Origin of the sequence: Bacillus sp. 5mfcol3.1, assembly GCF_900114335.1 — a bacterium.
Taxonomy (GTDB): domain Bacteria; phylum Bacillota; class Bacilli; order Bacillales; family Bacillaceae_G; genus Bacillus_A; species Bacillus_A thuringiensis_S.
Window position 1 is genome coordinate 115344 of record NZ_FOST01000006.1, and the last position, 94067, is coordinate 209410.

Genomic DNA, 94067 nt, shown 5'->3' on the forward strand with positions numbered 1-94067 from the left:
TTCTTGGCCAATGCGCCATAAAGCTTCTTCTACTACACGAGGTAAATCACGAACACCCGTAACTTGCTCCCTAATTTTCAGTCCCAAATTTTCACCGTACTGCTTTAGAGCTGGCAATAATCCTTTTTCTAATCCTGCTGGACGAAGCTGCCAAATTAATGTCCTCATTTCTTTCAAAGCTCCTTGTGCAAGTTCACGCATCTCATGCAAAGATTGATCTACCTTTTCATTTTTACCTTTTAAAACTGCCTCGGCGCCTTTTGTCATGAAGGTTAATGAAAATAATTTTTGCGAAACAGAATCATGTAAATCTCTTGCTAATCGGTTTCTTTCTTCCATTCGTACAAGTTCACGGCGCTGCTCGTTTAACCTCAAATTCTCTATTATTAACGAAACATGGTTTGATAGCGCTTGAATTACATCTATTGTATTAGCATCAAACTCTCCATTATTCAAGCTAACACATAAAACACCAAATATATGGTTTTGAATATGTATTGGCGTAGCAATAACAGTTTGATTTAGATGCACATTATGCCCTATTTGATGTTTTATTAGAACTGGTTCATCTTGCTCTAACGCCTTGTTGGCCGCCTCTTTCACTTCCTCTTGTAACTCTTCCTGAACGTAAGACGCTCGCAGAGATAATTCTTTTTCCTCCCTAATAAAAAGCGCTACTTGATTCCATTGAAATACTTCACCTACGTGATTTACCACCTTTTCAGGTAATACATTAAACTTATGAATCGTTTTTAAATCTTGAATGAAACGCTCTAATTTCACATAATAATGTGCTCTTCTTTTTTCATTTTCATATAATTTTGTTCGCTTTAAAGCCGTACCAATTTGGAAAGCAACCGATTGGAGTAATACTAATTCTTCTTCCGAAAAATGTGTTTTACCCGGACTTGCAACATTTAACAACCCAAATTTTTCTCCTCCAGCTTTTAAAGGAACCGTAGCATGATGAAGAATGCCCTCCGTATCTCCCCAATTATATTCAATTGCATTATTAATTCTTTTACATTCAATAATATTAACGGCTCTCTCTAATTTCCCATCTACAAAACCCCGTAAACACCAACACTCACCTTCGCACATCGGGCGTTTATTTTCATATGTAAGTGCCTCTGGTAATTGGTAATCAATCAACTTCGTATACTTCCCATTTTCATCTGCAAGAAAAATCCATCCTGTCGTTAAGCCTGTCACACTTAGTAATTTCTCTAGGACAGCTTGCAATACATGATACGTATCATTTGATGTATTTAATGTTTCTGCAATTTCCTTTAATATAACTAATTCATTTGTACGATTATCTCGAAACATACTCAGTCTCCTGCATACAAGATTTTAAATAGCTCTTAAAATAAATCATCTACTTTTCACTTTGTACTTATTCGTAACATTGATATAATGGTGAAAACATAGTTTTCATTATATCACTTGAGGGGGCTTTCATAATGACATTAAATAAAGCACTTACTATCGCTGGTTCTGACACAAGTGGCGGTGCTGGTATACAAGCAGATTTAAAAACATTCCAAGAACTTGGCGTATACGGAATGACATCTCTTACAACAATCGTAACGATGGATCCACATAACGGTTGGGCACATAACGTATTTCCAATCCCAGCTTCTACATTAAAACCACAATTAGAAACAACAATTGAAGGTGTTGGCGTAGATGCTTTAAAAACAGGTATGCTTGGATCAGTAGAAATTATTGAAATGGTTGCAGAAACAATCGAAAAGCACAATTTCAAAAATGTAGTAGTTGACCCTGTTATGGTATGTAAAGGTGCAGATGAAGCATTACATCCTGAAACGAACGATTGCTTACGTGACGTTCTTGTGCCAAAGGCATTAGTTGTAACGCCAAACTTATTTGAAGCTTACCAATTAAGCGGTGTGAAAATTAATTCTCTTGAGGACATGAAAGAAGCAGCGAAGAAAATCCACGCTTTAGGTGCCAAATACGTACTAATTAAAGGCGGAAGCAAACTTGGTACGGAAACTGCAATCGACGTCCTATATGATGGAGAAACATTCGAACTTCTAGAATCAGAAAAAATCGATACAACCAATACACACGGTGCAGGTTGTACATATTCTGCTGCAATTACAGCAGAACTTGCAAAAGGAAAACCTGTGAAAGAAGCAGTAAAAACTGCTAAAGAATTCATCACAGCCGCTATTCGTTACTCATTCAAAATTAACGAATACGTAGGTCCAACTCACCATGGTGCATATCGTAAATTCGTTGTATCAAAAGAACTTGTCTAATATATAAATAAAAACACTCACAAGGTTCATACATTGACTCTGTGAGTGTTTTTTATAAGCTTTATGTCTTCTGGTCATCTTATCTTTAAGATGCAGAACTAACCTTATTTCTACCATTTCGTTTCGAGTAGTATAACGCATCATCCGCCGCTTGAATAAATTGCTCTGATGACCCTTCATACTCTGAAACCCCTACCGAAACCGTAATTTTTATTTTTGTTCCATCTAACAATTGAAATGGGTGACTTTCAACAGCTGTACGAATTTGCTCGCCCATACAAATTCCGTAAGCTAATCCCTTATTCGGTATCAAAAGCGCAAACTCCTCTCCACCCTTTCGAAAAGCCAAATCTGGAAATTGTGAAGTTTCTCGTAAAATACATCCTACTTGTTTTAACACTTCGTCCCCTGCAGGATGCCCGTACGTATCATTTACATACTTAAAGTGATCAATATCTATAAGGAGTAAACAAAGCGAATCATTTTTCATGTTCTTATTACTAATATGACAATTCATCTCTAAATCAAACTGTCTTACGTTTCCTAAACCTGTCAATGCATCTATCGTTGCGTATTGTTTCATCTTTTGAAATAACTCATTGGATTGTAAAACATAGTTTGTACTTACGAATGTTATGTAACCTGTAGTAATACTTGAAATTAAATATAGTACAACTACAGATATATCATTAAATAATATATACATCGGTACTATCAAAATAGAAAGGCAGTATACGTGTAACCATACTAACTTTAACGTAATCGAAGTTTGTATTCTTGCAATAAAGATAACACCAATTCCACTTAGTAGAATTGTATAGCAAGCCAATTCGGAAGCTAAAGAGTACTCAGTAAAAATTAGCCGAGTAATTAAAATTATAGTAACTGTTATACTACTAGCTACCGGACCTCCAACTATAATTGCCAAAATAACGGCTAAATAACGTAAATCCAACATAATATCTTCAATGTGTACACCAAAATGCATTAACAGTACACCTAATATTCCAGTAAAAATACCGATTACACACTTCTGCAAAAAAGAGAATCCTTCTTTTAACGGCTTATCTCTTAAAAGCTGACCTCCAACAAAAATAAAGGAAATAATAATTGTTGTATTTACAAATAAGTCCCTTAACATAAAATAATCTCCCTACTTTTCCATCTATCCCCTTCCTCACTTTATTGTATACGAAATCCCTATAATTCCCAAAGTTTTTTGTTTATTTTTTTGCTGTTCCACGTGAAACAGCAAAAAAAATAAAAAGGGCGAAAACTCGCCCTTTTTCATTAACAACAGCGTGATATTTTTCCACCCTTTGCGTTAAATCTTGCTTCTTGTGCCTCAGCAAAAAACTGCTTTTGACATACAATCTCTTCTTCTGGATGATGCTTTTTCATATGCTCTACGTATATTTCATAACTTGGTACCCCAACGAGCAAACTAATAAAGCGCTTCCTTTCCCCCCATACTTGCCACAGCTTTTTAAGCATAGTTCCTCGACTCACTTTCATCTCTAGGAATATATGGTGCCTCTTTTAACGGCATTGGCTTATTTCTTAATACTTGTATCCAAATTCGAAGTGCTGAAATTAACACAGCGATTACAACTATCATAAAAATCCCACAAAGCGCTGCATCGATATAATCATTAAAAATAATTTGCTTCATTTGAGTAACATTTTTAGCTGGTGCTAACACTTTCCCTTCATCTAACGCTCCCTGAAACACCTTCGCGTGAGATAGAAATCCGATTTTAGGATTTTCATGAAATAGCTTTTGATAACCAGCTGTCATTGTTACAATAAGCAATCCCACAGTTGGAATAAGTGTTACCCAAACGTACGCCTTTTTCCCCATTTTGAACAAAATTGTCGTTCCAAGTAATAATGCAATACCTGCTAGCATTTGATTTGCAATACCGAAAAGTGGCCATAATGTATTAATTCCACCGAGCGGATCTATTACCCCTTGGTATAAGAAATATCCCCACCCTAATACACATAACGTTGTAGCTATTACATTAGCTAATGTAGAATCTGTTTTCGCAAACGGCTTATATACATGCCCTAAAATATCTTGAATCATAAATCGTCCTACACGAGTTCCTGCGTCAATCGTTGTTAAAATAAATAGGGCTTCAAAAAGAATGGCAAAATGATACCAGAATGCCATCATCGCCGTTCCACCTATTACTTGTGAGAAAATATATGCCATACCTATTGCTAACGTTGGTGCTCCACCTGTACGTGATAAAATTGTTTGCTCTCCAACATTTACAGCAAGTTCTTTTAATTCATTTGGTGTAATAGCAAATCCCCATGAAGAAATAACTTGAGCTGCCTGCGATACATCCGTACCAATAAGTGCCGCCGGACTATTAATCGCAAAATAAGTTCCTGGCGTTAATACACAAGCTGCAATCATTGCCATCGCTGCTACAAATGACTCCATTAACATTGCTCCGTAACCAATTGGCTGTGCATGTCCCTCTTGCTCAATCATTTTTGGAGTTGTACCAGATGAAACGAGAGCATGGAATCCAGAGACCGCACCACAGGCAATCGTAATAAATAAGAACGGGAATAAATTGCCGGAGAAAACAGGACCAGTTCCATCAATAAATTGCGAAACTGCTGGCATTTGTAAATTGGGTGCTACAATTAAAATACCTATCGCCAATCCAACGATTGTTCCAACTTTTAAAAATGTACTTAAATAATCACGTGGTGCTAATAGCATCCAAACTGGTAATGCAGATGCAATAAATCCATATACAATAAGCATAATAGCAATTGTTTCACCACTAAATGTGAACATACTTGCAAGTGTTGGGTTTTCTGCTACATACTGTCCTCCAATAAGAGATAAAATAAGTAGGATAATACCAATTACTGACCCTTCTCCAACACGACCAGGCCTAATATAGCGCATATAAACTCCCATTAAAATAGCGATAGGAATCGTTGCTGCTATCGTAAACATTCCCCAAGGACTTCCGATCAGTGCCTTTACTACGACTAACGCTAATACTGCTAATAAAATAATCATAATTCCTAAAATACCTATCATTGCAATTAGTCCTGTAACAGGTCCAATCTCATCCTTAATCATTTCTCCTAACGATTTACCATTACGTCTCATCGAAGCAAATAAAATGACAAAATCTTGAACAGCCCCCGCAACAACTACCCCAACAATAATCCAAATGGTCCCTGGTAAATATCCCATTTGTGCTGCTAAAATCGGTCCTACTAAAGGTCCCGCCCCAGCAATCGCTGCAAAGTGATGTCCAAATAATACCCACTTATTTGTCGGAACATAGTCTTTCCCATCGTTTAATGTATGGGCTGGTGTTTGCCGATTATCATCTAAATTAAAAACCTTTCTCGCTATAAATCTACTATAAAAACGATAAGCAACTGCATATACACATACGGCAGCTACTAAGAGCCATACAGCATTAATGGTTTCACCTTGTGATAAAGCTATTACCCCAAAAGCACCTGCTCCTACTGCTGTAATAACGCCCCAAAGTAAGATCGATTTCAATGTCTTCACATACAATTCCCCCAATACTATTTCTTAGTGGAGATTGTACTAAATTTTCTGAATATTTAACTTGAATCCTCCTTATCATGAAGGATTTTCAGTTTATCATGTTAAAATACTCTCATTACCTACTATAATTCAATGTTATTTCGAAGGCGTTTTACATAATTACGACTGACTGGAATCGGTTGCTCATCATACCTATCTAAATACAAATTATACGTGCCATTATAATAAGGTTTCAGTTCTTTTACATATGACATATTAATTAAATAGCTTTTATGCACACGTAAAAAATCATATGCATTTAGCTTATTTTCTAATTCCTGAAGTGTATATGTTGAAATATACTGATTATTCGTTGTGTAAATTGAAACAGTTTTATTTTCTTTATTTTTACTTACATATACGATATCTTCTGGAAGCATATATCGTATACCTTCTTGACTTTCTATCGGTAGTTTCCGCAAATAACTCTTTGCTTTCTCACCTTGTTCTTTACCTATTTTATATAAAAGAAATTGTAAATCTTCTTCACGAAATGGTCGTAATAAATAATAAAATGCTTGGAAACGAAAAGCTGTAATAGATTCCTCTATGTTTTCACCTACAAAAATAAATTTTGTATAGCAATTTATTTCTCGTAATAAACTTGCATATTCAAAACCAGTACCATCTAGTAATTTGGAACTTAAAAAAACAAAGTCTGGTATATGTTTTTTCATCATAAATAAAGATTCTGTTCCTGTCTTTGCTTCAAAACATTCTACATTTCTCATATTTTCAGTGAAATTTTCAGCTAACTCTCTTCTCTCTTCTGCCTCTTCCATGATCAGTAAAATTTTCATTTCTTCAACCACCTAATTCTTTGTCCATATGTCCTGCTGTATACATTCGCTTTTATAAGAAATAATCCCTTTTTCTTACTATACCATTATTTATCTAAAAAAACAGAAAAAAGGAAACCCCTTCGGTTTCCTCTCCCCCTTTATCCTACATTAACTGCCTAGAAAGAGCCGAGTAGTGTAGGGTAATAAACGATCAGGCATACATTTAAAATTTCACTTTATACTAATTCTCTTTGCTTCGTTTCTTGTCCAAGTATTACTACAGCAAATACACCAATTAAAATTGATCCGCAGAAAATCGTAAATATTAATGATAGTGAAGCTTCTGAGGCAACTAAATACCCCACTAATAGTGGCCCAAGAATACCACCAATACGCCCAAACGCTGCTGCCATTCCTGCACCTGTACCACGAATAACGGTTGGATACTGCTCAGGTGTATAGGCGTATAATGCTCCCCAAGCACCTAAGTTAAAGAAGGATAGTAACATACCTGCCACGATTAATACTGTTAATGAATCCGCAACCCCAAACAAATAGGCACTGCAAGCTGTCCCGATTAAATACGTAACCAAAACAAATTTACGACCGAGACGTTCAATAAACCAAGCAGCGGTGAAATACCCTGGAAGTTGAGCTAACGTCATAATAAGTACGTATTGGAAACTTTTTATTAAACTAAACCCTTTTAGCACCATTACACTCGGTAACCAAAGGAACATTCCATAATAGGAAAAGACAACACAAAACCATAGAATCCATAGCATAATTGTTGCTTTACGATATTCCCCAGACCAAACTGATTTTATATTTTCAATAACAGATGGTCTTTTTTCAACTTTTTGGAACCTTGGGGAATCCGGTAAATTCCATCTTAAATATAAAGCATATAGTGCTGGAACTGCACTCAATACCATCGCAACTTCCCAACCATATTTCGGAATAATAAAATACGAGATAAGAGCTGCAATTAACCATCCACCTGCCCAAAAACTTTCTAATAACACAACAATTTTCCCACGCTCATGTGCTTCAACACTCTCTGATACTAGTGTAGAGGCAACCGGAAGCTCTCCGCCAAGCCCCATACCAATTACAAAGCGTAAAACGAGAAACATCGCGAGTGTCGTCGTTAACGCAGTTAAACCACTACCGATAGAAAATAATAATAATGTAATAATAAAGACTGATTTTCGCCCTATTTTATCTGATAGTATCCCAAAAATAAGCGCTCCTACTGCCATACCGATTGAGTTAATACTACCTATCCAGCCCATTTCCTGGCTCGTTAATCCCCAATCCTTTTGCAAGGCTACCATTACAAATGAAAGCATTCCAACATCCATTGCATCAAATAGCCATCCAAGCCCAGCTATACCAAGTAGTTTGCGCTTCGAAATTTCTTTTACCTTGCCCACTAGAAGTCCTCCTCACACAGGTGTCTTTACACATCATTTTACATGTGTGTATTGTATAAGTAAAATACTTTTGTGTAAAAAATTTCTCCTTCATCATTCCCAAAAAGTAAAACGTCTATCCCGATTGGTGAGGGCTAATAATCAGTAGGAATGCCTCACTGATTAAAGTTTCAATTTATTAAAAATGAACAAATAAAAAAAGCAGCGATATTTCGCTACTTTTTCGAACGCATTACTTCTTTTAAAAATTCCGCTAATACTAACTGACGACGCCAGCGTGTTGGATTACTGCATAATCTATAAAACCACTCTAAATGAATCGCTTGAATCCATTTTGGTGCACGTTTTACTTCTCCAGCCCATACGTCTAAACTTCCACCCACTCCAACAGCCATTTTCGTTTCTAAACGATGCTTATTGTTTTGGATAAAGTTCTCTTGTCTCGGGAAACCGAGTGCAACAAGTAATAAATCTGGTTTTGCTTCTTGAATGCGAGAAATAATATTCTCTTCGTCTTCTTGTTTAAAATAACCATCTTGTGTACCGGCGATGGATACAGCTGAATATGTCTTTGTTAAATGATCTGCTGCAGCTTGTACAACATGTGGCTTTGCACCTAATAAGAAAACAGATACTGGTTTACTATCTTCTGATAACTTCGCAAGTAAATTACACATTAAATCAAAACCTGCTACACGCTCTTTTAAAGGTGTACCAAGCATACCACTTGCCTTTACAACCCCAATACCATCAGGTGTAATTAAATCTGTATTCAATAATGTTTGATAGAACTTTTCATCCTTTTTTGCGCACATAACAATTTCAGGATTTGCTGTTACTACCTGAAACGTATGAGTTCGTTCCGCTTCTAGTTGTTCTTTTAAATATTGGACCGTTTCATCCATTGTCATTGTAGAAAAAGGAACGCCTAGAATATCAACTGTTTGTACTGCCATAGTTAACTATCCTCTCTATCATTACAAGTTTTTCGCTATTAATTGCTTATATGTTTCTTTTGTATCTTCATATAGTTTTTGAAGTGAGAAGTTCATAGTAGCATGCTCATAAATATGTTTACCCATTGCTGCTAATTCTCCCGTTTTCCACTTATCATACGCTTCTTCTAAAGCTAATGCTAATGTCTTTCCATCACCTGTTGGCACAATCCATCCGTAAGTTTCATCTACGATTAATGGCTCAATTTCTCCAGCCCTAGTCACAATTGATGGTACACGTTGGTTTGCCGCTTCTAATAAAACTAGTGGGAACCCTTCACTATGGGAAGTTAATAAATTTACATGTGACGACGCAAATAATTGTTTTACATCTTGACGATGTCCTAAAAACTCTACTTTATCGTTAATCCCTTTTTCAGTAGCTAATGACTTTAGATTTTCTTCTAATGGGCCATCGCCAACTAATAATACTTTAATTTTCTCTAATTTTGTTTGTTGTAACGCATCGAATAAAACTTCATGTCCTTTGACGGGATGTAATCGTGCTACTTGGATTGCCGTAAATACATCTTCATCAATATTGAACATTTCTTTTTTATTATAGCCTTCTGCTTTTTCCTGATCGTATTCAATTCCATTATAAATAACATGCATCTTGTCATTTGAAATGCCTAATGCTGCCAAGCTTTTTTTCAATCTATTTGTTACAACGAAAAATAAGTCTATATTTTTTAAGGCTTTCAAATTTAATTTCGTAAAAATCCAACCTTTTAAGCCCTGTTTAGTAAAGTCTTGAAATGGATCACTATGAATAGTCGTTACCCATTTTGCCTTTATTCTCTTTTTCATTAAAGAAACATAGAAATTAGCCCTAGGACCATGTGTATGAACTACATCAAATTTTTCTTTATTAATAAATTCACTTATATTCTTTAAAACGGATAAATCATAGCGCGATTTTTGTGAAAACACATGGACTTTTATCCCTAACTCCCTTGCTTCCTTCGCAACAATTCCATCTTCAAATACTGCTAATTCTACTTCACCAGTTGGAAACTGATCGAGAAGTGAAATAATATGTGTTTTCCCCCCCCCATCTTCTGCTCCTGCATTCATATGCAATATTCTCATATTTTTTCCTCCTTTAAATCCTCGCTACGTTTCCATCTATTTTTATTTTACTGTACTAAAAAATAAAAGCTAACAAAAGTTAGCTTTTATTTTTATCATTCAATTTCTAGGTCTACTATTAGATAAGCTAACACCACTACAAAGTAAATTCCAACTCCTGGTGCTGTTAAAATATGTCCTGCAATATAAGCAATACCTAACGCTAACAATAAGCTTGCTGAAATCATTCCATATTTTATATTAAATATGTCCTTAAATCTCGTAGCAAATGCTAGTAGAATTCTTAGCCCGTAATAAATAAATGGAATCATTAGTAATACAAAGCCAATAATCCCGAAATCGTAAAACCAATCATGGAAGTCCATTTCAATTAGTTTTGGATCTGGCTGCTTTTGTTCATTGTATTTAAAGTTACCTGCATAACCCATTCCTAATAACTTTTGTGACATTGGCGCTTCTTTAAAGAACTGCTTATGTCTTTCTTCATATACTTGACGTCCACTGAAAATAAGGTTTTCTTGATTTTCTTTCTTTTGCTCTTTCTCAAGTTCTTTCTTAACTTCCTCTTCTATCTTCGCCTTTTCTTCTGGCTTTTCAACTTTATGATGATTTTCTTCTTTTGCTTTAAGTTCTTGTTCTTTTTTCAACTTATCTTTAATTTCTTGTTCTTTTTGGCCTTGCTGAGCCACATTTTGCTCTGATAAATAATTATTATGAATGCCCATATTTTGTGCTAATGGTGTTTGTTTAAACGTCCCAACTACACCAGCTAATAGGACAATAGCAATTACTGCGTTAAGTGCAAGAGATTTTTTGTTCGGATTTTTTCTATTAAATAATAATTGTAGTACAATGATCCCGATTGCTGCTGCCAACGTAGCACCAATTGAGCCCATTCCTACTTTTGTACCAACTTGAATTAATGAGTAAATCATTAAAAGTGATGGAATCCAATATAAAATATGTTTCCAGCTCTTTGTTTTTTGAATAGAATATAGTACCACAATAGGGAAAATAATAGCTAAGATTGAACCTAGTTCATTCCCTGCATAGAACCAACCTCGAGAACCAACCTTCATCCATTCATAACTACCAAAGTCAGTAGATGTTGAAATAGAAATAACCATAATTGCGTTAATGATTAATGTAGAATATACAATACTATTTCGAACCTTATCACTAATATTAACTTTCGTTTTCAATGATTTTAAAGCTAAAATGTATGATCCCAGCATAATATATATATATAATGCTTTCGCAACGAATTTAACTTCTTCACTAAGTACAATAGGATCCTTAACTAGTTTGTTATTAATAAATCCTATCCCTAAAACGCCGGCTAATAATATAAGATAAATTAAAAACTTTCTATTTTCCTTCTCTTTTGCCTGAATTAAAATGTAAATACCACCAACAGCCATAATAAGGAATCTTACTAAAATTCCAACGGTAGCATTTGACTTTAATAAAGTGATGCTAAGAGACGTTAATAAATCTAAAACAGGCTGTAAAATAATAAAAAAGAGCAAAAAATGCTCAAATCTAACCCTAGCTTGATTTGCTAACATTCCAAGACCTCCATACAAAATCTTAACATTATCTTTTAATCATAATTTATTATCGTTAAAACACACCTAGCAATTATAACATAACTCATATTTAAATTGAGAACTTATTTTTATGCCGAAACTAACCAAATTCAGCTTAAGTAGTGCTAGAAAACATTATCCTTTAGCTATTCTTCCCTATCTCTATAAAAACTATCTAACACTCTTCCACTTATTATCAGCATTATAGTAACATTTTTTAATTTATTTATAAGTATATAAAATTTAATAATTACATACAAACACCCACTCGGCTATCCTACAACTAAAGATTAACCTTGCTTCGTTTTCTCCTAAGCATTTTCAAACGCTTTCTTTATGTATTTTATCCGTTTTTATACATGTAACGAAAAGTAATTGTTATTTCCAATACTTTAGTGTATATTTTTTCTCTGGAACATCTTTAAGAGAAAGGGATTAAGGCCATGTTATTAATCGATATATTTACGTTTCTTGGCATTATCGCCGCTGCCATTTCTGGTACATTAGTTGGTTTAAAAAAAGATTTAGATTTATTTGGTGTCCTTTGTTTAGCTGTAGCTACTGCGCTCGGCGGCGGTATTATTCGTGATATCATGATTGGTAACCTGCCCCCTGTCGCATTTGTAAAACCCATTTACTTTTTCGTAAGTGTATTATCAGCATTATTTACTTGTATGTTTTTTGAGCGTATCAATAAACTTCAAGTCGTTATTATGCTTTCTGATGCTGTTGGATTAGGCGTTTTTACAGCTATTGGTGCAAATGCGGCAATGTCACATCATGTTGACGCCTCATTTCTAGTTGTTTCAATGGGAGTCATTACAGGTATTGGAGGCGGTATTTTGCGTGACATTTGTGCTCAAGATATCCCTTACGTATTCCGAAAAGAGATTTACGCAATCGCTTCTATCTTAGGAGCAATTAGCTTCCTAATCACATACGCTATGGGGGCGCACGTATTAGCTTTCTATGTTTGTTTATTAGTAACATTCGTTATTCGTGTCGTCACTGTAATATATAATGTGCATTTCCCTGTTTTCTTTAAAACACATGCTAAAATTAATAAAGGCCATTAAGAGAATTCTATCTAGAATTCTCTTAATTTATATACTATTCAACGAACTAATATAGAGTAATTATATATAAGCATATATAATTACTCTATATTAGTTTTAAAATTGAAAACGTTTTATATACAGGGGGAAGAATGATGCTTGGGGTTTTCAGAAAAAATATTAATAAAACAAATGCCAGTATAATCGAATTAAGTAAGGACCAACAAATAACTTTTAATGTACCTACTAATTCTGAATTGAAAATTCAAATGGATATGCTACATATTTCAAAAGAAGATTTACAAGTTGTAAAAGTACTACAGCCTTTTATTTATGCAGAAATTGATTGGATTACTGAAAAATTCTATGCCAACATTACAAAACAACCTAATTTAATTACTATTATTGAACGTTACAGCTCTATTCCAAAACTAAAACAAACTTTAAAAACACATATTAAAGAATTATTCAGCGGCAATATGCATGAAGATTTCATTGAACAGCGTGTTAGAATTGCAAAAAGACATGTGCAAATTGGTTTACATCGAAAATGGTATACTGCTGCTTATCAAGAATTATTCCGCTCTATCATGAAGATTTTGCAAACAAAAATAACAACAATCGATGATTTTTCCTATTCTATAAATGTCATAAATAAATTATTCACTCTTGAACAAGAACTTGTTCTTGCAGCTTATGAATCTGAATATGAAAGAATGCAAAAAGAACATGAGAAAGAAAAAGAACTAACTGCTATGACAATTACGCATATCGCAACAGAACTAGCTGCTGTATCTGAAAAGACAAGCTCTTCTATTCAAAAACTAACCGCTAAGTCTGAAACTATTGTAGAGATTGCTAAAACAGGTACATCATTAGCTACAACATCTGAAGAAAAAGCGAATAAAGGGAAAGAACAATTAAACCAGCAAAACAAACGAATGGGATCTATTCAAATGAATATGGAAACGATTATTACAGATACTCATGAACTTCTTGATATTTCTAACAAAATTAACGAAATCATAGATATCGTTAAATCAATCGCGGAGCAAACAAATTTACTCGCACTAAATGCTGCTATCGAGTCTGCACGTGCTGGAGAATTTGGGAAGGGGTTTTCTGTTGTTGCTGGTGAAATCCGAAAATTATCAGAGCAAACGAAAGAATCTATCTTTAACGTTACAAAGCTCGTCGAAAAAACAAATGAACAAATTATCCGTGTCTCGTCTTCCGTGAAACAAATTAGCTCTCTCGTATCAGAAGGAACCGATAGTATGTCGGCAACAGATCGATACTTCCAAGAAATTGTAAAAGATATGTCTAACTCAAAAGAACAGAATAAGAAAATTGAACATGAGCTACAAGCTATTTCACAAGTAATGAAAGGAATTCAAGATGATTCCTCACAAATGGCTCTAACAGCCGATAATTTACAACTAGAACTAAATCGATAAGATAAAGTGAAACTTTAATCAGCCCTCAACAATCGGGCTTTTACAGGCAGTCCGCCCCCACCTAACTTCTTTGCTTTCGCTGATTTTGAGGTGGTGTCTGACTGTCCGGAAAATAGCGGAATAAAATTCAGGTCCGGCATACTTTCCATTTTGCACTGACTACTAAATTTCATCTTCCATCAAAAAAAAAGAATCCAGAATGGATTCTTTTTATTTTCTGAAAAATATTTTTTGACAATACACATAACTCATATAAACACCAAAGCTCTGCAAAATAAACAATGCCGGCATAATTACATTGTAATATGCCATATCTACTTGGAAAAGCCTTAACAATACGTAGCCACTAATTAAAAATAAGAACAACATATACCCTTCATTTTGTTGTTTCTTAATAAGGAAGTGCAATAGAGCTATAGTCATAAACAATGTTACGGCTATATATATCAGTTTTTCACATTTGAAAAGAATAGAATTTATCCCCTCATCTGAAAACTGATTTATCATCGGTTCTAAAAGTTTAAATCTTTCTCCCTCAATCTCTTTTAACTTTTGATCAATATGCTCTGTTACACTTTGATTTTTCGATATTTTTTCCTCATGTTTCGTTTTTCCAATTAAGACAGATTGAACATACGTCTCATTCGAAATCGTATATTGTGACAATCCCATTGCCTTAATTCCATAATTCACACCAAAATGAGTACTATAAAATAGAATAAGTATCCCTACCATCTTTAGTAACACTTTTTGTTTCGTTGCTGATTGAGACACTTCAATTAATAATACATATACAGTGATAAAAATAGGAAGAAATAATCCTATCGGGAAAATCATATTACTAAATGCAAATAAAACCGCTGAAAACACCCACATATAAGGATGATCTAACCCTTTATATAAAAGTATGTAACAAGCAAAATAAAATAAAAATATTGCAAGTGACTCAGGAGTTAATACGGAACTCAGCAATATATTTGGAATATACAGGGCATAAAATATAGAAGCAATACGACCGCATTCTTCTCCAAAAACCATTGCCGCAATACGATAAATAAAAAATGCGGTTCCTGCGCAAAATAACACATTAAATAGTTGTAAAGCGAATAATGTATCACCGAATATACGAATGATTACTGACTCATATATAATAAAAGGCAAATGAGTTACAGTCCCTATATTATTACCAATTGCAATCTGCTTTGCAGACTCATACATCACTTTCATATCACCAATTATTGGAGCATCTACAAATAACAGCATACTAAGCCTCACAACTATAGATATACTTATAAGAAAAATAAGAAATTGTTTATCTGTAAAACGATATTGTAGAATTGATGCCACTAACAAAATAAGTATGACGAAAATTGCCAATATGATTGTTACACTTGTTGTACTTCCTCCAAAGAATTGCTTACTTGTCTCAAATGCTACCCAACAACTATAAGCGAAAAATGCGAGCATCGCACCGATCGTAATTTTATTGAAGAAAGATGAAAAATTTGTTTGTATATGATTCATATGTCCATTGCACCTCTATTTCCATTCATAACAAAATGATTCTATCATGAATGGGTACACGGCTGATAGGGAATTTCTATGACGAATACATAGTCATTACTTTTTACTTGCAATGTAAGCGAATCCTCTTTTACACTACATTTTAGATAAAATAAATTTTCTTTCAGTTACATGAATACAAATACAGAAGTTTAAATAATCCTCTTTTGGAATACACTTTACTTCATTAAATATCTAATATGAGTACTCCACTTACACATATTATTCTGATTGAAAACAGACTATAGGGGCTGAATATATGGAAAAGAAATTCATGCGAGAATCTAAAGCAATTAAGACAACACGTGTTTTTCCTAACGATTTAAATAATCACCAAACACTTTTTGGAGGGAAATTATTAGCAGAAATTGATAGTATTGCTTCAATTGCGGCTGCAAGACATAGTCGTAAACATTGCGTAACAGCATCTATTGATTCAGTTGATTTTTTAACTCCAATTCACCAAGCTGATTCTGTTTGTTATGAAGCATTTGTGTGTTATACAGGGAAATCTTCAATGGAAGTTTTCGTAAAAGTAATCGCAGAAAATTTATTAGCAGGCGAGCGTAGAATTGCTGCTACTTGCTTCATTACATTTGTGGCTATAAAAGATGGAAAACCTTCGTCCGTACCACAAGTACTACCTGAAACTCAGGAAGAACATTGGTTACACACAACCGGTTTAGAACGCGCGGAAAACCGAAAAAAGGGACGTTTAAAAAGTAAAGAGATGGCTGAAGTTTTAACTTTAAGTAAGCCTTGGAATATTTAACATAATCTTCTCATCATACATGCACAGGTCCTTCCTTGCATGTATTTTTTATTATAAAAAATACTATCGCTTGCTTCATCATAATGCGGAATGGATAGCGCTTCATTAAAAGATATATAAATAATAGTATTGGATATAAAGCAACTTGTAGGCGTAAGTACAATGCTAAAAAGTAGAAAATGTTTCGTTTTATGAGTATCAGCTAATTTTAAGCTCCAATATAATAATCCCAATGAAAAGAATAGAAACTGTCCTTCTGTTAAAGTTAAATTTTCCACAACAATCTCTGGAGGATACACCGCTAATAAGAAAGCACCTATTAATCCTGCAGCGGGATTCAATAAATAAGTACCAATCTTATAAGTTAGTAAAATAATAAGTACTCCTAATAGGATAATAATTAATTTAGCTACAAAAAGGCCTTTATTACCATTTCCAAAAAAGTAAAATACAGTAACTAAAAACACTGGAAAACCTGGCATAATATGAATAGGTGGTTTATCAAGCTCATGATATATTAACATTCCTGTTTCCAATAAAATAGTTTCCATTTTTTGATAACCTATATCATCGCTAGCTAGAGTCAAATCTGCACCATGTGTTTGTAAAGTTGCAAAACGAAGCGCAAATCGCCTTAACATTTCATATTTCCCCTTAAAATACATAATTTTCAAATTTTATTTATATATTTTCACAAGAAAATATATTCTATTATTGTACTTTGTATACAAAGTACAATAATAGAAAGTTGATTTACAAAGTTTATATGCGTTAAACTGATACAGATGTTCTTGTAATCCTCTTCCTTTCAAAAGGCTTGTATATATGGTGCAAGACATAAAAAATTTGAGGAGATAAAAATTCTATGATGGAACAAAAACAACTTGTTTCTGTTGTCATACCTCTGTATAACACAGAAAAATATATTGAAGACACAATGCAGTCAATACTGGATCAAACATATAAAAACATTGAAATTGTAATTGTAGATGATGGAAGTAAAGATCAATCACCTTCTATCGTAAAAAATCTTGCAGAAAAATATCCGGGGCAAGTAAAATACGTTCACCAAAAAAACCAAGGCGTTTCAGTAGCTCGTAATACAGGGATTGAAAATGCTAGCGGGGAATACGTCGCTTTCCTTGATAGTGATGACTTATGGCATCCAACTAAAATTGAGAAACAAATCGAGAGTATGCATAAAAACAACATGGATGCGTGCTATTGTGGTTATATGAATTTTTACGAAGAAACAGGCGAAAAGATTGAGCATACAACAAACTTTATTAAAGGTGATATGGCAAAAGCATTCTTAACACACCAAGTTGTTGCTCAAACAAGTACTTGGATTTTCAAACGCTCTATCGCAATGAATCATAATATCCGTTTTACACCAGGATGTAGCTGGGGAGAAGACTTGGAGTTTTTATTTAAACTAATGAGTGTGACAAATGTATGCTATGTGGATGAATATTTAACATATTATAGAATCTTATCCGAAGGAAATCTTTCTTCTAAATATAAAGATTACGAATTAAAAACAACTAAAGAACTGGAAGTATTCAATCGTATGAAAGACTGGGTACATAATAAATCTCAAGACTTCATTACGAAAGACCCTCAGTCACTTATTGAGATTCTTGAGACTTATTTATTCCCTTATACGGTTATCAATAATGCTTGTATATACATTAAAGAAAACTCTCAATTAAATAATGCCCAAGTTCAATTAATCAAAAAAGATATAAAGAAATATTGCCGTAAAATCTATTCAAAAAATGGAAAGCGTAGTAAAAAACTATATGCAATGCTTTGGTTTGTACGAATTAAATTTCTGTTTTCTTAAACTGAAAATATAGTACTCATCTCTCTTTCCGTAAACAAATCAAATTTACAAATAGGACAAACGAAAAAGGTCCTAAAGAATAGAAAGGTTTTTTCTCATGAAAACAAATAAGATTCTTAAAAATGCCTCCTACCTATTTGTAGGAAATATTACTGTTCGATTTGTACTTGCTATCGCGACGATTCTCTTCGCAAGATACGTTTCTCCTGGTGAGTATGGGATGTTTACAACTGCATTAGCAGTTTCCGCTGTTATTTGTTATTTCACAGATGCAGGTTTGACACATACGTTTATGCGTGAAGGAACGAGAAAGGATGCAAATATTAGCGTACTAATCAGTAGTTATTTACGCATTCGTTTCGTATTAGCTGTCGTAATTTCTGTACTCTTCGCTATTTTTGCTCAGTTCTTCTATACAGATGCCTACTTACGCGCCATGGTATATTGGGTTGTACTACCAACAATGTTTGGAGCAACTTTACAAGGTGTCGGGATGGCTTACTTCCAAGTAACAGAACGTATGCAATTTACAGCCATTATTTCTGTAATACAAGGTGTAACAGCCGCAGCTGCTCTTCTACTAGGAATGTCATTTAAATGGTCACTTATGATGGTCGCTGCCATGTACGGAATATCCAGTCTTGTAACAGGTGTCATCGCCTTTATAATGGTAATTCGCCATACGACAGTTCATAAGGGCTGGGACAAAGGGATTTTAGATCAACTGCTGATTTTCACAATCAATGGCATTATCATTATGCTCTTGCCACAGTTAGGGCCTATTATATTAGAAAAAGTCTCAACGTACGAGCAAGTTGGATTCTTTGGAGCTGCTTCTAAAATACCCGCTGTACTTTATCAAATACCCGGTGTAATTGCAGCAGCCTTTTATCCAAAGTTATTTGCTTTTGGAAATGAAAAAAATATTGATGAACATAGAAAACTATCTCTGTTTGAATTAAAGCTTATGTCTTTCTTAGGAATGGGGATTTCTATCCCATTCATCGCTAATCCAAGATTTTGGATTGTTACTTTATTAGGTGAAGAGTATGCCCCAGCTGGTGACGCTCTTGCAATTTTAGCCTTTATGGTCATTTTACAATCTATCAACTACCCACTTGCTGATAATTTAACGACAATTGGTCAACAGTGGAAGCGTGCGACAACGATGGGGATTGGATTAGCTGTTGCTGTCATAAGTTACATCGTATTAGGTAGCCAATTTGGAATGATGGGAGCAGCTGTAGCTGCTATCCTTACCGAGATTACATTATTAATCGGCTTTACTTTATTCGCTCGTAAAGGCTTTACATTACTATTCAAAGGAACAATATTCAATGCACTAGCATTTATAATCAGTTACGCTCTATATCGTACTGTGTTAATTAACTTACCACCACTAGTAGCTTTAACACTTACTGGTATATTGTACGGCATTATCGGTCTTGCAATTGACCCACAAATACGCAGGTTACTTTTAGGGTTTGCGAATAAAAAGCTAGGCAGATAAACAACAACGAAGCAAGTTTCTCTTCCAAATTATGAGGAGAAACTTGCTTTGTTTACTTATATACATTTTTTGAAATGATAGCATTATATCGAAGAATTTAGTATCATGATTCAAGACACTATTTAGAATTGAACGGAGGACATTATGAGCTTATTAACTGTTGAAAAATTAGGCCATACATTTGGTGATCGTACATTATTTAAAGATGTATCCATGCGCTTACTCGCAGGAGAACATGTTGGATTAGTTGGAGCAAACGGTGTTGGTAAATCAACATTTATGAATATAATTACTGGTGAACTTATCCATGATGAAGGCCGTGTCGAATGGACACCTGGCACAAATTATGGTTACTTAGACCAACATACAATTTTAACACCTGGCCGTACAATTCGTGACGTATTAGCAGATGCATTTTTACCTTTATTTAAAAAAGAAAAAGCTTTAAATGAAGTTACAGAAAAAATGGGAACTGCTACACCTGAAGAATTAGAAGAACTCCTTGAGCAAATGGCGGAAATACAAGATGCTCTTGAAGCAGGCGGTTTCTATTTATTAGATATGAAAATTGAGGAAGCAGCGCGCGGTCTTGGAATTGACGCAATTGGTTTAGATCGTGATGTTGCTGCATTAAGTGGTGGACAACGTACAAAAGTATTACTTGCAAAGTTACTACTTGAGCAACCAGAAGTATTACTATTAGATGAGCCTACCAACTATTTAGACGTTGAACATATTCATTGGTTAACAAATTATTTAAAAGAATATCCACACGCATTCCTATTAATTTCCCATGATACGGAATTTATGAATAAATGTGTCGATGTTATTTTCCATCTAGAATTCACAAAGATGACGCGTTATACAGCGACATATGAAAAATTCCTAGAGCTAGCGGAAATTAATAAAAACCAACATATTAATGCTTATGAAAAACAAAAAGAATTTATAAAAAAACAAGAAGATTTTATTGCGAAGAATAAAGCGCGCTACTCAACGACAGGTCGTGCAAAAAGTCGTCAAAAACAACTCGATCGTATGGAACGTATCGATCGTCCTGAGACGGCGATTAAACCTGAATTCTCGTTTAAAGAAAGTCGCGCAAGTAGCCGATTCGTCTTTGAAGGAGAAAATGTAGAAATTGGATATACACACCCGTTATTACCAAAACTAACAATGACAATTGAACGCGGTGAAAAAATTGCAATCGTCGGATGTAATGGCGTAGGTAAGTCTACACTATTAAAAACGATTTTAGGTAAAATCAAACCATTAAGCGGAAAAACAAGCCTTGGTGATTTCTTAAACCCATCATACTTCGAACAAGAAGTGAAAGCTGATAATATAACACCGATTGATGATGTTTGGAACACGTTCCCTAGCCTAGACCAACATCAAATACGTGCAATGTTGGCAAAGTGCGGTTTAAAAAATGAACATATTTCTCGTCCTCTAAGCCAATTAAGTGGTGGCGAACAAGCGAAAGTCCGTTTATGTAAGCTAATGGGGGAAGAGAGCAACTGGTTACTATTTGACGAGCCAACAAATCACCTTGATGTTACAGCAAAAGAAGAATTGAAGAAAGCGATGAGAGCTTACAAAGGAACAATTCTTTTAGTGTGTCATGAACCAGACTTTTATGAAGATTGGATAACAAAAGTTTGGAATGTTGAAGAATGGTCGCAACACAATTCATAACTTTCCACTACATTTTTCTTACATATTAATTTCTATGTAAGAAAAATGTATTTTTATATTCCGTCCTAATAAAAATATAAAATACATCTCCTATATAGCCCCGGGCGTATTTTGATAAGTAAACTAATCATGGTATTCTTTTAGGTGATACTCTACATACCAAGAATAGAATATTCTCAACTACTAAAATATAATTGATTTGAAGGAGTGTATAAATTTAATGCCGATTACAGCATTTAATAGAATCAATTCTTTTTTGACTAAATCTTTATTAATACTATGTCTCATTATCTTGTCATGGATTACGTGGGAATCATATCTCACAATTAGCGATAAACTAGACGTTCCAAATTCAGTAAGTCTTCCTATTATGATTGGAATTGGGCTCGTTTTTCTTATAGTAGCGTGCTTAATAAATAAATATATGTCATCGCTAACATTCGTGATTTCACTTACTTTATTAGCTTTTATCGTTCGCTTAATTTGGATTCTACAAATACCAAGCGTACCTTTATCAGATTTTGCAATAATGTATAATAGCGCTATTCAAGCTGCCCACGGTGATTTTAGTTTTACAAATACTATATATTTCACTTCGTGGGTGTATCAACTTGGATTTACGATGTATGAAGCGCTCATTATAAAGATTTTTGGAGAAGGAATATTCGCTTTACAATTTTTAAATGTCCTATTTTGTACGGGAACTACAATATTTGTTTATAAAATCACTGCGAAAACATTTAATGAATGGTCCGGACGTATCGCTGGATTGATGTATGCATTATATATTCCAAGTATTATGCTAAGTTCTGTGTTAACAAATCAACATCTAGCTACTTTCTTCTTTTACTTTGGATTTTATTTATTAGTAACTAAAGGATTGCAAAGTGAATATATGTGGATTTTTATTGGTATCTTATTATCTTTAGGGGACATTATGCGACCACTTGGTATGTTAATTTTAATTGCTGTTGCTATTTACATCTTCCTACATGGAATGCTGGGGAAACCTAAAAAAATCATTTTCAATTCTTTTAAGAAATTATGTGGGATTTTTATTGTTTTCTACTTAGTTCACTACATGATAAGCTTTGCATTTATCTCTTCTGGAATTACACAATATCCATTATCGAATCGCGATCCTCTTTGGAAATTTGTAGTCGGTCTTAACCATGAAACAAAGGGTGGGTATTCCCATGAAGACGCAGGCCATATTATGTCTCTAGAGATTGGCGAAGAACGCACTTTAGAAGAAAAGAAAATTATTAAAGAACGATTAGCTGACAAGGACAAGGTTATATCATTATTTGAAGAGAAGTTTGCACTTATGTGGGGTGATACCGATTCTTCACCATCATGGAGCTTATATACACCTAACTTTGAAATTCTGGATGGGATGCAAGATTTAAAAGAGAATGCTATTCTATATGAGCGCTATATGTATACAGCTGCGATGTTCTTCGGAATAATAGCGATTCTTTACCTTATAGTAACAAAACAAGACAATCTTCATTACACATTATTCTTACTACTAATTGTTGGATATGTATTAATTCATCTATTAATTGAATACCAAACTAGATACAGGTATTTCATAATACCAAGTTTCAGCATAATACAAAGTTATGGGATATACGTATGTTTTCAATACGTTCGAAAATTCAAAAGAAATTAAGTGCAAAGTACCTCCTTTTCAACCTTGGAGATACTTTCTTATAAATAAATAATATGAAGTTCAAAAATATGTTATACTATCTACTGGTATCTTTTTTCCTATACCACCTAAATTTATATATTTTATAAAAATGAGGATAATATTATGGAGAAACTCTTAAAGTTTGGTTTAGTAGGAATCTTTAATACGCTCATTACAATTATTAGCTTTTGGATATTATTAAAATTTGGGATGAACTACCTTATTGCGAATACCATTGCCTATTTAATTGGTGTTGCCAATAGCTACTATTGGAATAAAAATTGGGTGTTTAAACCTAATAATAAAAGCACGTCAATGTTCTTTAAATTTCTAACTGTAAATTTAATTGTATTGGCTTTTAATACATTATGTTTATTTATATTAGTAGATAAACTTGCCTTTAATGCGCTAATTGCACAGATTTTCGCAATTGGTGTCGGAATGGTTATCAATTTTGTCCTTAATAAAATTTGGACATTCAACCAAACTGAAAAGGCTACTAATTAAACTTAAACAACTTATTAAAACTACGGAGGATACAACATGCAAAAATTAATTTCGGTTGTAGTTCCTATGTACTTCGAGGAAGAAGTAGCGCAGGAATGTTATAACCGTTTAAAGTCCGTTATGCTTCAAAATGATATTAATTACGAGTTTGTCTTTGTAAACGACGGTAGCACAGACCGTACAATGGAAATCTTATCTGAGATTGCATCAAATGATTACCGTACAAAAATCGTTAATTTCGCGCGTAACTTTGGACATCAAGTAGCCGTTACAGCTGGTATTGCTGCTGCAAAAGGTGATGCTATTGTAATTATAGATGCAGACTTACAAGATCCACCTGAAGTTATTCCTGAACTTATTGCAAAATGGGAAGAAGGATATGAAGTTGTTTATGCAAAACGTAAACAACGTAAAGGTGAAACTTGGTTTAAACTTTTAACAGCTAAGTATTTCTATAAATTCTTAAATTACATGTCCGATATCGATATCCCAAAAGATACTGGTGATTTCCGAATCATCGATCGTAAAGTAGCTGATGTTTTCAATCAAATGACTGAGCGCAATCGTTTCATTCGTGGGATGATGTCTTGGGTTGGCTTCCGCCAAACGTATGTTGAATATGAACGTGACGAGCGCTTTGCTGGTGAAACAAAATACCCATTGAAGAAAATGATTAAATTTGCATCTGATGGCATTATTGCGTTTTCAACAAAACCGTTACGTATAGTTATGACTTTAGGCTTATTATCAGTTCTCATTTCAATAATTGTCTTAGTATATACAATTACTGTGAAAATTATTGGCTCTGGTACGCAAACAGGTTGGGCATCTATTATGGTCGCTATTACATTCTTTAGCGGTATTCAGTTACTTGGCCTTGGAATCGTCGGTCAATATATTGCTCGTATTTATGACGAAAGTAAAAACCGTCCAATTTATATCGTGAAAGAAACAATTAACCTTGAAAAAGAAGAGACTGTACAGAAAAAAGAAATAGTGAATATATAATAAAAAGGTAACAATGAAAGCCATCATTGTTACCTTTTTATATTGTAATACTCCATAATCCGCAAGCGAAATTCCTTTAAATTTGGATATACCTCTAAGTTAGATAACATCCCTTGAATGACTGGAATTCTAGGGTTTGACCTCATTTCTGACTCTAAAACATCTAATGTAACAAGCAATTCATCATCTTCTAATTGATCAGCTAATGTTCGCTTAAACACAATGATTTCTTTTAAAAAACGTTCTTTAACTTGCTCCTTAATAAGGTCTGATTTACAAACAAACTCCCCAAGCCCTTCTTCGTGTAGAACAGGTTCTTCCAAAGATTCTATGAGCCCATCTACTAAATGATCTATCCTTTTTAAAATAAATATCGATACATAGGACAAATCAATTTCTAGTGCTTGTAAAATAATTAATTCTAAATACCCACGGCATATACCTTCTACCATAATTACTAAATCCAATAAATATGGCATAACCTTTTCACCATAAATGGACAATAAACTATTCCGATAAAATGCATGAGACTCTAACTTCATCCGCATCATAAATTCTTCCACTTCTTTATTAAACGGAATGGCATTTTCTCTTGCATGCATAATAATAAACTCTTTATGTTTTTGCACATCAGTAAACTGAAAGTATAATTGCTTTTCAAATTTTTCACGTGGTAGTAAAGACTCTTTTTCAATATCCAGCATTTTCTTTTGGATTTTTTCATAATAATATCGAAGCGTCGCTAATAAAAGCTCATCTTTCGATTTAAAGTACAAATAAAAAGCTCCCTTTGAAATACCACAAGTGGTGACGATTTCTTGTACCGACGTTGCATTTACACCCTTAGTCGCAAATAACTTCATAGCCGCTTCTATAATTAAACGCTCTTTTTCTTTCATATCTTCTCTCCTAAATTTAATCTCGCATCTTATTATAAATGTATTATACCATCTCTTTTTATTGACGATTGACCAACTGGTCAGTTATATTATGTATTAGACTGACCAGTTGGTCAATACAATAAAAAGGGAGCGCAAACATGAACAAAATCATCAATTTCTCGTTAAAAAATAAGTTCGCAGTTTGGCTACTAACCATTATTGTTACTATTGCAGGGATCTACTCTGGACTCAATATGAAGCTGGAAACAATTCCTGATATTACAACACCGATTGTAACAGTAACTACGGTCTATCCTGGTGCTACACCAGAAGAAGTAGCTGATAAAGTTTCAAAGCCGATGGAAGAACAACTACAAAATTTAAGCGGTGTTAACGTTGTAAGCTCATCATCTTTTCAAAACGCATCTTCTATTCAAGTAGAATACGATTTTGATAAAAATATGGAAAAAGCAGAAACAGAAATTAAAGAAGCTCTCACAAATGTAAAACTCCCAGAAGGTGTTAAAGATCCTAAAGTTTCACGAGTAAACTTCAATGCTTTCCCAGTTATTTCGTTAAGCGTAGCAAGCAAGAATGAATCTTTAGCTACCTTAACTGAAAATGTAGAAAAAAATGTTGTACCAGGATTAAAAGGACTTGATGGTGTTGCATCTGTCCAAATTGCTGGCCAACAAGTAGATGAAGTACAGCTTGTCTTCAAGAAAGATAAAATGAAAGAACTAGGACTAAGTGAAGATACTGTAAAAAATGTGATTAAGGGATCGGATGTATCTTTACCACTTGGCTTATACACATTTAAAGACACGGAAAAATCAGTTGTTGTAGATGGAAATATTACAACGATTAAAGCATTAAAAGAACTTAAAATCCCAGCTATACCTTCCTCACCTAACGGTCAAGGTAGTCAAAATGCTGGCGCTGGTGCACAAACGCCGCAAATGAATCCAACTGCTATGAACGGGATTCCAACAGTTACATTAGACGAAATTGCTGACATTAAAGAAGTTGGGAAAGCAGAATCCATTTCTCGAACAAATGGAAAAGAAGCAATTGGAATTCAAATTGTGAAGGCCTCTGATGCAAATACAGTTGATGTTGTAAATGCAGTAAAAGATAAAGTAAAAGATCTTGAGAAAAAATATAAAGATTTAGAGATCATTTCAACATTCGACCAAGGTGCACCTATTGAAAAATCAGTTGAAACAATGCTAAGCAAAGCAATTTTCGGTGCTATCTTTGCGATTGTTATTATTATGCTGTTCCTACGAAATATTCGAACAACGTTAATCTCTGTCGTTTCAATACCACTTTCTTTATTAATTGCTGTTTTAGTCATAAAGCAAATGGATATTACGCTTAACATTATGACACTTGGAGCAATGACCGTTGCTATAGGCCGCGTTGTCGATGACTCAATTGTTGTTATTGAAAATATTTACCGACGTATGTCGTTATCAGAAGAGAAATTGCGCGGAAAAGATTTAATTCGTGAAGCTACGAAAGAAATGTTTATCCCAATTATGTCTTCTACCATTGTAACAATTGCTGTATTTTTACCACTTGGACTAGTAAAAGGTATGATTGGTGAAATGTTCTTACCATTTGCCTTAACTATCGTCTTCGCTTTATTAGCATCATTACTAGTAGCTGTTACAATCGTACCGATGCTAGCTCACTCTTTATTTAAGAAAGAGAGTATGAGGGAAAAAGAAGTACATCATGAAGAAAAGCCAAGTAAATTAGCAAATGGTTATAAACGCATACTTGCATGGGCTTTAAATCACAAAATTATTACATCAAGTATCGCTGTCCTTCTATTGGTTGGTAGTCTTGCACTTGTACCAGTTATCGGTGTAAGTTTCTTACCTTCTGAAGAAGAAAAAATGATTATTGCAACATATAATCCTGAACCAGGTCAAACGTTAGAAGACGTTGAAAAAATTGCAACAAAAGCTGAGAAGCACTTCCAAGATAATAAAGACGTCAAAACAATTCAGTTCTCATTAGGTGGAGAGAATCCAATGAGTCCTGGTCAATCAAACCAAGCAATGTTCTTCGTGCAATATGATAACGACACGAAAAACTTCGAAAAAGAGAAAGAACAAGTCGTTAAAGATTTACAGAAGATGTCTGGCAAAGGCGAATGGAAAAACCAAGACTTCGGAGCAAGTGGCGGTAGTAATGAAATTAAACTATACGTTTACGGAGATAGCTCAGAAGACATTAAGCCTGTCGTAAAAGATATTCAAAATATCATGAAGAAAAATAAAGACTTAAAAGATATAGATTCTAGTATTGCAAAAACATATGCAGAGTACACTTTAGTCGCAGATCAAGAAAAGCTAAGTAAAATGGGCTTAACGGCTGCTCAAATTGGAATGGGACTTTCTAATCAACATGATCGCCCTGTTCTGACAACAATTAAAAAAGACGGTAAAGATATCAATGTATATGTAGAAGCTGAAAAACAAAATTATGAAACAATCGATGACTTAACAAATCGCAAAATTACAACACCACTTGGTAATGAAGTAGCTGTGAAAGATGTTATGACTGTAAAAGAAGGTGAAACATCGAATACAGTAACACACCGAGATGGACGCGTTTATGCAGAGGTTAGTGCAAAACTAACATCTGATGACGTTTCAAAAGCATCTGCTGCAGTCCAAAAAGAAGTAGATAAAATGGATCTTCCTTCCGGTGTAGATGTTTCTATGGGCGGTGTTACTAAAGATATTGAAGAATCATTCAAACAACTGGGCTTAGCGATGTTAGCTGCGATTGCCATTGTATACTTCGTTCTTGTCGTTACATTTGGCGGTGCTCTTGCACCATTCGCAATTTTATTCTCGCTACCATTCACAATTATTGGGGCTCTTGTTGCCTTATTAATCTCTGGTGAAACATTAAGTGTATCTGCAATGATTGGTGCGCTTATGTTAATCGGTATCGTTGTAACAAACGCAATCGTGCTTATCGACCGCGTTATTCATAAAGAAAATGAAGGTCTATCAACACGTGAAGCTTTATTAGAAGCTGGTGCAACACGCCTTCGTCCAATTTTAATGACTGCAATTGCAACAATCGGTGCTCTTATCCCGCTTGCATTAGGATTTGAAGGTAGTGGCTTAATTTCTAAAGGACTTGGTGTAACAGTAATTGGTGGATTAACAAGTTCAACGTTATTAACACTTCTTATTGTTCCAATCGTTTATGAAGTATTAAGCAAGTTCAAAAAGAAAAAAGCAAAATAACAAAAAAATAACCTCGCTAACTGTGAGGTTATTTTTTATTTCCAAACAAGATTAGGAAATCGCCATAGCCTTCTTTCTCTAATTCCTCTTTTGGAATAAATCGAAGAGCTGCGGAATTAATACAGTAACGAAGGCCATTTGGTCCTGGACCGTCTGGAAATACGTGCCCAAGATGTGAGTCTCCTTCTTTACTTCTCACTTCTGTACGTGTCATATTATGACTCACATCCATCTTTTCTTTCACACTTGCTGACATAACTGGTTTTGTAAAACTAGGCCATCCACATCCACTATCAAATTTGTCTAGAGAAGTAAACAGCGGCTCACCTGAAACGATGTCTACATAAAGACCTTCCTCTTTATGGTTCCAATACTCATTTCGAAATGGTGGTTCTGTACCATTTTCCTGTGTTACATAAAACTGCATCTCATTGAGTTTTTCTTTTAAATGAGCATTATCCTTTGGCCAATGTTGCTTAATAAAAGCATCTCGTCCTGAGCCTTTACGATATAACTCATAGCGGAATGTGTTTTTCTTATGATATCCTTGGTGATATTCTTCAGCTGGATAAAATGTAGCTGCTGGTAGTATTTTTGTCGCAATTGGTTTTGAAAAGCGTCCACTCTGCTCAAGCTCTTCTTTTGAGGCCTCAGCTTTTTTATGTTGTTCTTCATTATGATAAAAAATCACCGTTTCATAAGACTGCCCGCGGTCGTGGAATTGTCCCCCAATATCAGTCGGATCAATTTGTCTCCAATATATATTTAACAATTCCTCATACGGCATTTTATTTGCATCAAATGTAATTTGTACTGCTTCATAATGTCCTGTTGTTTCTGAGCACACTTCTTTATACGTTGGGTCCTCTTTATGACCGCCTGTATAACCTGAAACAACCTGTATAATTCCCTCCATCTCTTCAAATGGAGAAACCATACACCAGAAACACCCTCCAGCAAATGTAGCCAATTCTACCTTTTCATTTACAGCCATTACTTCACCCCTATTCTATATTCTCCTTACAGTATGGCATAAGAAACATAATGTTATAAAAGAAAAAGCATCGAACATCGATGCTTTTTCTCTACTTCACTTTATTTTGTTCCAACATCCTTCTCAATTTCATCACTTGTCACGTCTAAAACATCTAGTAAGAAAATGAAGATTGGAATACCGATAATCAGTCCCCATACACCTAAGAAGTGCTCTGAGAAAATTAATACCATAAAAGTATAGAAAATCGGTAAATTTGTTTTTTGCGACATAAACTTCGGATTTAATACGTAACTTTCAAGCGCATGAATCACTGTTACGATAACTAAAATATAAACAACGTACATAATACCGCCAATATTGTAAGCAATCATACAAAGTGGGAATAACGAAATGATAACCCCCGCTACTGGAATTAATCCAAGCAAGAAAATCATTAATGCTAAACCTAATAATTGCGGGAATCCTAATATCCATAGTGCAATCACGGATAAAACACAGTTAACAACTGCAATTAAAAATTGTGCTTCGATTACTTTTCCGAATGAACGTGCAAATTTCTTACCGAAGTACTCAATTTCAGTATAGAAAATTGCAAGCCTGCTTTCTTTAAACTTTGCAGTAAAACCAACAATACGAGATTTTTCTAGTAAGAAAAACAAACTCAAAATTAAAGAAAGTAAAACTTGAAGACCAAATTTACCAACATTCGTAATTGATTTATACAAAATGTCTACGCCTTGTCCTACATATTTAGAAAGCTCCATATGATTGACAGCATTAACTGCATACTTAATTAGTTCACTATCTGGTGGGTTTCTTAAAAATACATTGAATTGGTAAATCAATTGTGAAATTTGTATCGTTAATACTGGTAAATATTTAAATAGCGTAATAGCAATTCCACCAATTAACATTACATATAGAAATGCTATAATAATTTTTCGATTAATAGGCATGAAATGATCTAATTTGCGGGAAATAAACTTTTGGAATCGATCCATTAAATACGTGAGAATAAACGTAATTAATATTAAATTCAACATACTTTGCAGCCCGTATAACACGAGAGCAAGTATTACTAATACGAGTAACCTCTGAAATCCTTTGCTTTGAAACAGGTTTTTTATTTGCATAATCGACGAATACTCTCTCCTGTCCTATAAACTAAAACGTTAATAAGTAGATTTCTCTCTCTTTTCTACTTTTAATTATTCATTCATATTAAGATTTTTATAAACTCATTATATGCCTACCTTAACAGGTATATAGTAGCTTACTTCTTATTTTACAATACAATGACCTAATTCAAAACGTATTCTACATAGTATTAATGAAGATTTAAGGAAACTTACATTTTTTTAAATAGGTCTTACCACTACTGTAACATAAAAAGCAAGCTATCAGTAGAAATCTGTCCTACAAATAGCTTGCTTTTCTTATTTTTTAAGTAAGTTTTACTATCCAATGAATGGCATGAACATCGGGATGACAACTACTGTTACAACCCCAACTACCGTTACAGCGATACTTGCCATCGCTGCCTCTACCTCACCCATTTCAATTCCTACTGCAACTCCTAATGCATGGCCCGCTGTTCCAAGTGCTAAACCTTTTGCAATCGGATGCTTCACTCTAAATGTTTTTAAGAATAATGCTCCTAATGCGTATACGATAACTGCGTTGAAAATAACCGCAAACGATGTAATTGCAGGAATACCACCAATACTTTCTGAAATTGGTAACGCAATTGCTGTTGTTGCTGCTTGTGGTAGCATTGAATTCATTACTGCTGTATCTAAACCGATTGCTTTTGCAACAATGAACACAACAATTACTGAACAAATAGATCCAACCACGATAGCTGATAAAATTTGCCACCAATATTTTTTCAACTTATCAACTTGTTTATATAGTGGGATAGCGAATGCAATTGTTGCTGGCTCTAAGAAGAAACTAATCATTTTTCCACCAGTATTATATTCTTCAAAAGTAAAGTTACCTACCTTTAGAAAGACAATCCCTAATACCATCGCTACGAATAATGGTGTAAATAGGAAGAACCCTTTTGAATGCTTGAATAATAATGTTCCGATTCCGTATGCGATTAATGAAACGACGATTCCGAAATATGGAGTCATTGTGCTTGCCATGTTCATTACCTCCTAACAATATATAAATTCAATGGTTACGCAACCTTTCCGTGCTTGCGTCCTTTATTTACTATTTTCAATTCTTTTGTATCTTCTGTTTCTTTTTCATCTTTTCCTAAAATGAATTGTGCAAATAATCCTGTTACAGCGAGTAAAATAACTGTTGCTACAACAATTACAGTTAAAATTTGTACAAAGTATTGCCCCATTACACCAAGAGAATTAATAACTGAAATACCTGATGGGACGAAAAGGAATCCGATAATGCCGGTTAAAGCTGTTCCAAGTGATTCAACTTGCTCCAATTTAATTACTTTTAAACATAATAGACTAAATAAAATAACTAACCCGATTACCGATGAAGGCATTGGAATTGGTAAATGCGTTGCAATAATATTTGAAATTAACATAATAGCTGAGAATATAAATGCTTGTGATAAGAAACTATATACTTTTTTCGTACTCATTTTGGCCACCTCTTTCGATTTGGTACCTTTATTGTATAGGATATAAACACTAAAGTAAGCGTTTACATAACGGAACGTCAAATATACAGAATCAGTTACAAATATAAAAGGATGAAATACAAAAGCTGCTTCTTAAATACGAAGCAGCTTCTTGAGTTCTTTTGCATATGTACGGCTAACAGGTACTTTCGATCCTTCTTTCATGATTAAATTATAAGTAGAATTGAACCATGGCTGAATTTCAGTAATATGATTAATATTCGCAATAAAGCTACGATGGATGCGCATGAAGCTTGCTTGTGGTAACTTCTTCTCTAAAATTACAAGTGTATCATGTGTTACATACGTTTCCCTCATTGTTTTTACTGTTACTTTCCCATCTACAAGCCCTACATATATAATGTCTTCAATATTCACAAGTACGATTGATTCTTCAATTGGTAATGCTAATTTATGCATCTCTGCTGCTACATCTGTCCCCTTTATTTCGTGCTTCGTTTCTATTTGCGCTTGTTTTTGTTTTTTATACTTCTTTAATGTTTGCACAATACGTTCTTCATCAAATGGTTTTAAAATGTAGTCTAACGCATCTACTTCAAATGCTTGCAGCGCATATTGATCATAGGCAGTAGCAAATACAATTGCAGGTGGATTTTTCATCTTCTTTAATATATTCGCGATTTCAAATCCGTTATCATCGGATAATTGAATATCTAAAAACACAATATCTGGTCTACTTTGCATTAGTTCTTCTAATGCGTCTTCCACACAATCAGCCTCACCAACTATCTCAACTTCTTTCGTTCTCTCTAATAAATACTTTAGTTCATCACGTGCTAACATTTCATCGTCAACTACTAATACTTTTAACACCCGGCTCTTCCTCCCCTACTTTTTTTGGAATAATAAAGGTAATCTCCGTCCCTTTATTTAATTCACTTTCGATATGAAGCATCGTTTCTTTCCCAAATAACCCAATAAGACGTTCATTAATATTATATAAAGCTGTTCCAGTCCCTTTCTTTGATGAAACTACCATCTTTCCTAATTGTTCTAAACGTTCTTCCTCAATTCCCTGTCCATTATCTTTTACTTCAAAGTGAACCATACCCTCTTTTTCAAAAACATGCACTTCCACTTCGCATATTGGTTGCTTCTTCGGAAAAGCATGTCGCAGTGCATTTTCAACCAATAGTTGAAGAACAAATGGTGGTACTAAAGTTGTCTTTAGCTCATCCTCAATATACATCTTTACCTCATACTTATTTGGGAACCTTGCTTGTTCTAATGATAAGTATGCCTGTACGTGGTTTAATTCTTGCTCTAGTGGAATCAATAACTGACGTGCCCCTTGCAAATTACAACGAAAATACACGCTCAGCTGTAATAATAACTTCCTTGCTTTTTCTACATCTGTTCGGCATAAAGCTGATACTGTATTAATCGCATTAAATAAAAAGTGCGGGTTAATTTGTGCTTGTAATGCTTTTATCTCCGCATCTTGAAGTAATTTACTTTGCAACTCAGCTTCTCCTAACTCTAACTGCGTGGAGAATATCTTTGCTAACCCCTCTGCTAATTCTTCTTCAACGCGACTTAACTGGTTAGAATTTTTGAAATACAGTTTTAATGTACCTATCGTATTTCCATGTGAAGTTAGTGGAATAACAATAGCGGCTTGTAAGGGACAGCTTTCATGTTGGCAATTAATAACCTCACGTGATTTCGCCTTCATTATTTGTCCTGTATGTAAAACCTCTTTTGATAAACCAGTTATTAAACTATGTGAAGGAATATGGTGATCTGATGCTAATCCAACGTGCGCTAATATTTTCTCTGTATCTGTTAAAGATACCGCATCCGTTCCTGTAAAGCGGTGAATAATTTGTGCCACATGCTTACACGATTCTTCTGTTAAACCTTGACGAAAATACGGTAACGTTTTATCAGCAATACGCAATACTTTATGAGTCTGAAGTGCTTTTGCATTCTCCTCCTGACGCAAAATAGCTTGTATCATAGAAAGTAAAATAAAACTTCCAAAACTATTTACAAGAATCATCGGTATCGCTATTGTTTTCACAACGCTAATTCCATCCTCTATAATTAATAAAATCATAACCATTTCTAAAGATACGATAAAAACACTTAAAACTGCTGAAAACTTAGGAGTAATTGTACGATTATATTTTTTGAAAATATATCCGATATAACCAGTTATAATCCCCGCTAAAATAGAAGAGATTGCGCAGCTTAGCGCCGTCGTACCACCAAGCATATAACGATGAATACCAGCAATAAACCCTACTCCAACCCCTACGATAGGGCCACCAAGTAAGCCACTAATACCAACACCCATAATACGCGTATTCGCAATTGTACTTGACGAAGAAACACCTTGTAACCAATTTTCATTCATAATCGTATTTCCTGCTATTTCAATCCCAGTGTAATTGCTTACAATTGTAAATACCGAAAAAATACAAATAAGCTTAAGCTTATCTACATAGCCATCCTGTTTATGAAGGAGACGTCTGAAAGTTTTAATATGAGAGAGTAAAAATCCTAAAATAACTATAAGTCCGACTCGTTCAATCATCATGAGTACTAAATTTAGCATCTTTGATTCATTCCTTTTTATTTAGTTAGTTTTATTATGGGAAAATAATGAAGTCGGCGTCAAGAAGAACGAAGTATTTTTTGAAATATTTTACACATAATAACTTCCTCTTTATTTGACAATACAATAGAAGAGTGCTAAAAATAAAGTAATATAATACAGTCCTTTAACCCAACCCCGTGAGGTTGAGAAGGAAGTCGGAATACAATATACGTATGTTCTTTTTTGGGGATACGTATGCTTTTTTGGCCTTCTCATCATATCAGGTGAGAAGGCCTTTTGTTATTCTTCCATAGCGACTGTAGAAAATAAGGAGGAGTAATAATGAACGTCACTACTGATGTACAACAAATAACAGAGGAGACGAAAGCGAAAAGATATAAAACATTATTTGGTTCTGCGCTAGGATATGCAGCAGAAGGTTTAGATATGTTGCTATTATCTTTCGTACTTGTCTATATTTTAAAAGAGTTTCACTTAAGTCCTGTTGAAGGTGGAAACTTAACATTAGCTACCACAATAGGGATGTTAATTGGTTCTTATTTATTTGGATTTATTGCTGATTTATTTGGACGTATTCGTACAATGGCCTTCACAATCTTACTGTTTTCACTAGCAACCGCACTCATTTATTTCGCAACAGACTACTGGCAATTATTAATTCTTCGCTTTTTAGTTGGAATGGGAGTTGGTGGTGAATTCGGAATCGGAATGGCCATTGTAACAGAAACATGGTCTAAAGAAATGCGCGCTAAAGCGACATCTGTTGTTGCACTTGGATGGCAATTTGGTGTACTGGTTGCTTCACTCCTTCCAGCATTTATTGTCCCGCATTTTGGATGGAGAGCCGTTTTCTTATTTGGATTAATTCCAGCTTTACTAGCTGTCTATGTCCGTAAAAGTTTAAGTGAACCGAAAATATGGGAGCAAAAACAACGCTACAAAAAAGAACTATTACAAAAAGAAGCTGCAGGTAAATTAACACCTACTGAAGCAGAACAACTAAAACATATAAAAAAATTCCCACTTCGAAAGTTATTTGCCAGTAAAAAAGTAACAATCACAACAATCGGTCTTATTATTATGTCATTTATCCAGAACTTCGGATATTACGGAATCTTCACATGGATGCCAACTATTTTAGCAAATAAATATAACTATACATTAGCAAAAGCAAGTGGCTGGATGTTCATTTCTACCATCGGTATGCTAATTGGAATTGCAACCTTTGGTATTCTAGCTGATAAAATTGGTCGTCGTAAAACTTTTGCAATTTATTATATTGGCGGTACAGTATACTGTCTCATTTACTTCTTCTTATTCACAGATTCAACATTATTATTATGGGGAAGTGCATTGCTTGGATTCTTTGCAAATGGAATGATGGGAGGATTTGGGGCAATTTTAGCTGAAAACTATCCTGCTGAAGCTCGCTCTACCGCAGAAAACTTTATTTTCGGTACAGGACGTGGATTAGCTGGATTTGGGCCTGTTATCATCGGCTTACTCGCTACAGGTGGCAACCTACTTGGAGCATTGTCCCTGATTTTTATCATCTACCCAATCGGGTTAATTACAATGCTACTATGTGTACCAGAAACAAAGGGAAAAGTATTAGATTAAACGTAAAAGAGGAAGCATCTCATTTAAGATGCTTCCCCTTTTACGTTTTTATTTATTTTGATTTACTAGCCTTCTGAAATAAGAATGCAGTTTTATCTTCTTCTTTTACAATACCTTGTTTTAATGCTAATTCTCCCGCAACTTTAGGCGCTAACCATAGCATCGGGAATAACAAAATTGATACCGGAACTGCCGTCACTACGATAAACGATTGTAGCGCATTAATACTTCCTTCACCCATATATAAAAGAATTGCTGCAACTGCTCCCATAATAAGCGACCAAAAAATTCGCAAACTAATTCTAGGATCTCCGTCTCCAGTCACTGCCATTGAAATGGAATACGCCATTGAATCTCCTGTTGTCACTACAAATAAAATTGTTAATAAAAGAAATGCTGGTCCAATAATATTAGAAAGTGGCAATTGTCCTGTAATTGCAATCATAGCTGCCGGCATACCAGATTCACTTAATGCATCCGAGATAGAACCAGGATTCATTAACTCATAAAACACACCTGATCCACCTAATATAGTAAACCAAAACGTTGTAATAATAGGTGCGATAATTCCAATTGCAACGATGATTTCTCGAATCGTTCTCCCTCTTGAAATTCGACTCACTAAAATTGCCATCATTGGTCCGTATCCAATAAACCATCCCCAGAAAAATATTGTCCAAGATCCTAACCAACTTGTATCACCACGGTATGTGCTCATCGGTATAAACTCACTTACATAAAATCCAAACGAAGAAACAAACGAATCAATAATAAATCCACCTGGCCCAAATAGTAATATGAATGCCATTAACAAAATTGCTAATCTAACATTTAAATTACTTATAATTTGAATCCCTTTATCAATACCTGTTACTGCCGATATGGTAGACACGGCCACTACACAAACAATAATTGCTAATTGAGTAGTAAATACATCAGAAATTCCAAATAATTCTTGTAACCCATAACTTGCTTGTAAACCTAAAAATCCAATTGGGCCAATTGTACCTGCAGCTACTGCAATAATTGCAGCTGCATCAATTATCGTTCCAAGCAGGCTCTTTCTTAATTTTTCCCCAAAAATAGGATATAAAAGCGTTCGAGGTTTTAGCGGCATACCTTTATGATAATGTCCATACATCATAACTACTGCACTAATTGTACCTAAAATCGTCCATGCTAAAAATCCCCAATGCATATAACTTTGTGCTAAAGCAGGCATAACTGCTTCTTTCGTTCCAGCAGATATACCATCATGTATTGGTGGCACCGTCATCAAATGGTACATTGGCTCTGCTGCTGCCCAAAAAACGCCACCTCCGGCAAGTAAGGTAGACATAATAATAGCAAGCCATTTTGCCGTACTAATCTCAGGTTTTTCTAATCCCCCAAGTTTAACTCTCCCATATTTGGAGAACGCCATACACATCGCAACAATAAATGTACCTAATAATAAAACTTGCCAGAAGGCACCAAAATATTTAATTGAAAAAGCGAAACTGTTATTAATCGCACTCTCTACATAATCCTTGTTCAAAAAAACTGCAATTACAAATAATAAAAGTGAACCACCGCTAATAATAAATACAGGCCAATCAGTTTTTCGACTCTTCATCCTCATTTACACTTCCTCCTTCCTCAGCAATCTAAAAAAACAACTTTATTATGTTTTATTGTTTAAACCCAAAACACAATAATTATATATGCATAACATTTTATCGACTTCCCACATACTTATGTTGTCCCTAAAAATATGCCAAATCCCTTATTAAAAAGAAAGAATCTCTTCCTCTTACATAAAAAAGCAAAACAAAAGACCTTATATTTCTATAAGGTCTTCGAAACAGAAATTTGATTATAACATAAGGAACTCCTTGGTTCAAAAAGCCTCTTCCAAAAATAACCGAGAGTAAAGGCTTCCATTTGCTACATAACAGTAATTAAAAAAAATTATATTTCACAGAAAAAACCTACACTAAATATCATTTATGAAAGAAATTTGGCTTCAAAATTTCATTCGGATACGGTTTATGATAAATGTGGGTGGTAGCTGGAGATAATGGTGGAATAAGCCATACCCAATTACCTGTTACAACACGACCACAAGCAGCTTCTTGCTTCTCAAATTGCTGAAATTGTTGTGCAGCAGTATGATGATCAACAATACTAACTCCTTGTTTTTTAAAAGAGTGTAGTACGGCAATATTCAACTCAATTAGCGCCTTATCCTTCCATAACGTACCGTTTCTCGATGTATCTAAATCCATCATCTCCGCAACAGCCGGAAGTAAATTATAACGATCATGATCCGCTAAGTTGCGCGCCCCAATTTCTGTTCCCATATACCATCCATTGAACGGAGCGGCTGTATAAGAAATACCGCCAATTTCTAAGCGCATATCTGAAATCATTGGAACCCCATACCATTTTGCTCCAAGTGATGAAATAGGGTATTCTGGGTGTTCAATTGGCACTTCTTTTACTTCTTTCCTCGGAATTTCTTTATATGTAGGCGCCTTCCCGTTTATAGAAAATACAAGTGGCAATACATCGAAATTCGTACCTTCTCCTTGCCAGCCAAGCTCCTGACAAAAGTCCGTAAATGTAGCGGAATGCGAGTCACCGATCACTCCCATTTCTGTTTTATATCCTGCATATCGAATCAATTGGTGATTATAAATTCGTATATTATTTTCCTCACCTTGATATTGCTTAAAAATCGTAATAGTTGGTTTAATTTTCCCCTCGTTCGTTGCATATTTAATATGATGAATTAATGCATTATATACACCCTCTTCATCATTTACTTCGCGCGCATCTAATATGTGCATCTTACTCCAAAATAGTCTTCCAATACATCTATTACTGTTACGCCATGCCATTCGTGAACCATGAACAAGTTCTTCAAATGTATGCTCATATGTCCCTGTCTTCTCTATCTCAATTTGAATTTCTTTTATACGTTCTTCTATCAATTGTTCTTTATGAAGCTCCTTATAACAAATCGTAATAAAATTACTTGCTTCCTCTATTAATTGTTTCGTTTTACTCATAAACAATCTCCTTCTATTTCAACAAAACCTTGCTACTTTACAGTATAAGCAAAAAGGATAGGAGTCACAAATGAAATTGAGAGTGTTACTTTTATTGTAATATTTTTCAGAAAATTAACAGACTTACTATTGACTTATATGGAAAATGGGTGTATTTTTGACTCAGGTAAAGTATTTTTACCTAGACCAACTTTTTTAAATAGAAAGGAGGTAATGTTATGTCTTCATTTCAATTGCCAAAGCTTTCATATGACTATGATGAACTAGAGCCACATATCGATAGCAATACACTTTCCATTCATCATGGAAAGCACCATGCGACATACGTAAACAATTTAAATGCTACTTTAGAAAATTATACTGAATTACATAATAAATCTTTAGAAGAATTACTATGTAATTTAGATGCTTTACCGAAGGAAATTGTTACAGCTGTAAGAAATAACGGTGGTGGTCACTATTGTCATAGTCTTTTTTGGGAAGTGATGAGCCCACGAGGTGGCGGTGAGCCTAATGGAGACGTTGCAAAAGTAATTGATTATTATTTCAATACCTTTGACAACTTAAAAGATCAACTTTCCAAAGCAGCTATTAGTCGTTTTGGAAGTGGCTATGGATGGCTTGTTCTTGACGGTGAGGAACTCTCTGTTATGAGTACACCAAATCAAGATACGCCTTTGCAAGAAGGGAAAATCCCCTTACTCGTAATTGATGTATGGGAACATGCTTATTATTTAAAGTATCAAAATCGGCGCCCAGAGTTTGTTACCAATTGGTGGCATACAGTAAACTGGGACCAAGTAAACGAGAAGTATTTACAAGCAATTCAATTACAAAAACATTAGTCGTATGTATAAGGTAAATTTGGTAATGTAAAATCAGTATTGTCGAAATCCTCCAGAATCCCCCGGATTGCCACCGGGGGATTTATGATTACTTCATTGTATTTATATAATGTTTTAAAACATTTTTTATTTCTAGTTTCAGCTCTCGGAACAAAAATCCAAATTTACGAGCCTTTCCATTATGTAACGTACAGTTAGTTACCTCATTATAAGGAGCTATATTTTCTCCAGCTTCCTGGATGAGTGCTTTTATTCCCGTCTTCTCTTCTATGAAATGAATAATTTCTTCCGTAGAAACTACCCCGTTACTACAGGCGTTAATTGGTCCTTTCACATTTTCCATTCCGCACCAAGCTAGAAACTCTCCTGCCTCTTTTTCATGTATAAATGACAAAGTTCCATCTACATGATCCACAACAATAGGTTTTTGGTTCACAACACATTCAACGTAAAATTGTAACCTTTTCGTATAGTCATTTTCTCCAATAACAACTGGAAAACGCACTGCAACGACTGGGAATGTTGCATATTGAAATAAAACCGCTTCGGCTAATCGCTTTCCTTCACTATAATTAAAATCATTTCTATCTCCATATGTAATTGCATATTCGTATGGATTAAAGTCCTCTTCTAACAAACTTAATGCAGGTTCATAGACAGCCATTGAAGATGTCATAATATACTTCTTCGTTTTTCCTTTCAAAACTTCACATACCATTTTCGCTGCATTTGAACTATAGCATAAATTATCGTATACAATATCATAACTTTTTCCTTCTAGACGCTCTTCTAGTAGCTTTCTATCTTCTCTATCGACAATTATTCTTTTTACTGAGCTACCAAAAGAATCTTCAGTAACTCCCCTTGTGGCAATTGTTACATCGTGTCCAGCTTGCAAAAGGTACTCTACTAAATGTTTACCAAAAAACCTTGTTCCTCCTAGCACCAACGCTTTCTTCAATTTCATCATCCCCATTTTCATGATTTATGAGATACCACCTCTTTTATTATAAAACGCTAATATATATAAAAGCATGAAATCAGTTTAACGATTCCATGCTTTTATGCAGATCATATATTAACGTACTCGATATTTATAAATACAATAACAGAAGTACAAAATAGAAATTACTGATACATAAACCCATAGTTCATATACGAATCCCTCTCCCCATACTCCCATAAAATAAAATAGTGAAGGTAAAGTCAATGTTACCCATGATTGTACGAAGGCAATCCTTCCAAGATATTGATTGATGTTCTTCTTTTGTGTATTTAATACAAAGAATAAATACCAAAGTAATGCCCACATAAACCACGTTAATGCATTAACAACATCATGGAATTGAACAAATGAAACAACCATATAGAATAAAGCAATAATTGCTACCCAAATACAAAACCATCCTAGACCACTACTATCCATTCCTTTTATAAAAGTAACACCTACATATAAATAAGTTAATCCAAATAAGAAAGTAGCCGCATATGAATACACTGTCCAATTGCTTTGGTCAGAAATCATGATCAAATAAAACGGAATAATAATTTGTAGTGCACCCACAAATAAATTAAAAACACCCGCACTTTTCATCTCTGCTTTCCCTAATATAACAAGACTATTTAAAAATAAAGCTGCCCCTGAAAGTAATAATCCTATATAACCCATATATATTCGTGTGAAAATCTTTACCTTTCACACTTTTAACCTCCCCACACTATAAAGTGATACTGATATTATTTTTCTTCCCATTTAAAACTACATACATAATTTTTCATCTGAATAAGTCAGACCTCCTACCTTAAAAAGGAGCGAACTTAAAACGCTTTCAATAATAAATAATCCTATCAAAATATGAAATAGGATTCCTTGATTATAAACGGACTCTAGCAATGATACAAGTGTTGGAATACTTTTCAATAATACGCTTTCAATTTCTATAAAAAATTAATAAAATAATACATTCCTCTATCTCATTCTACTATCTTCTAGCATAAGATATTGTAAAATCATATCATTTTAAGAAAGGTTTGATATTTATGCCTCTTCATTATCCAAATCATTCTGTTTTTCACTCTACAGGTGTGTTAACGAGAGAGCCTGCAACTATTTCAGCAGTCGTAAACATTGTAAATTTAGATGCATATTACGCTCACTATGTAAATATAGAAGTGTGGGATTGGTCTAATTATTCTAATCCTGTAAAGTTACCTGTATTAATTGGTGAAAATATAGAAGTAGAATTCCCATATGTTTTACAAGGCAATCATCTCGCAGTCTTGTATGCTAATTTAGATGAGACTGTTGATTTGTATGAAATACGTATTTCTTATCCCGCTCACTCCAATATTATTGCAAATTGTTTCGGACGAAGTCTCCCACCATATACAAGTCAAGAGGGAAACACAGTATATCACAAACAGCTTGTTCGAATTCATTAATTCCTCCTATTATGTAATAGGTGATGGTCCGTAATACATTCTTTCTTATGAGAAAATTGTATTACGGACCTAAAACGCGATAGTACCCCTTAGCAGTTTTTGATTGTTTCAAATCCTCAATTTTGTATAAGGAATAGGCTTGAATCAAAACCTTTAATTTCTTTTAATAAATTTACATACGCTCGCTGAAATTGCTCTTGTGTTGCTGGCTGATCATAAAGTAGGGGTTTTACGGGCAGTTGATTCCCCATCTATATCCTTTCCGATAATTTTCCTTATTTATAACAATAACTTTGTAGCACTTTTCAAATCTCCATTCCCTTACTACTAGGCTATATTAAATACAATTTCGTTCTAAGACGAAAAATAGAACGCATACTTAATAATCAATACACTTACTGACATTGAAAATATTGATTCCTACACGTGTTGTCAGCCAAATATTCCTATAAAACAGCGAACATTCTTTTCTAGGTTAGCTAATAAACTTAATAAAAAATGACCTCTTGCTTTTATGCAAAGGTCATTTTTTATTCATCATTAAACTTCTAAATAGCCATTTTTATTATTTGATTGCCATTTCCAAGAATCTGCACACATCTCTTCTAATCCGCGTGTTGCCTCCCAGCCTAATTCACGCTTTGCTTTAGATGCATCAGCAAAACACACTGCCACGTCACCTGGGCGACGCTCTGTAATTTTATACGGAACTTTCTTGCCCGAAACTTTTTCAAACGCTTTAACCATCTCTAGTACACTATAGCCCATGCCTGTGCCTAGGTTATAAGCATCTACTCCTGTTGTATTCAGTACTTTCTCAAGCGCCTTTACGTGACCATTTGCTAAGTCCACAACATGAATGTAATCACGGACTCCCGTTCCATCTTTCGTTGGATAGTCATTTCCGAATACACTTAATTCTTTTAACTTACCTACTGCTACTTGCGTTACATATGGCATTAAGTTATTTGGAATTCCATTTGGATCTTCTCCAATACGCCCACTCTCGTGTGCACCAAATGGATTGAAATAACGCAGTAACGCGATACTCCATTCTGCATCTGCAAATGCTACATCACGCATAATTTGCTCAATCATTAATTTCGTTTGACCATATGGATTTGTTGCACTTAATGGAAACTCCTCCGTAATCGGTGACGTTTCCGGGATACCATATACAGTTGCAGATGAACTAAAGATCATCTTCTTAACATTATGTTTCTGCATTACTTCACATAGCACTAACGTGCTTGTAATGTTGTTATGATAATATGTTAATGGAATCGCTACTGACTCCCCTACAGCTTTAAATCCTGCAAAGTGAATAACTGCGTCAATTGCATTTTCTTCAAAAATTGCGTCAAGCACTTCATGATTTAAAACATCTTCTTTATAAAACTTAAATTGTTTTCCTGTTATTTCTTTCACTCGATTTATAGATTCTACCGAGCTATTCGAAAGGTTATCCACTACTATAACTTCGTAACCGCTATTTAGTAATTCTACGCATGTATGACTACCAATATATCCTGCTCCACCTGTTACAAGTATTGCCATAATTATAGTCCTCCATATTTCATTCATTATAAACTTCTCAAAGTATATCACATATTTCTTATCCTATGTTTAACATGCGAACACAGAAACTTACATTTTATCCCATAATGATTTTATAACATATACGATTCTAATCAGGTAACAAAAAAACGCCACATAATTTTTATTATGTGGCGTTTTTTTTATTAAATTACGTAACAATATACACTTAGAAAATGCGCAAGACTACCTAATAATACAAAAACATGAAAAATTTCATGATGCCCCATATGTTTAAACTCTAACCATTTTGGCTTTGTTCCATAAATAAATCCACCAATTGTATAAAGAATGCCTCCAAGTACTAGAAGCACGATACCTCCTGCACTTAAGTTAGCAGCTAACGGTGCAAAGAACAGAACAATTAACCAGCCCATTGTAATATAAATTGCTGTTGATAACCATCTCGGGCAACTAAACCAAAACATTTTAAAAACAATACCACAAATGGCCGTTGCATAAACTAAACAAAATAATAATAAACCGTTTGCGGAATGTAATGTAATTAAACAAAATGGTGCATATGTACCTGCAATTAATATAAAAATCATAGAGTGATCAAGCTTTCGAAAGAAATAAATAACTCGTTCACTGGCTACCACACTATGATATACAGCTGATGCTGTATACAGAACCATCATTCCGATGCCAAACAAAATAACAGCTGTAATTGCCGCAAAAGATGGCATCTTACTAGAAACTTTTACAAGCATAGCTAATAATGCAATAAATGATAATACAGCTCCCCCCAAGTGGGTAAAAGCATTAACCGGTTCCCTTATATAAGCATTCATATAAACACCCCTCATATAATTACATGTAGTTTTGATAACTACATGTAATTATATACGCATTATTATTAGAGGTCAACATTTACAATTCATTTGTTTCGTAATACCATATTTAGAGATAAATTTAACTTTATGCTCCACTAAGTTATAAAAGTGAGGGGTTCTACTTGAAAAATATAAATAAATTGCTTGAAACATTACATTTAGAAAAAAATATTACGCTTGAGGATATTCCAAATGTCGACTTGTATGTAGACCAGGTTGTCCAACTATTTGAAAATACTTATGCGGATACAACAAGAACCGATGATGAAAAAGTATTAACAAAAACAATGATTAACAATTATGCAAAAGGGAAACTGTTTATTCCAATCAAAAATAAAAAATACTCAAAAGAGCATATGATTTTAATTAGCCTAATTTATCAATTAAAAGGGGCCCTTTCCATTAATGACATAAAAAGCTCCTTAGAAAATATAAATGAATCCTTATTAGGCGATGATTCCTTCGAATTAAATACGCTATATAAAGATTATCTTACCCTTACCGAAAACAACGTTGAAAACTTTACACAAGACGTAAATAACCGTGTTTCAGAAGTAAGTGAGATTTCTTCCTTAGAAAATCCGAACCTAGAGAAATTTTTATTACTAACATCATTTGTGTCGATGAGTAATATGTACAGACGCTTAGCTGAGAAGTTGATTGATGATTTAAAAGAGTCCTAATAACTATCCGAATGATTGTAGTATTTTAGAAATTATATTTTCTAAGTATCCTCTCATGTTTATTTTTCTATTGGAATTTTACTCTTTCAAACTAAAAAAGTACATTTTGCATACTGGCAAAATGTACTTCTCTCTAAAATTATAATTTTTACTGTTTCTTTATTAGTAATTCAAAGCGATCACAATACTCTTTTACTAATAATTTACACATAGCATAGAAAATAAAAACATTAATAGTAACGATAAACATTCCCATATTCGTATTAGAGCCTGCATACAGAACCATTACTAGATTTAAAAAGATTGTTAACGTTAATCCTAAAGCTATTCCTGTCCACTTCATTTCATATAGCAATAAAAAGATGACAAATACTAATGCTGGGAAAGCATATCTCTCATGCATTTGCGTAGGTAACATAAAGAATGCAAAACTTATAAAAGTCGCTGCTTTTAATAGAATTGCCGTATTCATATGGCGATGGAAAAAGACATATAAACAAGTTAATGCCGCTGCAATAGACAAGAGTATTAATCCAACTGTTTTCAATGTAATATGTGGTAAAACTTGAATAGTATCTACCGTATTAGGATCCGTACCAATCGCGTAATACCAAATATTCATAGCAAATACAGTTACCGTTGGGAAAGTACCCACCGCATTTAAATATGCTTGTGTCAACATAGTAATAAATGTTCCATGTGCTGCGAAATAAAGGCCGAATATTAATAACGGGATACAGAACCCTATTATAAATTTAATTAATTGCTTACCTTCTCTTTTTTCAAAAATGATTTTTAGGAAATACATAGCAAATACAGGCGCAATTACGATTGATTGAAATTTAGCTAGTAACGCTATAGCGTAAATAGCACCAGACCAAGTTGGCTTATACATTAGCAATAAAATAGAACTAACCATCAATATACTATGTAACATGTCTACTTGACCCCAAATAGTCCCATCCACTATAACTGCTGGACTAAATGCAAAAAATGTCACTAATGCTGCTCTCACAATCGAATTTTCTATCCTTTTAGAAGCTATAGCAAAAATAATTATAGCCACTACTTCAAATGCAATTGATGGGACTCGAATTAAAACACCAGCAGCATCCACGGATATATTAAAAAATGACAATATCACTCCATAAATACCTAAAAGAGCTAAGAAAAACGGAGGGTAGTTTACTAAATCCCCATGTGCATACACATCACCTAATCCATATTTACCTACCGTGTTCATCCAATCCACGAAAAATAGTTGATCTCGTTCATATCCTTCTAAATGAAATGCTAAATATATTCGTAATAAAAGAGATGCAACAACTACTACCATCAAATAAAAATGAAGCCATTTAAAACTCCACCTATCTTGAGTAAAATTCATTTCATAAACACCGTCCTTATTTTTTATAGCTTACAACAATTAAAATAAAATTGATTTACTTATATAAAAATATACTCCTAAACGAATTAACAATTTTCCCATTAAACGGTAGAAAAAACCAATTAAAAATACTAACATACAAAAAAACAATCGTCAATCACGTATTGGTTAAAGTCCATTCACATTATCCACTCTATAAGTAAGCCCCAAAAAAATATCCACCTTTAAAGTGGATATTTTCATTTATTTAATTGCCTCATGAACTTTTAATTGTTTACCTTTTATCGTTGTATTTCTCATAACCTTTAAAACCAGTGGTCCTTTTCCATTTAATATTTCAACGTAAGAAACGTTATCTTGTATCGTAATAATGCCTATATCTTCTGCTGTAACACCTTTAATTTTAGCAATTGTCCCGACGAAATCTACCGCTCTAATTTTCTTTTTCTTCCCGCCATTAAAGTACAGCTTCATAATGCCTTTGTTTATGTCCGCATTTTTATCTTTCTTTATAATTGGTTTAGCATATATCTTTTCTTCAAATGCAGCTTTCTCTTTCATAACTTCTTCTTTTGAAGGTCCAATTGCCTTTGGAATTTCAAAACCAATATACTCCTCAATCTCTTCTAAAAATCTATTTTCATATGGTGTTATAAATGTAATAGCTTTTCCACTATTTCCAGCTCGTCCCGTTCTTCCAGTACGATGTACATAGCTTTCTTTTTCAAGTGGAATATCATAATTAATAACATGTGTAATATTATCAATATCAATTCCTCTCGCAGCCACGTCTGTTGCTACTAAATAACGGAATTTCCCTTTTCTAAAATCATCCATGACTTCAAAACGATCTTCTTGTACCATACCACCATGTATTTTGTCGCAAGGATAGTTAGCTCGTTTTAACTGTCTATATACATGATCTACATTTTCTTGTGTACGGCAGAAAATAATACAACTATCAGGATTCTCAATCGTTGTTACATCTTTAAGTAGTGAAAGCTTCTCGTCTTCTATCACCTCAAAAAGAGTATGTTCAATTTTATCCGTTGTAATCCCAGCTGCTTTAATTTCGATATGAGTTGGTGAATTCATATATGTACGAGACAATTTTTCAACATCTTCTGGAAGTGTTGCTGAGAATAGCATTGTCATTCTTTTTATAGGTAATTCATCAATAATTGCCTCTACTTGATCGATAAAGCCCATATTTAGCATCTCATCTGCTTCATCAATAACTAAATACTTCAAACACTCTAAAGAAAGGGTACCCTTTTCAATATGATCCAACACACGACCAGGAGTCCCAACTACAATATGTGTCTTTTGCTTTAATTCTAATTTTTGACGTGCAAATGGAGATTTCCCATAAACTGCCGCAGCCTTAATCCTTTTGAATCGACCTATATTTGTAATATCTTCTTTTACCTGTACCGCAAGCTCTCTCGTCGGTGTTAAAACTAATGCTTGTGGTTTATTCTCTTCCCACTCCACCATTTCACAAAGCGGAATACCAAATGAAGCTGTTTTTCCACTTCCAGTCTGGGACTTCACAACAAGATCCTTCTTTTGTAATGCGACTGGAATAACCTCACCTTGTACTTCTGTTGGATGATCATATCCTAACCCAGTAAGCGCCCTTACAATTTCCTTACTTAATTTATAATCAGAAAAACTTTTTTTACTCATATATTAACCTCATTTTATTCTGTATTATTTTCTTTTTTATCTTTTGTATACGTTACTATCACCCTACTTATTATACTTGAAACCTCACATAAAAAGGTGGATCATATCAGATTCATCTTTTTATATAGAAATAAACCTTATCATTTCATATATTGTTCAACTAATTGATAACATCTTTTGCTCGTATTGTTAGCATTAACCCTTTCATAGTACCCTCATCCTACCAAAAAATAAAAAGAATACATACAACCTTGTATAATTATCTCAATTTTTCAACCTTTTTTCATAAACGAACAATACAATTGAAAAAACGTTTTAAATTCGTTTTTAACGTTTTTTTTCAGATATAAAATCTACTTTTTAAAAAAATGTTAAGAAATCCTTTGACTTCTTAATAAAAATAATGTAAATTATCCTATGGACGAACATTTTTGATTAATAAAAATAAAATATTCGTATTTTAGGGGTGTAAATGATGGAAAACGTATTCGACTATGAAGATATTCAATTAATTCCTGCAAAATGTATTGTAAATAGCCGCTCTGAATGTGATACAACTGTCACTTTAGGAAAACATAAATTTAAATTACCTGTCGTGCCTGCAAATATGCAAACGATTATTGATGAAAGAATCGCAACTTATTTAGCTGAAAACAATTACTTCTATATCATGCATCGTTTCCAACCAGAGAAACGAATCTCATTCATTAGAGATATGCAATCACGTGGATTAATCGCTTCTATCAGCGTTGGTGTAAAAGAGGACGAATATGAATTCGTACAACAATTAGCTGCTGAGCAACTTACACCTGAATATATCACGATTGATATCGCACACGGTCATTCTAATGCTGTGATTAACATGATTCAACATATTAAAAAACATTTACCAGAGAGCTTCGTTATCGCTGGAAACGTTGGAACTCCCGAAGCGGTAAGAGAATTAGAAAATGCTGGTGCCGATGCAACAAAAGTTGGTATTGGACCTGGTAAAGTTTGTATTACTAAAATTAAAACAGGCTTCGGAACTGGTGGTTGGCAGCTAGCTGCACTTCGTTGGTGTGCAAAAGCTGCAAGTAAGCCAATTATCGCTGATGGTGGTATTCGTACACACGGCGACGTAGCTAAATCTATTCGATTTGGGGCAACTATGGTCATGATCGGTTCTCTATTCGCTGGTCACGAAGAGTCTCCAGGGGAAACAATTGAAAGAGATGGCAAACTTTATAAAGAATACTTCGGTTCTGCTTCTGAATTCCAAAAGGGTGAGAAGAAAAACGTTGAAGGTAAGAAAATGTTCGTTGAGCATAAAGGTTCTTTAGAAGATACGTTAATCGAAATGGAACAAGATCTTCAATCTTCTATCTCTTACGCTGGTGGAACAAAACTAGATGCTATTCGTACTGTAGATTATGTTGTCGTGAAAAACTCAATTTTTAATGGTGACAAAGTATATTAATTCTTAAAATTAAAAAGAAGGAGAAGCATAGAATTGCTTCTCCTTCTTTTTAATATATAAAAATGTTAAATATTTTTATTTTACTGAATTTTCTAGTATCATATTTTTAGATGCTTTTAATAAGGAGGATATAAGACATGAAAACTATAATTGAGAATCGTCTTGTTCGTGCGAAAGTACCTAACGAACTAAAATGGGATTTGTCTGATTTGTATAAGTCCAATGATGAGTGGCATACCGCATTAAACATATTAGAAAATGATATACAGAAACTTGATGCATTTAAAGGACGTTTACATACTAACTCCACAACTTTATTAAATTGCCTACTTTTAGAAGAAGAGCTTTTAATGAAGTTAACAAAACTGTACTCATATGCAAATTTAAAAGAATCTACTGATCGTACAAATCCAGTTATTCAAGCGAACTCTTCCAAAATTTCTGCTTTATGGACGAAAGTACATACTGCACTATCCTTTATTCATAATGAAATCCTCTCATTCGACGAAGGAACAATTGAAAAATATTTAACTGAAGAAACAAAACTCGAACCTTTCCGTAAGTCGTTACTAGAAATACTCAAAAAAAGGCAGCACACACTCTCTCCTGAAACAGAAGAAACACTTGCTGCACTTGGCGAAGTTCATAGTTCTCCATACAAAATTTACGGCATGACTAAATTGGCAGATATGGATTTCACTTCTATACAAGACGAACAAGGAAACGAACTCCCTGTTTCTTTCGCATTATTTGAAAGCAAATATGAATTTTCTCCAAGCGCATACATACGTAGAAAAGCATACTCATCATTTGTTTCCACCTTGAAACGATATAAAAATACAGTTGCGACAACATATGCTACCGAAGTAAAAAAACAAGTAACACTTTCTCGTTTACGTAAATATGAATCCGTTACCCATATGCTATTAGAACCACAAAAGGTTCCACTTGAAATGTATAACAACCAACTTGATATTATTTATAAAGAATTAGCACCTCATATGCGCCGTTTTGCAGATTTAAAAAAGAAAGCATTAGGACTCGATCAAATGCTTTTCTGCGACTTACATGCACCTTTAGATCCCGAATTTAATCCGACGATTACTTATGAAGAAGCAGCCACGCTCATTCAAGATTCTTTAAAAGTATTAGGCGATGAATATAGTTCCATAATCGAAAAAGGATTCAAAGAAAGATGGGTAGATCTTGCAGATAACGTAGGCAAATCAACAGGGGCATTTTGCTCAAGTCCATACGGCTCTCATCCCTATATTTTAATTACATGGCAAAATACGATGCGTGGATGCTTCACATTAGCACATGAATTTGGACATGCTGGTCATTTCTATTTAGCAAATAAAAACCAACGTATCATGAACGTACGCCCATCTATGTACTTTGTTGAAGCACCATCAACTATGAATGAATTACTATTAGCTCAGCATTTACTAGCGACTACTGACGATAAGAGGATGCGCAGATGGGTCATTCTACAACTACTCGGCACATATTATCACAACTTTGTTACTCATTTACTTGAGGGTGAATACCAACGTAGAGTATATGCTCTAGCAGAAGAAGGACAGCCCCTTACAGCTACAACTTTAACTGAAATTAAAACAAATGTCCTTTCGACATTCTGGGGAGATTCTGTAGAAATCGATGAAGGTGCGGGCTTAACTTGGATGCGTCAGCCTCATTATTATATGGGTCTATATTCTTACACATATTCCGCAGGCCTCACTGCATCTACTGCAGTAGCTCAAATGATTAAAGATGAAGGACAACCTGCTATTGATCGCTGGTTAGATGTGCTTCGCGCTGGTGGTACAATGAAACCACTTGAACTAATGAAACATGCCGGAGTAGATATGTCAAAACCAGATGCAATCCGTCAAGCTGTTTCTTACGTTGGTTCATTAATTGATGAATTAGAGCATTCTTATCAAGAATAAAAAATAAGCCCTCGCTTTATGAGGGCTTATTTCATATTTACTTCCCAAACCTTTTACGATATCCACATTTCCTACAAAGCTCTTCAACCGCAACTCTTTTGGAAAATCCATCGACAATGTTTGTTGCTCTTTCACCTTCTATAATGTTAGAAAATGAATCGTTATTAATATTTCCAAGGTTAATAATCCCTTCACCATCTAAACAACAAGGAATAACCGTCCCATTCGCTAAAATCCCTGCTTGATTACGAAGTCCATGACAGAATCCTTTCCCATCATCCTCTTCTTCATGTAATGCTGGCCACTGGAATTCATAGTCTTGATTAATAAAGACACGTTCTGCAATTTTTATACCTTTTCCTGGTGTAAGCTTCTCTTCAATCTGATAAGATAGATCAAATTCATTTTCAATTATGGATAATAACTCCCTATTTTTCTGAATTTCAGCATTTGTTTTATTATCCTGAGTTAAATTCCATAACCTTAACGATACAATTAAATCTGATTGACTTGTCGCTTCCCTAATGAAGGAAAGTATACTCCTTACATAGCCCTCTTTATCTTGCGAACCTGGGTGTCCATCAAAACTATGCAGTGAAAAATTCATTTGTCTTAACGCGGGCTTATTTAACAGCCTATGCCTTCTCTTATTAATTAACGTTCCGTTCGTTGTAATATTAACTTTAAACCCTTTTTCATGACTTAAGTCTAATAGTTGATCTATTTTCGGATGGAGCAACGGCTCCCCCTTCACGTGCAAATAAATGTAGTCTGTGTGAGGTTTAATTTGGTCTAATCTTTTAGCAAAATCCTCTACAGAAATGAATTGCTTCTGCCTTTCCGTCGGCGGACAAAAGCTACACGCAAGATTACATACACTCGTAATCTCCAAGTAAAACTTCTTAAACTTCTTCACCTTTAATTCCTCACTTCTCTAACTACTTATACTTTTTTCCTCTTCATATTACAGCATATTTTTATGGAAATAGAAACATACTTATTTTAGGAAATCTACATACCATCTAATAATATTTAAAAGACCATCGGTAATTTTTGTCCAATGGTCTCTTTATCCTTTTTATATGCAAAGAATAAATTTATTTATGATACGGTTCATCATAACTATTCTAAATAAGCTTATTTTTTATTATTTTCATAATTAAATTTAACAAAAAAGGTAGTGCCTTCTGATCCTGTTTTAATTTCTATTTTTGCATTATGGCGGGCAGCAATGGCATAACATACACCTAACCCCAATCCAGTTCCATTATCTTTGGTCGTGTAAAATGGCGTACCCAGTTTCTCTAATACTTCAGGCCTAATACCTTTTCCTTGATCCTGCACTGCAAGCACCACACAATTTTGACCTTCCTTGTAGGTGCTAATGGTTAGAACTTTCCCTGTATCCATCGCTTCTAAGCCATTACGATATAGATTCATTAATAATTGCCGTATCTCATTACGATTTAAAAGTAATTCCGGAATGTCATTTGTATCGACTTGAATATACTTATTTTGATTGTGCGTATCAACCTTTATTAAAGGAATAATATCGCGGATAATTGAATTTAAATCTAACATCTGTAAATCCAATTTCCTTGTATTCCCCATTGAGAGAAATTCAGTAATAATAGAATTGGCACGGTTAAGTTCTTCAATCATTAAATGAAAGTACTTATTATGTTTCTCATAGGTATTCTCTTCTTTTAATAACTGCAAAAATCCTAGTACCGTTGTCATTGGATTTCTAATTTCATGGCTGATACCTGCTGCCATTTGCCCTATTAAATCAATGTTAGATAATCTTTTCAATTCCTGTTCATATTTCTTTTTTTCCGTTATGTTTTTAAAAATACAGCAAATACCATCATCATACGGGTATGCAATAACTTCGTGCCAATATTCATCTGCAGTAGAAAGAAATTCGAAATGAACTGTAGTTCGCTCTGACATTGCACGATGAAATTCCTTATACATAACTGTGTCGATGTCACTCGGGAAAACATCCCATATATTCTTTCCTAATACATCTTTTGCTGTTTTTCTTTGCGGAAAATATTGGTGCTTATTTACGTACGTAAATTCCCATTTATTATTTAAAGTAAAGAATCCATCCGTAATACATTCAATCACACTTGTAACTTTTTCATTAGCAGCAGCTAGCTCTCCCGTTCGCTCTTCCACTATACTTTCTAGTTTATCCATATATAACAAATTTGAAAACGTAGGGGCTGTGGCATCAACAATAGATTTTGCTAGTTGAATTTGAGAATTATCGTAATTGTGAGCTTTTCCTTCTTTACCAACGACGATTACCCCTAATACTTCTCCCATTGAAACCAATGGAATCATCAATAAATCCTTACTATCTATATTTTTTGTTTGAATAACCTCTTGGATCTTGGCTTCATAGCTTTTCTCTGTCCAATCCGCTTCTGTCCAATCACAGCCCTTACTTAATTTCGTTGTTTTAATCGTTGTTTTGTCTAGCGGATCTAGAAGATGGGCAGTCATATTTTTACTTTCTAAAATCTGATCTAAGTAAAAAAAGCATTTATCAAAACTCTCCTGTATTGAGGCACACATTGATAAATCACGGGTAACATTTAGTAACAGCTGCTTCTCAGCAATAAGGTTTTCCTTTTGTGTTAAATTATTTGCGTTTTGAATTGCGACCGCGGCCATATTTACATAAGCTTCAACACTTTGAATTTCTGAATCTGTTAAGTTCATCGGAATCCCATAATCAAATAAAAAAACCAGACCAAATAACTCTTGCCTAAATGAGATAGGCAGAGCTAATAAGGACTTAATTTTAAACGCATCAACGGGTCTCGGATCTGGTCGATGATCCTTTGAGGTATCAGGAATATAGATGGTTTTTTTCGTTTCAATAACTTCTTTTGCCAGTAAATCTACTTCAGGATCAATTACCTGAGTATCGAGCGTTACGCCATTTATGGTCTCTGGTTTTCCTGCAAACCCTCTAAATGTTCCATCTTCCTGGGGTAAATAAATTCCAACAGCATCGCACCTAACAATCTCCTCTGATATCGCCATTGTCACACGCTGTAATACTTCACGTAGTTCTAATTTTGTATTTATTATTTTTGTTATATTCGCGAGCCTAGAATATCTCGTCTGATCACTTACCATTCACATAGCCTCCAGTTATAGGCATAATAAAATAAATATGATAATATCAGCGTCTTACCTTTGTTTTACATAGAATACCTTACTTATGGTAAGGTTCCCCACGATTAATCCGAAACGCTCTATACACTTGCTCAAGCAACACTAATCGCATTAATTGGTGTGGTAACGTCATCTTTGAAAAAGAAAGTGATTCGTTTGAACGCTTCATTACTTCTGAACTTAGTCCGAGTGATCCACCAATTACAAATGCGACTTTACTCTTTCCATATGTAGCAAGGCGATCTAGACTTACCGCAAATTCTTCTGATGACTTTTGCTTTCCTTCTATAGCTAATGCAATCACATGCGTGTCATCAGAAATTTTATCCAGTATACGTATACCTTCTTTTTCCTTTACAATTAACATTTCTGCTTCACTTAAATTTTCTGGCGCCTTTTCATCTGGCAATTCAATTACTTCTACTTTTGCGTATGCTGATAATCGTTTTAAGTATTCTGCTATACCTTGTTTCAAATATTTTTCTTTTAATTTCCCAATTGAAATAATCGAGATATTCACACGTATCCTCCACCTTACAAACATGTTATCCACAAAACTTATCCACATATCCACAAACACTACCCACATATTGTGTGAGAATCTGTGTTCGATACAACATATGTCGCCTCATTTTGACAAAATTCACATGTTTTTTTCTCTTTTTCTGAGTTATCCACACTGTTGATAACCGGCGCAACTTCACACTCATCCACAATAATATCTAACGCTAATTCAACATGTTCTAAACAACAAGGTAAATTCATTTTCTTCACCTCACTTTTCTACAATAGAAAACAGGAGGTAGGCCCTCCTGTTTTTAATACTTTTGAATGCCTAATTTCACTGTTGTTGTTACTCTTTTTGTACCACGATAAAACGTAAGAGTCATTTTATCATTAATTTCCTTATCATATAAGGCCGTGCGGAATCCAATAATATCGCGAATCGGTTTTCCATCTACTGCCACAATAACATCATGTTCTCTTAAACCAGCATCCGCGCCTGGCGAAGGACTTTTCACATCCAAAATACAAACTCCTTCTGTTACAGTACCTGGTAAATGTAATGTTTTTGACCAATAATAGTTTGGAATTTCATTTAATGACCTAAGTTCAATCCCAACATACGGTCTTCTTACTTTTCCATACTTCTCAAGTTCATTCATAATCGGAACAGCCCTAGTCACCGGAATAGCAAGTCCGATTCCTTCTACTTCTTTTGCAGCAATTTTCATTGAATTAATACCAATTAATTGTCCTGCTGCATTTACAAGCGCACCGCCACTATTCCCTGGGTTAATCGCCGCATCTGTTTGTAACACTTCTACTTGCCAATCATAATGTCCATCTTGATCTAAATCTACAGGGACAATACGTTCATTAGCTGAAATAATACCTTGCGTAACAGTTCCAGAGAATTGCAGTCCAAGTGGATTTCCAATCGCAATAACTGGCTCTCCTCTACGAACAGTATTAGAATCGCCAATTTCAATTATTTTTTTCACATGCTTTGCATCTATTTCTAATACAGCTAAATCTGTGACTACATCGGTTCCTAATACTTTTCCAGGAACCTTCTTACCGTCACTTAGACTTACTTCAATACGATTCGCTCCAGCTACAACATGATTATTCGTTACAATATAAGCTTGACCATTTGTCTTTTTATAAATTACTCCTGATCCTGTACCAGCCTCTGAATCTGCCTCTGAAAAGTTATCTCGTTGAATGTTAATAACACCCACAACGGCTTCAGATGCACGATCAACAGCATCTACAAAGCTAATCTGTTTAATTCCTTGAGCTTCGGCCATATTACTTCCGCTTGCTTCAGCTTGCGGAAGCGTATCAGCAGAATTTGAAAATAAAGGAGCTCCAAACGCAAATAAAGAAGCTCCTACAATTGTTCCCGCTATACTAGAAAGAACTATACCTTTATGCTTCTTTTTCCCTGCACGTTTCATACGATAATTTTCTTCATCAATAAAGGACATATTTGTTCACCCATCTTCCTGAAAACAACTATATTCACCTTTATTGTTTACTAAAATGAAGAATTATACGTATTGAATTTTTGTAGGCATTTTTGGATCTGTATCGTGAATTTCAAAGGATTCACCCACTCCAAATCCTTTTTCCTCTAGTACTTGTGATACTGACATACGAGCTAGTTCTTTCATGTTATTATCTAAGCTTAAATGGGCTAAATAAATATGCTTTGTCTCATCTGTAATTACATCTGCCATCGCTAATGCAGCATCCTCATTACAAACATGCCCAACGTCGCTTAAAATGCGTCGTTTAATGCTCCATGGGTAACGTCCCATACGAAGCATTTCCACATCATGATTACTTTCAAACACGAAAGCATTAGCTCCCTTAATAACGCCCTTCATACGGTCGCTTACGTATCCCGTATCTGTAATAAGCGCTAATTTCCTATTATTGTTATGGAAAGCATAAAACATCGGTTCTGCCGCATCATGAGAAACTCCAAATGATTCGACTTCAATATCACCAAATGTTTTCACATCCCCAACTGAGAAAATGAATTTTTGCTCAGTTGGGATATTTCCTATTAAATGTTCCATTGCATTCCATGTTTTCTCATTCGCATAAACGGGTAAATCATATTTTCGCGCCAATACACCTAACCCTTTAATATGATCACTATGCTCATGTGTTACAAGAATACCTGATACATCATTTATATTCAGTTCTGCTTGTTTAAATAAAGCCTCTGTCGCTTTACCACTTAAACCTGCATCGACTAGTAATTTTTTTTCATCGGTTCCTACGTATAGCATATTTCCTGTACTTCCACTTGCAAGTACGCTAAAATGCAACCCCATTATTTCTCACTCCAGTATGTTCATCAACCACTTGATTTTCCTTTTCCCCTAATTCCATAACTTGTCCTTCAATTGCATTCACAAAGAAGTCCTGCTTTTGCTCCGTTTTTAAATTCCACGTTGGAGCAAGTACTTGGTTATTAGAAGTAGATGCGGTAAGAGTGGCATAACCAATTTGCGCTTCTTTAACATGTGTATTTCCATGAATTTTATTTTTTAAATACAAATTTTCTAAAGCTGTTTGAGCCGTAATAATTTCTTGCTCTTTCGTTTTTTCACCTTCGCCCATTTCTTTTAAATCAGTTAGCATTGTCTGCGTATATGAAACAAGTTCATTTTTTTCATTTAATTCCACAACAATCATCGCCTGATTATTATAGAAAATAGGCTTATCTTTATATTTTTGGAAGAAATAAATTTTAGAGTCTTTCACCGCTCCAAATTCATACTTTTGTCCATCCAATACATAGTTCTTCAAAAATTCATTATACTTATCTTTTGATAATGATTTCGTATTTAAAAAAGGCTCTTTTAGCTTACTTTCTATCGTGTACATATTTTGTATATGCGCCGTTTGATTTTTCAAAGACTGTATATCATCTTCTTTAAAGGCTTTATTTTCCGCTCTAATAAATGACTCTTTCTTCGGTTCCTTAGGGATATTCCCTATAGTAATTTTATTTGCTTTTAATTCTTGATCTATCTTTGTTTCTGCAATAAGCTCCAATTGATTACTATCTTGCTTTTGAATGAATTGAAAAATGAGAAAGAGGTCCAAAACAAAAAAGGTCACAATAAATATGGTTTTAATTCGATCCCAATCCATTTAGTCCTCCCTCACTCCACTCATAGATTTGCTGTTTACCCGTTTCACCTTCAACAAGCTTTACATACCAAATTGGTTGTAGTCGAACTACTTGCCCATCTAGTGATAACTTGTATCCAATACCAATATCCTTAATTACTTGTTTCTTTATCTCTGGATTATTTTCTAGGGATGCTATTACAACATGCCCTGACGGAAGAGTAACTTTCTGTTCTATGCCTTTAGTATTTAAAGACAGCAACGGTCTTTCATATTCCATTACTTCTTCTGATCCCCATTTTTGTCTCAATTCAGCTAATCCATCTGTATTGAATACGGAATATCCATCTTCATGTAAGCGAAATACTGTCTCTCCTTTATTCATATAGTCCAAACGATATGAATCCAAACTTCCACTGTGACCACTTACAAATTCAAAGCTTTTTTGTAACAGCATTAAATTATCTATCGTTTTCTCAGTTAAGACAGAAGAGTTTTTATACTTTAGCATGTGACGATCGTTTTCAATTTCCATGGATCTAATACCATCTGTAAATGTTTCTTTCGATATCTCAGTAATCGGACTTAAATAACGAGGATCACTAAACAGAGCATTCTTAAACGTATCAACTGCTAAATTAGATGAAATATATGTTATATTGTTTAACTCTGTCGTGCCATCTGGTAAAAATAACTTTTTCATATCATTGATTTGATAATCAAAATAGGGCTTTGCTGATACTATAAATTGATTTTGAGCATTTACAATATCTTTTAAATACACACCACTTAATTTTGCCTCATATATTTTAAAGTTATCACCATCAGAAACAAAGTTAATTTTAATTTCTTGATCCTTACTCCTAGAAGGATCAAGGAGAATACGATTAAAATATTTAGGCTTATCTGTACTTTTCTCTTTCATGTTAAACATAGATTTAACTGCATCAAATGGGATATCAGTAGGGAAAACAAGTTCAATTTTCCCTTCACCATGCACATAGGATAGGAAATCACCCTTAGTGATTGATATCTCTCTAAACTCATGTAGCTCCCCTACTTCCAAAGGCTTATAGATTGATTCTATATCTGCCTCTCTTCTGCTCCCATAATGATTTTTATCTTTATGCACGATGATAGAAGTAGGACGGACAACATCGGAAATTTTAGTTTGATTCGTTCCTTCATTGCCCTGTACAAATTTTGCATTTTGCATGGATGTAGAATCTGGCACATACGTCCATAGGTTAAAAGTAAGAAACAGGCTAATTACAACTAGGTTAATTAAAACTATTGTTTTAAAGTTTTCCATACTCATTCCCAATCGTCCTCTTCATCTGCTGCCATTGGTAACGTGAAATAAATAGTTGTCCCTTTTCCTTCTTCACTCTTCGCCCAAATAGAGCCACCATGTGCCTCGATCATTTCTTTTGCAATTGCTAATCCAAGTCCCGTACCACCCATTTGTCTTGAACGAGCTTTATCTACGCGATAAAAACGTTCAAAGATTTTATCAACGTTTTCTTTTGGAATACCCATTCCTTGGTCACTTACGCTAATTTCTAATAAATCACCGCGATCACGTAAGCGATATGTTACTGTTCCACCTTCTGGTGAATACTTTAATGCGTTAGAAATAATGTTATACAGCACTTGAGTAATTTTGTCAGTATCCATATCAATAAACCTAGACTTCTTAGAGAAAGATCGTTTGAAACTTACATTTTGTTCTTTAGACATTTCAAAGCGATCAATAATATTATTAAAGAAATCAGTAAAGTCGACCCATTCTTTCATTAAACGGTGCTCTGTACTATCAAGTTTAGATAGCTGTAACAACGCATTTACAAGTCTAATCATTCTTTCTGTTTCTTCTTGTGTAACCGTTAAAAATTGTGGTGCAATATTCGGATCCTGCCATGCTCCATCTGTAAGTGCCTCTAAATAACTGCGCATCGTCGTTAATGGCGTCCTTAATTCATGAGAGACATTCGCCACAAACTCACGGCGTTCCCTTTCTATACGCTCCTGCTCTGTTACATCATATAATACGGCAATTAAACCATTTGCCTTCCCTGTTTCTTTTTGAATAACAGAGAAACTAGCACGTAAAATATATGGTTCATTTCTCGTACTAAAATCTAATAAAACAGAATCTGGCTCTTCATATAAATGATCGAGCGTAAATTCTTCCTGTATCCCTAATACCTCTAAAACAGATTGATCGAGCGCTGTTTCACGAGAAACATTTAACATTTTTTCCGCAGGGTCATTTAGTAAAATAATATCCCCTTTTCGGTCAGTAGCAATTACTCCATCTGTCATATGAGATAAAACAGATGATAGTTTACGCCTTTCACTTTCTGTAGAAGAACGCGCTTGTTGTAATTTTTTTGATAAATTATTGAAGGATAATGCCAGTTGTCCAATTTCATCATGGCTATGCACCTTTACTTTTCTCGAATAATTTCCTTTTGCCATTTCGATTGCTTGTCTCCGCATATCTGAAATTGGTCTTGTAATTGTTTGAGCCAATAAAATCCCAAGTACGGCCGTTACTAATAAGGCAATTACTGTTCCCGTAGCAAAAATTTGATTTATATCCTTCATTTGTTTATATACATCTTCCATAGATGCAACGATGTATATAACACCAAGCGCATCCTTACCATTATCATCTAGAATCGGAGTAAGCATAACTTGAACACGATGGCCTGTACTACCATCCTTCTCAATTTTCACTTCTGGCTTTTTTTGCACCAACACTCGCTGAACAGCTATATCAGTTGATGTTCTATTCACCTTATTCTGCTTTGATTCATCTGAAATAGCCAGTAACTTTCTATGCGAATCAAATACACTTACCTCTTGTATAACTTTTTTTTGATCAGAGGCAAACTTTCGAATAGAAGTTTTAATCGTTTCATCTGTTGACTCTGTTTCTGCTTTTGTATAACTTTTTTTAAATTCTTGTTTCAAGTTATATGATAATAAGTTTGTTTGCTGCGTTAAAGAATCCCTAAAACCTTGTACTAGGCTCTTCTCTAATTCCCTTACAAAATATACCCCAATAACTTGCATCGCTATTAATATTAATAGCATATATATAAGCACAAATTTTAAATGAATAGATTGAAAAAAACCAACTTTCTTCATATACTATTCCTGCTCTGGGTCACGCAAGTAATACCCTACTCCACGTCTAGTTACAATTAAAGTAGGATGGCTTGGATTATCTTCAATTTTTTCACGCAAACGACGTACTGTTACGTCTACTGTGCGCACATCTCCAAAATAGTCATAACCCCAAACTGTTTGTAATAAATGTTCGCGTGTCATAACTTGTCCTAAGTGTTTCGCTAAATAATGTAGCAACTCAAATTCACGATGTGTAAGCTCGATATTTTCCTCGCGCTTCGTTACACTATATGCATTTGGATTAATAACAATTGGTCCAATAACCATTTCTGTATTTTCTTCTTTTTCTGCAGCACCACCTTGTTGGTGACGGCGTAAATTCGCCTTCACACGAGCAAGTAATTCTCTCGTGCTAAATGGCTTCGTTACATAATCATCTGCCCCAAGCTCAAGCCCTAATACTTTATCAATCTCAGAGTCCTTTGCTGTAAGCATAATAATCGGCATTTCTGAACTTTTACGTATTTCACGACAAACCTCTAAGCCATCTTTACCTGGTAGCATAATATCTAATAAAACCATATCTGGTTGTTCTTCATTAGCTTTTTCAATTGCTTCATCACCATCATGCGCCATTACTATTTCAAAACCTTCTTTTTCTAGGTTAAACTTCAAAATATCTGCAATCGGCTTTTCATCATCAACTACTAAAATTTTCTTTCCCATCATCGTCTATTTCCTCCTTATAAAAATATGGTCAATAATCCCTAAACATATTGATGTTTACATAGTATGTCCTATATGACCGCATCCTTTGTTTAAGTATTTTCTCCTCTATTCTCATAGACTCATGTATGATCCACTTTTACACGGAATCCTATACGATCTATAGAAAAACCTCTAGCTTCAACTGCTAGAGGCTCCTCGTTCTATTTTAAAATAACTACTCAGTTTTGTAAAATTACATAAATAAAAAGGATATTAAGTGGGCCCACTTAATATCCTGAGAGTGGCTCGGGACGGAATCGAACCGCCGACACGAGGATTTTCAGTCCTCTGCTCTACCGACTGAGCTACCGAGCCAAAACTATATATAAAACCACTAATGGTGGTATAAACAAAAGTGGCGGTCCCGACCGGGGTCGAACCGGCGATCTCCTGCGTGACAGGCAGGCATGTTAACCACTACACCACGGGACCAAAAATAAGCATAAAAAAAACATGACCCGTACGGGATTCGAACCCGTGTTACCGCCGTGAAAGGGCGGTGTCTTAACCACTTGACCAACGGGCCACGAAAAATAAAATGGTGAGCCATGAAGGATTCGAACCTTCGACCCTCTGATTAAAAGTCAGATGCTCTACCAACTGAGCTAATGGCTCATACTCACCAACGTCATATTTTCGTGACGACAAGATGTATCATAACATGTATTCTGTATTCTTCGCAATACTTTTTTTCATTTTTTTATAAAAGATAAGAAAAAACTCATGCGGACATGAGTTTTTTCTTAAAATATCAATTAAGCCTCGTATACATTACGAACAATATTCGTTTGGTTACGATCTGGTCCAACTGAGAACATAGATAATTGAATTCCTGTTAACTCAGAAACACGTTCTACGTATTTTCGTGCATTTTCAGGAAGCTCGTCTAATGATTTTACACCAGTAATATCTTCTGTCCAACCTGGAAGCTCTTCATATACAGGCTCACATTTTGCTAAAATGTTTAAGTTTGCTGGAACTTCATCGATAACTTCGCCATTGTATTTGTAAGCAACACAAATTTTAAGAGTCGGAATATCTGTTAAAACGTCGATAGAATTTAATGATAGATCCGTTAAACCACTAACACGACGCGCATGTCTTACAACAACGCTATCGAACCAACCTACGCGGCGCGGACGACCAGTTGTTGTTCCGTACTCACGACCAACTTCACGAATTTGATGACCAATTTCATCATTAAGTTCAGTAGGGAATGGACCGTCACCAACACGGCTTGTATATGCTTTACATACACCTACAACGCGAGTAACTTTCGCAGGACCAACTCCAGTTCCAACTGTTACACCACCCGCAATCGGGTTAGAAGATGTAACGAATGGGTACGTACCGTGGTCAATATCAAGCATAACACCTTGTGCACCTTCAAATAATACACGGTGATTGTTATCTAGTGCATCATTTAATACAACAGATGTGTCGCATACATATTGTGCGATTTGTTGTCCATATTCGAAGTACTCTTCAAAGATTTCTTCTACACTGAAACCTTCTGTATCGTACATTTTTTCAAACAAACGATTTTTCTCTACTAAATTGCGCTCAAGCTTCTCTTTAAATGCTTCACGATCTAAAAGATCAGCCATACGGATACCAATACGAGCAGCTTTATCCATATATGCAGGACCGATACCTTTTTTCGTTGTACCGATTTTGTTATCACCTTTACTAGCCTCTTCTAACTCATCTTGTTTTAAGTGATAAGGTAAAATAACGTGTGCACGGTTACTTACACGTAAATTATCAGTACTTACACCACGGTCGTGTAAGTATTTTAACTCTTCAAGTAATGCTTTCGGATCTACTACTAAGCCATTTCCGATTACACAAATTTTCTCTTTATAGAAAATACCAGATGGAATTAAGTGTAACTTATATTTAACTCCGCCGAAAACAATTGTATGTCCCGCGTTATTTCCACCTTGATATCTTGCAACTACTTCCGCATGCTCAGAAAGAAAATCAGTGATTTTACCTTTTCCTTCGTCGCCCCATTGTGTTCCTACAACTACTACTGAAGACATTATTAAAGCACCTCCGCAATTTTCAAACGATCTATTCAAACAATATAATTGTACCAAAACCGAAAAAGAAGTCAACCAAAAAGCGAACATTTTTTTATCAAAAATCATTTTCGTTCGTAAGAATTATGTTTTCACCTTATGAAAGCCTTATCTTTACCCCATAAAAAAAGAAACACATCTTATTATAAGAAATGTGTTTCTTTTTTATACTGCCTTTATGCCCCATCCTCAAAGCGTCGTTCTAAGTTAACGAACTTATTGAACTCTTTGACGAATGCAAGTTCCACTGAACCTACTGGACCGTTACGTTGCTTTGCAATGATAATTTCAATCGTATTTTTATTTTCCGTTTCACGGTCATAGTAATCTTCACGATATAGGAAAGCTACAATATCAGCATCCTGCTCAATACTTCCAGATTCACGAATATCAGACATCATCGGGCGTTTATCCTGACGAGATTCTACACCACGAGATAACTGTGATAAGGCAATAACAGGCACTTGCAATTCACGTGCAATCCCTTTTAAAGTACGAGAAATCTCAGATACTTCCTGCTGACGGTTCTCACCTGATTTCCCACTTCCTTGAATAAGCTGTAAGTAGTCAATTAAAACCATTCCAAGACCTTGTTCTTGCTTTAGTCTACGACATTTTGCTCGAATCTCATTTACCTTAATTCCCGGTGTATCATCAATATATATACCGGCATTTGAAAGACTCCCCATCGCCATTGTTAATTTCGCCCAATCATCAGAAGTTAGTGACCCGGTACGAAGTCTTTGCGCATCGATATTTCCTTCTGCACAAAGCATACGCATAACAAGCTGATCGGAGCCCATCTCCAAGCTAAAAATCGCTACATTTTCATCCGTTTTCGTCGCTACGTTTTGTGCGATATTTAATGAAAATGCAGTTTTCCCTACTGACGGACGTGCTGCTACAATGATTAAATCATTTCGCTGGAAACCTGCCGTCATCTTATCTAATTCAGTAAATCCAGTTGGTATCCCAGTAACTTCACCTTTTTGATTATGCAAAAGTTCAATTTTATCATAAGCATCCACAAGAACATCTTTAATATTTTGAAATGCTTTTGCATTCGTTTGATGGGATACTTCTAATATTTTTTTCTCGGCCTCATTTAAAAGGCCGTCCACGTCATCTTCTCTCTCGTATCCATCCGACACTATATGAGTCGCTGTTCGAATTAAACGGCGTAAAAGTGCCTTTTCAGCAATGATACGTGCATAATATTCAACGTTAGCAGCTGTTGGAACAACTTCTGCTAACTCTGCTAGATAAGACACTCCACCAACTTCTTCTAGTAATCCTTGATCAGCCATCGCTGATGTCATTATTACTAAGTCGATCGGTTCTCCTTTATCAGATAATCCAAGCATGACCTCAAAAATCTTTTGATGTTTTGTTCGATAGAATGAATCAGGTACCAATAACTCCGATGCTGACGTTAACGCATCTTGATCAATTAATATGGCACCTAAAACCGCCTGCTCGGCCTCTATATTATGCGGAGGGGTACGATCAGCAAGTACATCACTCATACGCAATCCTCCTTGCTTAATTTATTTTTATTGTTCACTAACATGAACTTTTACTGTCGCTGTTACTTGCGGATGCAATTTCACTGTTACATTTGTGTAGCCTAATGCACGAATTGCATCATCCATTTCAAATTTACGTTTATCAAGTTTAATTTTATGTGATTTTTGCATCGCATCTACGATTTGTTTGCTCGTAATAGAACCGAATAAACGGCCACCTTCTCCAGATTTCGCCTTTAATTCTACAGTTAATTTCTCTAAAGTCTCTTTTAACTCTTTTGCATTTTCAAGCTCTGCTGCTGCATCTTTTTCTTCTTTACGCTTTTGAGCTTCTAAAGTTTTCATACTGCTATTTGTTGCTTCAGCAGCTAATCCTTGTTTTAGTAAGAAGTTATTTGCATAGCCATCCGGTACGTTTTTTATTTCTCCTTTTTTACCTTTACCTTTTACGTCTTTTAGAAAAATTACTTTCATGATTGTGTGCCTCCCTGTAAATAGTCATCAATAACAAATCGAAGCTTCTCCTCAGCTTCATCTACTGTAACATTTTTCATTTGTGTGGCTGCATTAGTCAAATGCCCTCCACCGCCTAAGTTTTCCATAATTAGCTGCACATTCACTTCACCTAAAGACCTGCTGCTAATTCCAATGAGATTCTCACCACGTTTCGCAACAACAAATGATGCAATAATCCCTGTCATCGTTAATAACGTGTCTGCCGATTGCGCAATAAGCACTTGATCGTAGTAATCATCACTATCAACTTTAGCAATCGCAATTCCATTTTTATAAATGTACGCATTTTTTATAGCTTTTGCAACCCGTAAATACTGATCCATATCTTCCTTTAAAAGTTCTTGTACAAGTACAGTATCTGCACCATGTGAGCGTAAATAAGAAGCAGCATCAAATGTACGAGCCCCTGTCCGGAATGTGAAACTTTTCGTGTCGACAATAATACCTGCTAACAATGCCGTCGCTTCTAGCATTGTCATCTTTAAATTTTTAGGTTGATACTCAAGTAATTCTGTAACCAATTCTGCCGTGGAAGAAGCATATGGTTCCATATAAACTAGCAATGGGTCTTCAATAAAATCTTCCCCACGACGATGATGATCAATAACTACTACATTTTCAATTTTATGTAACAGTTTTTGCTCCATCACCATAGAAGGTTTATGCGTATCAACAACAACAAGTAACGACTCATCATTTGCAAATTCCATCGCTTGCTCTGGAGTAATAAAATGAGACCATAACTCCTCATTTTGTTTCACTTTGTCCATCAAGCGTTTAATTCCCTTATCAGAATCATTTTCATCTAATACAATATATCCTTTACGCTCGTTTAATTGAGCCACTTTTAAAATACCAATCGCAGCACCAATTGCGTCCATATCAGGAGCCCTATGCCCCATGATAATGACATTACTACTTTCTAATACTAAATCCTTTAACGCATGCGAAATGACCCTAGCACGTACACGGGTACGCTTTTCAACGGGATTTGTCTTACCTCCATAGAACTTAACTTTACCTGTCGCTTGTTTAATAGCTACTTGGTCTCCACCGCGCCCAAGCGCAAGGTCTAAACCAGATTGAGCCATTGCCCCAAGCTCTGACAAAGGTAAATCACCTGATCCGACACCTACACTTAATGTAAGTGGTATATTCCTTTTAGATGTTTCTTCACGCACCTGATCTAAAATACTAAATTTCCCTTTCTCCATCTGCGTCAGAATACTTTCATTTAGCACAACGAAGAATCTTTCTGAAGATGCACGTTTTAAATACGCACCATACTTAAGTGCCCATTCATTTAGTCGCGATGTCACAAGACTTGTTATATTCGTACGTAATTGATCATCTAATCCTTGTGTAACTTCATCATAATTATCCAAATAAATTACAGCTAAAACAGTGCGTTGATCCTCATACATCTTTTCGATTTCCGTTTGTTCTGTTACATCAAAGAAATAAATTAACTTTTCTTCTTTCCTTACAAAAACGCGAAACTTTCGATTATTTAAAGAGACTATATCATCAGAAGTTTCTCCTTTAATGAAAAGAAGTAATGTTTCTGATACATCGTAAAGGTGCCATCCAGCTAACGCATGCTGTCCCAGGCATGAAGATAAATAAGGATTTGCCCAATCAATCCCGTAATCCTTATTGTATAACAAAATACCAATCGGCATTTGGTTAAATGCTTCATTACTGACTTTCTTTACCCTCGTAATCATATCTGTCGTATGCTTTTCGAAATTCCTTTGAAAATTAAGTTCAAATCGTATAACGATAAAGAACACGATACAAAAAATGATAAAAGCAGCTATCCCCATAATTAAATGAAAATAACAGAGAATTGAAATGAGCACAAACACAAAAAATGCCAATACATAAACAGGATATAAAAACCACTGTTTCTTATCAAATTCAGGCATGTATACAACTCCTATAAAGTAAAACTAACTCACCTTCCAGTTAGTTAAACAGATTAAAATAGTATAAGGAATATTATTTTATTCCCCTATTTTAGAACGCAACGAAATCCCTAAGTCAATTATACCTAAGATTGTCACAAGAGGAAACAGCATCGGAATAAACATGCATACAATAAAACTAATAATAGGAACCCCTTTAGTAAAACCTTTTCTATACGCTAAAAAGGAAATGAATGTCAGCCCTTGCAATACAAGCAATAGTGCAAATATGACATATAGGTTAGAAAATACCATATGTAAATATGATGTTGGATCTACTTTTATAAAAGTTGCTAACAAAATAAATATAACGTAATACCAAACAATACTCTTTGGTAATTGTAGATCTTTAAATTTAGGCCAAGGTATAATGTCATGTTTTAACTTTTTCAAAACACTACCTGATATTATCACTGTAATCCAAGAAAAACATACTGAAACTAGAACAAGTATACTTGGAAATAACGATTGTAATATATCATTCATTTGTGTAAGTAACTCTTTTTGTTCCTTACTAATCGGCATACCTATAGCACTTACTATCTTTTCACTTTGCACCATACTTTCACTAAACACACTTTGCATTTGCTTCATTATATCTATGTTGAAAAACTTTATACTCGCAACATAAATAAGTACAAAACCAATTAAGTATGCAAGCGTCCCCGCTATTAAGATTTCCACTGGCTTTTTTCTTGTTTTATACATATACCCTAAAACAATCCCTATCAATCCAAACATAGTTGTCTTCACTAAATTCATAGGTTGACTCACAATAATAGTAACAAAAAGTGCTGCTACAAAAATCACGAGCACATTAGATAGTTTATATCTTATCGTTAATAGTATAAATGGTAACGGCAACACAAAAGTTACAACAGTACCTAAAATCGGAACATACATAGATATAAGCAATAAAATTACATATATAGCTAATAACGCTGCGCCTTCTGTAATAAACTTTGTTTGTTTCACATTTTAACCTCTCTTTCAAAAAAGAAAAGCATAGCAAAATGCACAGTAGAGTCCGACTCTACTGTGCATTTCATACGCTATTATTCACCAACATATGGTAAAAGTGCCATTTGACGAGCACGTTTAATTGCAACTGTAAGTTTGCGTTGGTATTTTGCGCTTGTCCCTGTTACACGACGAGGTAAAATTTTACCACGCTCAGAAACGAAACGTTTTAATAAATCAACATCTTTATAGTCAATGCGAGTGATGCCGTTAGCTGTGAAGAAACACACCTTACGACGTTTCGCACGTCCACCTTTGCGTCCTGCCATGTCTATTTCCCTCCATTCTTTGTTAAAACTAACAAATTTACTGTATTAGAACGGTAAATCGTCGTCGGAAATGTCGATCGGTTGACCTACATTTGAAAATGGATCGTCATTCTTCGTAAATCCAGAGTTCCCTTGATTACCTTGGTTACCTGAATTACTAGATTGACCAAATGGGTTAGAGCCTTGGTTACCGAAACCAGCTCCTGATGGTTGCTGATTGAATGAACCACGTTGCTCCCCACCGCCATTACGCGGCTCTAAAAATTGTACGCTTTCCGCAAGAACTTCTGTTACATATACACGTTTACCGTCTTGTCCATCGTAATTACGAGTTTGAAGACGTCCATCTACGCCTGCTAAGCTTCCTTTTTTCAAATAATTTGCTACGTTTTCTGCTTGTTTACGCCATATTACACAATTAATAAAGTCAGCTTCACGCTCACCTTGTTGATTCGCAAATGCGCGATTCACAGCTAACGTAAAAGTAGCTACTGCAACACCATTGGGCGTGTAACGTAAGTCAGGGTCCTTAGTTAAACGACCAACGAGGATAACACGATTCATCAATCGAACCACTCTCCCTTATATATCAATTATTTTTCTTCTTCTTTAACAACGATATGACGAAGGATGTCTTCGTTGATCTTAGCTAAACGGTCGAATTCGTTAATCGCTTCTGCGTTAGAGTTCACGTTTAAGATCATGTAGAAACCTTCACGTAAGTCGTTGATTTCGTAAGCTAAACGACGCTTACCCCACTCTTTCGTGTTAATGATTTCTGCACCATTGTTTGTTAAAACACCTGCAAAACGTTCAACTAAAGCTTTTTGAGCTTCTTCTTCAACGCCAGGACGAATGATGTACATAATTTCGTACTTTCTCATTACACTTTCACCTCCTTTTGGTCTAAACGGCCCATAATGGGCAAGGAGCAATTAATTTATAGTAATTACTCACGAGTTTAGATTATATCATAGTAAGTTATATGAATCAACTCACCAATACATAAAAAACTTGGCAAACATATAATATATTCGCCAAGCTCATATCTTTATTTTTCCTAGGAAATATTAGATTAAACGTTAAAACGGAAGTGCATAACATCTCCGTCTTTTACGATATACTCTTTTCCTTCTAAACGTACTTTTCCAGCTTCTTTTGCAGCTGTCATAGAACCGTTTGTCATTAAGTCATCGTAAGAAACTGTTTCTGCACGAATAAATCCACGCTCAAAATCTGTATGAATAACACCAGCACATTGTGGTGCCTTCATACCTTGTTTAAATGTCCAAGCACGTACTTCTTGAACGCCAGCTGTAAAGTAAGTAGCAAGTCCTAATAAGTCATATGCTGCACGAATTAATTGATCTAAACCAGACTCTTCAATACCTAGTTCTTCAAGGAATACTTTTTTCTCTTCCTCGTCTAATTCAGCGATTTCTGATTCGATTTTTGCACATACAACGATTACTTGAGAATTTTCATTTTCTGCAAATTCTTTTACCATTTGTACGTATTTATTTTCTGAAGGATCAATAACATCGTCTTCACTTACGTTCGCTACGTATAACATTTCTTTTGTTGTAAGTAAATGAAGGCCTTTAACAATCTTCATCTGCTCTTCTGTAAATTCAACAGTACGAGCCGGTTTCCCCTCTTCAAAAGCCTCTTTTAAACGAACTAAAATTTCATGCTCATATACAGCTTCTTTATCTTTTTGTCTTGCTAATTTCGCAACACGCTCGATACGCTTATCAACAGACTCTAAGTCCGCTAAAATTAGCTCTAAGTTGATTGTTTCGATATCATCAATTGGATCTACTTTCCCTGAAACGTGCGTAATATTTTCGTCTTCAAAACAACGAACAACTTGGCAAATTGCATCTACTTGACGAATGTGAGATAAGAATTTATTCCCTAAACCTTCACCTTTACTAGCACCTTTTACGATACCTGCAATATCAGTAAACTCAAATACAGTCGGAACAGTCTTTTTCGGTTCTACTAATTCCGTTAATTTATTTAAACGCTCATCTGGTACTTCTACAATCCCTACGTTTGGATCAATTGTACAGAATGGATAGTTTGCAGATTCTGCTCCTGCTTGTGTAATTGCATTAAATAAAGTGGACTTACCTACGTTAGGTAATCCAACAATCCCAGCCGTTAATCCCATATTTTTCACTCCTATGTCTCAATCTTTCATCATTATAGATAGTAACGAAAAAAATGACAAGTTTCCGCCAAACGAAAAAAAGTAACAGTTACCTACTGTAACTGTTACTCTCCCTCTATTCTTCGTGCTTCACAAGTATTTTTTTCACCTTACGATCAAACTCTCTTCGAGTAATCATTACTGAATGGTCACATCCCTCGCACTTAATGCGGATATCCATTCCCATACGAATAATTTTCCAACGATTCTCGCCACATGGATGTGCTTTCTTCATTTCCACAACATCGTACAAGTTATATTCCTTTTGCTCCACTCTTCAAACTCCTCTCCATACTAAATTGCTTTTCCACTAACCAATTCTTCACGATTGTATAAAACCATACGTGGATATGGAATTTCAATTCCATGTAAATCAAGACGATTTTTAATCTCTTTACGAAGTGCCCTTGCAATAACTGCATGTTGCATCGGCTCTACTTCAGCGATAACGCGTAATATAACTTCTGATGCAGCTAACGTTTGCACACCTAATAATTGAGGTGTTGTTACCATTTTTTCATACTTTGAAGGTAACTCTACTAATAAATCTTCAATAACCTGTTCTGCTTTCGCAATATCAGCCTCATATGAAATAGATACATCAACAAACGCTACACTATTACTAACTGAATAGTTAGTAACTTGAATAATACTTCCATTTGGTAAAGTATGAATTTCACCTGTCCAACTCTTTACTTTCGTTGTACGAAGTCCAATTTCTAAAACGACTCCTTCAAATTGACCGATTTTAACATAATCGCCAACTGAAAACTGGTCTTCTAGCAAAATAAATAAACCTGTAATAACGTCTTTCACTAAACTTTGAGCACCAAATCCGACTGCTAAACCAATTACCCCAGCACCCGCTAATAAACCTGATGCATTAATATCAAACACACCTAAAATCGCAATTAGCATAATGAACATAACAACATACGCTACAATATTTTCAAGTAATTTCGCCACTGTAACTGTACGACGTTCTGAAATTTGAATTGGAGAACGACTCCCCATACGAAACGCATTTCGTACAACCGCTCTTGCAATTCGCACAACAACTGCACCAATTGTTAAAATAATACATATTTTTAATGTCGCAACTCCAATATGAGCCCAACGATCAGCATCTAATAAATACTGTTTCGTAGAATTAAACCACTTCGTTAATAAATCCATGTACCTCTACCTCTCTAGCTAAAATTTCTTTTTAGTTATCCTTATTATTGTATCAGAAGTCCTCTAATTGCTGAAAAAATTTTATGATTTTAATCCTATTTTATCCCCGCCATTCAGGTATAAAATGGAACGAATATATATATACTAGTACTATTATTTCCGTTTTCATTCACATTTTGCAAAAATTACGCACTTATAGCTTTCCATTTTTCTCACCATATAACATATATTGAAAATTTATTAAAAGGATGGGTGCTTCATGAACATTGGAAGTTTTCGCTTACCATTTTTTGAGAAAGAAACTCAAAACGTTATGCACCAAGATCTAGAAGCCTCTGAGATAATCAGTAATTTCTTACTTACCCATATTCCTATTAAAACTAATATACCACTCATTCTCGTTTGTATCGGAACAGATCGTTCTACAGGTGACGCACTCGGCCCGTTAGTTGGTACAAAACTTGAACAAATAGACATCAAAAACCTCCAAATATTCGGTACACTAGATGAGCCAGTACATGCACTAAATTTAGAAGAAAAAATTCAGAATATACAGAAAAAACATCCTACTGCATTTATAATTGCTGTTGATGCATGTTTAGGAAAGTCCCAAAATATTGGGTCAATCACTACTGGAAAGGGTCCTAGTAAACCGGGTGCTGCTATGAATAAGAAATTACCTGCAGTTGGTGATCTGCATATACACGGTATCGTCAATCTAAATGGGTTTATGGAGTTTTTCGTTCTTCAAAATACAAGATTAAGTTTAGTCATGAAAATGGCTGATGTAATCGCACAAAGTATAAAAGAGACGGATCAAAAATTATCCGCATTAAAAAAAGCAAACCATCTATAAATAATAAGATGGTTTGCTTTTTAATTTTTCTGTGCTAATAGTTCTAAAATACGATTTAAATCTTCTTTATTAAAAAATTCAATTTCGATTTTACCTTTTTCTTTTTTCGTCTCTTTAATTTTCACATCTGTGCCAAACTTTTCTCTTAAGAACGTTTCACGTTCTACGAAAAATATATTTCGCTCTTTTTTCACTTTTTTTGTTTCACGTGAAACGTGTTGATTAATCTCTTGGACGATTTTCTCTAATTGACGAACATTTAATCCTTCTTTTTCAATGCGTTTCAATAAGGACTTCAATTGTTCTTCGTCTTTTATCGTAAGTAAAGTTCTCCCATGAGCCATTGAAAGTTGACCATTTGCAATCATATCTTGGACGAACGAAGGGAGGCTTAATAACCGAGTATAATTTGCAATGTAAGGTCTGCTTTTGCCAAGACGTTTCGCTAATTGTTCTTGCGTTACATTTAGCTCATTCATTAACATCTGGTATGCCATTGCCTCTTCCATAGGATTTAAATCTTCTCGTTGTAAGTTTTCTAACAAAGCAAATTCCATCATTTGCTGTTCAGTTAATTGTCTTACAACCGCAGGTACCTTTTCTAAACCAGCCTCTTTTGCAGCACGAAATCGTCTTTCACCTGCAACGATTTCATATCCTTTAATACTCTTTCTAGCAATTAATGGTTGTAGAATACCGTGTTCCTTAATCGAAATTGCTAATTCCTGAATAGCCTCTTTATTAAAGTGTTTACGCGGTTGATATGGATTTGGCCTTAATTCAGTTACAATAATCTCCTGAATTGTTTCCTCTTCTTTCACATCTAAATCAGGAAAAAACACATTAATTCCTCTTCCTAATCCTTTAGCCACCTGCAATCACTTCCTCTGCTAAATCTATATATACTTCTGCTCCTCTTGATTTAGCGTCATACTGCATAATAGGTTTCCCATGACTTGGAGCCTCGCTCAAGCGTACATTACGCGGAATAATCGAGCGATATACTTTATCCCTAAAATACTTTTTCACTTCATCTATAACTTGGATCCCTAAATTTGTACGAGCATCCAACATTGTTAACAATACGCCTTGAATTGCTAAATTTTTATTTAAATGTTTTTGTACAAGTCGAACTGTATTTAATAGCTGACTTAATCCTTCTAGTGCATAATATTCACACTGTACAGGAATAATAACAGAATCTGCTGCTGTTAATGCATTAATCGTTAATAACCCTAAAGACGGGGGACAGTCGATAATAATATAATCATATTCATCACGAACTGGCTGTAATGCTCTTTGCAAACGTACTTCCCGGGAAATAGTCGGTACCAATTCAATTTCAGCACCAGCCAATTGAATTGTAGCGGGTAGAACATCTAAGTTTTCAGTTGCGGTTTTCTGTATAACCCCTTGAACATCTGCATCTTCCACAAGAACGTTGTAAATACATTGATCTAATTCAGATTTTTCAATTCCCACACCAGTCGTTGCATTTCCTTGAGCATCAATATCTACAAGAAGGACTTTTTTACCTACTTGCGCCAATCCAGCCCCTAAATTAACAGATGTTGTGGTTTTTCCAACACCGCCTTTTTGATTAGCAATAGCAATGATTTTTCCCATGATGTCACCTACTTTCAACCTTTCTATCTTATTCTAGTAACAATTACGTTTATTGTAACATGAAATAAAACTTTTTCTTTTACGTCCTTTATTAAACTTCAAAATTTATTTCTAAACTCCTTCTTCATTTAACAAGAAAATATAGTAAAAGAGACCTCTCCAATAGGATAAGGTCTCTAACACGTCATTATTATTTTTTCTTTGGAATTTTAATTGTAATTTGATAGTACTCATCAAATTCTTCTTCCTCAGAATTAACATTTAAACCACTTTCAGTAACCATTTGTAAAGATTGTCTAATTGTATTCATAGCAATCCTCGTATCTCGACTTACTGCTTTTTGCTTTGCCTTACGCTTCGGTTTTGCTTCCTCTAGTAACTTCGCAATTCGTTCTTCTGTTTGCTTTACATTCAGTTGTTTCTCCACAATTTCCTGTAAAACCTTCAGTTGTAATTCCTCATTTTTTAAAGGAATGAGAGCGCGGGCATGACGTTCTGTAATGCTTTTTTCTAATAATGCACTTTTTATTTCTTCAGGCAACTTTAACAATCGCAACTTATTTGCGATTGTAGATTGTCCTTTTCCAAGTCGTTGTGCCAATGCTTCTTGTGTTAAATTATGTAACTCAATCAGCTTTTGATATGCCACAGCTTCCTCGATTGCCGTTAGTTCCTCACGTTGCAAGTTTTCAATTAAAGCTACAGAAGCTGTCTCTGTATCATTTAAGTTCTTTATAATTGCAGGAACCTTTTCCCAACCTAACTTTGTTGCCGCGCGAAAACGTCTTTCTCCAGCAATAATCTCATACTTATCGTCCTCATATTGCCTTACAACAATCGGCTGAATAAGTCCATGTGTACGAATCGTTAATGCTAGCTCATCAATACGCGCATCATCAAAAACTGTTCTTGGTTGATAACGGTTAGGGGTAATATTTACTATCGGAATTTCTTGTATTTCCTCATATACCTTTTTATCTATCTCTTCATGGCTTTCGTCTTGTAATTCGAATTCGCTCTCTTTATCTCCAAAGCCAAATAAACGAGAAAACGTATTTTTCATACATATTCCACCACCTTTTAGGCCTATTGACTATTCTCAATAAAATGTTTCCTATGAAACATTTACGTTTTCATTTATATAATTTAATCTTACGTCTAATAAGATTTATTTTTCAATAGGTAATTTATTGGGTGTTCCCGGTTTGCGTGGATATTTCTTTGGTGTCTTGCGCTTTTTCTCGATTAATAAAATATTACGTTCACTCTCTTCAAACGGTAATTGGAACGTAGACATCTCTTTTAACTCTCCGCCTAGAACCTCTAAAGCATACTTGCCATTTTCGATTTCTTCGTTTGCTGCTGCACCTTTCATTGCAATGAATGTTCCTCCAACTTTTACAAGTGGTAAACATAGCTCACTTAATACAGAAAGACGCGCAACTGCACGTGCCATTACAATATCGTATGATTCACGTACACCTTCTTTTTTCCCAAATGTTTCAGCACGATCATGACAAAATGCAACATCACTTAATTCTAACTTTTGTGCTAAGTGATTTAAGAAATTAATACGTTTTTGCAATGAATCTACAATTGTTACTTTTAAGTGCGGGAAACAGATTTTTAAAGGAATACTTGGGAATCCAGCCCCTGCACCAACATCACAAATTGAGAATGGTTTTGAAAAATCATAATAAAAAGCAGCTGTAATGGAATCAAAAAAGTGTTTTAAGTATACTTCTTCTTTTTCTGTAATAGCCGTTAAGTTCATTTTTTCATTCCACTCTACTAATGTTTCAAAGTAGATTTTGAACTGCTCTAATTGTCTAGAAGAGAGGGTGATTCCCTTCTCTTCTAGCATAGATTGAAATTGTTCTATGTTCATCTAGCAATATCTCCTTACTATGTTATTGGTTCGATACGCGCGCAATTTTTCCTTGTTCTATATACACAAGTAAAATGGAAATATCCGCTGGATTTACGCCAGAAATACGTGAAGCCTGCCCCATTGAAAGTGGACGAACATCTTTCAATTTCTGTCTAGCTTCTGAAGCAAGGCTAGAAATCGCGTCATAATCAATATCTACAGGGATTTTTTTACTCTCCATTTTCTTCATTCGCTCTACTTGCTGTAAAGATTTTTCAATATATCCTTCGTACTTAATCTGAATTTCAACTTGTTCTGTAACTTCATCACTTAATTCTACTTCACTTGGTACTAAAAGATGAATATGCTCATATGTCATCTCTGGACGACGTAATAAGTCACTTGCACGTATTCCATCTTTCAATTCACTTCCGCCAATATTGCGAATTAATTCTTGAACTTCAGGACGTGGTTTAATAATAATGCTGCTTAAACGTTCCTTTTCCTGTTCAATTTGTAATTTTTTATTTGTAAATCGCTCATATCGCTCTTCTTTAATTAATCCAATTTTACGACCAACTTCAGTTAAACGAAGATCAGCATTATCGTGGCGTAATAATAGACGGTATTCTGCACGAGACGTTAATAAACGATATGGTTCATTTGTACCTTTCGTTACAAGATCATCAATTAAGACACCAATATAAGCATCCTCGCGGCCTAAAACAACTTCTTTTTTACCTAAAGAACGGCATGCTGCATTAATCCCAGCCATAAGCCCTTGTCCTGCCGCCTCTTCGTAACCAGAAGTTCCATTAATTTGTCCTGCTGTATATAAATTTTTAATCTTTTTCGTTTCAAGTGTTGGCCATAATTGTGTTGGCACAATTGCATCATATTCAATCGCATAACCTGTGCGCATCATTTCAACATTTTCTAGGCCTGGAATTGTTCTAAGCATGTCACGTTGTACATCTTCTGGTAGGCTTGTGGATAAACCTTGTACATATACTTCTTGTGTATTACGCCCTTCTGGCTCTAAGAAAATTTGATGACGTGGTTTGTCATTAAATCTTACTACTTTGTCTTCAATAGAAGGACAGTACCTAGGGCCTGTTCCTTTAATCATACCAGAATACATAGCTGAACGATGTAAATTTTCATCTATTAAACGGTGTGTTTCTGTACTTGTATATGTCAACCAACATGGAATTTGATCCATAATAAATTTCGTTGTTTCAAAAGAGAACGAACGCGGCTTATCATCACCTGGTTGAATTTCTGTTTTACTGTAGTCAATTGTATTACTGTTTACACGCGGAGGTGTCCCTGTTTTAAATCTAACAAGATCAAATCCGAGCTCCTCTAAATGCTCAGATAATGTAATAGACGGTTGTTGATTATTTGGACCGCTTGAATATTTTAAATCGCCCATGATAATCTCGCCACGTAAAAATGTTCCAGTGGTAATTACAACGGTTTTCGCTGTATATTCTGCACCAGCTTGTGTAACTACCCCTTTACATATACCTTCTTCAACGATTAAACGCTCTACCATTCCTTGGAACAACGTTAAGTTTGGTGTTTCTTCAATTGTTTTCTTCAATTCATGTTGGTAAGAGAATTTATCAGCTTGCGCTCGAAGTGCACGTACAGCTGGACCCTTACCTGTATTTAGCATACGCATTTGAATATGAGTTTTATCAATATTACGTCCCATTTCTCCGCCTAATGCATCAATTTCACGAACAACAATCCCTTTTGCTGGTCCACCAACAGAAGGGTTACATGGCATGAATGCTACCATATCTAAGTTAATTGTTAACATTAATGTTTTTGAGCCCATTCGTGCTGCCGCAAGACCAGCTTCACATCCTGCATGACCTGCACCGATTACTATGACATCGTATGAACCGGCATTGTATCCCATTGTTTATTCCTCCTAATAATCTCTATCTTTCTAAAACATCACTATATTATTTTCCTAAACAAAATTGAGAGAACAACTGGTCAATTAGGCTTTCATGGACTGTGTCACCAGTAATTTCACCAAGTATTTCCCACGTTCTTGTTAAATCAATTTGCACCATATCAATTGGTACACCATTTTCTATTGCCTCAATTGCATCACCGATTGTTTGTCCCGCTTGTGTTAATAATCCAATATGTCTCGCATTAGAAACATATGTCATATCTGTAGAATCGATTGTTCCTTCAAAGAATAAATCAGCTATTGCCTTTTCGAGTTCATCTATTCCTTGTTCCTCAATTAAGGATGTTGTAATAACACGATTTCCCTCGGCTAACTCTGTAACACGTTCCATATCAATCGCTTGCGGTAAATCAGTTTTATTCACAATAACAATAAAGTCTTTTCCTTGTACCGCATGGAATAGATCTTCATCCTCATTTGTTAAAGCCTCGCTATAGTTGACAACAACTAATACTAAATCTGCTTGGCTCATCATTTCTTTTGAACGCTCCACACCAATTCGTTCAACAACATCTTCTGTCTCACGAATACCGGCTGTATCTATAAGTTTAAGAGGTACGCCACGCACATTAACGTACTCTTCAATAACATCACGAGTTGTTCCTGCAATATCAGTTACAATTGCTTTTTTCTCCTGAACAAGGCTATTTAATAACGATGATTTTCCAACATTAGGCCTACCGATAATTGCTGTAGCAATACCTTCACGTAAGATTTTCCCTTGTTTTGATGTTTCTAATATTTTTTCGATTTCCGAACGAACATGCGTTGCTTTCTCAATTAAAATATTATGTGTCATCTCTTCTACATCATCGTATTCTGGATAATCTATATTTACCTCAACATGAGCTAATGTTTCTAATATTTCTTGACGTAAGCGACCAATTAATTTAGATAATCGCCCTTCCATTTGATTAATTGCTACATTCATCGCACGATCTGTTTTTGCTCGAATCAAATCCATAACAGCTTCTGCTTGTGATAAATCGATACGTCCATTTAAAAAAGCACGTTTTGTAAATTCGCCCGGTTCTGCCAATCGTACTCCTTGCGCTAGAATAAGTTGCAATACTTTATTTACTGAAACAAGTCCGCCATGACAGTTAATTTCCACTATATTTTCACGTGTAAAAGTCCTCGGTGCGCGCATAATAGACACCATAACTTCTTCAATAACTTGATTTGTATCTAAATCAACGATATGACCATAATGAATAGTATGAGAAGAAACCTCTGTTAAATCCTTCCCTTTAAAAATACGGTCAACTTTCTCAACCGCATCATCCCCACTTACTCGAACAATGGCAATTGCACCCTCTCCAAGCGCTGTGGAAATCGCAGCAATTGTATCAAATTCCATGTCCTTTCACCTCACTTGCTTATTTATCTCTATTTCAACATGATTATTTCTTTCACTAAATTATTAGGATACCATAACGAACCTATCTACAAAAGAAGAATAACTCATTTTATTATATCCCCATGTAAAAAACACTAAACTTATTCACAGTGGATAAGTTTAGTGTTTTTTAGTTATCCACATCTATTTTTCGCTCAAAAAAACCGGCACTCATTTGAGCAACCGGTCATTTAGGAGATATTACAACATGCCGATGTGGTTCATTTCCTTCAGAAGTTGTTTTGATACCTTGATGATTTGATAATGCCTGATGAATAATTTTTCGTTCAAAAGATGGCATCGGTTCTAAAATAACTCTTTTTTTCGTATTAGATACTTGTTTCGCTAATCGATAAGAAAGTGATTCTAACGTACTTTTTCTTTTACTACGATAATTTTCAGCATCTAGTGTAATACCGATATACTGCTTCGTGTTACGATTTGCGACAAGTTTTGTTAAATACTGTAAAGAGTTCAATGTATTACCTCTTTTTCCAATTAAAACTCCTACATCATCACCAGAAATTGTAAATTCAATCTCGCGTCCTTTTACAATTTTACTAATTTCAACTTCCACACCCATATTGTGAATAACATTTCTTAAATATTCTTCACATTCCTGAATTGGATCTTTCTTCAATACAACTTCTACTATTGCAGGACGATTCCCAAATAAACCTAAGAACCCTCTTTTACCCTCATCGACAATATTTATATCTACTCGATCTTTTGATGTGTTTAATTGCCTTAAAGCATCCTCTACTGCCAGCTCGACTGTTTGTCCTTTAGCAGTAATTATACTCACTTGCTTGAGCCTCCAGCTTTGTTAGCCTTAATCTCTGGCCCTTTGATAAAGTACATTTGAGCAATACCAAAGATATTACCAACAACCCAGTAAAGTGATAATGCAGCTGGGAAGTTAATTGCAAAGATTAAAATCATAATCGGCATAAGCCAAAGCATCATTGCCATTTGCGGATTTTGACCAGCTGTTCCTGCCATTGCAAGCTTTTGCTGAATAAATGTCGTAATTGCCGCAACAACTGGTAAGATATAGAACGGATCTGCCTGTCCTAAATCAAACCATAAAAATGTATGTTCACTAATTGCTGTTGTTCTCATAATCGCATGATAAAACGCGAATAAAATAGGCATCTGAACAAATATCGGTAAACATCCTGCCAATGGATTTACACCATTCTTTTGATATAACTGCATCATTTCTTGTTGTAGTTTTTGCTGCGTTGCTTGATCTTTAGAACTATATTTCTCTTTTAACTTCACCATTTCTGGTTGTAACGCTTGCATTGCCTTTGTACTCTTCGTTTGTTTAATCATTAATGGTAATAATGCAAAACGAATGATAAGAGTTGTAATAACAATTGCTAAACCGTAATTACTGTTAAATAAGTCGGCAAAATACGTGATTAACTGAGAAAGTGGATATACGAAATATTCATTCCAAATCCCAGTACTTTTCGATGTAATCGGCTGACCCGTTTCACTACAACCGGTGGCAATCGCCATTAATGCAACGACCATGGCTAGTAAACCTAATTTCTTTTTCAAAGCCTACTCCTCCTTGTATCGGTATGTATATAGTGTAATTCATTTCCTTACGCTACTTTTTTATTCTTTTCATACCAGAGCGTTTAAAGACATGAATTAAGCTTTTCTTTACTTCTTCATATGTCATCTCTGCACAAGGCTTCCTTGCTATTATAACAAAATCTTTTCCAGAATCTATCTCATCTTTTAACTCTGTAATAGCCTGACGGACCATGCGCTTAATTCGATTACGAACTACTGCATTTCCTATTTTTTTGCTAACAGAAAGGCCGATGCGAAAGTTTGGCTGTTCTTCTTTATCTAATTGGTATACAACAAACTGACGATTCGCATTTGATTTTCCTTTTTGAAAAACCGCCTGGAATTCATCATTCTTCTTTATACGATGTTTTTTCTTCATATCAATTGACACTCCTGTATTTCATCAGCGGAAATTCACTATTATTAGAAAAAAAGACCACTGAACGATCAGTGGTCTACGCAGATAATACTTTTCTTCCTTTACGACGACGAGCTGCTAGCACTTTACGTCCGTTCGCTGTGCTCATACGGCTGCGGAAACCATGTACTTTGCTGCGCTTACGTTTATTTGGTTGGTAAGTTCTTTTCATTATATGACACCTCCCTGAGGAATATCTGTTAAAGACAGTCCTATAAATTATAGTTAATTAACTAGGAAAATGTCAATGGTTCTAGAAATTTTCATCAAATATTCATTTTGAACCTATTCACATACTTTTTCACAGCATCTATATTTCCTTGTGGATAAATGTTTTTTCACGTTTTTTATATCCACAAACTTTTTCCCCACTTTTACACAGTATATCGTGTTGTGGACAAGTTTATTCCACAAGGTATTGATTTTGTGGATAACTTTCTTAAATTCATTGCTATAGCCACTTTTTTTTGATATTATAGTTGTGTTTTCACTTTGAATAAGTTTTCCACACCTTTATCTTATCCACAATTTGTGTATAACATGTGGACAGTTTTAATCACATGTGGGTAAATAGTTGTCCACATTTGCTTTTTTTGTCGAAAACCCTATCTCATATACAAACGACGTTTTTAGGTTTTAAAATACGTTTCGTATAAATATACATTTTATATTTATTAGGTTGTACATTTGTTGCGCAACCTTATTCTTTTACCATCTTAGTAAAGGAGGGACACCTTTGGAAAATATCTCTGATTTATGGAATAGTGCCTTAAAAGAATTAGAAAAAAAGGTAAGCAAGCCTAGTTATGAAACATGGTTAAAATCAACAACGGCTCATAACTTGAAGAAAGACGTATTAACGATTACAGCTCCAAATGAATTTGCTCGTGACTGGCTAGAATCTCATTACTCAGAACTAATTTCGGAAACACTATACGATTTAACAGGGGCAAAATTAGCAATTCGCTTTATTATTCCCCAAAGTCAATCGGAAGAGGACATTGATCTTCCTCCAGTTAAGCGGAATCCAGCACAAGATGATTCAGCTCATTTACCACAGAGCATGTTAAATCCAAAATATACATTTGATACATTTGTTATCGGCTCTGGTAACCGTTTTGCCCATGCAGCTTCATTAGCTGTAGCCGAGGCGCCAGCTAAAGCGTATAATCCACTCTTTATTTACGGGGGAGTTGGGCTTGGAAAGACGCATTTAATGCACGCAATTGGTCATTATGTAATTGAACATAATCCAAATGCAAAAGTTGTATATTTATCATCAGAAAAATTCACGAATGAATTTATTAACTCTATTCGTGATAATAAAGCTGTTGATTTTCGTAATAAATATCGCAACGTAGATGTTTTATTGATAGATGATATTCAATTTCTTGCTGGAAAAGAACAAACTCAAGAAGAGTTTTTCCATACATTTAATGCATTACACGAAGAAAGTAAACAAATTGTAATTTCTAGTGATCGACCACCAAAAGAAATTCCAACTTTAGAAGATCGTCTTCGTTCTCGCTTTGAATGGGGACTTATTACAGATATTACGCCGCCAGATTTAGAGACACGAATTGCAATTTTACGCAAAAAGGCAAAAGCTGAAGGGCTTGATATACCAAATGAAGTTATGCTTTATATCGCAAATCAAATTGATTCAAATATTCGTGAATTAGAAGGTGCACTTATCCGAGTTGTAGCTTATTCATCTTTAATTAATAAAGATATTAATGCTGATTTAGCAGCTGAAGCACTTAAAGATATTATTCCAAATTCTAAGCCGAAAATTATCTCTATTTATGATATTCAAAAAGCTGTCGGAGACGTTTATCAAGTAAAATTAGAAGATTTTAAAGCGAAAAAACGCACAAAATCAGTTGCGTTTCCTCGCCAAATTGCAATGTATTTATCACGCGAACTTACGGATTCCTCTTTACCAAAAATAGGTGAAGAATTTGGTGGACGTGATCATACAACAGTTATCCATGCCCATGAAAAAATTTCTAAACTACTAAAAACCGATACGCAATTACAAAAGCAAGTTGAAGAAATTAATGGTATTTTAAAGTAGTAGCTGAATAGTGTGAATAACTTACCTTGTTTTACGCACAGTCTATCCACATGTAGATAGACTGTTTTTACATCCTTCAAAGGGGTTATCCACATATCCACAGGCCCTATTACTATTACTACTATTTTTTATCTTTATTAATTAAATAAAATCTTATACTTACCGGAGGTTTTTCTTTATGCGTTTTACAATACAAAAAGACTATCTTGTAAGAGGTGTACAAGATGTAATGAAGGCAGTTTCTTCTCGTACAACAATCCCTATCCTTACGGGAATTAAAGTTGTAGCTACTGAAGAAGGGGTTACATTAACAGGAAGCGATGCTGATATTTCTATTGAATCGTTTATTCCAGTCGAAGAAAATGGAAAAGAAATCGTAGAAATAGCTCAATCAGGAAGCATTGTTTTACAAGCAAAATATTTTAGTGAGATTGTAAAAAAACTACCTAAAGATACTGTCGAAATTTCTGTGGAAAATCATTTTATGACAAAAATAAAATCTGGAAAATCAGAATTTAACTTAAATGGTTTAGATTCTGCAGAATATCCGTTATTACCACAGATTGAAGAACATCATGTATTTAAGATACCAACAGATTTACTTAAGCATATGATCAGACAAACTGTATTTGCAGTTTCTACTTCTGAAACAAGACCAATCTTGACAGGTGTAAACTGGAAGGTATATAACAGCGAGTTAACTTGTATTGCAACAGATAGTCATAGACTAGCACTTCGAAAAGCGAAAATCGAAGGACATAATATTGCAGATGAATTTCAAGCTAATGTTGTTATCCCAGGTAAGAGCTTAAATGAATTAAGTAAGATTCTAGATGAGTCTGAAGAAATGGTGGATATCGTTATTACGGAGTATCAAGTATTATTCCGTACAAAACATTTATTATTCTTCTCAAGATTGTTAGAAGGAAATTATCCAGATACAACACGTTTAATTCCAGCAGAGAGTAAAACGGATATTTTTGTGAATACAAAAGAATTCCTACAAGCGATTGATCGTGCTTCACTATTAGCGAGAGATGGTCGCAATAACGTTGTCAAATTATCAACTTTAGAGCAAGAAATGCTAGAGATTTCTTCGAATTCACCAGAAATCGGAAAAGTTGTCGAAGAAGTACAATGTGAAAAAGTGGATGGAGAAGAGTTAAAAATATCTTTTAGTGCAAAATATATGATGGATGCATTGAAAGCCTTGGATAGTACAGAGATTAAAGTTAGTTTTACTGGGGCGATGAGACCGTTCTTAATTCGTACAGTAAATGATGATTCAATTATTCAATTAATTTTACCAGTTCGTACTTACTAGGTAAGGAATAAGGGTTGCTAGTTTAAAGATGCTAGTGGCCCTTATTTGATTTTTGGGTATTACTTTCCTAATGTTAGTTTATTTAGTACAATGAAAGAATGAACACTTTCAGAAAGTGAGCGATTTTATGAAACATATTAAAATTTCAACAGAGTATATTACACTAGGACAATTTTTAAAGTTAGCTGATGTAATTGATACAGGTGGCGCTGTAAAATGGTTTTTACAAGAATATGAAGTGTACGTGAACAACGAACTTGAAAATAGAAGAGGTCGCAAACTATATGCGAATGATGTTATTGAAATTCCAGGAAGCGGAACTTTCCAAGTTCAGGCATAAAGGGGGAGCCCTTTGTTTATTTCAGAAATACAATTAAAAAACTATCGCAATTATGAAAAATTAGAGCTTTCCTTTGAAGATAAGGTAAATGTAATTATCGGCGAAAATGCACAAGGGAAAACAAACTTGATGGAAGCTATTTATGTTTTAGCGATGGCGAAATCTCATAGAACCTCTAATGATCGCGAACTTATCCGCTGGGATGAAGAGTTTGGTCAAATAAAAGGGAAATTACAAAAAAGAAACAGTTCTTTGTCTTTGGAATTAAATATTTCGAAAAAAGGTAAAAAGGCAAAATTAAATCAACTTGAACAACAAAAGTTAAGTCAATATATTGGCGTGATGAACGTTGTCATGTTTGCCCCAGAAGATTTAAATCTTGTAAAAGGAAGCCCTCAAGTAAGAAGACGCTTTTTAGATATGGAATTAGGACAAATAGCTCCTGTATATTTGTATGAATTAAGTCAATATCAAAAGGTGCTCACGCAACGAAATCACTTGTTGAAAAAAATGCAAGGGAATAGTAAGAATGAGGAAACGATGTTGGATGTATTTACCCTTCAACTAATTGAGCATGGTGCAAAAATACTGCAAAAACGTTTTGAATTTTTGCATTTGCTACAGGAATGGGCAGCTCCAATTCATCGCGGTATAAGCCGTGGATTAGAAGAGTTAGAAATTGTCTATAAACCAAGTGTAGATGTATCAGAATCAATGGATTTGTCGAAAATAAAAGAAGTATACTATGAAAGTTTTCAATCTGTGAAACAACGTGAAATTTTCCGTGGTACGACTTTAATTGGTCCTCATCGTGATGATTTACAATTCTTCGTTAATAGTAAAAATGTTCAAGTCTTTGGTTCGCAAGGACAACAACGAACGACCGCACTATCCCTAAAATTAGCTGAAATTGAATTAATTTATTCAGAGGTTAAAGAATATCCAATCCTTTTACTGGATGATGTTTTATCAGAATTAGACGATTATCGTCAATCACATCTGTTAAATACAATTCAAGGAAAGGTGCAAACATTTGTTACAACGACGAGTGTCGACGGAATTGAACACGAAACATTAAAAGATGCGAAAACAATTCATGTAACGAACGGCACGGTAGATTGTGAAATAGATAGGGCATAAACCCCTGTTTAAATGGAAAAGTAGGTGATCTTTGTGTCAATGGAACAAAAACAAATGCAAGAAAATGCATATGATGAAAGTCAGATACAGGTACTTGAAGGACTAGAGGCAGTTCGGAAACGTCCGGGTATGTATATTGGATCTACGAGTGGGAAGGGACTTCACCACCTTGTATGGGAGATTGTCGATAATAGTATCGATGAAGCGTTAGCAGGATATTGCGATGAAATTAACGTTAGTATCGAAGAAGATAATAGTATTCTTGTAACGGATAATGGACGTGGTATTCCAGTTGGTATACAAGAAAAAATGGGACGTCCTGCAGTAGAGGTTATTATGACTGTCCTCCACGCTGGTGGTAAATTTGGCGGTGGCGGTTATAAAGTTTCTGGTGGTTTGCACGGTGTTGGTGCATCTGTTGTAAATGCCTTATCAACAGAATTAGAAGTATTTGTACATCGTGATGGCAAAATCCATTACCAAAAATACGAAAGAGGTATTCCGGTTGCAGATTTAAAAGTCATCGGTGATACAGATAAGACTGGAACAATAACTCGCTTTAAACCGGATCCAGAAATTTTTAAAGAGACGACAGAATATGAATTCGATACGCTAGCGACTCGTATGCGTGAGTTGGCGTTTTTAAATCGTAATATTAAATTAACAATTGAAGATAAACGTGAACATAAGCAAAAGAAAGAGTTCCACTATGAAGGTGGAATTAAATCATATGTTGAACATTTAAATCGTTCAAAACAACCAATTCATGAAGAGCCTGTATATGTAGAAGGTTCAAAAGATGGTATTCAAGTTGAAGTTGCGCTTCAATATAACGAAGGATATACAAATCATATTTACTCATTTACAAATAATATTCATACGTATGAAGGTGGTACACATGAGGTAGGATTTAAAACTGCCTTAACACGTGTGATTAACGATTATGGTCGTAAAAATAACATTTTAAAAGATGCGGATAGTAATTTGACTGGTGAAGATGTTCGTGAAGGTTTAACAGCAATCGTGTCAATTAAACATCCAAATCCACAATTTGAAGGGCAAACGAAGACGAAACTTGGAAATAGTGAAGCGAGAACGATTACGGAGTCAGTATTCTCTGAGGCTTTTGAAAAATTCTTACTGGAAAATCCCAATGTTGCACGTAAGGTTGTAGATAAAGGGACGATGGCAGCACGTGCGCGTGTAGCAGCTAAAAAGGCTCGTGAGCTAACTCGCCGAAAGAGTGCTTTAGAAGTTTCAAGTTTACCAGGGAAATTGGCAGATTGTTCTTCTAAAGATCCAGCAATTAGTGAAATTTATATCGTAGAGGGTGACTCTGCGGGTGGATCTGCAAAACAAGGACGCGATCGTCATTTTCAAGCAATTTTACCGCTGAAGGGTAAAATTATTAATGTTGAAAAGGCACGCTTAGATAAGATTTTATCAAATGATGAAGTTCGTACAATTATTACGGCGATTGGTACAAATATTGGTGGGGACTTCGATATCGAAAAAGCACGCTATCATAAAGTTATTATTATGACCGATGCTGATGTTGATGGTGCGCATATTCGTACCCTATTATTAACGTTCTTCTATCGTTATATGCGTCAAATAATTGAGTGTGGATATATATATATCGCACAGCCACCTTTGTTTAAAGTGCAACAAGGTAAAAAAATTCAATATGCTTATAATGATAAAGAACTTGAAAAAATATTAGCTGAGTTACCAGCCCAGCCGAAACCAGGAATTCAACGTTATAAAGGTCTTGGAGAGATGAATCCAACTCAGCTATGGGAGACGACAATGGATCCAGAAGTACGTTCGTTACTTCAAGTTTCCCTTCAAGATGCAATAGAAGCAGATGAAACATTTGAAATTTTAATGGGTGATAAAGTGGAACCGCGTCGTAACTTTATCCAAGAGAATGCAAAATACGTGAAAAACCTTGATATTTAAATGAGTAATGACAGGAATCTAAGTATTCCTGTCTTCTACATATAAATCAATGTATGTGTAACGGAAATGTAAGAGGAGGTGCTCGTTGATGTCAGACAATCAACAACAAGCACGAATTCGAGAAATTAATATTAGTCATGAAATGCGTACCTCATTTTTAGATTACGCAATGAGTGTTATCGTATCTCGTGCATTACCAGATGTTCGTGATGGATTAAAACCTGTGCATCGTAGGGTTTTATATGCGATGAATGATTTAGGAATTACAGCTGATAAAGCGTATAAAAAATCAGCACGTATTGTCGGTGAAGTAATCGGTAAGTATCACCCTCATGGAGATTCAGCCGTTTATGAAACAATGGTACGTATGGCGCAAGATTTCAGTCAACGTTATATGCTTGTAGATGGGCATGGTAACTTCGGTTCTGTAGATGGAGATTCAGCAGCGGCAATGCGTTATACAGAGGCAAGAATGTCTAAGATTTCTATGGAATTAATACGTGATATTTCAAAAAATACAATTGATTACCAAGATAACTACGATGGTTCGGAAAGAGAGCCGATTGTATTACCAGCGCGTTTCCCTAATTTATTAGTAAACGGTACGACAGGTATTGCAGTTGGTATGGCAACAAATATTCCGCCGCATCAACTTGGCGAAGTAATTGATGGTGTGTTGGCATTAAGCCATAATCCAGATATCACTATCGCGGAATTAATGGAATATATTCCTGGACCAGACTTCCCGACATCAGGTTTAATCTTAGGGCGAAGTGGCATCCGTAGAGCTTATGAAACAGGACGAGGTTCTATTATGCTTCGTGCCAAAGTTGAAATTGAAGAGAAATCAAATGGTAAACAATCTATTATCGTAACGGAACTACCTTATCAAGTTAATAAGGCACGATTAATTGAAAAAATCGCAGAATTAGTTCGCGATAAGAAAATTGAAGGTATTACAGATTTACGTGATGAATCAGACCGAAATGGTATGCGTATTGTCATGGAAGTACGTCGTGACGCTAATGCAAACGTACTATTAAACAATCTATATAAACATACAGCACTTCAAACAAGTTTCGGTATTAATATGTTGTCTCTTGTAAATGGAGAGCCTCAAGTACTAAACTTAAAACAAAACTTATATCATTATTTGGAACACCAGAAGGTAGTAATCCGTAGACGTACTGCTTATGAATTAGAAAAAGCAGAGGCACGTGCCCATATTTTAGAAGGATTACGAATTGCTTTAGATCATCTTGATGAAGTTATTACGTTAATTCGTAGTTCAAAAACGGCTGATATTGCAAAGCAAGGCTTAATGGAACGTTTCGGTTTAAGTGAGAAACAAGCGCAAGCGATTTTAGATATGCGTCTGCAACGCTTAACTGGATTAGAACGTGAAAAAATCGAGCAAGAATATCAAGACTTAATGAAATTAATTGCTGAATTAAAAGCGATTTTAGCAGATGAAGAGAAAGTTCTTGAGATTATTCGTGAAGAATTAACAGAAGTAAAAGAGCGTTTCAATGATAAGAGACGAACAGAAATTACAATTGGCGGTATGGAATTTATTGAAGATGAAGATTTAATTCCTGAGCAAAACATTGCGATTACGTTAACTCATAACGGTTATATTAAGAGGTTACCAGCTTCTACGTACAAAACACAGAACCGTGGGGGACGTGGTGTACAAGGAATGGGTACGAATGATGATGACTTTGTTGAACACTTATTAACAACGTCTACTCATGATCATATTTTATTCTTTACAAACAAGGGTAAAGTATACCGTACGAAAGGATATGAAATCCCAGAGTATAGTCGTACTGCAAAAGGGCTACCAATTATTAACCTATTAGGGGTAGATAAGGGTGAGTGGATCAATGCCATTATTCCAATTCGTGAATTTGGTGACGACCAGTTCTTATTCTTTACAACGAAACAAGGTATTTCTAAGAGAACGCCACTTTCATCATTTGCAAATATACGTACAAACGGTTTAATTGCAATTTCGCTTCGTGAAGAAGATGAAGTGATTTCTGTACGTTTAACATCTGGCGATAAAGATATTATCGTAGGGACAAGCAACGGTATGTTAATTCGCTTCAATGAACAAGATGTACGTTCTATGGGCCGTAATGCAGCTGGTGTAAAAGCTATTACATTAGGCGAAGAGGACCAAGTAGTAGGTATGGAAATTGTTGAAGAAGATACGAATGTTTTAATTGTAACGAAAAACGGGTATGGTAAGCGTACTCCAGTTGAAGAGTATCGACTACAAAGCCGTGGTGGTAAAGGTCTTAAGACTTGTAACATTACAGATAAAAACGGTAAGTTAGTAGCGGTTAAGTCTGTAACAGGTGAAGAAGACATCATGCTAATTACAGCCGCAGGCGTTATTATTCGTATGCCAGTTGATCAAATCTCTCAAATGGGACGTAATACACAAGGTGTTCGTCTAATTCGTTTAGAGGATGAGCAAGAGGTAGCGACAGTAGCAAAAGCACAGAAAGATGAAGAAGAAGAATCTAATGAAGAGGTTTCTTCTGAAGAATAAGAGGGGGATTTTCCCCCTCTTATTTTTTTATAATAATACTTGCATAGTAATAGAAAAGTCTATATAATAGGCAGAGTCAGCAAATGAGAGATACAAATTATCTTGAAAAACTTGTTGACTTTTATAATATACTATGATATATTATAAAAGTCGCTGAAACGCGATATTGAACTTTGAAAACTAAACGAAACAAACAACGTGAAACGTCAATTTTTATTTTTAGATGCTAGACAAACTAACTTTATTGGAGAGTTTGATCCTGGCTCAGGATGAACGCTGGCGGCGTGCCTAATACATGCAAGTCGAGCGAATGGATTGAGAGCTTGCTCTCAAGAAGTTAGCGGCGGACGGGTGAGTAACACGTGGGTAACCTACCCATAAGACTGGGATAACTCCGGGAAACCGGGGCTAATACCGGATAACATTTTGAACCGCATGGTTCGAAATTGAAAGGCGGCTTCGGCTGTCACTTATGGATGGACCCGCGTCGCATTAGCTAGTTGGTGAGGTAACGGCTCACCAAGGCAA

The 94067-nt window shown here is 34.9% G+C and carries 80 protein-coding genes, 4 tRNA genes, 1 rRNA gene and 1 pseudogene (1 of these 86 only partly in view); 25 read left to right on the plus strand and 61 right to left on the minus strand.

Annotated elements, in window-relative coordinates:
* Nucleotides 1-1329: the 5' portion of a GAF domain-containing sensor histidine kinase gene (locus tag BM089_RS24360; RefSeq protein ID WP_000488132.1), read on the minus strand. The gene continues 243 nt to the left of window position 1, outside the view; only the first 1329 of its 1572 coding nucleotides appear in the window; the start codon lies at nt 1327-1329; the stop codon falls past the left edge of the window.
* Between the two features lie 134 nt (nt 1330-1463).
* Between BM089_RS24360 and pdxK the strand changes: the two genes are divergently transcribed.
* Entirely contained in the window at nt 1464-2288 is an 825-nt protein-coding gene (pdxK, locus tag BM089_RS24365) for a pyridoxine/pyridoxal/pyridoxamine kinase (RefSeq protein ID WP_000174259.1), read from the plus strand.
* An 85-nt stretch (nt 2289-2373) separates the two neighbouring features.
* On the opposite strand, the gene BM089_RS24370 is transcribed toward pdxK, so the two are convergent.
* The 8 genes from BM089_RS24370 to BM089_RS24410 all read right to left on the minus strand — a co-directional run bounded on the left by BM089_RS24370 (nt 2374) and on the right by BM089_RS24410 (nt 11762).
* The gene (locus BM089_RS24370) at nt 2374-3429 is read right to left on the minus strand and encodes a GGDEF domain-containing protein (protein ID WP_000942876.1); all 1056 of its coding nucleotides are present in this window, start codon (nt 3427-3429) and stop codon (nt 2374-2376) included.
* A gap of 149 nt (nt 3430-3578) precedes the next feature.
* Complete coding sequence (locus tag BM089_RS24375; RefSeq protein ID WP_000914502.1) at nt 3579-3782, minus strand: YbdD/YjiX family protein; 204 nt, start codon at nt 3780-3782, stop codon at nt 3579-3581.
* Nucleotides 3775-5850 (minus strand): carbon starvation protein CstA, encoded by a 2076-nt coding sequence (gene cstA, locus BM089_RS24380; RefSeq protein WP_016513279.1) that lies wholly within the window; start codon nt 5848-5850, stop codon nt 3775-3777. Before cstA ends, BM089_RS24375 begins: the two co-directional genes overlap by 8 nt.
* A 122-nt stretch (nt 5851-5972) precedes the next feature.
* Nucleotides 5973-6689: a LytR/AlgR family response regulator transcription factor gene (locus BM089_RS24385; protein ID WP_000698259.1), complete on the minus strand. Its 717-nt coding sequence runs from the start codon at nt 6687-6689 to the stop codon at nt 5973-5975.
* Between the two features lie 218 nt (nt 6690-6907).
* Nucleotides 6908-8107 (minus strand): MFS transporter, encoded by a 1200-nt coding sequence (locus tag BM089_RS24390; RefSeq protein ID WP_090978329.1) that lies wholly within the window; start codon nt 8105-8107, stop codon nt 6908-6910.
* A 215-nt stretch (nt 8108-8322) separates the two neighbouring features.
* Nucleotides 8323-9063, minus strand: coding sequence for a WecB/TagA/CpsF family glycosyltransferase (locus BM089_RS24400; RefSeq protein WP_000290751.1), 741 nt, complete (start codon nt 9061-9063; stop codon nt 8323-8325).
* Between the two features lie 21 nt (nt 9064-9084).
* Nucleotides 9085-10194, minus strand: coding sequence for a glycosyltransferase family 4 protein (locus BM089_RS24405; protein WP_090978331.1), 1110 nt, complete (start codon nt 10192-10194; stop codon nt 9085-9087).
* A gap of 95 nt (nt 10195-10289) precedes the next feature.
* A complete protein-coding gene (locus BM089_RS24410) occupies nt 10290-11762 on the minus strand; it encodes an O-antigen ligase family protein (protein WP_000880753.1) in 1473 nt (490 codons plus the stop codon).
* Nucleotides 11763-12226: 464 nt separating this feature from the next.
* Between BM089_RS24410 and BM089_RS24415 the strand changes: the two genes are divergently transcribed.
* The gene (locus BM089_RS24415) at nt 12227-12859 is read left to right on the plus strand and encodes a trimeric intracellular cation channel family protein (protein ID WP_000924377.1); all 633 of its coding nucleotides are present in this window, start codon (nt 12227-12229) and stop codon (nt 12857-12859) included.
* A 134-nt stretch (nt 12860-12993) separates the two neighbouring features.
* The gene (locus BM089_RS24420; RefSeq protein WP_000901904.1) at nt 12994-14295 is read left to right on the plus strand and encodes a globin-coupled sensor protein; all 1302 of its coding nucleotides are present in this window, start codon (nt 12994-12996) and stop codon (nt 14293-14295) included.
* A gap of 210 nt (nt 14296-14505) precedes the next feature.
* Here BM089_RS24420 and BM089_RS24425 read toward each other — a convergent pair whose 3' ends face one another.
* Complete coding sequence (locus BM089_RS24425) at nt 14506-15819, minus strand: ArnT family glycosyltransferase (RefSeq protein ID WP_090978333.1); 1314 nt, start codon at nt 15817-15819, stop codon at nt 14506-14508.
* Between the two features lie 298 nt (nt 15820-16117).
* Between BM089_RS24425 and BM089_RS24430 the strand changes: the two genes are divergently transcribed.
* On the plus strand, nt 16118-16630 hold the full coding sequence (locus BM089_RS24430) for an acyl-CoA thioesterase (RefSeq protein ID WP_000412126.1): 513 nt from the start codon (nt 16118-16120) through the stop codon (nt 16628-16630).
* A gap of 61 nt (nt 16631-16691) precedes the next feature.
* Here BM089_RS24430 and BM089_RS24435 read toward each other — a convergent pair.
* A pseudogene (locus BM089_RS24435) lies at nt 16692-17295 on the minus strand (glycosyltransferase family 39 protein); the annotation flags it as partial.
* Between the two features lie 200 nt (nt 17296-17495).
* Here BM089_RS24435 and BM089_RS24440 point away from each other — a divergent pair.
* The 6 genes from BM089_RS24440 (at nt 17496) to BM089_RS24465 (ending at nt 24895) form a co-directional block, all read left to right on the plus strand.
* A complete protein-coding gene (locus tag BM089_RS24440) occupies nt 17496-18476 on the plus strand; it encodes a glycosyltransferase family 2 protein (RefSeq protein WP_000970511.1) in 981 nt (326 codons plus the stop codon).
* Nucleotides 18477-18573: 97 nt separating this feature from the next.
* Nucleotides 18574-19986: an oligosaccharide flippase family protein gene (locus tag BM089_RS24445; protein WP_000856145.1), complete on the plus strand. Its 1413-nt coding sequence runs from the start codon at nt 18574-18576 to the stop codon at nt 19984-19986.
* A 144-nt stretch (nt 19987-20130) separates the two neighbouring features.
* On the plus strand, nt 20131-21684 hold the full coding sequence (locus BM089_RS24450; protein WP_000055383.1) for an ABC-F family ATP-binding cassette domain-containing protein: 1554 nt from the start codon (nt 20131-20133) through the stop codon (nt 21682-21684).
* A gap of 220 nt (nt 21685-21904) precedes the next feature.
* Nucleotides 21905-23359, plus strand: a complete 1455-nt coding sequence (locus BM089_RS24455; protein WP_001122909.1) for a glycosyltransferase family 39 protein — start codon at nt 21905-21907, stop codon at nt 23357-23359.
* Between the two features lie 144 nt (nt 23360-23503).
* Entirely contained in the window at nt 23504-23887 is a 384-nt protein-coding gene (locus BM089_RS24460) for a GtrA family protein (protein WP_000413280.1), read from the plus strand.
* Between the two features lie 36 nt (nt 23888-23923).
* Entirely contained in the window at nt 23924-24895 is a 972-nt protein-coding gene (locus BM089_RS24465; protein WP_001170716.1) for a glycosyltransferase family 2 protein, read from the plus strand.
* Between the two features lie 29 nt (nt 24896-24924).
* Here the strand turns inward: BM089_RS24465 and BM089_RS24470 are convergent, their stop codons facing one another.
* Complete coding sequence (locus tag BM089_RS24470) at nt 24925-25794, minus strand: TetR/AcrR family transcriptional regulator (protein ID WP_000659599.1); 870 nt, start codon at nt 25792-25794, stop codon at nt 24925-24927.
* Nucleotides 25795-25934: 140 nt separating this feature from the next.
* Between BM089_RS24470 and BM089_RS24475 the strand changes: the two genes are divergently transcribed.
* Nucleotides 25935-29051, plus strand: coding sequence for an efflux RND transporter permease subunit (locus BM089_RS24475; protein WP_001033502.1), 3117 nt, complete (start codon nt 25935-25937; stop codon nt 29049-29051).
* A 28-nt stretch (nt 29052-29079) separates the two neighbouring features.
* Here the strand turns inward: BM089_RS24475 and msrB are convergent, their stop codons facing one another.
* The 6 genes from msrB to lytS all read right to left on the minus strand — a co-directional run bounded on the left by msrB (nt 29080) and on the right by lytS (nt 35285).
* Complete coding sequence (gene msrB, locus BM089_RS24480) at nt 29080-30045, minus strand: peptide-methionine (R)-S-oxide reductase MsrB (protein WP_000290179.1); 966 nt, start codon at nt 30043-30045, stop codon at nt 29080-29082.
* Nucleotides 30046-30146: 101 nt separating this feature from the next.
* Complete coding sequence (locus BM089_RS24485; RefSeq protein WP_001166009.1) at nt 30147-31181, minus strand: AI-2E family transporter; 1035 nt, start codon at nt 31179-31181, stop codon at nt 30147-30149.
* A gap of 324 nt (nt 31182-31505) precedes the next feature.
* The gene (lrgB, locus tag BM089_RS24490) at nt 31506-32198 is read right to left on the minus strand and encodes an antiholin-like protein LrgB (protein WP_000168869.1); all 693 of its coding nucleotides are present in this window, start codon (nt 32196-32198) and stop codon (nt 31506-31508) included.
* A gap of 35 nt (nt 32199-32233) precedes the next feature.
* On the minus strand, nt 32234-32665 hold the full coding sequence (lrgA, locus tag BM089_RS24495; RefSeq protein WP_053563271.1) for an antiholin-like murein hydrolase modulator LrgA: 432 nt from the start codon (nt 32663-32665) through the stop codon (nt 32234-32236).
* 132 nt (nt 32666-32797) lie between these two features.
* Nucleotides 32798-33538 (minus strand): LytR/AlgR family response regulator transcription factor, encoded by a 741-nt coding sequence (locus tag BM089_RS24500; protein ID WP_000921848.1) that lies wholly within the window; start codon nt 33536-33538, stop codon nt 32798-32800.
* Nucleotides 33516-35285 (minus strand): two-component system sensor histidine kinase LytS, encoded by a 1770-nt coding sequence (gene lytS, locus BM089_RS24505; protein WP_000933592.1) that lies wholly within the window; start codon nt 35283-35285, stop codon nt 33516-33518. The genes BM089_RS24500 and lytS overlap by 23 nt, the downstream gene beginning before the upstream one ends.
* Before the next feature lie 324 nt (nt 35286-35609).
* Here lytS and BM089_RS24510 point away from each other — a divergent pair, with 324 nt between their 5' ends.
* Nucleotides 35610-36908 carry an MFS transporter gene (locus BM089_RS24510; RefSeq protein WP_016513283.1) on the plus strand — a complete coding sequence of 433 codons (1299 nt, stop codon included), beginning with the start codon at nt 35610-35612 and terminating at the stop codon, nt 36906-36908.
* A gap of 52 nt (nt 36909-36960) precedes the next feature.
* Here the strand turns inward: BM089_RS24510 and BM089_RS24515 are convergent, their stop codons facing one another.
* Nucleotides 36961-38529 carry a BCCT family transporter gene (locus BM089_RS24515; RefSeq protein ID WP_001242450.1) on the minus strand — a complete coding sequence of 523 codons (1569 nt, stop codon included), beginning with the start codon at nt 38527-38529 and terminating at the stop codon, nt 36961-36963.
* A 361-nt stretch (nt 38530-38890) separates the two neighbouring features.
* Nucleotides 38891-39961 (minus strand): nitric oxide synthase oxygenase, encoded by a 1071-nt coding sequence (locus BM089_RS24520; RefSeq protein WP_090978335.1) that lies wholly within the window; start codon nt 39959-39961, stop codon nt 38891-38893.
* 218 nt (nt 39962-40179) lie between these two features.
* Here BM089_RS24520 and sodA point away from each other — a divergent pair, with 218 nt between their 5' ends.
* On the plus strand, nt 40180-40806 hold the full coding sequence (gene sodA, locus BM089_RS24530) for a superoxide dismutase [Mn] (RefSeq protein WP_061667942.1): 627 nt from the start codon (nt 40180-40182) through the stop codon (nt 40804-40806).
* 88 nt (nt 40807-40894) lie between these two features.
* Here the strand turns inward: sodA and BM089_RS24535 are convergent, their stop codons facing one another.
* Together BM089_RS24535 and BM089_RS24540 are read right to left on the minus strand one after the other, a co-directional pair.
* Nucleotides 40895-41788 carry an NAD-dependent epimerase/dehydratase family protein gene (locus BM089_RS24535; protein WP_139213330.1) on the minus strand — a complete coding sequence of 298 codons (894 nt, stop codon included), beginning with the start codon at nt 41786-41788 and terminating at the stop codon, nt 40895-40897.
* 96 nt (nt 41789-41884) lie between these two features.
* Nucleotides 41885-42475 (minus strand): AmiS/UreI family transporter, encoded by a 591-nt coding sequence (locus BM089_RS24540; RefSeq protein ID WP_000540540.1) that lies wholly within the window; start codon nt 42473-42475, stop codon nt 41885-41887.
* A 371-nt stretch (nt 42476-42846) separates the two neighbouring features.
* Between BM089_RS24540 and BM089_RS24550 the strand changes: the two genes are divergently transcribed.
* Nucleotides 42847-43248 (plus strand): hypothetical protein, encoded by a 402-nt coding sequence (locus tag BM089_RS24550; protein ID WP_090978339.1) that lies wholly within the window; start codon nt 42847-42849, stop codon nt 43246-43248.
* Between the two features lie 540 nt (nt 43249-43788).
* On the opposite strand, the gene galE is transcribed toward BM089_RS24550, so the two are convergent.
* Complete coding sequence (gene galE, locus BM089_RS24555; RefSeq protein WP_053563268.1) at nt 43789-44805, minus strand: UDP-glucose 4-epimerase GalE; 1017 nt, start codon at nt 44803-44805, stop codon at nt 43789-43791.
* A gap of 185 nt (nt 44806-44990) precedes the next feature.
* Entirely contained in the window at nt 44991-45638 is a 648-nt protein-coding gene (locus tag BM089_RS24560) for a PAQR family membrane homeostasis protein TrhA (protein WP_090978341.1), read from the minus strand.
* Between the two features lie 164 nt (nt 45639-45802).
* On the opposite strand from BM089_RS24560, the gene BM089_RS24565 reads away from it, so the two are divergent.
* Complete coding sequence (locus BM089_RS24565; RefSeq protein WP_090978343.1) at nt 45803-46363, plus strand: DUF1836 domain-containing protein; 561 nt, start codon at nt 45803-45805, stop codon at nt 46361-46363.
* A gap of 148 nt (nt 46364-46511) precedes the next feature.
* On the opposite strand, the gene BM089_RS24570 is transcribed toward BM089_RS24565, so the two are convergent.
* Both BM089_RS24570 and dbpA read right to left on the minus strand, forming a co-directional pair.
* Nucleotides 46512-47750, minus strand: coding sequence for a hypothetical protein (locus tag BM089_RS24570; protein WP_002094212.1), 1239 nt, complete (start codon nt 47748-47750; stop codon nt 46512-46514).
* Between the two features lie 243 nt (nt 47751-47993).
* Nucleotides 47994-49439, minus strand: coding sequence for an ATP-dependent RNA helicase DbpA (gene dbpA, locus BM089_RS24575; RefSeq protein ID WP_053563264.1), 1446 nt, complete (start codon nt 49437-49439; stop codon nt 47994-47996).
* Nucleotides 49440-49914: 475 nt separating this feature from the next.
* On the opposite strand from dbpA, the gene guaC reads away from it, so the two are divergent.
* Both guaC and pepF read left to right on the plus strand, forming a co-directional pair.
* Nucleotides 49915-50898: a GMP reductase gene (gene guaC, locus BM089_RS24580; protein ID WP_000432447.1), complete on the plus strand. Its 984-nt coding sequence runs from the start codon at nt 49915-49917 to the stop codon at nt 50896-50898.
* Between the two features lie 137 nt (nt 50899-51035).
* A complete protein-coding gene (gene pepF, locus BM089_RS24585) occupies nt 51036-52853 on the plus strand; it encodes an oligoendopeptidase F (protein WP_090978345.1) in 1818 nt (605 codons plus the stop codon).
* 37 nt (nt 52854-52890) lie between these two features.
* Here the strand turns inward: pepF and BM089_RS24590 are convergent, their stop codons facing one another.
* The 25 genes from BM089_RS24590 to BM089_RS24710 form a co-directional block, all read right to left on the minus strand.
* Nucleotides 52891-53769, minus strand: a complete 879-nt coding sequence (locus BM089_RS24590; RefSeq protein ID WP_000713633.1) for a radical SAM/SPASM domain-containing protein — start codon at nt 53767-53769, stop codon at nt 52891-52893.
* Between the two features lie 221 nt (nt 53770-53990).
* Complete coding sequence (locus tag BM089_RS24595; RefSeq protein ID WP_069356595.1) at nt 53991-56009, minus strand: GAF domain-containing sensor histidine kinase; 2019 nt, start codon at nt 56007-56009, stop codon at nt 53991-53993.
* A gap of 79 nt (nt 56010-56088) precedes the next feature.
* A complete protein-coding gene (rlmH, locus tag BM089_RS24600; protein ID WP_001027003.1) occupies nt 56089-56568 on the minus strand; it encodes a 23S rRNA (pseudouridine(1915)-N(3))-methyltransferase RlmH in 480 nt (159 codons plus the stop codon).
* A gap of 59 nt (nt 56569-56627) precedes the next feature.
* Nucleotides 56628-56813, minus strand: coding sequence for a CxxH/CxxC protein (locus tag BM089_RS24605; protein ID WP_001052833.1), 186 nt, complete (start codon nt 56811-56813; stop codon nt 56628-56630).
* 53 nt (nt 56814-56866) lie between these two features.
* Nucleotides 56867-58042 (minus strand): S1C family serine protease, encoded by a 1176-nt coding sequence (locus tag BM089_RS24610; protein ID WP_000008032.1) that lies wholly within the window; start codon nt 58040-58042, stop codon nt 56867-56869.
* 63 nt (nt 58043-58105) lie between these two features.
* A complete protein-coding gene (locus BM089_RS24615) occupies nt 58106-58900 on the minus strand; it encodes an MBL fold metallo-hydrolase (RefSeq protein WP_000522837.1) in 795 nt (264 codons plus the stop codon).
* Nucleotides 58884-59726, minus strand: coding sequence for a two-component system regulatory protein YycI (locus tag BM089_RS24620; protein ID WP_000383720.1), 843 nt, complete (start codon nt 59724-59726; stop codon nt 58884-58886). Before BM089_RS24620 ends, BM089_RS24615 begins: the two co-directional genes overlap by 17 nt.
* Nucleotides 59707-61023: a YycH family regulatory protein gene (yycH, locus tag BM089_RS24625; RefSeq protein ID WP_075719576.1), complete on the minus strand. Its 1317-nt coding sequence runs from the start codon at nt 61021-61023 to the stop codon at nt 59707-59709. Before yycH ends, BM089_RS24620 begins: the two co-directional genes overlap by 20 nt.
* Nucleotides 61020-62861, minus strand: coding sequence for a cell wall metabolism sensor histidine kinase WalK (gene walK, locus BM089_RS24630; protein WP_000755367.1), 1842 nt, complete (start codon nt 62859-62861; stop codon nt 61020-61022). Before walK ends, yycH begins: the two co-directional genes overlap by 4 nt.
* Before the next feature lie 3 nt (nt 62862-62864).
* A complete protein-coding gene (gene walR, locus BM089_RS24635; RefSeq protein WP_000971865.1) occupies nt 62865-63572 on the minus strand; it encodes a cell wall metabolism DNA-binding response regulator WalR in 708 nt (235 codons plus the stop codon).
* 281 nt (nt 63573-63853) lie between these two features.
* Nucleotides 63854-63926: transfer RNA gene (locus tag BM089_RS24640), tRNA-Phe, on the minus strand.
* A gap of 41 nt (nt 63927-63967) precedes the next feature.
* Nucleotides 63968-64043, minus strand: a tRNA-Asp gene (locus BM089_RS24645).
* A gap of 22 nt (nt 64044-64065) precedes the next feature.
* A tRNA-Glu gene (locus BM089_RS24650) sits at nt 64066-64137 on the minus strand.
* A gap of 13 nt (nt 64138-64150) precedes the next feature.
* Nucleotides 64151-64226 (minus strand) — tRNA-Lys (locus BM089_RS24655).
* Between the two features lie 140 nt (nt 64227-64366).
* A complete protein-coding gene (locus tag BM089_RS24660) occupies nt 64367-65656 on the minus strand; it encodes an adenylosuccinate synthase (RefSeq protein WP_000100230.1) in 1290 nt (429 codons plus the stop codon).
* 215 nt (nt 65657-65871) lie between these two features.
* Nucleotides 65872-67221, minus strand: coding sequence for a replicative DNA helicase (gene dnaB, locus BM089_RS24665; protein WP_001286147.1), 1350 nt, complete (start codon nt 67219-67221; stop codon nt 65872-65874).
* Nucleotides 67222-67248: 27 nt separating this feature from the next.
* Entirely contained in the window at nt 67249-67695 is a 447-nt protein-coding gene (rplI, locus tag BM089_RS24670; RefSeq protein WP_000864223.1) for a 50S ribosomal protein L9, read from the minus strand.
* Complete coding sequence (locus BM089_RS24675) at nt 67692-69665, minus strand: DHH family phosphoesterase (RefSeq protein WP_001113779.1); 1974 nt, start codon at nt 69663-69665, stop codon at nt 67692-67694. The genes rplI and BM089_RS24675 overlap by 4 nt, the downstream gene beginning before the upstream one ends.
* 78 nt (nt 69666-69743) lie before the next feature.
* Entirely contained in the window at nt 69744-70679 is a 936-nt protein-coding gene (locus BM089_RS24680; RefSeq protein WP_090978347.1) for a YybS family protein, read from the minus strand.
* An 80-nt stretch (nt 70680-70759) separates the two neighbouring features.
* Nucleotides 70760-70993, minus strand: a complete 234-nt coding sequence (gene rpsR, locus BM089_RS24685) for a 30S ribosomal protein S18 (protein WP_000918873.1) — start codon at nt 70991-70993, stop codon at nt 70760-70762.
* A 45-nt stretch (nt 70994-71038) separates the two neighbouring features.
* Entirely contained in the window at nt 71039-71560 is a 522-nt protein-coding gene (gene ssb / locus BM089_RS24690; RefSeq protein WP_002094213.1) for a single-stranded DNA-binding protein, read from the minus strand.
* A 26-nt stretch (nt 71561-71586) separates the two neighbouring features.
* The gene (gene rpsF / locus BM089_RS24695; RefSeq protein ID WP_001233781.1) at nt 71587-71877 is read right to left on the minus strand and encodes a 30S ribosomal protein S6; all 291 of its coding nucleotides are present in this window, start codon (nt 71875-71877) and stop codon (nt 71587-71589) included.
* A 191-nt stretch (nt 71878-72068) separates the two neighbouring features.
* Nucleotides 72069-73169, minus strand: coding sequence for a redox-regulated ATPase YchF (gene ychF, locus BM089_RS24700; protein ID WP_000524670.1), 1101 nt, complete (start codon nt 73167-73169; stop codon nt 72069-72071).
* 115 nt (nt 73170-73284) lie between these two features.
* On the minus strand, nt 73285-73482 hold the full coding sequence (locus BM089_RS24705) for a DUF951 domain-containing protein (protein WP_000435486.1): 198 nt from the start codon (nt 73480-73482) through the stop codon (nt 73285-73287).
* A gap of 20 nt (nt 73483-73502) precedes the next feature.
* A complete protein-coding gene (locus tag BM089_RS24710) occupies nt 73503-74384 on the minus strand; it encodes a mechanosensitive ion channel family protein (RefSeq protein ID WP_000365115.1) in 882 nt (293 codons plus the stop codon).
* 259 nt (nt 74385-74643) lie between these two features.
* Here BM089_RS24710 and yyaC point away from each other — a divergent pair, with 259 nt between their 5' ends.
* The gene (gene yyaC / locus BM089_RS24715; protein ID WP_001020709.1) at nt 74644-75240 is read left to right on the plus strand and encodes a spore protease YyaC; all 597 of its coding nucleotides are present in this window, start codon (nt 74644-74646) and stop codon (nt 75238-75240) included.
* Nucleotides 75241-75260: 20 nt separating this feature from the next.
* Here yyaC and spo0J read toward each other — a convergent pair whose 3' ends face one another.
* The 10 genes from spo0J to rpmH all read right to left on the minus strand — a co-directional run bounded on the left by spo0J (nt 75261) and on the right by rpmH (nt 84308).
* Nucleotides 75261-76112, minus strand: a complete 852-nt coding sequence (spo0J, locus tag BM089_RS24720) for a stage 0 sporulation protein Spo0J (protein WP_078400658.1) — start codon at nt 76110-76112, stop codon at nt 75261-75263.
* Complete coding sequence (gene soj / locus BM089_RS24725) at nt 76105-76866, minus strand: sporulation initiation inhibitor protein Soj (RefSeq protein WP_000516114.1); 762 nt, start codon at nt 76864-76866, stop codon at nt 76105-76107. The genes spo0J and soj overlap by 8 nt, the downstream gene beginning before the upstream one ends.
* 190 nt (nt 76867-77056) lie before the next feature.
* Complete coding sequence (noc, locus tag BM089_RS24730; protein ID WP_000799016.1) at nt 77057-77929, minus strand: nucleoid occlusion protein; 873 nt, start codon at nt 77927-77929, stop codon at nt 77057-77059.
* Between the two features lie 105 nt (nt 77930-78034).
* Nucleotides 78035-78754 (minus strand): 16S rRNA (guanine(527)-N(7))-methyltransferase RsmG, encoded by a 720-nt coding sequence (rsmG, locus tag BM089_RS24735; RefSeq protein WP_001019628.1) that lies wholly within the window; start codon nt 78752-78754, stop codon nt 78035-78037.
* Nucleotides 78755-78776: 22 nt separating this feature from the next.
* A complete protein-coding gene (gene mnmG / locus BM089_RS24740) occupies nt 78777-80666 on the minus strand; it encodes a tRNA uridine-5-carboxymethylaminomethyl(34) synthesis enzyme MnmG (RefSeq protein ID WP_090978349.1) in 1890 nt (629 codons plus the stop codon).
* A 46-nt stretch (nt 80667-80712) separates the two neighbouring features.
* Nucleotides 80713-82089: a tRNA uridine-5-carboxymethylaminomethyl(34) synthesis GTPase MnmE gene (gene mnmE / locus BM089_RS24745; protein ID WP_000393762.1), complete on the minus strand. Its 1377-nt coding sequence runs from the start codon at nt 82087-82089 to the stop codon at nt 80713-80715.
* A 226-nt stretch (nt 82090-82315) separates the two neighbouring features.
* Nucleotides 82316-82933, minus strand: coding sequence for an RNA-binding cell elongation regulator Jag/EloR (gene jag / locus BM089_RS24750; RefSeq protein WP_090978351.1), 618 nt, complete (start codon nt 82931-82933; stop codon nt 82316-82318).
* A complete protein-coding gene (gene spoIIIJ / locus BM089_RS24755) occupies nt 82930-83697 on the minus strand; it encodes a YidC family membrane integrase SpoIIIJ (RefSeq protein WP_000727740.1) in 768 nt (255 codons plus the stop codon). The genes jag and spoIIIJ overlap by 4 nt, the downstream gene beginning before the upstream one ends.
* Nucleotides 83698-83749: 52 nt before the next feature.
* Nucleotides 83750-84097, minus strand: a complete 348-nt coding sequence (rnpA, locus tag BM089_RS24760; protein ID WP_000726621.1) for a ribonuclease P protein component — start codon at nt 84095-84097, stop codon at nt 83750-83752.
* A gap of 76 nt (nt 84098-84173) precedes the next feature.
* Entirely contained in the window at nt 84174-84308 is a 135-nt protein-coding gene (gene rpmH / locus BM089_RS24765) for a 50S ribosomal protein L34 (protein ID WP_000831901.1), read from the minus strand.
* A gap of 564 nt (nt 84309-84872) precedes the next feature.
* On the opposite strand from rpmH, the gene dnaA reads away from it, so the two are divergent.
* From dnaA to BM089_RS24800, 7 genes are all read left to right on the plus strand, one after another.
* On the plus strand, nt 84873-86213 hold the full coding sequence (gene dnaA / locus BM089_RS24770) for a chromosomal replication initiator protein DnaA (protein WP_000428028.1): 1341 nt from the start codon (nt 84873-84875) through the stop codon (nt 86211-86213).
* Between the two features lie 178 nt (nt 86214-86391).
* Nucleotides 86392-87537, plus strand: coding sequence for a DNA polymerase III subunit beta (gene dnaN / locus BM089_RS24775; RefSeq protein WP_001212886.1), 1146 nt, complete (start codon nt 86392-86394; stop codon nt 87535-87537).
* 127 nt (nt 87538-87664) lie between these two features.
* Nucleotides 87665-87877 (plus strand): S4 domain-containing protein YaaA, encoded by a 213-nt coding sequence (yaaA, locus tag BM089_RS24780; protein ID WP_000680510.1) that lies wholly within the window; start codon nt 87665-87667, stop codon nt 87875-87877.
* A gap of 12 nt (nt 87878-87889) precedes the next feature.
* Nucleotides 87890-89017, plus strand: a complete 1128-nt coding sequence (gene recF, locus BM089_RS24785) for a DNA replication/repair protein RecF (protein ID WP_000470755.1) — start codon at nt 87890-87892, stop codon at nt 89015-89017.
* Between the two features lie 39 nt (nt 89018-89056).
* Nucleotides 89057-90979: a DNA topoisomerase (ATP-hydrolyzing) subunit B gene (gene gyrB, locus BM089_RS24790; RefSeq protein WP_000435980.1), complete on the plus strand. Its 1923-nt coding sequence runs from the start codon at nt 89057-89059 to the stop codon at nt 90977-90979.
* 88 nt (nt 90980-91067) lie between these two features.
* The gene (gene gyrA / locus BM089_RS24795) at nt 91068-93539 is read left to right on the plus strand and encodes a DNA gyrase subunit A (protein WP_001282866.1); all 2472 of its coding nucleotides are present in this window, start codon (nt 91068-91070) and stop codon (nt 93537-93539) included.
* A 241-nt stretch (nt 93540-93780) separates the two neighbouring features.
* Nucleotides 93781-94067: ribosomal RNA gene (locus tag BM089_RS24800) — 16S ribosomal RNA — on the plus strand; the annotation flags it as partial.

Coding starts and splice junctions, on each gene's coding strand:
- BM089_RS24710 (WP_000365115.1), bottom strand. CDS start 74,384: ATGGATTTATTAACGAAGTGGTTTAATTCTACGAAACAGTATTTATTA.
- BM089_RS24400 (WP_000290751.1), bottom strand. CDS start 9,063: ATGGCAGTACAAACAGTTGATATTCTAGGCGTTCCTTTTTCTACAATG.
- walR (WP_000971865.1), bottom strand. CDS start 63,572: ATGATGGGAAAGAAAATTTTAGTAGTTGATGATGAAAAGCCGATTGCA.
- BM089_RS24515 (WP_001242450.1), bottom strand. CDS start 38,529: ATGAGGATGAAGAGTCGAAAAACTGATTGGCCTGTATTTATTATTAGC.
- BM089_RS24535 (WP_139213330.1), bottom strand. CDS start 41,788: ATGAAAATGGGGATGATGAAATTGAAGAAAGCGTTGGTGCTAGGAGGA.
- gyrB (WP_000435980.1), top strand. CDS start 89,057: ATGGAACAAAAACAAATGCAAGAAAATGCATATGATGAAAGTCAGATA.
- BM089_RS24660 (WP_000100230.1), bottom strand. CDS start 65,656: ATGTCTTCAGTAGTAGTTGTAGGAACACAATGGGGCGACGAAGGAAAA.
- BM089_RS24520 (WP_090978335.1), bottom strand. CDS start 39,961: ATGAGTAAAACGAAACAATTAATAGAGGAAGCAAGTAATTTTATTACG.
- yaaA (WP_000680510.1), top strand. CDS start 87,665: ATGAAACATATTAAAATTTCAACAGAGTATATTACACTAGGACAATTT.
- lrgA (WP_053563271.1), bottom strand. CDS start 32,665: ATGAGTACGAAAAAAGTATATAGTTTCTTATCACAAGCATTTATATTC.
- BM089_RS24370 (WP_000942876.1), bottom strand. CDS start 3,429: ATGTTAAGGGACTTATTTGTAAATACAACAATTATTATTTCCTTTATT.
- rpmH (WP_000831901.1), bottom strand. CDS start 84,308: ATGAAAAGAACTTACCAACCAAATAAACGTAAGCGCAGCAAAGTACAT.
- guaC (WP_000432447.1), top strand. CDS start 49,915: ATGGAAAACGTATTCGACTATGAAGATATTCAATTAATTCCTGCAAAA.
- dnaN (WP_001212886.1), top strand. CDS start 86,392: ATGCGTTTTACAATACAAAAAGACTATCTTGTAAGAGGTGTACAAGAT.
- BM089_RS24510 (WP_016513283.1), top strand. CDS start 35,610: ATGAACGTCACTACTGATGTACAACAAATAACAGAGGAGACGAAAGCG.
- dbpA (WP_053563264.1), bottom strand. CDS start 49,439: ATGAGTAAAAAAAGTTTTTCTGATTATAAATTAAGTAAGGAAATTGTA.
- rnpA (WP_000726621.1), bottom strand. CDS start 84,097: ATGAAGAAAAAACATCGTATAAAGAAGAATGATGAATTCCAGGCGGTT.
- BM089_RS24455 (WP_001122909.1), top strand. CDS start 21,905: ATGCCGATTACAGCATTTAATAGAATCAATTCTTTTTTGACTAAATCT.
- rplI (WP_000864223.1), bottom strand. CDS start 67,695: ATGAAAGTAATTTTTCTAAAAGACGTAAAAGGTAAAGGTAAAAAAGGA.
- rpsR (WP_000918873.1), bottom strand. CDS start 70,993: ATGGCAGGACGCAAAGGTGGACGTGCGAAACGTCGTAAGGTGTGTTTC.
- pepF (WP_090978345.1), top strand. CDS start 51,036: ATGAAAACTATAATTGAGAATCGTCTTGTTCGTGCGAAAGTACCTAAC.
- sodA (WP_061667942.1), top strand. CDS start 40,180: ATGTCTTCATTTCAATTGCCAAAGCTTTCATATGACTATGATGAACTA.
- rpsF (WP_001233781.1), bottom strand. CDS start 71,877: ATGAGAAAGTACGAAATTATGTACATCATTCGTCCTGGCGTTGAAGAA.
- BM089_RS24445 (WP_000856145.1), top strand. CDS start 18,574: ATGAAAACAAATAAGATTCTTAAAAATGCCTCCTACCTATTTGTAGGA.
- BM089_RS24440 (WP_000970511.1), top strand. CDS start 17,496: ATGATGGAACAAAAACAACTTGTTTCTGTTGTCATACCTCTGTATAAC.
- pdxK (WP_000174259.1), top strand. CDS start 1,464: ATGACATTAAATAAAGCACTTACTATCGCTGGTTCTGACACAAGTGGC.
- BM089_RS24605 (WP_001052833.1), bottom strand. CDS start 56,813: ATGAATTTACCTTGTTGTTTAGAACATGTTGAATTAGCGTTAGATATT.
- BM089_RS24540 (WP_000540540.1), bottom strand. CDS start 42,475: ATGGGTTATATAGGATTATTACTTTCAGGGGCAGCTTTATTTTTAAAT.
- BM089_RS24460 (WP_000413280.1), top strand. CDS start 23,504: ATGGAGAAACTCTTAAAGTTTGGTTTAGTAGGAATCTTTAATACGCTC.
- ychF (WP_000524670.1), bottom strand. CDS start 73,169: ATGGGATTAACGGCTGGGATTGTTGGATTACCTAACGTAGGTAAGTCC.
- rsmG (WP_001019628.1), bottom strand. CDS start 78,754: ATGAACATAGAACAATTTCAATCTATGCTAGAAGAGAAGGGAATCACC.
- BM089_RS24410 (WP_000880753.1), bottom strand. CDS start 11,762: ATGTTAGCAAATCAAGCTAGGGTTAGATTTGAGCATTTTTTGCTCTTT.
- noc (WP_000799016.1), bottom strand. CDS start 77,929: ATGAAAAATACGTTTTCTCGTTTATTTGGCTTTGGAGATAAAGAGAGC.
- BM089_RS24485 (WP_001166009.1), bottom strand. CDS start 31,181: ATGCAAATAAAAAACCTGTTTCAAAGCAAAGGATTTCAGAGGTTACTC.
- yyaC (WP_001020709.1), top strand. CDS start 74,644: ATGAACATTGGAAGTTTTCGCTTACCATTTTTTGAGAAAGAAACTCAA.
- BM089_RS24430 (WP_000412126.1), top strand. CDS start 16,118: ATGGAAAAGAAATTCATGCGAGAATCTAAAGCAATTAAGACAACACGT.
- BM089_RS24675 (WP_001113779.1), bottom strand. CDS start 69,665: ATGCCTGAATTTGATAAGAAACAGTGGTTTTTATATCCTGTTTATGTA.
- BM089_RS24550 (WP_090978339.1), top strand. CDS start 42,847: ATGCCTCTTCATTATCCAAATCATTCTGTTTTTCACTCTACAGGTGTG.
- BM089_RS24425 (WP_090978333.1), bottom strand. CDS start 15,819: ATGAATCATATACAAACAAATTTTTCATCTTTCTTCAATAAAATTACG.
- BM089_RS24595 (WP_069356595.1), bottom strand. CDS start 56,009: ATGGTAAGTGATCAGACGAGATATTCTAGGCTCGCGAATATAACAAAA.
- BM089_RS24375 (WP_000914502.1), bottom strand. CDS start 3,782: ATGCTTAAAAAGCTGTGGCAAGTATGGGGGGAAAGGAAGCGCTTTATT.
- galE (WP_053563268.1), bottom strand. CDS start 44,805: ATGGCAATACTTGTAACAGGTGGAGCAGGATATATTGGTAGTCATACA.
- lrgB (WP_000168869.1), bottom strand. CDS start 32,198: ATGGCAAGCACAATGACTCCATATTTCGGAATCGTCGTTTCATTAATC.
- BM089_RS24405 (WP_090978331.1), bottom strand. CDS start 10,194: ATGAGAATATTGCATATGAATGCAGGAGCAGAAGATGGGGGGGGGAAA.
- BM089_RS24415 (WP_000924377.1), top strand. CDS start 12,227: ATGTTATTAATCGATATATTTACGTTTCTTGGCATTATCGCCGCTGCC.
- walK (WP_000755367.1), bottom strand. CDS start 62,861: ATGAAGAAAGTTGGTTTTTTTCAATCTATTCATTTAAAATTTGTGCTT.
- dnaB (WP_001286147.1), bottom strand. CDS start 67,221: ATGAGTGATGTACTTGCTGATCGTACCCCTCCGCATAATATAGAGGCC.
- BM089_RS24450 (WP_000055383.1), top strand. CDS start 20,131: ATGAGCTTATTAACTGTTGAAAAATTAGGCCATACATTTGGTGATCGT.
- BM089_RS24560 (WP_090978341.1), bottom strand. CDS start 45,638: ATGAATGCTTATATAAGGGAACCGGTTAATGCTTTTACCCACTTGGGG.
- soj (WP_000516114.1), bottom strand. CDS start 76,866: ATGGGAAAAATCATTGCTATTGCTAATCAAAAAGGCGGTGTTGGAAAA.
- gyrA (WP_001282866.1), top strand. CDS start 91,068: ATGTCAGACAATCAACAACAAGCACGAATTCGAGAAATTAATATTAGT.
- BM089_RS24570 (WP_002094212.1), bottom strand. CDS start 47,750: ATGAATTTTACTCAAGATAGGTGGAGTTTTAAATGGCTTCATTTTTAT.
- BM089_RS24610 (WP_000008032.1), bottom strand. CDS start 58,042: ATGTCCTTTATTGATGAAGAAAATTATCGTATGAAACGTGCAGGGAAA.
- yycH (WP_075719576.1), bottom strand. CDS start 61,023: ATGAGTATGGAAAACTTTAAAACAATAGTTTTAATTAACCTAGTTGTA.
- mnmG (WP_090978349.1), bottom strand. CDS start 80,666: ATGGGATACAATGCCGGTTCATACGATGTCATAGTAATCGGTGCAGGT.
- BM089_RS24620 (WP_000383720.1), bottom strand. CDS start 59,726: ATGGATTGGGATCGAATTAAAACCATATTTATTGTGACCTTTTTTGTT.
- mnmE (WP_000393762.1), bottom strand. CDS start 82,089: ATGGAATTTGATACAATTGCTGCGATTTCCACAGCGCTTGGAGAGGGT.
- BM089_RS24465 (WP_001170716.1), top strand. CDS start 23,924: ATGCAAAAATTAATTTCGGTTGTAGTTCCTATGTACTTCGAGGAAGAA.
- BM089_RS24420 (WP_000901904.1), top strand. CDS start 12,994: ATGCTTGGGGTTTTCAGAAAAAATATTAATAAAACAAATGCCAGTATA.
- lytS (WP_000933592.1), bottom strand. CDS start 35,285: ATGCTAAATTTAGTACTCATGATGATTGAACGAGTCGGACTTATAGTT.
- BM089_RS24385 (WP_000698259.1), bottom strand. CDS start 6,689: ATGAAAATTTTACTGATCATGGAAGAGGCAGAAGAGAGAAGAGAGTTA.
- BM089_RS24615 (WP_000522837.1), bottom strand. CDS start 58,900: ATGGGGTTGCATTTTAGCGTACTTGCAAGTGGAAGTACAGGAAATATG.
- BM089_RS24470 (WP_000659599.1), bottom strand. CDS start 25,794: ATGAAAGAAAAAGAGCGTTTAATTATAGAAGCGGCTATGAAGTTATTT.
- msrB (WP_000290179.1), bottom strand. CDS start 30,045: ATGGCTGTAAATGAAAAGGTAGAATTGGCTACATTTGCTGGAGGGTGT.
- BM089_RS24475 (WP_001033502.1), top strand. CDS start 25,935: ATGAACAAAATCATCAATTTCTCGTTAAAAAATAAGTTCGCAGTTTGG.